Source organism: Nocardioides sp. NPDC006303 (assembly GCF_040613175.1).
In the GTDB taxonomy this organism is placed as follows: domain Bacteria; phylum Actinomycetota; class Actinomycetes; order Propionibacteriales; family Nocardioidaceae; genus Nocardioides.
Window position 1 is genome coordinate 1 of record NZ_JBEXRR010000004.1, and the last position, 112,139, is coordinate 112,139.

The 112,139-nt window shown below is 69.6% G+C and carries 107 protein-coding genes and 1 other RNA gene (1 of these 108 running past the window's edge); 56 read left to right on the plus strand and 52 right to left on the minus strand.

Annotation, left to right across the window (positions count from 1 at the left end):
- Positions 1-1,019, minus strand: a 1,019-nt coding sequence (locus ABZY89_RS04595) for a carboxyl transferase domain-containing protein (RefSeq protein ID WP_355224999.1), incomplete at its 3' end; no start/stop codon positions are given.
- 86 nt (positions 1,020-1,105) lie between these two features.
- On the opposite strand from ABZY89_RS04595, the gene ABZY89_RS04600 reads away from it, so the two are divergent.
- The gene (locus ABZY89_RS04600) at positions 1,106-1,777 is read left to right on the plus strand and encodes a helix-turn-helix domain-containing protein (protein ID WP_355021161.1); all 672 of its coding nucleotides are present in this window, start codon (positions 1,106-1,108) and stop codon (positions 1,775-1,777) included.
- An 18-nt stretch (positions 1,778-1,795) separates the two neighbouring features.
- On the opposite strand, the gene ABZY89_RS04605 is transcribed toward ABZY89_RS04600, so the two are convergent.
- From ABZY89_RS04605 to ABZY89_RS04650, 10 genes are all read right to left on the minus strand, one after another.
- On the minus strand, positions 1,796-3,358 hold the full coding sequence (locus ABZY89_RS04605; RefSeq protein WP_355225001.1) for a glycoside hydrolase family 32 protein: 1,563 nt from the start codon (positions 3,356-3,358) through the stop codon (positions 1,796-1,798).
- A 47-nt stretch (positions 3,359-3,405) separates the two neighbouring features.
- Positions 3,406-4,854, minus strand: coding sequence for a glycoside hydrolase family 32 protein (locus ABZY89_RS04610; protein WP_355225003.1), 1,449 nt, complete (start codon positions 4,852-4,854; stop codon positions 3,406-3,408).
- Positions 4,855-4,862: 8 nt separating this feature from the next.
- Positions 4,863-5,888 (minus strand): LacI family DNA-binding transcriptional regulator, encoded by a 1,026-nt coding sequence (locus ABZY89_RS04615; RefSeq protein WP_355225004.1) that lies wholly within the window; start codon positions 5,886-5,888, stop codon positions 4,863-4,865.
- Positions 5,885-6,793, minus strand: a complete 909-nt coding sequence (locus ABZY89_RS04620) for a carbohydrate ABC transporter permease (RefSeq protein WP_355225006.1) — start codon at positions 6,791-6,793, stop codon at positions 5,885-5,887. The genes ABZY89_RS04615 and ABZY89_RS04620 overlap by 4 nt, the downstream gene beginning before the upstream one ends.
- Complete coding sequence (locus tag ABZY89_RS04625) at positions 6,790-7,749, minus strand: sugar ABC transporter permease (RefSeq protein WP_355225008.1); 960 nt, start codon at positions 7,747-7,749, stop codon at positions 6,790-6,792. Before ABZY89_RS04625 ends, ABZY89_RS04620 begins: the two co-directional genes overlap by 4 nt.
- The gene (locus ABZY89_RS04630; protein ID WP_355225009.1) at positions 7,742-9,079 is read right to left on the minus strand and encodes an extracellular solute-binding protein; all 1,338 of its coding nucleotides are present in this window, start codon (positions 9,077-9,079) and stop codon (positions 7,742-7,744) included. The genes ABZY89_RS04625 and ABZY89_RS04630 overlap by 8 nt, the downstream gene beginning before the upstream one ends.
- A gap of 65 nt (positions 9,080-9,144) precedes the next feature.
- Positions 9,145-10,626 (minus strand): glycoside hydrolase family 32 protein, encoded by a 1,482-nt coding sequence (locus ABZY89_RS04635; protein ID WP_355225011.1) that lies wholly within the window; start codon positions 10,624-10,626, stop codon positions 9,145-9,147.
- A 195-nt stretch (positions 10,627-10,821) separates the two neighbouring features.
- Positions 10,822-13,935, minus strand: coding sequence for an MMPL family transporter (locus tag ABZY89_RS04640; protein ID WP_355225012.1), 3,114 nt, complete (start codon positions 13,933-13,935; stop codon positions 10,822-10,824).
- 134 nt (positions 13,936-14,069) lie between these two features.
- Positions 14,070-14,419, minus strand: an RNA gene (gene rnpB, locus ABZY89_RS04645) — RNase P RNA component class A.
- Positions 14,420-14,432: 13 nt separating this feature from the next.
- Positions 14,433-14,624, minus strand: a complete 192-nt coding sequence (locus tag ABZY89_RS04650) for a DUF1918 domain-containing protein (protein WP_350659252.1) — start codon at positions 14,622-14,624, stop codon at positions 14,433-14,435.
- A gap of 88 nt (positions 14,625-14,712) precedes the next feature.
- Between ABZY89_RS04650 and ABZY89_RS04655 the strand changes: the two genes are divergently transcribed.
- Positions 14,713-15,138, plus strand: coding sequence for a tetratricopeptide repeat protein (locus tag ABZY89_RS04655; RefSeq protein WP_355225014.1), 426 nt, complete (start codon positions 14,713-14,715; stop codon positions 15,136-15,138).
- A gap of 53 nt (positions 15,139-15,191) precedes the next feature.
- Positions 15,192-15,503, plus strand: a complete 312-nt coding sequence (locus ABZY89_RS04660; protein WP_355021171.1) for a 4a-hydroxytetrahydrobiopterin dehydratase — start codon at positions 15,192-15,194, stop codon at positions 15,501-15,503.
- Between the two features lie 6 nt (positions 15,504-15,509).
- On the opposite strand, the gene ABZY89_RS04665 is transcribed toward ABZY89_RS04660, so the two are convergent.
- From ABZY89_RS04665 to ABZY89_RS04675, 3 genes are read right to left on the minus strand one after another with little or no spacing between them, the layout of a single operon-like run.
- Positions 15,510-16,259, minus strand: a complete 750-nt coding sequence (locus tag ABZY89_RS04665) for a transglutaminase family protein (RefSeq protein ID WP_355225016.1) — start codon at positions 16,257-16,259, stop codon at positions 15,510-15,512.
- A gap of 14 nt (positions 16,260-16,273) precedes the next feature.
- Entirely contained in the window at positions 16,274-17,206 is a 933-nt protein-coding gene (locus ABZY89_RS04670; RefSeq protein WP_355225018.1) for an alpha-E domain-containing protein, read from the minus strand.
- Positions 17,206-18,693, minus strand: a complete 1,488-nt coding sequence (locus ABZY89_RS04675; protein WP_355225020.1) for a circularly permuted type 2 ATP-grasp protein — start codon at positions 18,691-18,693, stop codon at positions 17,206-17,208. The genes ABZY89_RS04670 and ABZY89_RS04675 overlap by 1 nt, the downstream gene beginning before the upstream one ends.
- 76 nt (positions 18,694-18,769) lie before the next feature.
- Here ABZY89_RS04675 and ABZY89_RS04680 point away from each other — a divergent pair, with 76 nt between their 5' ends.
- On the plus strand, positions 18,770-18,979 hold the full coding sequence (locus ABZY89_RS04680; RefSeq protein ID WP_350659246.1) for a hypothetical protein: 210 nt from the start codon (positions 18,770-18,772) through the stop codon (positions 18,977-18,979).
- A 20-nt stretch (positions 18,980-18,999) separates the two neighbouring features.
- Here the strand turns inward: ABZY89_RS04680 and ABZY89_RS04685 are convergent, their stop codons facing one another.
- Positions 19,000-20,214, minus strand: a complete 1,215-nt coding sequence (locus ABZY89_RS04685) for a PQQ-dependent sugar dehydrogenase (RefSeq protein ID WP_355225022.1) — start codon at positions 20,212-20,214, stop codon at positions 19,000-19,002.
- A 42-nt stretch (positions 20,215-20,256) separates the two neighbouring features.
- Between ABZY89_RS04685 and ABZY89_RS04690 the strand changes: the two genes are divergently transcribed.
- A complete protein-coding gene (locus ABZY89_RS04690) occupies positions 20,257-20,904 on the plus strand; it encodes a potassium channel family protein (protein WP_355225024.1) in 648 nt (215 codons plus the stop codon).
- A gap of 95 nt (positions 20,905-20,999) precedes the next feature.
- On the opposite strand, the gene panB is transcribed toward ABZY89_RS04690, so the two are convergent.
- The 3 genes from panB to ABZY89_RS04705 all read right to left on the minus strand — a co-directional run bounded on the left by panB (position 21,000) and on the right by ABZY89_RS04705 (position 23,352).
- Complete coding sequence (gene panB, locus ABZY89_RS04695; protein WP_355225026.1) at positions 21,000-21,872, minus strand: 3-methyl-2-oxobutanoate hydroxymethyltransferase; 873 nt, start codon at positions 21,870-21,872, stop codon at positions 21,000-21,002.
- A 95-nt stretch (positions 21,873-21,967) separates the two neighbouring features.
- Positions 21,968-22,819 carry a hypothetical protein gene (locus tag ABZY89_RS04700; RefSeq protein WP_355225028.1) on the minus strand — a complete coding sequence of 284 codons (852 nt, stop codon included), beginning with the start codon at positions 22,817-22,819 and terminating at the stop codon, positions 21,968-21,970.
- The gene (locus ABZY89_RS04705; protein ID WP_355225029.1) at positions 22,816-23,352 is read right to left on the minus strand and encodes an N-acetyltransferase; all 537 of its coding nucleotides are present in this window, start codon (positions 23,350-23,352) and stop codon (positions 22,816-22,818) included. Before ABZY89_RS04705 ends, ABZY89_RS04700 begins: the two co-directional genes overlap by 4 nt.
- Positions 23,353-23,406: 54 nt before the next feature.
- Here ABZY89_RS04705 and ABZY89_RS04710 point away from each other — a divergent pair, with 54 nt between their 5' ends.
- The 11 genes from ABZY89_RS04710 (at position 23,407) to ABZY89_RS04760 (ending at position 35,629) form a co-directional block, all read left to right on the plus strand.
- Positions 23,407-23,877: a GNAT family N-acetyltransferase gene (locus ABZY89_RS04710; RefSeq protein WP_355225031.1), complete on the plus strand. Its 471-nt coding sequence runs from the start codon at positions 23,407-23,409 to the stop codon at positions 23,875-23,877.
- 123 nt (positions 23,878-24,000) lie between these two features.
- Positions 24,001-25,068, plus strand: a complete 1,068-nt coding sequence (locus tag ABZY89_RS04715) for a DUF1080 domain-containing protein (protein ID WP_355225032.1) — start codon at positions 24,001-24,003, stop codon at positions 25,066-25,068.
- A gap of 65 nt (positions 25,069-25,133) precedes the next feature.
- Complete coding sequence (locus ABZY89_RS04720; protein ID WP_355225033.1) at positions 25,134-27,158, plus strand: NAD(+) synthase; 2,025 nt, start codon at positions 25,134-25,136, stop codon at positions 27,156-27,158.
- A gap of 43 nt (positions 27,159-27,201) precedes the next feature.
- On the plus strand, positions 27,202-27,993 hold the full coding sequence (locus ABZY89_RS04725) for a MerR family transcriptional regulator (RefSeq protein WP_355225034.1): 792 nt from the start codon (positions 27,202-27,204) through the stop codon (positions 27,991-27,993).
- A gap of 65 nt (positions 27,994-28,058) precedes the next feature.
- On the plus strand, positions 28,059-28,694 hold the full coding sequence (locus tag ABZY89_RS04730; protein ID WP_355225036.1) for a maleylpyruvate isomerase family mycothiol-dependent enzyme: 636 nt from the start codon (positions 28,059-28,061) through the stop codon (positions 28,692-28,694).
- A gap of 71 nt (positions 28,695-28,765) precedes the next feature.
- Positions 28,766-29,401, plus strand: coding sequence for a SatD family protein (locus tag ABZY89_RS04735; RefSeq protein WP_355225038.1), 636 nt, complete (start codon positions 28,766-28,768; stop codon positions 29,399-29,401).
- Complete coding sequence (locus ABZY89_RS04740) at positions 29,398-30,147, plus strand: hypothetical protein (RefSeq protein WP_355225040.1); 750 nt, start codon at positions 29,398-29,400, stop codon at positions 30,145-30,147. Before ABZY89_RS04735 ends, ABZY89_RS04740 begins: the two co-directional genes overlap by 4 nt.
- Positions 30,148-30,158: 11 nt before the next feature.
- Entirely contained in the window at positions 30,159-30,350 is a 192-nt protein-coding gene (locus ABZY89_RS04745) for a hypothetical protein (RefSeq protein ID WP_355225042.1), read from the plus strand.
- A gap of 49 nt (positions 30,351-30,399) precedes the next feature.
- On the plus strand, positions 30,400-31,737 hold the full coding sequence (gene glnA, locus ABZY89_RS04750) for a type I glutamate--ammonia ligase (protein ID WP_355225043.1): 1,338 nt from the start codon (positions 30,400-30,402) through the stop codon (positions 31,735-31,737).
- 112 nt (positions 31,738-31,849) lie between these two features.
- The gene (locus ABZY89_RS04755; RefSeq protein ID WP_355225045.1) at positions 31,850-32,626 is read left to right on the plus strand and encodes a type 1 glutamine amidotransferase; all 777 of its coding nucleotides are present in this window, start codon (positions 31,850-31,852) and stop codon (positions 32,624-32,626) included.
- A gap of 27 nt (positions 32,627-32,653) precedes the next feature.
- Complete coding sequence (locus ABZY89_RS04760) at positions 32,654-35,629, plus strand: bifunctional [glutamine synthetase] adenylyltransferase/[glutamine synthetase]-adenylyl-L-tyrosine phosphorylase (RefSeq protein ID WP_355225047.1); 2,976 nt, start codon at positions 32,654-32,656, stop codon at positions 35,627-35,629.
- Here ABZY89_RS04760 and ABZY89_RS04765 read toward each other — a convergent pair.
- Positions 35,626-36,843, minus strand: a complete 1,218-nt coding sequence (locus ABZY89_RS04765) for an MHYT domain-containing protein (RefSeq protein ID WP_355225049.1) — start codon at positions 36,841-36,843, stop codon at positions 35,626-35,628. The genes ABZY89_RS04760 and ABZY89_RS04765 overlap by 4 nt on opposite strands.
- Before the next feature lie 191 nt (positions 36,844-37,034).
- Here ABZY89_RS04765 and ABZY89_RS04770 point away from each other — a divergent pair, with 191 nt between their 5' ends.
- Together ABZY89_RS04770 and ABZY89_RS04775 are read left to right on the plus strand one after the other, a co-directional pair.
- Positions 37,035-37,733: a fused MFS/spermidine synthase gene (locus tag ABZY89_RS04770; RefSeq protein ID WP_355225050.1), complete on the plus strand. Its 699-nt coding sequence runs from the start codon at positions 37,035-37,037 to the stop codon at positions 37,731-37,733.
- A gap of 10 nt (positions 37,734-37,743) precedes the next feature.
- Complete coding sequence (locus ABZY89_RS04775) at positions 37,744-38,220, plus strand: YbaK/EbsC family protein (RefSeq protein ID WP_355225052.1); 477 nt, start codon at positions 37,744-37,746, stop codon at positions 38,218-38,220.
- Positions 38,221-38,303: 83 nt separating this feature from the next.
- Here ABZY89_RS04775 and ABZY89_RS04780 read toward each other — a convergent pair whose 3' ends face one another.
- Positions 38,304-38,507, minus strand: a complete 204-nt coding sequence (locus tag ABZY89_RS04780; RefSeq protein WP_091053181.1) for a cold-shock protein — start codon at positions 38,505-38,507, stop codon at positions 38,304-38,306.
- Positions 38,508-38,830: 323 nt separating this feature from the next.
- On the opposite strand from ABZY89_RS04780, the gene ABZY89_RS04785 reads away from it, so the two are divergent.
- The gene (locus ABZY89_RS04785; protein ID WP_355225053.1) at positions 38,831-40,453 is read left to right on the plus strand and encodes an alpha-amylase family glycosyl hydrolase; all 1,623 of its coding nucleotides are present in this window, start codon (positions 38,831-38,833) and stop codon (positions 40,451-40,453) included.
- 21 nt (positions 40,454-40,474) lie between these two features.
- On the opposite strand, the gene ABZY89_RS04790 is transcribed toward ABZY89_RS04785, so the two are convergent.
- The 7 genes from ABZY89_RS04790 to ABZY89_RS04820 form a co-directional block, all read right to left on the minus strand.
- Complete coding sequence (locus tag ABZY89_RS04790) at positions 40,475-41,272, minus strand: ABC transporter ATP-binding protein (protein WP_355225055.1); 798 nt, start codon at positions 41,270-41,272, stop codon at positions 40,475-40,477.
- Positions 41,273-41,292: 20 nt separating this feature from the next.
- Positions 41,293-42,069 carry an ABC transporter permease subunit gene (locus ABZY89_RS04795; protein ID WP_355225057.1) on the minus strand — a complete coding sequence of 259 codons (777 nt, stop codon included), beginning with the start codon at positions 42,067-42,069 and terminating at the stop codon, positions 41,293-41,295.
- Positions 42,066-42,848, minus strand: a complete 783-nt coding sequence (locus tag ABZY89_RS04800) for an ABC transporter permease (RefSeq protein ID WP_355225059.1) — start codon at positions 42,846-42,848, stop codon at positions 42,066-42,068. The genes ABZY89_RS04795 and ABZY89_RS04800 overlap by 4 nt, the downstream gene beginning before the upstream one ends.
- Positions 42,845-43,825: an ABC transporter substrate-binding protein gene (locus ABZY89_RS04805; protein ID WP_355225061.1), complete on the minus strand. Its 981-nt coding sequence runs from the start codon at positions 43,823-43,825 to the stop codon at positions 42,845-42,847. The genes ABZY89_RS04800 and ABZY89_RS04805 overlap by 4 nt, the downstream gene beginning before the upstream one ends.
- Before the next feature lie 82 nt (positions 43,826-43,907).
- A complete protein-coding gene (locus tag ABZY89_RS04810) occupies positions 43,908-44,306 on the minus strand; it encodes a DUF1707 domain-containing protein (RefSeq protein ID WP_355225063.1) in 399 nt (132 codons plus the stop codon).
- Between the two features lie 131 nt (positions 44,307-44,437).
- Positions 44,438-45,358, minus strand: coding sequence for an AEC family transporter (locus ABZY89_RS04815; protein WP_355225065.1), 921 nt, complete (start codon positions 45,356-45,358; stop codon positions 44,438-44,440).
- A 2-nt stretch (positions 45,359-45,360) separates the two neighbouring features.
- The gene (locus tag ABZY89_RS04820; protein WP_355225067.1) at positions 45,361-46,074 is read right to left on the minus strand and encodes a GntR family transcriptional regulator; all 714 of its coding nucleotides are present in this window, start codon (positions 46,072-46,074) and stop codon (positions 45,361-45,363) included.
- 132 nt (positions 46,075-46,206) lie between these two features.
- On the opposite strand from ABZY89_RS04820, the gene ABZY89_RS04825 reads away from it, so the two are divergent.
- From ABZY89_RS04825 to ABZY89_RS04840, 4 genes are read left to right on the plus strand one after another with little or no spacing between them, the layout of a single operon-like run.
- On the plus strand, positions 46,207-47,490 hold the full coding sequence (locus ABZY89_RS04825; protein WP_355225069.1) for an MFS transporter: 1,284 nt from the start codon (positions 46,207-46,209) through the stop codon (positions 47,488-47,490).
- The gene (locus ABZY89_RS04830) at positions 47,487-48,449 is read left to right on the plus strand and encodes a phosphoglycerate dehydrogenase (RefSeq protein ID WP_355225071.1); all 963 of its coding nucleotides are present in this window, start codon (positions 47,487-47,489) and stop codon (positions 48,447-48,449) included. Before ABZY89_RS04825 ends, ABZY89_RS04830 begins: the two co-directional genes overlap by 4 nt.
- The gene (locus tag ABZY89_RS04835) at positions 48,446-49,852 is read left to right on the plus strand and encodes an acyclic terpene utilization AtuA family protein (RefSeq protein WP_355225073.1); all 1,407 of its coding nucleotides are present in this window, start codon (positions 48,446-48,448) and stop codon (positions 49,850-49,852) included. The genes ABZY89_RS04830 and ABZY89_RS04835 overlap by 4 nt, the downstream gene beginning before the upstream one ends.
- Complete coding sequence (locus tag ABZY89_RS04840) at positions 49,845-50,162, plus strand: DUF4387 domain-containing protein (RefSeq protein WP_355225074.1); 318 nt, start codon at positions 49,845-49,847, stop codon at positions 50,160-50,162. Before ABZY89_RS04835 ends, ABZY89_RS04840 begins: the two co-directional genes overlap by 8 nt.
- 9 nt (positions 50,163-50,171) lie before the next feature.
- Here the strand turns inward: ABZY89_RS04840 and ABZY89_RS04845 are convergent, their stop codons facing one another.
- Entirely contained in the window at positions 50,172-50,876 is a 705-nt protein-coding gene (locus ABZY89_RS04845; RefSeq protein ID WP_355225076.1) for an SGNH/GDSL hydrolase family protein, read from the minus strand.
- 268 nt (positions 50,877-51,144) lie between these two features.
- On the opposite strand from ABZY89_RS04845, the gene ABZY89_RS04850 reads away from it, so the two are divergent.
- Together ABZY89_RS04850 and ABZY89_RS04855 are read left to right on the plus strand one after the other, a co-directional pair.
- A complete protein-coding gene (locus tag ABZY89_RS04850; protein ID WP_355225078.1) occupies positions 51,145-52,953 on the plus strand; it encodes a hypothetical protein in 1,809 nt (602 codons plus the stop codon).
- Between the two features lie 410 nt (positions 52,954-53,363).
- Positions 53,364-54,656: a DUF222 domain-containing protein gene (locus ABZY89_RS04855; RefSeq protein WP_355225080.1), complete on the plus strand. Its 1,293-nt coding sequence runs from the start codon at positions 53,364-53,366 to the stop codon at positions 54,654-54,656.
- 11 nt (positions 54,657-54,667) lie between these two features.
- On the opposite strand, the gene ABZY89_RS04860 is transcribed toward ABZY89_RS04855, so the two are convergent.
- On the minus strand, positions 54,668-55,090 hold the full coding sequence (locus ABZY89_RS04860) for a carboxymuconolactone decarboxylase family protein (protein WP_355225081.1): 423 nt from the start codon (positions 55,088-55,090) through the stop codon (positions 54,668-54,670).
- Positions 55,091-55,144: 54 nt separating this feature from the next.
- Entirely contained in the window at positions 55,145-56,263 is a 1,119-nt protein-coding gene (locus tag ABZY89_RS04865; protein WP_355225082.1) for a substrate-binding domain-containing protein, read from the minus strand.
- Between the two features lie 134 nt (positions 56,264-56,397).
- Here ABZY89_RS04865 and ABZY89_RS04870 point away from each other — a divergent pair, with 134 nt between their 5' ends.
- From ABZY89_RS04870 to ABZY89_RS04930, 13 genes are all read left to right on the plus strand, one after another.
- Positions 56,398-56,787 (plus strand): MarR family transcriptional regulator, encoded by a 390-nt coding sequence (locus ABZY89_RS04870; protein WP_355225083.1) that lies wholly within the window; start codon positions 56,398-56,400, stop codon positions 56,785-56,787.
- Between the two features lie 127 nt (positions 56,788-56,914).
- On the plus strand, positions 56,915-58,156 hold the full coding sequence (urtA, locus tag ABZY89_RS04875) for an urea ABC transporter substrate-binding protein (protein WP_355225085.1): 1,242 nt from the start codon (positions 56,915-56,917) through the stop codon (positions 58,154-58,156).
- Between the two features lie 4 nt (positions 58,157-58,160).
- Complete coding sequence (urtB, locus tag ABZY89_RS04880; protein ID WP_355225087.1) at positions 58,161-59,045, plus strand: urea ABC transporter permease subunit UrtB; 885 nt, start codon at positions 58,161-58,163, stop codon at positions 59,043-59,045.
- Positions 59,042-60,145 carry an urea ABC transporter permease subunit UrtC gene (gene urtC, locus ABZY89_RS04885; RefSeq protein ID WP_355225089.1) on the plus strand — a complete coding sequence of 368 codons (1,104 nt, stop codon included), beginning with the start codon at positions 59,042-59,044 and terminating at the stop codon, positions 60,143-60,145. The genes urtB and urtC overlap by 4 nt, the downstream gene beginning before the upstream one ends.
- Positions 60,142-60,918 carry an urea ABC transporter ATP-binding protein UrtD gene (urtD, locus tag ABZY89_RS04890; RefSeq protein ID WP_355225091.1) on the plus strand — a complete coding sequence of 259 codons (777 nt, stop codon included), beginning with the start codon at positions 60,142-60,144 and terminating at the stop codon, positions 60,916-60,918. The genes urtC and urtD overlap by 4 nt, the downstream gene beginning before the upstream one ends.
- Positions 60,918-61,595 (plus strand): ATP-binding cassette domain-containing protein, encoded by a 678-nt coding sequence (locus tag ABZY89_RS04895; RefSeq protein WP_141805280.1) that lies wholly within the window; start codon positions 60,918-60,920, stop codon positions 61,593-61,595. Before urtD ends, ABZY89_RS04895 begins: the two co-directional genes overlap by 1 nt.
- 25 nt (positions 61,596-61,620) lie before the next feature.
- The gene (locus ABZY89_RS04900) at positions 61,621-61,923 is read left to right on the plus strand and encodes an urease subunit gamma (RefSeq protein ID WP_008357715.1); all 303 of its coding nucleotides are present in this window, start codon (positions 61,621-61,623) and stop codon (positions 61,921-61,923) included.
- A 7-nt stretch (positions 61,924-61,930) separates the two neighbouring features.
- Positions 61,931-62,251, plus strand: coding sequence for an urease subunit beta (gene ureB / locus ABZY89_RS04905; protein ID WP_355225093.1), 321 nt, complete (start codon positions 61,931-61,933; stop codon positions 62,249-62,251).
- On the plus strand, positions 62,251-63,945 hold the full coding sequence (locus ABZY89_RS04910; protein WP_355225095.1) for an urease subunit alpha: 1,695 nt from the start codon (positions 62,251-62,253) through the stop codon (positions 63,943-63,945). Before ureB ends, ABZY89_RS04910 begins: the two co-directional genes overlap by 1 nt.
- Before the next feature lie 5 nt (positions 63,946-63,950).
- Complete coding sequence (locus tag ABZY89_RS04915; protein WP_355225097.1) at positions 63,951-64,613, plus strand: urease accessory UreF family protein; 663 nt, start codon at positions 63,951-63,953, stop codon at positions 64,611-64,613.
- Positions 64,606-65,343 carry an urease accessory protein UreG gene (gene ureG, locus ABZY89_RS04920; protein WP_355225099.1) on the plus strand — a complete coding sequence of 246 codons (738 nt, stop codon included), beginning with the start codon at positions 64,606-64,608 and terminating at the stop codon, positions 65,341-65,343. Before ABZY89_RS04915 ends, ureG begins: the two co-directional genes overlap by 8 nt.
- The gene (locus ABZY89_RS04925; protein WP_355225101.1) at positions 65,318-66,070 is read left to right on the plus strand and encodes an urease accessory protein UreD; all 753 of its coding nucleotides are present in this window, start codon (positions 65,318-65,320) and stop codon (positions 66,068-66,070) included. Before ureG ends, ABZY89_RS04925 begins: the two co-directional genes overlap by 26 nt.
- A 13-nt stretch (positions 66,071-66,083) precedes the next feature.
- Positions 66,084-67,109, plus strand: a complete 1,026-nt coding sequence (locus tag ABZY89_RS04930) for an Atu2307/SP_0267 family LLM class monooxygenase (protein WP_355225103.1) — start codon at positions 66,084-66,086, stop codon at positions 67,107-67,109.
- Here ABZY89_RS04930 and ABZY89_RS04935 read toward each other — a convergent pair.
- The 7 genes from ABZY89_RS04935 to ABZY89_RS04965 all read right to left on the minus strand — a co-directional run bounded on the left by ABZY89_RS04935 (position 67,090) and on the right by ABZY89_RS04965 (position 74,555).
- Entirely contained in the window at positions 67,090-68,295 is a 1,206-nt protein-coding gene (locus tag ABZY89_RS04935; RefSeq protein WP_355225105.1) for an amidohydrolase, read from the minus strand. The genes ABZY89_RS04930 and ABZY89_RS04935 overlap by 20 nt on opposite strands.
- Positions 68,292-69,515 carry an amidohydrolase family protein gene (locus ABZY89_RS04940; RefSeq protein ID WP_355225107.1) on the minus strand — a complete coding sequence of 408 codons (1,224 nt, stop codon included), beginning with the start codon at positions 69,513-69,515 and terminating at the stop codon, positions 68,292-68,294. The genes ABZY89_RS04935 and ABZY89_RS04940 overlap by 4 nt, the downstream gene beginning before the upstream one ends.
- 20 nt (positions 69,516-69,535) lie before the next feature.
- A complete protein-coding gene (locus ABZY89_RS04945; protein WP_355225109.1) occupies positions 69,536-70,669 on the minus strand; it encodes a hypothetical protein in 1,134 nt (377 codons plus the stop codon).
- 22 nt (positions 70,670-70,691) lie between these two features.
- Positions 70,692-71,546 carry an ABC transporter permease gene (locus tag ABZY89_RS04950; RefSeq protein WP_355225111.1) on the minus strand — a complete coding sequence of 285 codons (855 nt, stop codon included), beginning with the start codon at positions 71,544-71,546 and terminating at the stop codon, positions 70,692-70,694.
- Positions 71,543-72,316 carry an ABC transporter ATP-binding protein gene (locus tag ABZY89_RS04955; RefSeq protein ID WP_355225113.1) on the minus strand — a complete coding sequence of 258 codons (774 nt, stop codon included), beginning with the start codon at positions 72,314-72,316 and terminating at the stop codon, positions 71,543-71,545. Before ABZY89_RS04955 ends, ABZY89_RS04950 begins: the two co-directional genes overlap by 4 nt.
- An 89-nt stretch (positions 72,317-72,405) precedes the next feature.
- The gene (locus tag ABZY89_RS04960; RefSeq protein ID WP_355225115.1) at positions 72,406-73,086 is read right to left on the minus strand and encodes a GntR family transcriptional regulator; all 681 of its coding nucleotides are present in this window, start codon (positions 73,084-73,086) and stop codon (positions 72,406-72,408) included.
- Positions 73,086-74,555, minus strand: a complete 1,470-nt coding sequence (locus ABZY89_RS04965) for an NCS2 family permease (RefSeq protein ID WP_355225374.1) — start codon at positions 74,553-74,555, stop codon at positions 73,086-73,088. The genes ABZY89_RS04960 and ABZY89_RS04965 overlap by 1 nt, the downstream gene beginning before the upstream one ends.
- A gap of 19 nt (positions 74,556-74,574) precedes the next feature.
- Here ABZY89_RS04965 and ABZY89_RS04970 point away from each other — a divergent pair, with 19 nt between their 5' ends.
- The gene (locus ABZY89_RS04970) at positions 74,575-75,807 is read left to right on the plus strand and encodes a damage-control phosphatase ARMT1 family protein (RefSeq protein ID WP_355225117.1); all 1,233 of its coding nucleotides are present in this window, start codon (positions 74,575-74,577) and stop codon (positions 75,805-75,807) included.
- 180 nt (positions 75,808-75,987) lie between these two features.
- On the opposite strand, the gene ABZY89_RS04975 is transcribed toward ABZY89_RS04970, so the two are convergent.
- The 5 genes from ABZY89_RS04975 to ABZY89_RS04995 all read right to left on the minus strand — a co-directional run bounded on the left by ABZY89_RS04975 (position 75,988) and on the right by ABZY89_RS04995 (position 81,446).
- On the minus strand, positions 75,988-76,389 hold the full coding sequence (locus ABZY89_RS04975) for a type II toxin-antitoxin system VapC family toxin (protein WP_355225119.1): 402 nt from the start codon (positions 76,387-76,389) through the stop codon (positions 75,988-75,990).
- A complete protein-coding gene (locus ABZY89_RS04980) occupies positions 76,386-76,634 on the minus strand; it encodes a hypothetical protein (protein WP_331907837.1) in 249 nt (82 codons plus the stop codon). The genes ABZY89_RS04975 and ABZY89_RS04980 overlap by 4 nt, the downstream gene beginning before the upstream one ends.
- Before the next feature lie 43 nt (positions 76,635-76,677).
- Entirely contained in the window at positions 76,678-79,095 is a 2,418-nt protein-coding gene (locus ABZY89_RS04985; protein ID WP_355225121.1) for a GH92 family glycosyl hydrolase, read from the minus strand.
- 63 nt (positions 79,096-79,158) lie between these two features.
- On the minus strand, positions 79,159-80,250 hold the full coding sequence (gene nemA / locus ABZY89_RS04990; protein ID WP_355225123.1) for an N-ethylmaleimide reductase: 1,092 nt from the start codon (positions 80,248-80,250) through the stop codon (positions 79,159-79,161).
- A gap of 23 nt (positions 80,251-80,273) precedes the next feature.
- Positions 80,274-81,446, minus strand: a complete 1,173-nt coding sequence (locus ABZY89_RS04995) for an ROK family transcriptional regulator (RefSeq protein ID WP_355225125.1) — start codon at positions 81,444-81,446, stop codon at positions 80,274-80,276.
- Between the two features lie 169 nt (positions 81,447-81,615).
- On the opposite strand from ABZY89_RS04995, the gene ABZY89_RS05000 reads away from it, so the two are divergent.
- The 4 genes from ABZY89_RS05000 (at position 81,616) to ABZY89_RS05015 (ending at position 85,997) form a co-directional block, all read left to right on the plus strand.
- The gene (locus ABZY89_RS05000) at positions 81,616-82,887 is read left to right on the plus strand and encodes an ABC transporter substrate-binding protein (protein WP_355225126.1); all 1,272 of its coding nucleotides are present in this window, start codon (positions 81,616-81,618) and stop codon (positions 82,885-82,887) included.
- Positions 82,888-82,987: 100 nt separating this feature from the next.
- The gene (locus ABZY89_RS05005) at positions 82,988-83,926 is read left to right on the plus strand and encodes a sugar ABC transporter permease (protein WP_355225128.1); all 939 of its coding nucleotides are present in this window, start codon (positions 82,988-82,990) and stop codon (positions 83,924-83,926) included.
- Positions 83,923-84,792 (plus strand): carbohydrate ABC transporter permease, encoded by an 870-nt coding sequence (locus ABZY89_RS05010; protein ID WP_355225130.1) that lies wholly within the window; start codon positions 83,923-83,925, stop codon positions 84,790-84,792. Before ABZY89_RS05005 ends, ABZY89_RS05010 begins: the two co-directional genes overlap by 4 nt.
- Complete coding sequence (locus tag ABZY89_RS05015; RefSeq protein WP_355225132.1) at positions 84,789-85,997, plus strand: AGE family epimerase/isomerase; 1,209 nt, start codon at positions 84,789-84,791, stop codon at positions 85,995-85,997. The genes ABZY89_RS05010 and ABZY89_RS05015 overlap by 4 nt, the downstream gene beginning before the upstream one ends.
- 115 nt (positions 85,998-86,112) lie before the next feature.
- Here the strand turns inward: ABZY89_RS05015 and ABZY89_RS05020 are convergent, their stop codons facing one another.
- A complete protein-coding gene (locus ABZY89_RS05020; protein ID WP_355225134.1) occupies positions 86,113-87,024 on the minus strand; it encodes a class III extradiol ring-cleavage dioxygenase in 912 nt (303 codons plus the stop codon).
- Between the two features lie 97 nt (positions 87,025-87,121).
- On the opposite strand from ABZY89_RS05020, the gene ABZY89_RS05025 reads away from it, so the two are divergent.
- From ABZY89_RS05025 to ABZY89_RS05045, 5 genes are all read left to right on the plus strand, one after another.
- Positions 87,122-87,613 (plus strand): MarR family transcriptional regulator, encoded by a 492-nt coding sequence (locus ABZY89_RS05025; protein ID WP_355225136.1) that lies wholly within the window; start codon positions 87,122-87,124, stop codon positions 87,611-87,613.
- Between the two features lie 4 nt (positions 87,614-87,617).
- Positions 87,618-88,358 (plus strand): AAA family ATPase, encoded by a 741-nt coding sequence (locus ABZY89_RS05030; protein ID WP_355225137.1) that lies wholly within the window; start codon positions 87,618-87,620, stop codon positions 88,356-88,358.
- Positions 88,359-88,785: 427 nt separating this feature from the next.
- A complete protein-coding gene (locus ABZY89_RS05035) occupies positions 88,786-90,027 on the plus strand; it encodes a DUF222 domain-containing protein (RefSeq protein WP_355225139.1) in 1,242 nt (413 codons plus the stop codon).
- Positions 90,028-90,069: 42 nt separating this feature from the next.
- Positions 90,070-90,450, plus strand: a complete 381-nt coding sequence (locus ABZY89_RS05040; protein WP_355225141.1) for a hypothetical protein — start codon at positions 90,070-90,072, stop codon at positions 90,448-90,450.
- Positions 90,447-90,884 (plus strand): MarR family winged helix-turn-helix transcriptional regulator, encoded by a 438-nt coding sequence (locus tag ABZY89_RS05045; protein WP_355225143.1) that lies wholly within the window; start codon positions 90,447-90,449, stop codon positions 90,882-90,884. The genes ABZY89_RS05040 and ABZY89_RS05045 overlap by 4 nt, the downstream gene beginning before the upstream one ends.
- A gap of 146 nt (positions 90,885-91,030) precedes the next feature.
- Here ABZY89_RS05045 and ABZY89_RS05050 read toward each other — a convergent pair whose 3' ends face one another.
- The gene (locus ABZY89_RS05050) at positions 91,031-92,296 is read right to left on the minus strand and encodes an alpha-L-fucosidase (RefSeq protein ID WP_355225145.1); all 1,266 of its coding nucleotides are present in this window, start codon (positions 92,294-92,296) and stop codon (positions 91,031-91,033) included.
- Positions 92,297-92,301: 5 nt separating this feature from the next.
- Positions 92,302-92,898 carry a TetR/AcrR family transcriptional regulator gene (locus tag ABZY89_RS05055; RefSeq protein WP_355225147.1) on the minus strand — a complete coding sequence of 199 codons (597 nt, stop codon included), beginning with the start codon at positions 92,896-92,898 and terminating at the stop codon, positions 92,302-92,304.
- A gap of 145 nt (positions 92,899-93,043) precedes the next feature.
- Between ABZY89_RS05055 and ABZY89_RS05060 the strand changes: the two genes are divergently transcribed.
- The 4 genes from ABZY89_RS05060 (at position 93,044) to ABZY89_RS05075 (ending at position 97,599) form a co-directional block, all read left to right on the plus strand.
- On the plus strand, positions 93,044-94,432 hold the full coding sequence (locus ABZY89_RS05060) for an APC family permease (protein ID WP_355225149.1): 1,389 nt from the start codon (positions 93,044-93,046) through the stop codon (positions 94,430-94,432).
- Positions 94,433-94,476: 44 nt separating this feature from the next.
- Positions 94,477-95,523: an agmatinase gene (gene speB / locus ABZY89_RS05065; RefSeq protein WP_355225150.1), complete on the plus strand. Its 1,047-nt coding sequence runs from the start codon at positions 94,477-94,479 to the stop codon at positions 95,521-95,523.
- A gap of 1 nt (position 95,524) precedes the next feature.
- On the plus strand, positions 95,525-96,877 hold the full coding sequence (locus ABZY89_RS05070; protein ID WP_355225152.1) for an NAD(P)/FAD-dependent oxidoreductase: 1,353 nt from the start codon (positions 95,525-95,527) through the stop codon (positions 96,875-96,877).
- A 125-nt stretch (positions 96,878-97,002) separates the two neighbouring features.
- Complete coding sequence (locus tag ABZY89_RS05075) at positions 97,003-97,599, plus strand: adenylate kinase (protein ID WP_355225154.1); 597 nt, start codon at positions 97,003-97,005, stop codon at positions 97,597-97,599.
- Here the strand turns inward: ABZY89_RS05075 and ABZY89_RS05080 are convergent.
- A complete protein-coding gene (locus ABZY89_RS05080; RefSeq protein WP_355225375.1) occupies positions 97,572-98,462 on the minus strand; it encodes a LysR family transcriptional regulator in 891 nt (296 codons plus the stop codon). The two genes, ABZY89_RS05075 and ABZY89_RS05080, sit on opposite strands and share 28 nt — an antisense overlap.
- A 71-nt stretch (positions 98,463-98,533) precedes the next feature.
- Here ABZY89_RS05080 and gabT point away from each other — a divergent pair, with 71 nt between their 5' ends.
- From gabT to ABZY89_RS05095, 3 genes are all read left to right on the plus strand, one after another.
- A complete protein-coding gene (gabT, locus tag ABZY89_RS05085; protein WP_355225156.1) occupies positions 98,534-99,871 on the plus strand; it encodes a 4-aminobutyrate--2-oxoglutarate transaminase in 1,338 nt (445 codons plus the stop codon).
- A complete protein-coding gene (locus ABZY89_RS05090) occupies positions 99,868-101,328 on the plus strand; it encodes an NAD-dependent succinate-semialdehyde dehydrogenase (RefSeq protein ID WP_355225158.1) in 1,461 nt (486 codons plus the stop codon). The genes gabT and ABZY89_RS05090 overlap by 4 nt, the downstream gene beginning before the upstream one ends.
- 152 nt (positions 101,329-101,480) lie before the next feature.
- Positions 101,481-104,933 carry an indolepyruvate ferredoxin oxidoreductase family protein gene (locus ABZY89_RS05095; RefSeq protein WP_355225160.1) on the plus strand — a complete coding sequence of 1,151 codons (3,453 nt, stop codon included), beginning with the start codon at positions 101,481-101,483 and terminating at the stop codon, positions 104,931-104,933.
- On the opposite strand, the gene ABZY89_RS05100 is transcribed toward ABZY89_RS05095, so the two are convergent.
- From ABZY89_RS05100 to ABZY89_RS05110, 3 genes are all read right to left on the minus strand, one after another.
- Positions 104,930-105,451: a hypothetical protein gene (locus tag ABZY89_RS05100; protein WP_355225162.1), complete on the minus strand. Its 522-nt coding sequence runs from the start codon at positions 105,449-105,451 to the stop codon at positions 104,930-104,932. The two genes, ABZY89_RS05095 and ABZY89_RS05100, sit on opposite strands and share 4 nt — an antisense overlap.
- Before the next feature lie 113 nt (positions 105,452-105,564).
- Entirely contained in the window at positions 105,565-107,688 is a 2,124-nt protein-coding gene (locus tag ABZY89_RS05105; RefSeq protein WP_355225163.1) for an acetate--CoA ligase family protein, read from the minus strand.
- Positions 107,685-108,857, minus strand: a complete 1,173-nt coding sequence (locus ABZY89_RS05110) for an acyl-CoA dehydrogenase family protein (RefSeq protein WP_355225165.1) — start codon at positions 108,855-108,857, stop codon at positions 107,685-107,687. Before ABZY89_RS05110 ends, ABZY89_RS05105 begins: the two co-directional genes overlap by 4 nt.
- Before the next feature lie 141 nt (positions 108,858-108,998).
- Between ABZY89_RS05110 and ABZY89_RS05115 the strand changes: the two genes are divergently transcribed.
- Entirely contained in the window at positions 108,999-109,643 is a 645-nt protein-coding gene (locus tag ABZY89_RS05115; protein ID WP_355019804.1) for a helix-turn-helix domain-containing protein, read from the plus strand.
- A 21-nt stretch (positions 109,644-109,664) separates the two neighbouring features.
- On the opposite strand, the gene ABZY89_RS05120 is transcribed toward ABZY89_RS05115, so the two are convergent.
- The 3 genes in view from ABZY89_RS05120 to ABZY89_RS05130 are tightly spaced (at most 25 nt apart) and all read right to left on the minus strand, a layout consistent with a single transcriptional unit that may run on beyond the window.
- Positions 109,665-110,525, minus strand: a complete 861-nt coding sequence (locus ABZY89_RS05120) for a MaoC/PaaZ C-terminal domain-containing protein (protein WP_355225167.1) — start codon at positions 110,523-110,525, stop codon at positions 109,665-109,667.
- Positions 110,522-111,436: an SDR family oxidoreductase gene (locus ABZY89_RS05125; RefSeq protein WP_355225169.1), complete on the minus strand. Its 915-nt coding sequence runs from the start codon at positions 111,434-111,436 to the stop codon at positions 110,522-110,524. Before ABZY89_RS05125 ends, ABZY89_RS05120 begins: the two co-directional genes overlap by 4 nt.
- Positions 111,437-111,461: 25 nt before the next feature.
- Positions 111,462-112,139 carry the 3' portion of a thiolase gene (locus ABZY89_RS05130; protein ID WP_355225171.1) on the minus strand. Its footprint extends 465 nt past the window's final position, so 678 of the gene's 1,143 nt are visible here — the last part of the coding sequence; its start codon lies beyond the right edge, outside the window — the gene reads right to left on this strand; it ends in the stop codon at positions 111,462-111,464.

Below are 112,139 nucleotides of genomic sequence, written 5' to 3' on the forward strand. Positions count from 1 at the left end.
GGTCGGCCCTCGATCCGGGCATAGCCGATGATGATGTTGGGTGCCCACAACGGCTGGACCTCGAGGAACTCCTCATCATCAACAACACGGGAGATGACCTCGTGCATGTCATAGGGCTGGTTCCCGCCATCGGGGATGAAGGTGTCCAGCTCCCGGTCCAGGACGGAGATCTCCAGATCCGCAGCCTCCTCAAAGGCCGGGGGCTCCTCCATGTTGTTCGAGGGCAGATACGACAGCAACGCTTTGACGTAGTCGATCGCGTCGGCCTCGTCGGCACCCATGTAGTGGGCCACCCCCGACTTGGAGTTGTGGGCCAGGGCGCCGCCGAGCTCTTCCATGGTGATGTCTTCACCGGTGACGGTCTTGATCACATCGGGGCCGGTGATGAACATGCCCGAGGTCTTGTCGACCATGATGGTGAAGTCGGTGACCGCGGGGGAGTAGACGTGCCCGCCGGCGCAGTTGCCCATGATCAGGCTGATCTGCGGGATCACCCCGGAAGCGTGGACGTTGCGTTTGAAGATCTCCCCGTACAGCCCCAGGGAGACCACGCCTTCCTGGATCCGGGCGCCGGCGCCCTCGTTGATCCCGATCAGCGGTGACCCGGTCTTGATGGCCAGGTCCATGATCTTGGTGATCTTCTCGCCATAGACCTCACCCAGGGAGCCACCGAAGACGGTGAAGTCCTGGGAGAACACACACACCTGACGCCCATCGATGGTGCCGTACCCGGTCACCACACCATCACCGAAGGGCCGGTTCTTCTCCAGCCCGAACGCCACCGAACGGTGCCGGGCCAGCTCATCGACCTCCTGGAAGGAACCCTCATCGAGCAGCATCTCGATCCGCTCCCGCGCGGTCTGACGCCCCTTCGCATGCTGCTTCTCCACCGCCTTCGCGGAACCAGCATGGACAGCCTCGTCAAGACGACGCTCCAGCTCGGCCAGCTTCCCGGCAGTCGTGTGCAGATCGATCTCGGCGCCCGAGGAATCGGGTGCGGTGGTGGGCTCGGCGCTCAACGGGACTCCTTGTGAACTTCAGTGTCAATGAGTGAGACTAAGTGTCATGCGGCATGATGTCCAGGGAACGATCCAAAAGGAGAGTGATGGCAGCAGCGCGTGACGAGATCTCGGATGCGGCGTTCCGCCTGTTCGGGATCCAGGGCTACGCGGCCACCTCTGTCGACGACATCGCGTCCGAGGCCGGCGTCAGCCGCAGCACCTTCTTCCGCTCCTTCGGGTCCAAGGAAGCGGTGATCTTCCCCGACCACGATGAGATTCTCGGCCGGGTCGAAGAGCGATTGCGCTCCTCGCCCGCAGACGCCGGCCTCGCTGCCGTCACGGACGCGGTCAAGATCGTGCTGTTCCACTACGTCGCGGAGGGTGAGCGTGCGCGGGAGCGCTATGGGCTGACCTCCACCGTGCCGGCGCTCCGTGAGCGTGAACTGGTGAGCGGCGCCCGCTACCAGCGCCTCTTCCGTCGCTACCTGAGTCATTGGGCCGACGCCTCGCCAGAAGCGGAGCTCCGTGCCGAGATGACGGCAGCGGCAGTCGTCGCGGCACACAACCGCGTACTTCGCCGATGGCTCCGGCGGGAGTGCACCGACCCTCAGCGGGAGATCGAGCAGGCACTGGCCGCAGTCCACCGCACCTTCGCCGACGAGAGCGACGCATCGATCGGGATGCTCGTCGTTCCCGCCGGCGTTCCGGCCTCTGCCGTGGAGAAGGCAGTCAAAAGGGCGCTGGAAGGCATCGCTGTCCGAAACCTCGATCAATGAGGTAGGACGGCAATCGAGTCAGCCGATGCTCCGGAGCTGGCGGATGGTGATGCCGGTGAAGTCTGCTGGCCCGCCGTCGGTGTAGAGCGAGATGCCGGTGTCGCCCTCGGTGAAGTGCACCTGTTGAGAGAGCACGGTGTGGCCGGCGTTGACGAACACCTCGACGCTCTGGGTGTCGACGAAGATCCGCAGGTGCACTGATCGTGCGCTGGCGTCGATCGGCGCGGCGGCTCGTGTGTAGGGCGCCAGTGAGTACCCGGCGAGGTCGGAGGGGGCTCGATCGACGTAGATCTCGGCTCCGTACTTGCCGATGTTGGTGTGTCGTGAGCCGTCGGCGGAGCGCCCGACGGAGACACCGACGTTGGTGGCGGTGTCCCAGGAGACGTCGAGCTCGAGCTCGTAGGCCCGTCCGCTCCATGGGAGCACCAGGCTGCCGTTGACGGTGCGGTCTCCCAGAGTCGTGGTGGCTGTCACGTAGTCCGAGAGTGTGCTCACGGGGCTGCTGAGCAGCGTGTACCACCCGCCCGCTTGCCGCTCGAGGCGCAGCTCGCGCACGATCGAGTTCTGTCCGTTGTAGCCGTCGGAGGCGTCGGTCGGCACGTCCCGTGCGGCGTACTTCCAGTTGTTCATCCAGGCGATGGCGAGGCGCTTGGTCTCCGGCGCCTCGACGGCGGGCCAGGTGACGGCGGCGTACCAGTCCCAGCCCCAGTCGAGCCACTGTGGGGTGAGGTCATAGGCGATGAACTCCTCGCCGTTCCAGGTGCCCATCCAGTAGGCGTACGTCATCGGCAGCCCGATGCTGTAGGCGTCCATGCTGGCGCCGAGCACCCAGTGTCGGGTGCCGTCGTTCGCGGTCATCTCGAACAGGTCGGGGCACTCGATGCCGCCGAGGTCGTGGTTCGGGTAGTCGAAGTTGCGCTTCAGCTGCCAGTCGATCAGGTTCGAGGAGGTGTAGAAGGCTGCGTACCGTGCCCGTCCGATCACGCACACCCACTCGCCGCGGGCGGCGTCCCAATGGACCTTCGGGTCCCGGAACCATTCGGCGTTCTCGATCTCGGCGGGCGTTGTCGCGGTGCGTCCGTCGGTGTTGACGATCACCGGATCTGGCCGCCGGGTGAAGGTGAAGCCGTCGTCGGTCGACCAGTAGAGATACTGCTCCTGATACTTGCGGATGCCGTCGGTGGGCTGCGTCGCGAGCGCGATGACGGCTCCGGCGCCGTATCCGGCCGTGTTCGCCGTGTCGACGACGGCCGACCCGGACCACACCGGGAAGTCGGGCTGGAGAGGCATCACGGTGCCGTGATGGGTGAAGGCGACACCGTCGGTCGTCGTCGCGTGGTCCCAGCCGCCGGGGCCGTTGTTCTGCGTCGAGTGCAGGTAGTAGAGCTGGTAAGCCCCACGAGTGGTGACCGGGCGCTGAGGATCGCAGAGCCATCCCGAGGGAGGCGTCATGTGATAGACCGCCCGCAGTGACGTCTGCGCGGCATGCGCGGCGATCGGTGTGGCGTGCACCGCGAAGAACGCGAGCGAACCGGCGCCGGCGCCTTGCAGCAGACTCCGGCGTGAGATGGGGTGGGGCATGATGACTCCTTCGGCTCGGCCCGATGCGTCGGATGCATCGGCTGTTGTCACAGTGCGGTTGCGGGCTGGTCCTGCAGAGCGTGGAGCGGTGTCGCGACGTCGACAGCGGTGTACGCGACCGCTCCCGGGCGCTCGGTACCAACGGTTGCGACGACGGGTCCGAGTCCGAGGAGGACAAGGTTCGAGACGGTCGCCTCGCCGTGGTTCGCGAAGATCTCGAGAAGCGGTCCGTCGAGGCTGAGAAGCAGCTGGACCGGACCTCCGGTCCCCACCTCGGTGACGCTCGTCGAGGGGAAGTCGGCTTGCACCGCCTCGGCCGCGGCACCACGGCGGGTGAGCCGGAGCGTTCCTCCCGAGTGCTCCAGCTCGACGCACGCGTCGGCATCACCGTGCAGTCGCATGCTGAGAGTCCCGGTGGTGGCTGGATCCCACTGCAGTTCGAGCACGCTGTGACCGCTGAGAGAGACGTCGACCGGCTGCTCGGCGACGACCACCGTGGCCTGTGCCGCCGGGGTGAGTTGCTCGAGAAGGAACGAGGGAGGCCTCTGGGCGAGCCGGGGTCGACCCCGGACGGTGTGCAGAGCGAGCTGTCGCGGCAGCGACATCGCGCCCTTCCATGGGGCGGAGGGAAATGCTTCTGCGTAACGCCAGTTGCTCATCCAGCCGACCATGATGGCGGCCCCTTGTGGGGCACTGTCGAAGGTGACGCCTGCGTAGAAGTCGCGGCCGCTGTCGAGGCGGACGAGCTCTGCGGAGTCCGCCGTGAACCTGGTCCCGTCGAAGCGGCCAACGACGTAGCTCATCGAGGAACCGTCGCGATCCGCGTTGTCCCCGACCGGGTTGGTGCTGAGGATCAGCGCCCAGCGCATGTCATCGGGATCGCCGTCGAGCGGAAGCGGGACGAGATCCGGGCATTCCCAGACGACGCCGGTCGGGCCCAGCGGCCCGAAGGCACTCGCGTGTTCCCACGATCGGAGGTCGTCCGAGGTGTAGAAGTGCACCTGTCGGTCCTCTGCCTCGACCGCGAGCAGAATCCAGCGAAGCCGGCCCGCTTCGTCGGTGTAGCGGATGACCTTCGGATCCCGGAATGCACTCGTGCCGCGGTCGAGCACCGGGTTGTCGGCGTCGAGCTCCCAGGTGAACCCGCCGTCTCTGCTGGTCGCTCGCGACTGGGCCTGGCGGCCGTTTGCGTAAGCGCTGGTGTAGTACGCGGTCAGCTCGGTGCCAGCCTCGGTCGGGGTCGAGACGATCGAGCCCGAGAAGATCTGCTCGCCGTCGCGGAACCGCAGTGCGACCGGGTGCTCGGTCCAGTGCTGCAGGTCGGTGCTGGTCGCGTGCCCCCAGCTCATGTTTCCCCACTCGGAGCCCTCGGGGTTGAACTGGTAGAACAGGTGCCAGCGACCGCCGTCGTGGACGAGTCCGTTGGGGTCGTTCATCCAGTTGCGTCGGGGAGTGAAGTGGAAGGTCGGCCTGGGTACGACGGGCGCGTCGGACATCGCTCTCCTCAGATCGACTGTCGTGGCACGGATGGGCACGTGACGCGCAGCAGCTGCTCGGTGGACGACGACTCGATGCCGAGGAGCACCCGGACGCCGGCAGCGCCGAGGTCATAGTGCGGAAGCGCGACAGTCGACAGTGGTGGGCGCAGGTGCGCGGCGATCACGTCCTGGTTGTCGAACCCCATGACAGCGATGTCGCCCGGGATGCTCAGCCCGTGTTCGCGCAGTCCGTCGTAGAGGCCCATTGCCACGCGGTCGTTGTGGCAGAAGACGGCTGTCGCCTTCGACTCGACGATCCGGGGTGCGGTGGCGTACCCGCCCTCCTGGGCAGGTTCGGCGGGGAACACGAGTGAGCCGTCGAAGCCGATGCCGGCTGCCTCGAGAGCGCGGCGGTAGCCGGCGAGGCGACCGCTCTGGGCCGGCGACGGGGTCGTCGTGTTGATGAACGCGATCCTGCGGTGACCCGCGGCCAGCAGTTCCTCGGTCGCCGTCCTGCCGCCCTGCTCCTCGTCAGGCACCACGGCTGGCAGGCCGCTGCCCTCGGCGAAGCAGTCGACGAGCACGGTATCGACCTGGTGCAGCATCTCGGGCACGACGATCTCGCGGTGATACCAGCTCGAGTAGAGGATGCCCTGCACCTGATGCTCGAGCATCATCGCGATCGCCTCGTTCTCGGCTGCTTCGTTGCCGTCGGTGTTGGCGACGAGCAGCACGTAGCCGTGAGCCCAGGCCTCATCCTGCGCGCCGTGGATGATCTGACCGGCGAACGGAGTGGTCGCGATCGCGTCCGCGACCAGGCCGATGAATCGCGAGCCGCCACGTGACAACGTCTTGGCCAGGGCGTTGGGCCGGTAGCCGAGTGCCACGACGGCCTCTTGCACCCTGCGCCTGGCCTCATCGCCGATGCGCGCCCCGGGCTTGTTGTTGACGACGTGGGACACGGTCGCGACCGATACGCCCGCGGCCTTGGCGACGTCCCGCATCGTCACATTCGAACCAACCTTGTTGGGCTCGGGTTCGGAGGTGCTCATCCCTTGGTCGCTCCGCTCTCGAGGCCCTGGATCATCGCCTTGTTGAGGACGAGGAAGACCAGCAGCAGCGGCGTCACGGTCACGCAGACGGCTGCGAACGTTGCCGTCCAGTCCGTGTTGCCCATTGCCCCGATGTAGTTCTGCAGACCGAGCGGGATGGTCTTGAGCCCGTCGGAGAGCACGAAGGTGTTCGCGAAGATGAAGTCGTTCCAGATGAAGATGCTGTTCACGAGTACGACCGTAATGATCGTGTTCGCCGAGAGCGGGAAGGTGATCTGCGCGAAGATCCGGTACGGCCCCGCCCCGTCGAGCGACGCGGCCTCGTACAGCTCGCGAGGGATGTACTCGTAGAACGACGAGAACAGATAGACGGCCATCGGGAGCGAGAACGCGGCCAGCGGGATGATCATCGACAGATGGGTGTCGAGGAGCCCGATCTGTGAGTAGTCGATGAACAGCGGCACCAGCGCGATCTGCACCGGCACGACGATCCCGAGCAGGAACAAGGAGCGTACGACGCCGCTGAACCGGAAGCCGAGCACCTGCAGGGCGTACGCGGCCATCATCCCAGCGACGACGATCAGCAGGCTCGCCCCGGCCGTGACGATGAAGCTGTTGAGGATGTTCAGCCACAGGTTGCCGGTCGCGAAGGCTCGCTCGTAGTTGTCGAGGGTGTAGTCCGAGGGCAGCGCGAACGGGCTTCCGCCGGTGAAGTCCGCGGCGGTGCGGAAGCTTGTCAGGAAGAGCCACAGCAGCGGGTAGACCTGCACCGCGACGATGAGCACGATCGTGATCGTGAGCAGCGTGCGCTGCATGCGGAGTCTTGGCGGTGGCGTGGCCCCACGTGGCTTGGGCGGGTTCGGCACGGCGGCCTCCGGCGGTCGGGTGAGCACGGGCGTGGTCACGAGTCGTCCCTTCGACGAAGCAACAGGAAGATGAGGCCGACAGCGACCAGACACTCGACGACGATGAAGACCGAGATGGCGCTGGCGTAGCCGTAGTCGGTGTGCACGAAGGCGGTCTTGTACATGTACGTCGTGAGCAGCTCGGAGGATTGGCCCGGTCCGCCGTTCGTCAGCAGGTAGGGGATGTCGAAGCCGCGCAGCGCGAAGGTCGTCGCCATGACCGTGGTCGTGATCCACACCGGCCGGATGTAGGGGAATCGGATGCGCCAGAACGTCTGCCACCAGGAAGCACCGTCGAGTCGCGCTGCCTCTTCGAGCTCGCGGGGTACGGCAATGAGTGCTGCGTACACGATGAGCATGTAGAGGCCGGTGAAACGCCAGCCCTCCGGAACGGAGACGGCTGCGAGGACCGTGTTCACGTTCGAGAGCCAGGCGGTCTGGGCGCTGTCGAGGCCGACCCAGGCGAGCAGCTGGTTGAGCGGGCCGACCGGGTCGTAGGAGTAGATCCGCTGGAAGAGGAACGCGATCGCGACCGTCGAGATGACCGCAGGGAGCAGGTAGAGCGTCTTCACCAGCTCCCTGGCCCGTGGCAGTGCCGTCAAGAGGGCCGCGACGGCGAGGGCGCCGCCGAGCTGTAGCACCAGGCAGATCACCAGGTAGCCGAGTGCGTTGCCGAACGCCGTCCAGAAGACGTCGTCGCGGGCGAACATCTTGACGTAGTTGTCGAGGCCGACGAACTTCATCTCCGTGATGCCGTCCCAGCTGAACAGGCTGAGGAACAGCGACTGCACGATCGGAAGCAGCACCGCGACGCCGTACAGCAGCAGCGGCGGGACGAGGAAGATCGCTACCGACAGTCCGGATCGGCGCGGGAGCATCGATGGTGCCGCTGGCTTCCGGCGTCGGCGTTGACCCGATCGGCCCGCGCGGAGCCGGGTCTGTGCGAGGTCAGCCATCGCTGTTCTCCGCGAGCGTCTTGTCCATCGTCTCGATGAACTCGTCCGGCTCGATGTCGCCCTGGACGAGCAGCGTCAGCTCCTGCTGCAGGCGCGTGTTCGTGGCTGGGTCGAGCTGGGTGTCCCAGGGCATCGCGCTGTCCGCGCCGACTCCGTCGGCCTGCTTCACGGCCTTGGGGTAGAGGTCGGTCGCGTTCTCGGGGATCGAGGTCTCGACGTTGGTGGTGGGCGAGAGCGCACCGGTCGAGGCGTACATCTCCGGGTAGCGCTCGAGCGCGTAGGCGAGGAAGTCACGCACCAGCGGGTCATAGGTCTGCGAGTTGACCGCCATGCCGATGCCCGAGGGAGTGACGTACGCGTTGTCGTCGGTGACGGCGCCGTCGACCGTCGGCAGGGTGAAGTAGTCGACCGATCCGCGCACCGCCGGGTCGAGCGCATCCGTTGCGAGATTCGCGAGCTCCCAGGTCCCGATGTTGTAGATCGCGGCCTTGCCCGAGGTGAACAGGCACTGTGCGTCTGCGTACCCGGTCGAGGAGAAGTCCTCCTGGAAGCATCCGGCCTGGCCCAGGTCGTAGAGCCACTCGGCTGCGGCTCGGCCGGCGGGGTCGGCGAACTTCGCCTTGCCGTTCTTGAGGTCTTGGACGTACTCCGGACCGGCCATCCGGAACGGGTAGTAGGCCAAGTAGCGTTCCAGCGGCCACTGGTCCTGCCCGTCGAGGGCGATCGGAGTGACACCTGCGGCTCGCAGGTCCTTGCACAGCTGGGGGAAGTCGTCGAGCGTCTTGGGGACCTCGACGTTCGCGCGCTCGAGCAGCGCGGAGTTGTACCAGAAGAACCCGAGCTGGAACTCGAACGGCACCATCCGGAGCGAGCCGTCGTCGAACCGCTGGTAGTTCAGCGCTGCCTCGCGATAGTCGTCGGCGAGACCGAGGTCCTTCAGCAGCAGTTCGACGTCGAGCATGCGGCCCTGGTCGGCGAGCTTCTGGGCGAACGGCGTCGCATCGGTGTCGAACAGCTCGGGCAGCTTGTTCGCTGCGGCGAGGGTCTCGTACTTCTGGATGTAGGAGGGACGGTCGGGAGTCGTGATCAGGTTGAGGGAGAACCCCGGGTGATCCTTGGCGTACTCCTCGGCGATCTGCTCCATCGCCGTGATCACCCCGCCATCGGCAGGGCGCGAGAGCAGCCAGGAGATCTCGCGAGGCTCGACCTTGCCCTCGGGATCGATGTCGGTGGGGTCGGCGCTGACAGCTGTGCCCGAGCAGCTGGTGAGCGCGAGCGCGGCGGCGGTCAGGGCGGCGCACAGGGCCGTCTTGGGGATGGTGATGGGCATTGTTGGTCTCCGTTGACTTGGTCGGAAGTGGCTGAGTCGGTAGGGCCGAACAGGGGAGTAGGGGATCAGGTTGCGGCAGCGATCAGATCGTGGTTCGAGACAGTGGGCACAGGACCGCGCTCGGCGCGGGCGAACACGGTGAAGGTGTCGACGGTGACCGTGCCCTCGCCGGCGAAGACGCCTAGGCGACCCGTCGGTCGGTCGTAGATCCGAGTGCTCAGCACAGTGGCGTTGTCGAGGGTGGCCACGCAGAGATCGCCGTCGACGATGACCTCGAGCTCGTGCGCCCCGGGCTCGATCCGGCAGGGACGCTCCAGCTCGATGGCGAACGGTACGTCGCCGGAGATCTGCCACTGCTCGGTGCCGGTGCTCCGGCGCGGCCAGCGGTCGAGGACGAGACGGCCGCGCTTCGGTTCGAGGCGGAGCACATAGCCTTCGTCCCCGTCAGCACTCGCGCGCAGCAGCAGACCGCACTCCGTCGTGCCGTCGGCGATGTCGAACCTGACGACCGACCGGAAGGCGCGGGGCGCCTCGGCCGGGGTCACCTCGACCGCGTAGCCGTCAGGGGCACTCAGGACGGTCCCCGCATCGATGCCGACGTCATCGATCTCGGCGTCGAACGTGTCGCGGAGCCCGGCGGTCGGGTGGAACGCGAGGGTTCCGTCCTCGCGCTGGTCGGCCTCGAGCACCGACATCGTGCCGGCCCACTGCCATGCACCGTCGTCACTGTCGCCCTCTCGTGAGGCGATCCAGCCGAAGAAGAATCGACGACCGTCGCGGCCCGCCGACTTGGCGGCGTAGAACGCACGTCCGTCGAGCGTGTCGTGCTCCGGGACGATCCACGGGCCGTGCTGGCTGCGCGACATGCGGTAGCGAGTGGTGAAGGCGTCGCTGAACTCGGAGTAGACGAGATACCACCACTCGCCCCATTGGAAGACCTCGGGGCACTCCATCGCGACGTACCGCTGCGGGTCCCAGAAGGGCTCGGCTGGCTCCCAATGCGCCAGATCGCGCGAGAGGCACTGCGCGATCACGCCGCGTCGTCGCGCCGGTCCCTTTGCGTGGCGTGCGGTGATGAGCATCCGCCACAGCTGCGCTGCCTCGTCCCAGAAGACGAAGGGGTCGCGCCAGTCGCCGGTCTCGTAGCCGTCGGTGGCGCCGAACGTCTCGCCTGGATGCCGCTGCCAGGTGTGCATGCCGTCGCGGCTCGTGGCGTGCATGACCAGCTGCAGCGGCCGACCATCCGCGCCCGTGTTGGCGGGGTTCTGGCCGGTGTAGAAGGCGTGATGAGTGCCATCCGGGCCGAGCAAGATGCTGCCGGTATAGATGTTGAAGTCATCGGCCGACGGGCCGTTCGATGCGATGTCTTCGCCGAGCTCGCGAAAGCGGACGAGATCCTCGGTCACCACCCGGTGCCAGGGCATGCCCTCGGCCGGGTCTAGGCGAGTCTCGCGCAGGTAGAAGAGGTGGAAGGCCCCATCCTCTTGCCACGGGATGACATCTCCTACCCATGCCCCCTGCGGTCGATAGAACCCCTGCTGACTCATGACACCTCATCTGTTGGTTAACCGGTTACGCAGGAATCGTAGATGTGACGCGCCTCTCTGGTCAAGCGGTTAACCAAGTTAACCAACGTGACCCGTCGCCGCGGTCCGCGGGCCCTGGCCGACCACGGCACCTAACCCGTCCCGCTCTCATGCTGTACGAGGCAAGCCCCAGGACGAACCGCACCAGGGCGCCGGTCACCGCTCGGACGACACCCCAGTGCGTTCGTCGCCCCGGTGCCGGGGCGGGCTATCCGGGACGCCCGGAGTCCCGGCCCGCAGCGCAGGCTCGCCCTCGATCGAGATGTGGGGGAGAACCTTGTCGAGCCACCGGGGCAGCCACCAGGCAGCGCGTCCGAATATCACCAGCGCTGCCGGCGCAAGGGTGACAACGAGGATGCCCGCGAGCAGCACGGCGACGGAGAGGCCGACGCCGAACTGCTTGATCGTCGGGTCGAGGTCGAGGATGAAGCTGGCGAACACCGACGCCATGATGAGGGCCGCGGCCGTGGTGATCCGGGCGCTGGAGACCAGCCCCGAGTGGACCGCCTGCCTGGGTTCGGCCCCCTCGTGGACGTGCTGCTGGACGTGGCTGACGAGGAAGACCTCGTAGTCCATCGAGAGCCCGAACAGGCCGGCGAACATCATCAGAGGTACGTAGCTGGCGATCGGCACCGTCGACGACGCCGTGTCGATGCCGAGCAGGTCGATGCCCCAGCCCCACTGGAACGCGGCGGTGAGGACGCCGAACGCGGCGGCAGCCGAGAGCAGGTTCGTCACCGCTGCCTGGAGCGGGATGAGCAGCGAGCGGAAGGCCACCATCAGCAGCAGGAAGCCGAGCAGGATCACGGTCCCGATGACGAGCAGCAGCCGGGCCGAGATGAGGGAGGCCAGGTCGACGTAGGACGCCGTGTAACCACCGACGTACGACGTGATGCCCTCGCCCTTGTTCGTCTTCGGCAGCACGGAGTCGCGGACGTGACCGACGAGGTCGGCGGTGTCGTCTGAGGCAGGGGCGGTCGTCGGCACGGCGGAGAGGAGGACGACGTCGCCCTTCTTGTTGATCTGCGGCGGGGTGAGGGTCACGACCCCGTTGGTGCCCGAGAGACCGTCCTGCAGGTTCACCACGCGGAGGTCGGTGCCGCGCGCGTCGCCGCCCGCCGCCGTCATCATCTGGGTGAGCTCGTCCTGCAGCTGCTCGGCCTCCTTCTGCTCCTGCTGGGCCTGTTGCTGCTCGGCCTTGAGGTCGTCGGCCTTCTGCTGGAGCTCGTTCGCCTGCTGCTCCAGGGCGTCCCCCTGCAGACGCAGCGAGTCGGCCTGGGCCTGGAGCTCGTTGCCCTGGGCCTGCAGCGAGGCCGCCTGACGCTCCAGCTCGGCTTTCTGCCGGGTGAGCGAGTCGGCCTGTCGTTGCAGTGTGTCGGCCTGTTGCTGGAGGCGCTGTGCCTGCGCCAGCAACCGGCGTGCCTGCCGGGCGAGGCTGCGTGCCTCCGCCTCCAGCGGTGCGAGCCTCTCCTGGACGACGGCCTGCTCGGCCTCCACCGCGTCGAGGCGGGCATGCAACCGTTCCACCCGGGCCTCGTCGCCGTCCTGCTCGGCGCGCGCGATGCGGCGCTCCAGGATGCGCTCGTGGGCTCGGAGTCGTACGAGCTCCCGGACGAGCGGCCGGGCCCGCACCGCCAGTCGTCTCGCCTCGCGCCGCAGCTGGTCCCGGCGGGCCTCGAGGCGTGCCTGCTCGGCCTCGAGGGTCCGCTGCTCGGCGCGGAGCCGGTCGGCCCGCCGCTCGAGGTCCGCCTGCTGCCCGCGCAGCGCGGCGGCCTGCTGTTCGAGGGCGGCCTGCTGCGCCTGCAGCTGCGCGCTCTGTTGTTCCAGGGACGCCTGCTCGGCTTCGAGCTGTGCCTGCTCGTCCTCGAGCTGCTGTTGCTGCTCGGGCAGCTCCTTCTGCTTCTTCTCGAGGTCGGACTTGAGCGACATCGCCTTGTTGTACTTCTGGGTGTACTCGTCGCTCGGGGCCGCAACCGGGTCGAGGGACGACGCGACCTGCAGCGGACCGTTGTAGCCGACGCCCAGGCCCGCGCTGATCAGGTCGTACGCCTGCCGTTCGGTTGTCTCCTTCGAGGTGGCGCCGACGTCCTCCTGGCCGAGCTCGAGGCTCAGCACCGGGACGATGAGTGGCGCCAGGGCCGCGAGCGAGGCGCCCGCGACCACCCACGGGTGGCGATGGACGACTCCGGCCCACTTCGCCCATAGGCCCTGGTCGCGCCGACGTCCCGGACGCATGAAAGCCGGAAGCGAGGCCCAGGCGATCCGGTGGCCCAGCAGTCCGAGGAACGCAGGCAGCAGGGTGATCGCCACCAGGACGGCAGCCACCACGGCCATGGCCGAGGCGTACCCGAGGGCGGAGACCAGCGGGATGCCGGCCACGCCCAGCGCGAGCAGGGCCACCACGACGGTGCAGCCGGCGAAGACGATGGCGCTGCCGGACGTCGCCACGGCGTGCGCGATCGACTCGCGGATCGGCATCCCGTCGCGCATCTGGTCCTGGTGGCGGGTGATCAGGAAGAGGGCGTAGTCGATGCCGACGCCGAGGCCGATCATGGTGGCCAGGGTCGGCCCGGCGGACGGGATCGAGAGGAGGTGGCCGACCAGACCGACGCTGGCCAGAGCGACGCCGAGCCCGACGACGGCGGTGATGATCGGCAGCCCCATCGCCACCAGGCTCCCGAGCACGAGGCTGAGGATGATCATCGCTGCGATGATCCCGACGACCTCGCTGGTCCTGGACTCGTCGGTCGACAGCGTCGAGCCGATGGAGCCGCCGGCCGCGGTGGTGATGCCGGCGTCCTGTGCGGGGTGGGTGGCGTCCAGTACGTTGCCGGCGATCTTCTCCGTCAGGTCGCCGGACCCGACGTCCATCAGTACCGGCGCGAAGGCTGTTCGCCCGTCCTTCGACAGCAGGCCCGCGGTCTGTCCGTCGCTGCTCAGCGGGTTGGTGACGGTGTGGACATGCGGCTGCTTGCCGATCTCCTTGACCGCGCTGTCGACGGCCTGCTTGTTGGCGGAGTCGGTCAGCTTCCCCTTGCTCACGTGGAAGACGATCGGGTTGACGCCGTTCTGCTGCGGCGGGAACCGGTCGGAGAGCAGGTCCTTCGCCTCCTGGCTGCCGGTGTCGGGCAGCGCGAGGTCGTTGCTGGTCTTGGCGCCGAGGCTCGAGACGGCCAAGACCACGGTGACGAGCACCAGCGCCCAGGCGCCGATGACGAGAAGGCTGTGCCGGGCACAGAAGCCCCCGAGTCGGCCGAGGAGGCCTGCCACGACGCTGCTCCCTTCTGCGGCCTCGTCGCATGAGCCGCGTGGGCGCGTGTGCTGCCCAAGGACCGTAGCGGGACCTCGTGGCAGGGGAGAGGGCCGATATGCAGGTTCCCCGGAATCGGGGACCAAGGGTGAAGCGGACGGGCTGGCCTGTAAGCCGGGTTCTGTAGTCGGCGACCATCCATCTCGGGCCATCGTTGCCGATGGCCTCTAGCAACCTACCCGCGCACTCGGGCGGACCGCCCTCAAACGTACGCTGTCTGGTCTTGCTCCGGGTGGGGTTTACCTAGCTCCTCGTGTCACCACGAGGACTGGTGGGCTCTTACCCCACCGTTTCACCCTTACCGCTACCTGGAGGGTAGAGGCGGTCTGTTCTCTGTGGCACTGTCCCGCGGGTCACCCCGGGTGGCCGTTAGCCACCACCCTGTCCTGTGGAGCCCGGACTTTCCTCGACGTATCTCTACGACGCGATCGCCCGGCCAGCCCGTCCACACAAAAGTCTAGTGTGCGGCGGGCTCGATGTGGGCATCCGGACCGGGGAAGACGAGCGACTCGTGGTCGCTGTCGCTCCAGCGTACGAGGTAGGGAGGGCTGCCGTCGGGGTGGCTGACCTCGATGATCTCGGCCTCTCGCGTGTGGTCGCCGACGTGTGGGCCCATGACGACGAGGTGGTCACCTACTGATGCGTGCATGCGCGTTCACCTCCTAACCGTCACAATGGTGCTCCCATGGCGGGTGTGGATGGAATACCGCATGGGGGTATCACGTTCGGAGGGTGTGATGACGGAGAACGAAGAGTTCGAGTACGTAGCCCCGGCTGTGGTCTTCCCGGGCCAGAGCGCTCACGAGGTGGCCTACCGGACCGCCCACCACCTGCTCTCGCGGCGCTTCCCGGTGGAGGCGCTGGAGATCCTGGAGCCGGCGCTGGCCGACGACCCCGACAACTTCGGGCTGCGCAGCATGCGGGCCTGGGCCTACATGCTGCGGGCTCAGCTCGCCAAGGCCGAGACGGAGCTCCGTTGGCTCGTCGAGCGCGACCCGAGCGACGCCTGGAGTCAGCACTCGCTGGGTCGCGTCCTGGAGCGCCAGGACCGGCTCGAGGACGCGCTCGGCCCGCTGCGTCTGGCGGCCGTGATGAGCGACGACTACGACCATCACGCAGCCGTCTACCGCGTACGCAATCGGCTCGCGCAGCGCCAGGAGTGAACCCAGCGGTGACCCGGATGACGCGGCGACCGAGACGGTGGCAGGGTGGGGGTATGGAACCTGACACCACGACCCTCAACGCCGAGCAGGTCGCCCAGGAGCAGCTGGCGGGCTGGACCTTCGACACCAGCGGCGAGGCCGACAGCATCGTGGCCCGCGTGGACACCGGTGACTTCATCACCGGTCTCGCGCTGGTCAACGCGATAGCGGCGAAGGCCGAGGAGGCCAACCACCACCCCGACATCGACCTGCGCTACCCGTACGTCGAGATCCGGCTCACCAGCCACGACGCCGGCGGCGTCACCAGCCGTGACATCGCGCTGGCGAAGGTGATCAACGGGCTCTCGGCCGAGTCCTCGCTCTGAGCGAGGCTAAGCGAGCCGGGTCATCTCGACGGTGACCTCGACGGCCGGCTCCTCGGGACCCGAATAGATCCCGCCCAGCGGCTTGACGTCGGTGTGGTCACGACCCGTGGCCACACCGACGTACGCGTCGCCGGGCTCGGTGCCGGTGGCCGGGTCGATGCCGTGCCACCCGTTGTCCCACCACTCCACCCACGAGTGGGCGCCGCCGGGGTAGACGTAGCCGGAGACGTAGCGCGCCGGGATCCCGACCGTACGCAGCGCCCCGAGCAGCTGGTGGGCGGCATCCGGTGCCGGCGCCGACCCGTCGGCGACCGCCCGGGCGATCTCGACCGCGGCCTCGCCCGGAAGCGCGGCGGAGGCAGCGATGGTCTTGGCCCGGGTCGCGAGCTCCTCGTCGGGCACGACCTGCAACGGCAGGCCCAGGAACTCGATGAACCGGTCCGCGACCCCGGGCAGAGCGGCCTCCTCCCAGGTGAGCACCGGCGCGACCCTGGGCTTCCGGTCGACCCGCACGGTGCTGGTCGCGGAGACCTTCAGGGTCCGATGCGCCTCGAGCACCTCGATCGCGGTGACCTCGTTGCCGAAGTAGTCCTTGTACTCATACGTCCACGGCTTGGGTGAGACGTCGATCCGGTGGTGGACCACGATCTGGTCGAGCGTGGTCAGGGGAGTCAGCCGCGCCTGGTTGTAGGAGGCGACCGCCGGTCCGTCGTAGGCGAACGTCGTGGTGTGCACGATGCGGAACTGCATGCTCATCTCGATCAGACTCCTCAGACCGGCTGCCAGGCCAGCGCCTCGGCGCCGGCGAAGTAGCGCTTGGTGACCGCCTCGGTGGCATCGGCACAGGTGGCCTGGAGCCGCTCCATCTCGGCGGGCAGGTCGGCCAGCAGATCGTGGAGCGAGCGATACTCCAGCGACGCCCGCATCCGGCCGATCAGCCGGTGGGCCTCGTCGGTGAACCCGGCTCGGCGGGTCGTCCCCTCCAGGGTGTCCAGCGCCCCCTCGGCCCGCTGCAGCGCATGCACCACCGAGCGCGGGAAGATCCGGTCCAGCAGCAGGAACTCGGCAGCCGCCTGCTCGGTCTCGACCCCCTTGTTGACCCGCAGGAACGCGTCGTACGCCCCGCAGGCGCGCAGTGTCGAGTTCCACTGCGACGCACCGCCGGCGGCCGAGGTCAGCGACGTGGTCGCGACCAGTCGCGAGGTCATGTCGGCGCGCTCGACGTAGCGTCCGAGCATCAGGAACTGCCAGGACTCGTCACGCATCATCGTGGCGTCGGCGGTGCCGTTGATCTGGGCCACCCGGTCGCGTACCCAGCCGAAGATGAACGGGGCCCGCATGTGCTTGAACTGGCCGGCCGGGATCGCCCGGTAGGTGGTGTTGAGCGCCTCCCACAACGGCACCGAGAGCGTCTCCCGGGCGCCGCGGGCCGACTCCCTGGCCGCGCCGAGCGCGTAGGCCATCGAGGTCGGTGCGGTGGTGTCGTACGCGAGCATGTCCAGCATCTGCGGCAGCCCGACCTTCTCGTCGGGGGAGAGCTCGATACCCATCACCGCGAGCAGCGAGCGACAGGCGGTCTCCTCGTCGGTAGCTGCGTCCTCGAGGATGTGCTGGGTCTGTACGTCGAGGATGCGCGCGGTGTCCTCGGCACGCTCCACATAACGCCCGATCCAGAACATCGACTCGGCGATGCGACTCAGCATCACGCAACCCCCTGCGCTTGAGACTGACCCGCCCGGCCGTGTGGCCGGGAGGACGTCGGTCCGGCGAGCACCCAGGTGTCCTTCGAGCCGCCGCCACGGGAGCTGTTCACGATCAGCTCGCCCTCTGCGAGCGCCACCCGAGTCAGGCCACCGGGAAGAACCCAGACCTTGTCGCCATCATTGACCGCGAACGGCCTCAGGTCCACATGCCGCGCCCCGAGATCTCCATCGGTGAAGGTCGGGACCGTCGAGAGCTGCACCACCGGCTGCGCGATCCAGGAGCGGGGGTCCTCCAGGATCTTGCCGCGCAGCACCTCCAGCTCGCGCGCGGAGGCCGCCGGCCCGATCACGATCCCCTTGCCGCCCGAGCCGTCGACGGGCTTGAGCACGAGCTCGTCGAGCCGGTCGAGGACCTCCTCGCGCGAGGAGGCGTCGCCCATCCGCCAGGTGTCGACGTTGCGGATCACCGGGTCCTCGCCGAGGTAGTAGCGGATGATGTCGGGCATGTAGGTGTAGACGAGCTTGTCGTCGGCGACCCCGTTGCCGACCGCGTTCGCCAGCGTCACGTTGCCCATCCGGGCGGCGTCGATCAGCCCGACGCAGCCGAGCATCGAGTCGGGCCGGAAGTGCACCGGATCGAGGAACTCGTCGTCGATGCGCCGGTAGATGACGTGCACCGGGGCCAGCCCCTTGGTCGTACGCATCAGCACCTGCCCGTTGCGGCAGACCAGGTCGCGCCCCTCGACGAGCTCGACCCCCATCGTCCGGGCCAGCAGGGCGTGCTCGAAGTAGGCGCCGTTGTAGACGCCAGGGGTCAGCACGACCACGGTCGGGTCCGCGACGCCGGCGGGAGCGGCCGCGCGCAGCGCCGCGAGGAGCTTCTGCGGGTAGTTGGCCACCGGCCGGATCCGGTGCTCGGCGATCGTCTCCGGGAGCGCGGCCGAGATCGCGCGACGGTTGGTCATGACGTACGAGACGCCCGACGGGACCCGCACGTTGTCCTCCAGCACGCGGAACTCGCCGGTGTTGTCACGGACCAGGTCGATCCCCGAGACCTGGACGCGTACGCCGTTGGGAGGGTGCACCCCGGCGGCAGCGCGGTGGTAGTGGCTGGAGGTGGTGATCACCTCGCGTGGGATCACCCCGTCGTCGAAGACCTTGCCCTCGTCGTAGATGTCGGCGAGGAACAGTTCCAGCGCCTTGACCCGCTGCTGGACGCCCTGGTCGATCGTCGCCCAGGTGTCCCGCTCGATGACCCGCGGCACGATGTCGAGCGGGAAGGCCCGCTCCTCGCCGCCGATGTCGAAGGTGACGCCCTGGTCGAGATAGCTGGCCTGCATCGCCTCGACCCGGCTGATCAGCTCGGCCGCGCTGAGCCGGCGCAGCGAGTCGCCGAGCCGTTGATAGGGAGGACGGAGCTCGCTGCCGACGAACATCTCGTCATAGGCCGGATCCCGCGTCTCGTAGGCGTCGAACATCTGGCTCATGGAGGCAACCTACTGAAATCCGTGTAACAGCGCTGTTGCCCACGCGAACATCTCGCGCAACGGTAAGTTGGCTTGCATGAGCGACGAGCACGCGGGCGAGTACTACTACTGCCTCAAGCACAAGACCGTCGAGCCGTACGAGGGCTGCAAGGCCAAGGACCGTCTCGGCCCCTACGCCTCCCACGCCGAGGCCTCCCGAGCGCTGGAACACGTGCAGGAGAACAACGAGCGCTGGGAGAAGGAAGACAAGGCCTGGGAGGGCGACGCGGGCACCGAGGACAAGTGATCCTCAGCTTCGGGTGATTCTCAGCGCGGGGTCACCCGGAGCAGCACGTCCTCGCCGCCGTTGTCGGTGGTGACGAGCAGGTCGCCATCGGCGGCCAGCGTGACCGTACGCAGCCGCCCGTAGTCCTGCATGACCTCGGGTGAGCTGTCGTCGGTGAGCTTGCCGGACTCGTCGAAGGAGAGGATCCGCAGCTCCTGGTCCTTGAGCACGGCGACCGCGAGCGCCCCGCCGTAGGCGCCCCATCGGTCCTGGACCGGGATGAAGGTGCCGCCACCGGTGGCGACGGTCGGGTTGCCGGAGTTCCAGGCCGCTTCGATCTGCTTCCCGGGCAGGTCCTGGTCGGTCATCGGCACCGACTCGTTGTAGCCCGCACCGGGGTTCCAGCCGTAGTCGCCGCCGAGGATGACCTCGTTGACCTCGTCGTCGCGGTCGGGGCCGTGCTCCATCGACCAGATGGTGCCGTCTGCTCGCTCTGCCAGACCCTGCACGTTGCGGTGGCCGAACGAGGTGATGTAGCGCCGCGGTCCCTGGTCACCGGCCCACGGGTTGCCGGGCCACGGCTTGCCTGTCTGCGGGTCGAGCCGGAGCGTCTTGCCGCCCAGGGAGTCGAGGCTGCGCGGGTTCTCCTCGTTGGCGGCGTCGCCGGTGCCGACCCACAGCGCACCGTCGGCGCTGATCAGCAGCCGGCAGCCACCATGGCGCCCGGAGCTGGTGGGGAAGCCGTCGATCAGCGTGCGCTCCTGCGTGGCCCTGGTCAGTCGGGCGTCGAGGGTCCAGGAGATGACGCGTACGTCCTCGCCGTCGTTCCAGCCCTGGCAGGTGTAGATGCGCCGGTTCTCGGCGAAGCCGGGGTCGATCTCGAGGCCCATCAGCCCGGTCTCGCCGGAGACCCAGATGTCGTTGTCCTCGAGGGGGATCTCGCGCCGCTCGCCTCCCTCGACCAGCGACAGGACCGCCCGTTCGCGCTCGGTGACCAGGAACCGGTCCTCGCCGATGTCGGCCACGTCCCAGGGGTGGTCGAGCTCGTCGTTGACCACCTCGACATCGAGCTCCGGGACCCGGTCGGAGGTCGGCAGCACGGCCGCAGGAGCCGATGAGGAGGCACTGGCGGAGGCGCTTGCCGAGCCCGACGGGTTCAGAGGCGGGGGAGTGGTGGCAGGAGAGGAGTCTCCGGCGCATGCGGCGGTCGAGAGCCCGAGAGTGATCACGGAGGCGAGGGCGATGGCAGCGCGCATGGTGCCGACGGTACTGGCCAGGTGGCTCTAGGGTGTGCGGTTGTGACGAACGTGATCAGGGCGATGCGCGAGCACCCCTCTGCCGTACTCCTGCTCGGACAGGTGGTGGCGATCCTGGCCTACCCCTTCCTCGACGGCTCGACCGCCGGCCGGGCCGCGCTGGGCGTGCTGCAGCTGCTGCTCCTGCTGGCAGCGGTCGCGGCGGTACGCATGACCCCGGCCTTCTCCTGGGCCGCCTGCGTCTTCGGTGGACCGGCGATGATCTTCGCGGTGTGGGAGTCCGTCGCGCCGAACGAAGGCTGGGTCGTGCTGACCTCGGCCTTCTTCCACGTCCCGTTCTACCTGTTCGTCTCCTACGCGATGATCCGCTACCTCTTCCACGACGACGTGGTGACCCGCGACGAGCTCTTCGCGACCGGCGCGGCGTTCACCGTGGTCGCCTGGGCCTTCGCCTATCTGTACGCCGCGGTGCAGGTGATCTGGCCGGGTTCGTTCGGCGACCACCGTCAGTGGTTCGACCTGCTGTACCTCTCGTTCACGACGCTGACCTCGGTCGGCCTCTCCGACATCGTCCCCGTACTCCCCAATGCCCGCGCGTTCGTGATGATCGAGCAGATCGCCGGGGTCTTCTACGTAGCCATGGTCGTCGCCCGCCTGGTCGGGCTCGCCGCCGCCAGGGCGCGACGCTGATCCTTCGTCAAGGTATGTCGCCGAAGGCACGCTTCCCTTGTGGAGCTCCGCTAGGGAAGCGTGCCTCGACCTGCGTACCCTGACGAAGGAACGCCTCAGAAGGTGTGCTCGGGGCCGGGGAAGGTCGAGCCCTTGACGTCGGAGACGTACGCCTCGGCGCCATCGGACAGGACCGACTTCACATCGGCGTACTGCTTCACGAAGCGGGCCATCTTACCGCTGCGCATGCCGAAGGCGTCCTGCCAGACCAGCACCTGACCGTCGCAGTCGGGGCCGGCGCCGATGCCGATCGTGGGGATGTCGAGCTCCTTGGAGATCTGCGCGGCGACCTCACCGGGCACCATCTCCATGACGACCGCGAACGCCCCGGCCTCCTGGACGGCCTTGGCGTCGTCGATGATCCGGTCGGAGGTGTCGCCGCGGCCCTGGACGCGGTAACCGCCGAGCACGTGCTCGGACTGCGGGGTGAAACCGATGTGGGCGATGACCGGGATGCCGCCCTCGACCAGCTTCTTGATCACCGGAGCCATCTCGGCGCCGCCCTCGAGCTTCACGCAGTGGGCGCCCGCCTCCTTCATGAACCGCACCGCGGTCAGGTAGCCCTGCTCGGGCGAGGCCTGGTAGGAGCCGAAGGGCAGGTCACCGACGACCATCGCCCGCTTCACGCTGCGCGAGACTGCGCGGGTCAGCGGCAGCAGCTCGTCCACGGTCACCGGAAGCGACGTCTCGTTGCCGAGGACGTTGTTGGAGGCCGAGTCACCGACGAGCAGCAGGTCGACCCCGGCCTCGTCGAAGATCTGGGCGGTGTACATGTCGTAGGAGGTCAGCATCGTGATCTTGTCGCCACGCTGCTTCATCTCGCGAAGATGATGCGTGCGCACCTTGCGTACGGGCTTGGCCGGCGTGTTCCCGGCAGCTCCGGTCCCGTAGGGGGCGGTCTCCTCCGCAGAGGGGTTCGTGCTCATCATCGAGCCTTTCTGGTGTCATCTCGCAGCTCCCTGATGGAGTCCACGGACTACTCCCAGCCTAAGTCGTGAAGCAGGGGTACGCGGTGTGGTGGTGATCACGCTCGGGACAGTTCGGTCTCGAGGCCCGCGATCGCCTCCCGGTCGTCGTCGGTGGCGCCGTGAGGACCGGCGAACCAGGTGGCGTACTGGTCGATCTCGTCGAGCCGCCATTCCAGGTCGAAGAGGCCGCCGGGCGTGCGTATGTCGCGATCGGCAGGAGCCAGCTTCAGCGACTCCCAGTCGACGAGGACGATGCCGGTCCCGGTGAGGAGCTGGTTGTGCTCGTGGGGTTCGCCGTGGGTCATGACCCACGTATCGGGGTCCTCAGCGGCGCCGAGTCGGCTGTAGGTCTCCGCCCAGCGGGTGATCTCCGGGAGCGCGGTGCGGATCGCATCTCGCGCGCGCGCTCCGAAGGGCCCGTGGTTCCACGGAACGAATATTCGTTCGGCGAGCTCTTCGCTGAACTGCGGCCCCACCAGCGGCCGCCAAGGGGCGATGAGAGCCGGCGGGGTCGTTGCGTGCAGCCGCTCGAGAAGGGGGCGTACGCCGTCGGCGACCGCAGGTCGCTCGCCGGCCACCCACGGGGTGGCCGAGAGCACCCCAGCACCGGCTGGAACGGTGAACCGACCGTCCGACGCCCGCATCGGCGGGACGACGAACTCCAGTCCGGCATCGTGGAGTGAAGCGGCGCCGGCGTACGCGGTCTCCAACGTCTGTGCGGTGTGCCGACCGGGCTTCGGCAGGTCGTAGGTCAAGAACAACCGCGCCGTGCCGGCCACCGACGCCCGCCAGTGCCACGACCCAAAGCCCACAGGTAGATGCTCGACGCGGTCGACGTCGCGATCCCAATGCGCTTGCGCGATTGCCAGTACGCCTGCGTCGGAGATGCCGACAGGCGGCTCGTTCACAACCGGTCGAAGGGCGCCGCGTACGCGAACGCTCCGCGGACGGACTGGTCGTACGCCGCGAGTGGCCGTGCCTGGAAGTAGTCGCCCCAGGCGGGATCGGGGGAATCGATGCCGAGGGTCGAGGCGGGGACGAAGCCGAAGCGGCCGTAGTAGGCGGGGGAACCGAGGAGGACGACGACCGGCTCGCCCATCGCGTCGGCGGCACCGAGGATGGCGTGCATCAGCGCCGAGCCGACGCCGTCGCGCTGGCGGGCGGGGGAGACGCTGACCGGGCCGAGGCCGAGCGCGGGGCGGCCGGCGATCGTCCCACGGGTGGCCACGGCGTGGCCGACGATCTCGCCGTCGGCCTCGGCGACCAGCGAGAGCTCCGGGATCCAGCCCGGATCCGCGCGCAGCCATCCCACCAGGGTCGCCTCGCCGGGCGCCCCGTCGGGCTCGATCGGCGGCGCGGAATGCTCCACGCCGGAGAAGGCGGCGGCGGTGACCGCACGGATGTCGGCCACGTCCTTGGGACGTTCACGTCGGATCAGCACGGTCCGACGCTAAACCGAACGACAGCCCCGGCGCTCCTGGTTATCGTCGCGTCCATGCGGGTGCGAGAGGCGACGGAGCAGGACCTCGACGCGGTGATCCACGTCGGCGTGACGACCTGGCGGGCGACGTACCCGCCGATCACCGGCGAGACGTACGTCGAGGAGGGCATCGCCAAGTGGTGGGCCCCGGACGCGGTGCTCCCCGGGATCAGGGCCGGCACGATGCTCGTCGCTGAGATGGACGACCAGGTCGTCGCGATGGCCTCCTACTCGGTCTTCGAGGACCACCTGATGCTCTGGAAGCTGTATGTCCTGCCTGACTCGCAGGGCTCCGGCGCCGGCAGCGCGCTGCTGAGCGAGGTGATCGCCCGTGCCGGCGACCTGCCCGTACGCCTCACCCACCTCGTCGGCAACGATCGCGCCCACGCCGTCTACGAGCGGCTCGGTTTCGTCGAGTCCGCCACGGTTCCCAGCCCCATCGACGACGGCCCGGAAGAGATCGTCATGGAGCGGCCGGCAGGCTGACCTACTTTCGAAGATTGTCCGCGAAAGTCGTTCGGAAATGGTTGAAAGTCGGCGGCGGCCGACACTAGCATCCAGCGTGACGCGCATCACATCTCGTTCGGCGTCCTGACGTTCGGAGTCTCGATGTCCCACTTCCTCCCCTCACGCCGCACTCGGACCCGGCTCGCGGTCGGGTCGGCCGTCCTCGGGATCACCGCCCTGTGCATGGGCGGTCCGATCGGAGCCGCCTCCGCGACTCCTGCGGAGACGCCCTCGACGACCGCAACCTGCCCGGCGCCCGATGCCCGCTCGAGCGTGGTCTTCCTCGATCTCGACAGCGGCGTCGCCAACAGCACCCTCCGCTCCGGCTGCACCATCAACGACGTCATCGACGACGAGCGGACGTGGCCGACTCACGGGGCCTTCGTGACGCACGTTCGCGGCGTCACCGCCGATCTGGTCGCCACCGGTGAGGTCACGCGGGCCGAGGCCAGCCGGCTGCAGTCCGCCGCCGCCCGCTCGCAGGTCGGGAAGGTCGAGGGTTACGACTCGCTATTCGACGGCTCGGCCGACTCCTTCGACGACTGGGCGTACGCCGGCGACGGTGGGTTCGACCTGGTGCCGGACGGCACCATCCGCAGCCGCGCCGGCGCGGGTGGTGGGTTCGGAACCCTGTGGTACCCGGCACAGGAGTACGGCGACTTCTCGTTGCGACTGCAGTTCCGCGACGACGCACCCGGGGCGGCCCGCGGAAACAGCGGCGTCCAGGTGCGCTTCCCCGAGCTGTGGGGCCCTGTCGAGGGGTGCCCGACCACGTTCAACGGCAGCGAGACCGGCAACCTCTCCTGGATCGCGGTCAACTGTGGCCACGAGATCCAGGTCAACGACTCGCCGGAGGGCGGCAGCAACGACCCCCGCAAGACCGGGTCGATCTACGGCTTCGCCGACCTCACCCTGGCCGAGGCGCGACCGACTCCGAAGGGCACCTGGAACGACCTCGAGATCCGCGTCGTCGGGCAGCACTACACCGTGATCCGCAACGGTGTCGTGATCAACGAGTTCGAGAACCTGCCCGGGCTGCCGTTCCCCGGTCGTCCGAACGACCCCGACTCCAGCAGTCGAGGGCTGACCGGTCACGTCGGGGTCCAGGCGCACGGCAGCACGCCGGACGTGGTCTCCTACCGGAACATCCGCATCCGCGACCTCTCCTGAGGCCGTACGCGGTCGGCGGCGGGCATCGGGTGGCTGGGTAGCCGGTCGCGCCTAGACTCCGGGGTGTGGACTTCTACTCCGCCTACTCCCATGGCTTCGCGCGGGTCGCGGCGTGCACCATCCCGATCTCCGTCGCCGACCCGGCAGCCAACGCGCGCGAGGTGATCGCACAGGCCCGCGAGTGCTCCGACGAGGGCGTCGCCGTGGCGGTCTTCCCGGAGCTGTGCCTCTCGGGCTACTCGATCGACGACCTCGTCCTGCAGCGGACCCTCCTCGACGCCGTGCACGCCGCGATCAGCGCGATCGTGGTGGCCTCCGAGACGCTGCTGTCGGTGATCGTCGTCGGCGCCCCGCTGCGCCACGGCGACCGGGTGCTCAACACCGCGGTCGTGATCCACGGCGGCGAGGTGCTCGGCGTGGTGCCCAAGACCTACCTGCCGACCTACCGCGAGTTCTACGAGAAGCGGTGGTACGGCACCGGAGACGGCGCCGACGGCACCATCATGCTCGGCGGCGAGGAGGTGCCGCTGAGCAACGAGCTGCTCTTCCGCTGCACCGACGTCAAGGATCTCGTCTTCCACGTCGAGGTCTGCGAGGACATGTGGGTCCCGGTGCCGCCGAGCGCCAAGGCCGCGCTGGCCGGCGCGACCGTGCTGCTCAACCTCTCCGCCAGCCCGATCACGGTGGGCCGTTCCGACGCGCGCCGACTCCTGGTGCAGTCGGCGAGCGCGCGGTGCATGGCGGCGTACGTCTACACCGCCGCGGGCCAGGGCGAGTCGACGACCGACCTGTCCTGGGACGGGCAGACGATGGCGTACGAGCTCGGCGAGCTGCTGGGGGAGACCGAGCGGTTCCCGGACGGCCCGCGGCGCACCGTCGTCGACGTCGACCTGGAGCGGATCCGCGCCGAGCGGATCCGGCAGGGCACCTTCGACGACAACCGTCGGGCCGAGGGGGCCTTCCACTCCGAGATCGAGTTCGAGCTCGCGCCGCCGCTCACCGGTGACGGTCTGAGGCGCAAGGTCGACCGGTTCCCGTTCGTCCCCGACGACCCGGAGAAGCTCGCGCTGGAGTGCTACGAGGCCTACAACATCCAGGTCTCCGGCCTCGAGAAGCGGCTCCAGTCGATCGGCCCGGACACGAAGATCGTCATCGGCGTCTCCGGCGGGCTCGACTCCACGCACGCGCTGATCGTGGCCGCCAAGGCGATGGAGCGGCTCGGCCGTCCGGCGAGCGACATCCTGGCGTTCACGATGCCCGGCTTCGCGACCTCGGACGACACCAAGTCCAACGCGATCAAGCTGATGGAGGCGCTCGGGACGACCTACGAGACGCTCGACATCCGCCCCACCGCCACCCAGATGCTCAAGGAGATCGGGCACCCCGCAGGCGACGGCGAGCCGGTCTACGACGTCACCTTCGAGAACGTCCAGGCGGGGCTGCGTACGGACTTCCTCTTCCGCATCGCCAACCAGCGCGGCGGCATCGTCCTCGGCACCGGCGACCTCTCCGAGCTCGCGCTCGGCTGGGCGACCTACGGCGTCGGCGACCAGATGTCGCACTACAACGTCAACGCCGGCGTGCCGAAGACCCTGATCCAGCACTTGATCCGTTGGGTGATCACCACCGAGCAGTTCGACGGCACCGCCGACGAGGTCCTCCAGGAGATCCTCGACCAGGAGATCTCGCCCGAGCTCGTGCCGGGGGAGGAGCTGCAGTCGACGGAGCAGAAGATCGGGCCGTACGCCCTGCAGGACTTCACTCTCTTCCACACCGTGCGCAACGGCTTCACCCCCTCGAAGATCGCCTTCCTCGCGTGGAACGCCTGGCACGACGTCGAGGCCGGCGAGTGGCCCCCGGGGTTCCCGGAGGCAAAGCGGACCGCGTACGAGATGAAGGAGATCCGCGCCTGGCTCGAGGTCTTCGTGAGGCGCTTCTTCGCCAACCAGTTCAAGCGCTCGGCCCTCCCCAACGGTCCCAAGGTCTCCAACGGCGGCACCATGTCGCCTCGCGGCGACTGGCGGATGCCCTCGGACGCCTCCCCGGCAGCCTGGCTCGCCGAGATCGAGGCCAGGGTTCCTGTGGAGTAGTTGACCCTCACACAGTGTCAGGCGATGGGCTGAACGTGTCATGTTGAGTATCGGAGACTTCGCCCGCTTCGCCGGGGTGTCGGTGCGCATGCTGAGGCACTACGACTCCCTCGGCCTGCTCTCGCCGTCCCGCGTCGACCCGCACAGTGGCTACCGGTTCTACGAGCCCGCACTGCTTGCCCGGGCCGACGCGCTGGTGGCGTTCAGGTCGCTGGGCTTCTCGCTCGAGGAGGTCGGCGATCTGCTCGATGAGGGCCGTACGCCGGCCGAGCTCGCCACGCTGCTGCAACGGCGCCGCGACGAGCTGCGATCGCAGATCGAGGCCGACGGCCGGCGCCTCGGCGAGGTGGAGCGACGTCTTCGACTGTTGGAAGGAGACGCCATGTCAACTCTCACCTACACCGAGAAGCCGCTCGCGGCCCTCACCCTCACCCAGCTCACCGACCGCGTCGACGAGACCGCAGAGGTCGGGCAGCGGGTCGGCCCGCTCTTCGGGCGCGTCTACGGTGCGTTCGCGGCCGCCGGTATCGAACCGTCCGGTCCGGCGATCGGCTGGTACGACGCCGTCGGAGACGGGATGAGCTTCGGCGCCGGAACCGAACTCGGCGGAAAGCGCGTCGATGGGCTGGAAGTGGGAACCCTGCCGGCCTGCGACCGCGCGGTCACCGCCATCTACCGCGGTCCGATGACGCGGATCGGTGAGGCTTGGCAGGAGCTGGCCCGCCACGTCACCGACTCCGGTCTGGAGTTCGCCGGCCCGTGCCGAGAGATCTACCTCGAGATGCCGGATGACGCTGATGCCTGGGTCACCGAGCTGCAGCAGCCGGTGAAGTAGCGAGGGGCGGAGGCCGGCGATGAATGCGGGAGCGCGGAACGCGGAGTAGCGATAGCGTCCGGAGCATGTCGTCGAAGAGCGCGGTCTGGGCCGTCGTGCATGCCGAACGCCAGGCGTTGATCAACGATCTCGGGGTGATCGCGCCCGCGCAGTGGGGGACACCATCGCTGTGTGTCGGCTGGAGCGTGCACGACGTGCTCGCCCACATGATCGACGTCGCGACGACGACACGGCTGGGGTTCGTACGCCGCATGATCGCCGCTCGCGGCGACTTCGACCGCGACAACCAGACCGGCGTCGATCGGGAGCGCGCCGACGATCCGGCCGAGACCTTGGCGGCGTTCCGCCGGGTCGCCGGTCGGACGGCGACCCCGCCGGCCCCGCTCGCCACCCGCCTGGTCGAGGAGTTCGCCCACGGCGAGGACATCCGGCGGCCCCTGGGCCTCCAGCGCGACTATCCGGTCGAGCACGTCGTGACGGCGCTGGGCTACCTGGCCAAGACCTCGCAGAAGTGGGGCGGCGGCAAGGAGCGAGCCGAGCGCGTACGTCTCGTGGCCACCGACGCCGACACGGCGATCGGGACCGGTCCTGAGGTCCGCGGCAGCGCGATCGCGCTCGTGCTCGCGCTGTCCGGCCGCCCGGTCTGGCCCGGCGAGCTCACGGGACCGGGGGCGGCCGTGATGCCCACGGCCTCACGGTGAAGGAGATAGCTTCACTCGGATCAAATAAAGCAAATACCTTCATATCGCCAGAATGAAGGTATGATCTACACATGGCTTCTGTGGCGACCGTGATCGGCGACCTCGTGGGCTCGCGCACCAAGGCTGACCGCGCGAAGGTCCACGCGGTGTTCGCCGAGGCCGTCGAGGAGATCAACGAGAGGTGGCAGCCGGTCACGCCGCTGCGGATCACGGTCGGCGACGAGTACCAGGGAGCCTTCGGGACCGTCGGCGCCGCGATCCAGGCCACGTTCCGGCTGCGGATCGCGCTCGAGCCCGTGGTCGGCGTACGCCACGGCATCAGCTGGGGCGCCACCCGGGTGCTCAGCGACGACCCCCGGGTCGAGGACGGGCCGGGGTGGTGGTCGGCGCGGGCGGCGATCGAGGCGGCGGAGAACGCCGAGAACAAGGCGGCATCCCGCAGCGTACGGACCTGGTATCAGCCGGCGGAGGACGCGGGCGGGCCGGACCCGGCCGCGGTCAACGCCGCTCTGGTCTCGCGCGACGAGCTCTTTTCTCGCCTGGATCGATCCTCGGTGTCGGTGCTTTCTGGCATGCTCTCCGCCATGCCTCAGAAGGCCATCGCCGCCGAGCTCGACATCACCCCCTCCGCGGTCTCCCAGCGCGTCCGCCGCGACGGCATCGCCGTGATCGTGCGCGCCGACGAGCTGTTGGGAGGGGTCAGATGAGCTGGATCGCTTTGCTGCTGATCGGGGTCGGCACGGTCGACTTCGCCCACTCGATCATCGATCCGTTCAAGCGGATCCGCTGGGTCCCCGAGGCGATCGGGGCAGCCGCGGTGATCGCTTTCGGCCTGCTCTCGGCTCTCTTCGGAGGTGACCTGGCGGCGGTGATCGTGATCGCCGGGATCGCCGTGCTGTGGGGCTTCCTGGCCCACCCGCCTCAGGGTGCGGACAAGAACCCCCATCCCGGGATCCCGCTGGCCCTGCTCAGCGGGGCGATCTTCGTCGGGATCCTGCTGGCGCCGGTGGCAGGCGAGGTCGGCGGACCGGTCGCCGCGTGGGCGGAGCAGGCGCCCTGGGTCTGGGTCGAGGCGGCGCGCCCCGAGGCGGTGCTGCTCGTCTTCGGCGGCCTGCTGGTCCAGGTCTCGACCGGCAACGTCGTGGTGCAGCTCGTCCTCGACGTCGCCAAGGTGGCCAACCCGCTCGACGGCGTCGACGGCAACAATCTCAAGGGCGGCCGGCTCCTGGGCCCGCTCGAGCGACTGACGATCTTCGGGCTAGGCCTCACCGGCAACCTCGCAGCCGCCGGCCTGGTGGTCGCGGCCAAGGGCCTGATCCGCTGGCCGGAGCTGCAGTCGTTCCGCGGTGAGCACGAGGGGCCGAGCATCAACGACGTGACCGAGTACTTCCTGGTCGGCAGCTTCGTCTCCTGGATGACCTCGCTGGTGACCCTCGCCCTGGTCATCACCTAGATTGCGGTGTCATGACTGTGGGTAAGGCTCTTGGGCTCCTGGTGGCCGCCGTGCTTCTCCTGGCCGGAGGAGCACTGGCGCTGACCGGCATGGGCTATCTCGGCGGAGGCGGCACGAGCACCGCCTGGTCGGTCCTCGGAGCGGCCCTGGCGGGGTTCGGGGTGGCGCTGGTGATCTCGATCTTCAGAGGTCCCAGCCGCTGACCGTGGCGCGGAGATCCCGCCTGTAACGTCCGACCGTTAGTGTTCACGCATGGGCAAGCAACAGGACTTCGTGCTCCGGGCACTCGAAGAGCGGGACGTACGTTTCGTGCGGCTGTGGTTCACCGACGTGCTCGGCTATCTGAAGTCGGTCGCGGTGGCGCCGGCCGAGCTCGAGAGCGCTTTTGCGGAGGGCATCGGCTTCGACGGCAGCGCGATCGAGGGGTTCGCGCGGGTGACCGAGGCCGACATGCTGGCCCTGCCGGATCCGAGCACGTTCCAGATCCTGCCGTGGCGTACCGATGGCCCGTCCACGGGCCGGATGTTCTGCGACATCGTGATGCCCGACGGCTCGCCGTCCTACGCCGACCCCCGCTACGTGCTCAAGCGCACCCTGTCGAACGCCGCGGAGAAGGGCTTCACCTTCTACACGCACCCCGAGATCGAGTTCTACCTGTTCAAGGACAACCCGCGGGACGGCAGCGAGCCGACCCCGGTCGACTCCAGCGGCTACTTCGACCACACCGCCCAGTCGATGGGTGCCGACTTCCGGCGTGAGGCGATCACGATGCTGGAGGCGATGGGGATCTCGGTGGAATACAGCCACCACGAGGGCGGGCCCGGCCAGAACGAGATCGACCTGCGCTACGCCGACGCGCTGAGCACCGCCGACAACATCATGACCTTCCGTACGGTCATCCGCGAGGTGGCGCTGAGCCAGGGCATCTGGGCCAGCTTCATGCCCAAGCCGTTCACCGACCACCCGGGCTCGGGCATGCACACCCACCTGAGCCTGTTCGAGGGCGACGCCAACGCCTTCTACGAGCCGGGCGCCGAATACCAGCTCTCCAAGACCGGCCGCAGCTTCATCGGCGGCGTGCTCCGCCACGCCGGCGAGATCACCGCGGTGACCAACCAGTGGGTCAACTCCTACAAGCGCCTGATCGGCGGGGGAGAGGCGCCGGCCCACGTCGCCTGGGGCCACAACAACCGCTCGGCGCTGGTCCGGGTGCCGATGTACAAGCCGCTCAAGGGCCAGTCGACCCGCATCGAGGTCAGGAGCCTCGACGCCGCCTGCAACCCCTACCTGGCCTTCGCCGTGATCCTGGCGGCGGGCATGAAGGGGATCGAGGAGGGCTACGAGCTGCCGCGTGAGGCCGAGGACGACGTGTGGGCGCTGACCGAGCGCGAGCGCAAGAGTCTCGGCATCGACCCGCTGCCGGAGAACCTCGACGAGGCGATCGGGATGGCCGAGGACTCCGAGCTCCTCGCCGAGACCCTGGGCGAGCACGTCTTCGACTTCTTCCTGCGCAACAAGCGCGCCGAGTGGGCCGCCTACCGTGAGCAGGTGACCGCCTACGAGCGCTCCCGGATGCTGCCGGTCATCTGAGTCCGCAAACTGGTTGTCAAGGAAACTCGAGCCCGATTCCACACTTCCGATCCGGTGCTGCCACACTGGATCGAACGGGAGAGTGGGAGTGATGTCGTTGAGTCTTCCCCGAGTGCTTGTCATCCAGCACGAGGAGACAGTTCCGCCGGCGTTGTTCGGCCATTGGCTGGCTGAGGCAGGCATGTGTGTCGACGTCTGTCGGGCGTACGCCGAGCCGATCCCGCCGGTCTCGTCGCTGGACGCCTCCTACTCGGGGCTGCTCGTGATGGGCGGCTCGATGGACGCCGACTCGGACGCCGAGCACCCCTGGCTGCAGGTCACTCGCGAGCGGATCGCGCAGGCTGCCGAGGCCGGTATCCCGACGCTCGGGATCTGCCTGGGCCACCAGTTGGCCGCGATGGCCCTCGGTGGCACCGTGGAGCGCAGCCCGTTCGGGCTCACCGTGGGCGTACGCCAGGTGACCTGGGAGCCCGAGGTGCTCTTCGACCCGCTGATGCGCCTGCTCGCAGGCGACGACCGCGCCATGCACTGGCACCGCGACGTCGTCGGCCGGCTGCCCGAGGGCACCGTCGAGCTGGCCACCTCGATCGACGGGCACGTCCAGGCGGCGCGTTTCGCCCCGACCGTGTGGGGCGTGCAGTTCCACCCCGAGGTCGACGCCGCCGCGGTCGCGGTCTGGGCCGAGGAGTCCGTCGAGGAGCTCGAGCAGATCGGACGCAGCGTCGACGACGTGGTCGCGACGGCGACCTTCGCCGAGAGGGAGCTGATCAAGACCTGGCAGCCGCTGGCCTTCGGGTTTGCTCGCCTGGTCCGTGAACGCATCGCCGCCGTCGCCCCCGGCGGCACTCGTGGCGGTGTCATCCCGACTCCCAGGCCCTGGAGCGCCTGAGTCCGAGCGGGTGACAGAATCGGGGCCATGACGTTGCCAGGCAAGGGCGAGCTGCTCCGGCTCGGCTTCAACGACCCGGACACGGCCCTGGCGGATCTGGCAGGTCTCGGCGCCGGCGGCCATGAGCTGTTGGCGATCCTGGGTCAGGCGGCCGACCCCGACGCGGCGCTGGCCGGGCTGGTCATGCTCGCCGAGTCCCAGGGCGACGGCTTCGTCGAGGAGCTCGCCGAAGACGAGGGCACCGCGATGCGGCTGGTCTCGGTGCTCGGCGCCTCGCCTGCGCTGACCGACCACCTGGCCCGCCATCCCGATCACTGGCGCGAGCTGGCCGACCCGACCCTCGGCACGACCAGGCCCGCTGCGTACGTCTTCCGGGCCTCGCTGCTCGAGGCCGTCGGCGCGAAGCCGACCGATGAGAGCCCGATGGCCACCGTCCCGGACGCGGAAGGGGTCGACGCGCTGCGGGTGGAGTACCGCCGCTGGCTGCTCCGGCTGGCCGCCCGCGACCTGGCCCATCAGCTCCCGGTCGACGACGTCGCTGCCGAGCTCTCCGACCTGGCCTGCGCGACCCTCGACGCCGCGCTCGCGGTCGCCCGCGCGCGGGTGGGCGCGGACGCCGACAAGGTCCGGCTGGCCGTCGTCGCGATGGGCAAGTGCGGCGGCCACGAGCTCAACTACGTCTCCGACGTCGACGTGATCTTCGCCCACGAGGCCGCCGACGGAGTCGCCGACGACGTCTCGCTGCGAGTCGCCACCCAGCTCGCCAGCAACCTGATCCAGGTCTGCTCGGCCCACACCGGCGAGGGCACCATCTGGCCGGTCGACGCCGCGCTGCGTCCCGAGGGGAAGGCGGGCGCGCTCTCGCGCACGATCGCCGGCCATGTCGGCTACTACGAGCGCTGGGCGAGCACCTGGGAGTTCCAGGCGCTGCTCAAGGCCCGGCCGGCCGCGGGCGACCTCGCTCTGGGCCGGGCCTACGTCGAGGCCGTCAACCCGTTCGTGTGGAAGGCCGCCGAGCGCGACGGCTTCGTCTCCGACACCCAGAAGATGCGGCGGCGGGTCATCGCCCACATCCCGACCAGGGAGGCCGACCGGGAGCTCAAGCTCGGCGCCGGCGGGCTGCGCGACGTCGAGTTCGCCGTGCAGCTGCTGCAGCTGGTCCACGGCCGCACCGACACCGGGATCCGCCAGCCCACGACGCTCTCCGCGCTGGCGGCGCTGACCCGCTCCGGCTATGTCGGGCGCGAGGACGGCGAGGCCATGCACGAGGCCTACGCGTTCCTGCGGCGGATGGAGCACCGGCTCCAGCTCTACCGGCTGCGGCGCACCCACGTCGTCCCCGACGACGAGGAGTCGCGGCGTTGGCTGGCGCGCTCGCTCGGCTACCTGCGCGACCCGGTGGTGCGGCTGGAGAAGGAGTGGGGCCACCAGCGGATCGAGGTACGCCGTCTCCACGAGAAGCTCTTCTACCGACCGCTCCTCGACGCGGTCGCCCGGATCCCGTCCGGCCAGGCCCACCTCTCCGCGAAGGCGGCCGAGGAGCGGCTGACCGCGCTGGGCTACGCCGACCCCAAGGCCGCGCTGCGGCACCTGGAGGCGCTCACCACCGGCGTCTCCCGGCGCGCCGCGCTGCAGCGGGCGCTGCTGCCGGTGATGCTGGAATGGCTCTCCGAGGGCTCCGATCCCGACGCCGGGCTCTTCGGGTTCCGCCGGATCTCCGACGCCCTCGGCGCCACCCCCTGGTATCTGCGCTCCCTGCGCGACGAGGGCCTGGTCGCGCAGCACTTCGCCACGATCCTGTCCACCTCGCGCTACACCACGGCGCTGCTCGAGCGGGAACCCGAGGCGCTGCGCCTGCTCGGCCACGACCTCGCGCCGCTATCGGCCGAGGCGCTGACCGACGAGATGGTCGCCCGCGCCGCCCGCCGGCGCACCACCACCTCCGCCGAGGAGGCCGTACGCCACATCCGGGCGATCCGCCGCCGCGAGCTGTTCCGGATCTCGGCCGCCGAGCTCCTCGGTGAGGCCGGCATCGACACGATCGGCGCCGCCCTGTCCCGGCTGACCGACGCCACCTTGGAGGCCTCGCTGCGCACCGTCGTGGCCGAGGAGGTCGCCCGCCGTGGGATCGACGGGCCTCCGACGCGGATCGCCATCATCGCGATGGGTCGCTACGGCGGGTTCGAGCTCTCCTACGCCTCCGATGCCGACGTGCTCTTCGTCCACCAGCCCGTCGAGGGTGCCGACCCGGGCGAGGCGACCCAGTTCGCGCTCAAGGTCATCGCCGACCTGCGCCGGCTGCTCGCCCTGCCAGGTGCCGACCCGCCCCTGGAGATCGACGCCGACCTGCGCCCCGAGGGGCGGCAGGGCGCACTGGTGCGGACGCTGCCGGCGTACGCCTCCTACTACGCGAAGTGGTCGGGCATCTGGGAGTCGCAGGCGCTGCTGCGCGCCGACGCCGTCGTCGGCGACCCGCAGGTGCGCGAGGCGTTCACCGAGATGATCGACCCGCTGCGCTATCCCGAGGGTGGGCTGAGCGAGGACGACATCGTCGAGGTGCGCCGCATCAAGGGCCGTGTCGACCACGAGCGGCTGCCCCGCGGCGCCGACCCCAACACCCACCTCAAGCTCGGCCGTGGCGGGCTCGCCGACATCGAGTGGACCGCCCAGCTGCTGCAGATGCGGCATGCGTACGCCGTCCCCGGGCTGCGCACGCCACGCACCGTCGAGGCGCTGCAGGCCGCCCGCGACGCCTCGTTGATCGACGCCGACGACGCCGAGACGCTCATCGAGGCATGGCGGATGGTCAGCCGGGTCCGTAACGCTGTCACCCTCGCGCGCGGCCGCCCGGCGGACTCACTGCCCGCCGGACCCGTCGAGCAGCACGCCGTCGCGGCCATCCTCGGCTATCCGGCGGGCGCGACCGACGAGCTGGTCAACGACTACCTGCGGATGACCCGCCTCGCCCACGGTGTGGTCGAGCGCGTCTTCTGGGAGTCCTAGAGGTTGTTGTCGTTGCGCGGCGGCAGCCAGCCCGGATTGCGCGGCGACCGAGGCTGCGGCTGAGCCGGCGGCTCGTTGGTCGCCTCCTCGCCGGGCTGTCCACCCTGCGGGTTGAACAGGTCCGTCCGCCGCTCCGGGAAGCCGTTCGAGGGCTGCTGGGCGTAGGGGCGGGGCGTCCAACGACCGTTCTGCGGGCGCAGCTGGGTCGGACGCTGGGGACGCTGACCCGGGTTCTGGGGGCGCTGGGAGAACATGCTGCCGATGCCTCCGCTCGCGGGCTGGTTCGCCTGCGGGCTGCCGGAGGCTGCCGGCTCACGCGTCGGGAGCGGCTGCAGCGGCTGCCGCGGCTGCTGGAGCAGGTCGGGCTCGTGGCCGGAGTAGGTGGGCAGCCCCAAAGCGGGCCGCTGCGGCATCATCGCGTGGGCGCCGGAGTCGGAGGTCACCGCCCGCTGGTCCGGGGTCCACGGGTCGTCGAGATCATCGTTGATGCCCGCGAACATGGTGGCGAAGCCGATCACGATCAGCATGCCGGCCGAGATCGCGAAGATCGGCATCGCCAGGTAGACCGGGTCCGCACCGGTGACGTGCCCGAGCTTGTCGTCGGGGGAGCTGTGGATCTCGAGAGCGAGCATGCCGGTGTAGTGCATGACGCACACGCCGATGCCCATGATGATGGCAGCGCCCACGCGCATCAGCCGCGTGGTGACGTTGAAGGCGAAGAAGAGCGCGAGCGCCGAGGCGACCAGCGCGATGACGACCGAGGCCACGACCACGGCGGGCTTCCAGACCATGTCGGCGCTCATGTCCATCGCGTACATGCCGGTGTAGTGCATCGCGCACACGCCGGCACCGGTGACCAGGCCACCGACGATGTAGCCCGCGTTGCCCCGCATGGCGGTTGCGATGAGCATGCCGACCATCGCCGCGATGATCGCGACGGCGAGCGAGATGAGGGTCGTGCCGACGTCGAGGGCGTACGCCACGTGGCTGTCGAAGGCGAGCATGCCGATGAAGTGCATGGACCAGATCGCGCCGCCGCCGATCGAGGCGGCCGCGCCGAAGAGCCAGAGCCAGGCGCCGGTGCCGGCGCCGCGCCGGCGCGCGCGGGTCGCACAGGTCAGACCGACCCATGAGCCGAGAACGGAGATGATGAACGACATCCCGACCAGGGGTTGGCTGAACGCCCCGATCGTGACTTCTTCGATGGTTGTCACGCTGCTTTGACTTCCTCTCGTTCCTCGCCGGACGGGGTGTGGGGGATCGGCGAGGTAGATCTGGAGACATGAATGGATGCCCCGAGGGGTATCCGAGATGCATCCATAGCGGGCAATCGTTCCGTCGTTGCGCAGGTCACAATAGAGGAACAGGTCCCCCATTTCCACGTGGGGGGTAGGGTATCTCCGCTATGGCCGACGATGTATATGTGCTCGAGCTCGACGCGATGCAGCAGTCGGCTGTCGATCTGGGGGATCCGACCCGCCTCGTGTTCGACTACATGAGGCGTATCGGGGATGTTATCGACCGACTGCCTCCAGGGCCAGTGCGAGTTCTGCATGTCGGCGGCGCCGCGATGACTCTGGCGCGCTATGTCCACGCGACCAGGGCGCGCTCCTCGCAGATCGTGCTCGAGCCGTCGGTCGAGGTCATCGAGCGCGTACGCAGCGAGGCGCCGCTCCCGCCGCGCAGCGGCATCAAGGTGCGTCCCGTCGACGGGAAGAGCGGCATCGGCGGCGTACGCGACGGCTTCGCCGACCTGGTGATCCTCGACGCCTTCGACGGCGGTCGCACTCCGGACGAGCTCGTCTCCGCCGCCTTCGTGGAGGACGTACGCCGCGTGCTCGCCCCCTCCGGGGTCTTCGTCGCCAACCTCGTCGACCGGGCGCCGTTCCCCCAGGCGCGTGACTTCATCGCGGCGGCCCGTGACCTCGGCGACATGGTCGTCGGTGTCGAGCCGGCGACGATGAAGGGCCGCCGCCCCGGCAACCTGGTGATCGTCTGCGGCACGGCGCCGGACTCGCCGTTCGGGTCGCCCTCGCCGATGGAGTACCGGATCTTCACCGACCGCGCCGTCGCCGACTCCTTCGGCGGCGGGACGCGCCGCTAGGGTGAGGTTCATGTCGATCGAGCTGGCCCGCACCCACCTGGACCGATTCGGACGCGGTGGAGACATCATCGAGTCGGTGGAGTCGAAGGCGACCGTCGAGCTCGCCGCGGTCGCTCTCGGGGTCTCGCCGGCGGAGATCGCCAAGACCATCAGCCTCTACGCCGAGGACCGGACCGCCGCGATCCTCATCGTCGCCGCCGGCGACGCCAAGATCGCCAACGCGAAGTTCAAGGCCCACTTCGGCACCAAGGCGCGGATGCTCGCCGCCGAAGACGTGGAGCCGATGACCGGCCACGCGATCGGTGGCGTCTGTCCGTTCGGCAACCCGGCGTCGGCCGAGGTGTGGCTCGACGCCTCGCTGAAGCGCTTCGACATGGTCTACCCGGCTGCGGGCAGCGCCAACACGACCATCGCGCTCACCCTCGGTGACCTGGAGACGATCAGCGAGGCCCGGGGCTGGGTCGATGTCACCAAGCTTCCCGAGTAGGCACCGACCCCAAAAGGGGGACAGCCCCGCCCTGCCGAAGCAGGAGCGGGGCTGTCTTGCTGAAAGGTCAGCTAGGTCTTTGGTCAGACCGGGCGGACGTTCTCGGCCTGCGGGCCCTTCGGGCCCTGGGTGACGTCGAACTCGACGCGCTGGTTCTCGTCCAACGTCTTGTAGCCGTTGGTCTGGATCGCGGAGAAGTGCACGAAGACGTCGTCGCCACCGTTGTCCTGGGCGATGAAGCCGAAGCCCTTGTCGCCGTTGAACCACTTCACGGTTCCCTGAGTCATGAATCTAATCCTTGTGTACACAGGGCGACTCCGTGCCGCCCTTTGGGCGTTGAATCCACGAGTCCTGATTTCTGCATCTGCGGAAGACCAAGTGCTGCACGAACGGTCACCGAGAGCAACCGCGAAGCGCGTAGGACGCCTCCTTCAACACTCATAAGCGTACATGCCACAGGCCGACTTTGGACATCACCGTTAATTCGGCGTTTCAGGCTCTGGGTCCGACAGAAATCCGCGGCAGGCTGGGCCGTCTGGTTTTGACAACCCCGAGCATCACGTCGAGAGGATCGGGGTACTGATGACCAACCGACGAGATAGGGGTCCACGTGGACCAGCCATGGTGGCGCGAAGCCGTCGCATATCAGATCTACCCGCGTTCGTTCGCGGACTCGAACGGCGACGGGCTCGGTGACCTGCAGGGGATCACCGACCACCTGGACTACCTCGCCGCGCTGGGCGTCGACGCGATCTGGATCTGCCCCTTCTACACCTCGCCGCAGAACGACCACGGCTACGACGTCGCCGACTACTGCGACGTCGACCCCATCTTCGGCACGCTGGCCGACGCCGACCACCTGATCGCGCGCGCCCACGAGCTCGCCCTGAAGGTGATCGTCGACCTGGTCCCCAACCACACCTCCTCGGCGCACCCGTGGTTCGTCGAGGCACTTGCTGAAGCGCAGGGGTCTCCGGCGAGGGACCGCTACATCTTCCGCGACGGCCGCGGCGAGAACGGCGAGGAGCCGCCGACCAACTGGCGCTCGGTCTTCGGCGGTCCGGCATGGACGCGGATCGAGGACGGGCAGTGGTACCTCCACCTCTTCGACCACGACCAGCCCGACCTCAACTGGCACAACCCCGAGGTGGTCGAGGAGTTCACCAAGATCCTCACCTTCTGGCTCGACCGGGGCGTGGACGGCTTCCGGGTCGACATCGCCCACGGGCTCTTCAAGGAGCTGCGCGACCAGGTCGTCCCCGAGGGGCTCGCGCCGACGTCCGACGCCGCGGTGATGTACGAGCGCGGCGTCACCGACGCGCCGATGTGGGACAACCTGGCCGTCCACGAGATCTATCGCGCCTGGCGCAAGCTGATCGACTCCTTCGACGGCGACCGGATGATGGTCGCCGAGGCCTGGACCCCTGGTCCGGCGGAGCTGCGGCGCTACGTACGTGCCGACGAGTTCAACCAGGCGTTCAACTTCTCCTGGCTGCAGGCACCCTGGTCGGCCGAGGCGTTCAAGGAGGTCATCGGGTCGACGCTGAAGGCGCTCGGTCCTTCGCGGGCGGCGCCGACCTGGGTCCTGTCCAACCACGATGTCGTACGCCACCGCTCGCGTTATGGCGACGGACTGCAGGCGCTCCACCGGGCGCGCGCGGCGACACTGACGATGCTGGCGCTTCCGGGGTCTGCGTACCTTTACCAGGGAGAGGAGCTGGGCCTGCCACAGGTCTATCTACCGCCGGAGTATCAGGAGGATCCGTGGTCGGAGACCGGTGAGGGCGGTCGTGACGGGTGCCGGGTGCCGCTGCCGTGGAGCGGGTTCGAGCCGCCCTTCGGGTTCAGTCAGGTCCCCGACGAGGACCTGCCCACGCAGCCGTGGCTGCCGCAGCCGGCCGAGTGGGTCGACCTCACCGTGGCTGCCCAGAACGGTGTCCGTGACTCCACGCTGGAGTTCTACCGGGCGGCGCTGTCGGCGCGCCGGGCCTTCGCGCTCGGTGCCGACGAGGACGTGGAGATCCTGGACGCGCCCGAGGGCGTCGTCTCGTTCCGGCGCGGTGGGGTCGGCGGCTCCCCGGACACGAGGACCGACCTGATCGTCGTCCTCAACTGTGGCATGGAGCCGACGCCGCTTCCCGAGGGCGAGATCGTGATGTACAGCGGCGACCCGGTCGTGGGCGACCTGCCCACCGACGCGGCGGTCTGGATCATCGCGCCCTCGGTCGAGTGATCCCGGGCTAGTGATCCTGGGCTAGTGATCCTGGGCCGGGCGCTCTCCCTTCTTGGCCCTCTGGATCAGCTCGTAGACGTGGGCGCGCAGCTCCGCGAAGCGCGGCGCGGAGCGGGTGGTCAGCTGGTCGCGCTCGTCGGGGAGGTCGATGGCCACGTCCTCCAGGATCACCGTCGGCCGGTTGGAGAGGACGAGCACGCGCTGGCCGAGGTAGACGGCCTCGTCGATGTCATGGGTGACGAACAGGACCGTCACACCGAGCCGCTTCCATAGCTCGCGGACGAGATCCTCCAGGTCGGCTCGGGTCTGGGCGTCGACGGCGGCGAACGGCTCGTCCATCAGCAGGACCGAGGGCTCGTAGGCGATCGCGCGGGCGATCGCGACCCGCTGCTGCATGCCGCCGGAGAGCTGCCAGGGATGGGAGGAGGCCGAGTCGGTCAGGCCGACGGCCGAGAGCGCCTCGTCGACGAGCTCGGTCCGGCGCGCCCGCGGGATCTTCTTCTCCTTGAGCGGCAGCTCGACGTTCTGCCGGACGGTGAGCCAGGGGAACAACGAGCGGCCGTACTCCTGGAAGACCACCGCCATCCCGGCCGGCGGCTCGGTGACCATGGCGCCGTCGAGCTCGACGACCCCGGCGGTGGCCTCGAGCAGGCCGCTGATGCAGCGCAGCAGGGTGGTCTTGCCGGCGCCCGAGGGGCCGACGATGCAGACCAGCTCGCCCTGGCCGATCGAGAAGTCGAGCTGCTCGATGGCCTCCAGGGAGGTGCCGCCGGTGGTGTAGGTCTTCTTCAGGCCACGTACGTCCAGCGCAGTTGACACGGGTTCTCCTCAGGTACGGGTCAGGCACCGCGGTCGGCCTGGCGCAGGCCGCGGTACCAGGCGAGCGAGTAGTGCTCGACGAGACGGAACAGGAGCGAGAGCAGGAAGCCGAGCATCCCGAGAAGGATGATCCCGGTCCACATCTGCGGGACGGCGAAGCTGCGCTGGAACTGCACGATCGAGGCGCCGAGGCCACGGTTGGCACCGAAGAGCTCGCTGATCACCATCAGGATCACGCCGATCGACAGCGCCTGGCGCGCTCCCGCCGCGATCTGCGGCGAGGCGCCGCGCAGCACGACCTGCCGCAACCGGGTCCAGGCACTGAACCGGTAGCAGCGGGCGGTGTCGAGCATGACCTCGTCCAGGCCGCGTACGCCTTCGACGGTGTTGAGCAGGATCGGCCACAGGCAGCCGAGCGCGATCGTGACGATCTTGGACGCGTCGCCGGTGTAGCCGAGGAACAGCGCGATCACCGGCACCAGCACCGGCGGCGGCACCGCCCGGAAGAACTCCAGCGTCGGCTCACAGAACGCGCGGACCGGGCGGTAGAGGCCGATGACGACCCCGAGGAGTACGCCGCCGGCCAGCGCGAGCAGATAGCCGATCGCGAGCCGCGCCAGACTCGGCAGCACGTCGCCGCGCCAGCGGTCGGCGGTCCAGGTGTCCCCGAAGACGCCGACGATCTTGGACAGCGGTGGCCAGAAGACGTTCGTGGAGCCGGCCGAGGCGAACCACCACACCGCGACCAGCACGATCGGAAGGGCGAGGGCGTACGCGACCGTCCTGAGGATCCTCACCGGGCCTCCTTTCGGATCGAGACGTGCCAGCGGAGCGTGCGCCGTTCGAGGGCCCGGGCGACCAGGTTCACGGCGACGCCGATGATCCCGACGACGATGACCAGGGCGTACGTCTTCTCGACCGCGCCGGAGGACTGGGCGACGCCGATGGACTTGCCGAGGCCGGGCACGCCGATGATCAGCTCGGCGGTGATCTCCAGGATCAGCGCGACCGAGGCGGCCAGCCGGAAGCCGGTCATGACGTAGGGGAGCGCGGTGGGCCAGACGACCCTGCGGACGGTGGTCAGGCGCGAGAAGCGGTAGGAGCGGGCGGTGTCGCGCACGACCGGGTCCACGTCGGCGACCCCGTAGAGCACCTGCACGAGGATCTGCCAGAACGCGGCGTACACGACCAGGATCAGCGCCGAGGTCGGCCGGCTGCCGTAGAGGAGCACGACGAGGGGGATCAGGGCGACCGAGGGGATCGGGCGCAGGAACTCGATCGTGGAGGCGGTCAGGTCGCGCAGGAAGCCGACCGAGCCGATGACCACGCCGAGCACGATGCCGGCGGCCATCGCGACGGCCAGGCCGGTGGCCCAGCCCCGGATGGTGGCGCCGAGGTCGGTCCAGAAGACGACCTCGCCGAGCTGGTCGAACAGCTCCGCGAACATCGCGCTCGCCGGCGGAAGATAGCTGTCGTTGACGATGCCGAGACGCGGCAGCGCCTCGGCCAGCCCGACGACCACGAGTAGGCCGAGTACGCCCAGGGCGGCGTCCCGGCCGCGGCCGGCTCCGGTCATGGAAGCAGGGCGTCCACGTCCGGGTCCTTGGCGAACAGACCATCCGCCTTCGAGAGGTCCGCCAGCTTCTGGATCGACGCGGTGTCGATCTCGGAGGTCCACTGCGGCATGTTGAGCTCGGCGAGCACCTTGTCGTCGATGTCGGTGTAGGTCGGGAGGATCTCCTTCACCTCGTCCGGGTGCTGCTGGGCGTAGTCGAGCGACTCGTTCATCGCGGTGGTGAAGGCCTCGACGGTGTCGGCGTCGGACTCGGCGTAGTTCGTCGAGGTGAAGTACTCCGCGACCGCGAGACCCGGGTCGGCGGCGACGAAGTTGGAGCCGAGGTCGGTCATGCCGGCTTGGGTGCCGATGGTGAGGAACGGCTCGACGACCTGGCCCGCGTCGACGTCGCCCTTCTCGATGGCCGGGCCGATCTCGGGGAAGGCCAGCTCGACGTACTCGATCTCGGTCGGGTCGCCGCCGTCTTGGCGGACGAGCTCGTTGGTGGTGGTCGTGTTGATGTTCTTGAGCGTGTTGACCGCGACCTTCTTGCCCTCCAGGTCCTTGGGGGAGGTGATGTCGCTGCCGGCCTTGACCAGGACACCGGCCATGTCGGCTGCCGGGTCGTCGGTGGCGTTGACGCCGGCGGTGACGACCTCGACCGGGACGTCCTGGGTCTGGGCCAGGAGCAGGGAGGTCGTGTTGGAGAAGCCGAACTGGTACTGGCCGCTGGCGACGGCGGGGATGATCGCGGCACCGCCCTGGGCGAGCTCGAGGTTGACGTCGAGGCCCTGCTCCTTGAAGAACCCCTTCTCCACCCCCAGATAGAGGGGAGCGACATCGACGATCGGGATCACGCCGACGGTGATCTCGGTGGCGCCACCGGCACCCTCATCGGCGGACTCGCCACCACCACAGGCGCTGAGCGCCAGCGGCAGGGCGAGAACGAGTGCGGTTGCCAGACCGCGGCGCGCGGTGCGGGCAGGGGAGCGGTTCATCGGGACTCCTGGTGGGCTGTGGGGGTAGCGACCGCGGCACAACCTAGTGGTGCGCCCGGGTGGAGGCCACGGAATCCGGAATTCAGTGCACAGAATGACGCATCTGCTGGTGACAGCTGCGGGAGCGGTGGTGTCCCTTGCGGAAGACCAGGGCTCCGCCGGCGATCGCGGCGAAGATCCACCACGGCACGCCCATCACGACCAGCCCGATCGCGACGAGCAGGAAGCAGGCGACCAGCGGGAACGCCCGCGGGCGGCCGCGGCGCGGGCGGCGGACCGCCTGTGGCGGCTGTGGCGCGCTCTTGGGCAGGTCGGTGAAGAGCATCTCCAGGTCGGCACGGACCTTCGCGGACCAGACCGCGTCCAGGCGCTCGTAGTAGTCGTCGTCGGTGAGTCTGCCTGTCGAGTAGTGCTCGGCGAGCCTCGCCGACGCCTCCTCCCGATCGGCCTCGCTCACCCGCAGGTTGTCGAGGTTGCTCATGTCATCTCCCTTGTGAAAGCTGCATCGACTGTCGGCGTAGTGTCCCGATATATCGCGAGGGTACGCCCGAAGAGATACAGCCGCAAGGGACTTTGGTCGGCTCGGGGCTGGCTCTGTGGCTGGCTCTGGGGCTAGGTGAGCAGCAGCACGACCAGCAGGATCGCCGGCACCGTGGCCAGCGTGCTGACGAAGATGACGTCGCGGGCCAGCAGGGTGGCCCGGTTGTAGCGCTGCGCGACGACGAACACGTTCTGAGCCGTCGGCAGCGCGGAGAGCACGGTCACGGCCAGCAGCGCCTCGGCGTCGAGGCCGAGCACGAACCGCCCGATGAGGTACGCCGCCACCGGCTGCACGATCTGCTTGGTCGCGACCACGGCGGCCAGATCGAGTGCCGGGACGCCGCGTCCGGGCAGCGGCCCGAGCCGCAGCGCGACGCCGTAGGCGATCAGCATGGATGGGACCGCCATCCCGGCCACCAGCTCCAGCGGGTCCGAGACCGCTGTGGGCAGGTCGAGATCGGTGACGGAGAGCGCGACCCCGATCAAGGAGGCGACGGTGATCGGGTTGGTCAGCGGGCGGCGGATCACGTCCCAGAACGACAGCTTCGTCGTGCTCGCGTCGGCGTCGAGCAGGACCAGTGCCAGCGGCTGGAGGACCAGCATCTGCAGCAGCAGCGTCGGTGCTACCAGGACCGGGTCGCCCAGGACGTACGCCGCGATCGGCAGGCCGAGGTTGCCGGCGTTCGCGTAGGAGCCGCACAGGACCGCGACCACCGTGTCGCCCAAGCCGCGGCGGCGCAGCGTCTCGACGGTGGCCACGAGCGTGGCGGCGACGAGCACGCCCCCGGCGACCGCGACCAGGTTGCCGGAGAGCACGAAGCCGAGGTCGCTGTCGTCCATGACCGTGATGAGCAGCGCCGGGCTGGCGACGTAGAATGCGACCGTCGAGAGCGTCCGCTGGCCGCGCTCGTCCAGGATCCGGAGCTGGGCGAGGAGTGCGCCGAGGGCGATGAGGACGGTGATCGTGGCGAAGCCGGTGAAGACTCCCGCCACGTCTACTGCTCGCGCCGCAGGTCGAGGAGTCCGCGGGCGGCGTGCTCGGTGACGATGCGCTCGGACTCTGCGGCGTCGCGAGCGCGCAGGGCGATCACGAGGGCACGGTGCTCGGCGTAGCGGTCGGCGCCGAACTCGTCGCCGGCGAGCAGGTGCGCCCGGGAGATCTCCCGCTGCCGCGACCGGCTCAGCGAGCGGGACTGCTCGAGGAGGCGTACGAGAACCGGGTTGTGGGCCGCGGCGTTGACCTGCTCGTTGAAGCGGCCGAGGACGTCGAGGAAGCGGTCGGCGTGCTTCTCGACCGGCTTGCCGTCGCGATGACGTGCCCGGATCAGGATCACCAGGTCGTCGGCCTCATCGAGCAGCCGGTCGAGCTCGTCGAGCTCGTCGTCGGTCGCATGCCGCGCGGCGAACCGGGCGGCCAGGCCGCGCAGCGCGACCTCCACCTCGGCCAGGTCGTGGCTGGCGTCCTCCTCGATCCGGGCCACCAGTGTCGTACGCGGGCCCACTCGCTCCACGAGGCCGTCGAGCTCGAGCCGCCGGATCGCCTCGCGGACCGGGGTCGGGCTGACGCCGAGGCGCTCGGCCATGCCTCGCTCGGTCACCTTGGCGCCGGGCTCGAGCTCGCCGGAGCCGATCTGGCCGCGTAAGGCCTGATAGACGCGCTCGGCCACCGTCGTGGTCTCCGGGGTGGTCTCGGGGGAGGAGATCGACATGGTCCTGATCCTAGGCCACTTTTCCAACAGTGCCACCTCTTGACTCTTTTGCTGTAGCAAAACTACTGTGAGCGCCGCCACAGCCCGCAGGGTCCATGCCGGGACCATGCAGAGATCACGGAGGTCCGTCTCGTGAGCACCACCATCCCCACCGCACCACCACGGCAGCTCGGGCCCCGCCGGATCACCCTTCTCGTCGCGCTGGCGGTCTTCGCCCAGGAGTCGATGTGGAACTTCTACGACAGCCAGGTGCCGCCGCTGCTGCGCGACCACCTCGCCAGCGCCGCTCTCGTCGGCTTCATCATGGGCATGGACAACCTGTTCGGCATCTTCATCCAGCCGTGGATGGCCAACCGGTCCGACCGGACGCGCACCCGTTGGGGCCGGCGGATGCCCTACCTCGCCGTCGGGATGCCGCTCGCGGCGCTGCTGTTCGTGACCCTGCCGCACACCGCTGACTCGCTGCCGCTGCTGATCGTCGTCATCGTCGCGTTCGCGCTGGTCTCGAACTCGTTCAAGCCGATCGGCGAGGCGCTGGTGCCCGACTTCATCGCCCCCGAGCGCCGCAGCCGTGCCAACGCCGCGGTCAAGATCGCCTCCAGCCTCACCGTTATCGTCGCGGCCGTGGTCAGCATCGTGCTGGTCGACGACCACCCGGCCCTCGCCTTCGCGGTGATCGCGCTGATCACCCTCGTCTCGGTCACCGTGCTGTGCCTCTCGATCCGCGACAGCTCCTCGCCCGGTTACCAGGCGGCAGTGGCCGAGGACGCCGCCGAGGAGTCGACGTCGGTCGGACAGGCACGCATCCGCGACACCATCTGGGAGATCGTGCGCGACACCGACCGCAGCCGGCTGCTGCTGATCGTGGCGATCCTGGTCTTCGGCAGCGCCTGGGCCGGCTCGCGCGCGCTGGTGACGCCCTACGGCATGGAGACCCTCGGGCTCTCGCGCGGCGACGCGGGCGGGATCACGCTGCCGAGCGGGGTCGCGTTCCTGCTCGCGGCCTATCCGACCGCCCTGTTCGCCGAGCGCTTCGGCCGGCTGCGCACCATGATCGCCGGGATGGCGATCTTCGCGGCCGCCATGGTCCTCGGCACCCTGGTGCAGACCCCGACCGGCACCGTGGTGGCGTTCTGCATCGGCGCCGCCGGTGCCTCGGCCTTCCTGGTCAACGCCGTCGTCGTGCTGTGGAACCTGGCGCCGTCGGCGCGGGTCTTCGGGACGTACGCAGCGCTCTATGCGGTGGGCTGGCAGAGCGGTGCCTTCCTCGGTCCGGCCCTGATCGGCGGAGCCGTCGACATCCTGGGCTGGCAGACGATGCTGCTCGACATCGCGGTCGTCGCGACGGTCGCGGTCGTGATCGTGGTGCGGATCGACCGCCTCCAGCGGCGCGGCGACGTCGAACGGGCGGTGTGAGCGCGGTGGCCCGGATCCTGATCACCACCGACTACCTGCGGCCCGGCGACGAGGTCGACGACCTCCTCCGCTCCCGGGGCCACGAGACCCGCTACCGGTCCGGGGATCTGGTCGCCGACCTCGCCGGGGTCGAGGGTGCCCTGGTCGGTCACGACCCGCTCACCGCCGAGGTCCTCGCGTCCGCGGACCGTCTGAGGGCCGTCGTACGCACCGGGGTCGGCTATGACGCGATCGACGTCGAGGCGGCCGCACGTGCCGGGATCACGGTCAGCAACCTGCCCGGGATCAACGCCAACGCGGTCGCCGAGTACACCATGGGGCTGCTCCTCGCCTCCTCCCGCCGGCTGGTCGAGACCGCGACCGCTGTCGCGGCCGGCGGCTGGCCACGTGAGGACGGCCGCGAGCTGCGCGGCTCCACCCTGGGCCTGATCGGCTACGGCGCCGCCGCCCGTGCGGTCGTGCCGCTGGCCCGGGCGTTCGGGATGAGCGTGCTGTGCACGACTGCTGTCGCCGAGGCCGAGCGGACCGACCCGGAGGTCCGGTTCGTCGAGCTGCCCGAGCTGCTGGCATCGGCCGACTACGTGTCGGTCCACACCGCGCTCACCCCACGAACGCGGGGGATGCTCGACACCGCCGCGTTCGCGCTGATGAAGCCTGGGTCGGTGCTGGTGAACACCGCCCGCGGCGCGATCGTCGACGAGGACGCGCTCGTCGCCGCCGTACGTGAGGGCCGGATCGCCGGAGCGGCGCTCGACGTGGTCGCCGAGGAGCCGCTGCCGGCCGAGAGCCCGCTGCGCGGGGTGCCCGGGATCGTCGTCCACTCCCACCTGGCCGGGCAGACCGCCGAGGCCCGCCGGGCCGCCGGCCTCGAGGGAGCCCGCGAGCTCCTCGACGCGCTCGCGGGCTGCCCGAAACATGCTGTCAACGCCCACCTGATCGAGGAGAGAAACAACAGATGACCAGCGACAACGCTGACTCCGTCAGCATCTTGGTGCCCAGCGGGATGCTCGGCGCCGGGTTCCCGGAGGAGACGATCACCCGTGGGATCGCGCTGGGAGCGGACGTGATCGCCGTCGACGGCGGCTCCACCGACTCCGGTCCCTACTACCTGGGTGCCTCGAAGCCGAAGACCACCGCCGCCGCGGTCGCCCGCGACCTGCGGCTCCTGCTCCGGGCAGCGGCCGGGGCCCGGATCCCGATCATCGTCGGCTCCTGCGGCACCAGCGGCACGGACGACGGCGTCGACTGGGTCGCCGGGATCGTCGCCGGCCTGCTCGCCGAGGAGGGCCTGTCGATGAAGGTCGCCCGGATCTACAGCGAGCAGCGCGCCCCCGACCTGAAGGAGCCGCTCGAGGCCGGCCGGATCCACCCGCTGCCGCCGCTGGGCGACCTCGACGGTGCGACCCTCGAGGACTGCACCCACATCGTCGCCATGATGGGCCACGAGCCGATCGCCGAGGCGCTCTCGGCCGGGGCTCAGGTGGTCCTGGCCGGGCGGGCGACCGACACGGCCAACGCCGCTGCGTACGCCTTGCTGAAGGGGATGCCCGCCGGGCCGACCTGGCACGCGGCCAAGATCGTCGAGTGCGGCGGCCAGTGCACGACCAACCCGCGGATGGGCGGAGTCTTCGCGACCATCGACCGGACCGGGTTCACCATCGAGCCGCTCGACGAGAGCGCCGCGTGCACGCCGATCTCGGTGGCCGCCCACATGCTGTACGAGACGGCGAACCCGTTCGAGATGCGAGAGCCGGACGGCACCCTGGACGTGCGCGATGCCGTCTACACCGCGCTCGACGAGCGGCGGGTGCGTGTCGAGGGGTCGCGGTTCCATCACGCCGAGCAGCACACGATCAAGCTCGAGGGTGCCCGGATCACCGGCTACGAGACGATGTCGTTCTCCGCGATCCGGGACCCGCTGATCCTCAAGGACATCGAGGGCTGGGCCTCGCTGATGCACGTCGTGTTCACCCAGCGGGTCGAGCAGACCCTGGGCCTGACCCGCGAGGACTACGACTACGACCTGCGTCTCTACGGCTACAACGCGGTCCTCGGCGATCTCGACCCGTCCACCGAGCCGCCGCGCGAGGTCGGGGTGATGCTGCTCGTCCGGGCCGCCGACCAGGCCTTGGCCACCGCGGTCGCCAAGGTCGCCAACCCGCTGATGCTGCACCTGCCGGCCCAGGACATGGACTACCTGCCCAGCCTGGCGTTCCCCGGGTCGCCGGCCGAGGTCGAGCGGGGCGCTGCGTACGAGTTCGTGCTCAACCACGCCGTCGACAGCCTCACCCCGACCGCGATGTTCCGCACCGAGTTCAGCACCGAGTTCAGCACCGAGATCGGAGAGAAGCACGATGTCTGAGACCACCCTGGGGGACCTCGCGACCGAGGTCCGCTCCAAGAACGCCGGGCCGTTCTGGATCACGATGGAGCTGTTCATGCGCGACGCCGAGGGCTACCGGATCGCGGCCGACGAGACTTTCCTCGACGAGGACGTCGTCGCCGGTCTCTACCGCGTCGATCCCGGGTCGGTCCAGATCTTCCGGATCCCGTCGCTCAACGTCGTCAAGATCTCCTACCCGCGCCCGGTCTCGCAGGGCTCGCTGCGCGACCGCGACACCCATGCCGGCCAGCACCACGTACCGCTCGCCCAGCTGGTGGTGCCCAGCTAGAGATCGACGCTAGAAGTCGAGGTGGTCGCAGATCGCCTGCGCCCACCGCTCATAGCCCGCCGGCGAGGCGTGGAACCCGTCGGCGGCGAAGAAGGACAGCTCCGCGGGACCGAGGTCGGCGGAGCTGACCCACTGCACCGACGTACGTCCGGCGCAGACCAGCCGCGCTGCCACGTCGAGCGCCTCCCCGCGCTCGGCGAGGTATCGCCGCAAGGTGCGGGGGAGTGACGGGAACGCGCCGAACTCCGGGATCCCGGGGAGGACGGTGTGTGCGGCGTGCTCCTGGAGGGTCTCGACGATCGCGGTCAGATCGCGCGTCCAGGCTTCGACCGAGCGGCGCGCGAGGATGTCGTTGACGCCCACCAGGAGCACGGCGAGGTCCCACTCGCCGGTGACCTTGGTGAGGATGCCGTGCCGGATCCGCTCGCTGGTCGCGCCGTACTTCCCGAGCGCCCGCCACTCGACCGACCGCTCGGTCCGCTTCGCGATCGCACGCGCCATCGACCCGGCGAAGGCGAGGTCGTGGGTGGGCGCGCCCCTCCCCGACGCGGACGAGTCGCCGATCACCAGTAGGCGCAGCGGAATGGATCCATCCTCGGCCTCCGGAGCCGTCACGAAACCCTTCGTCGGGCCCTCCGGACGAGGCTCCTTTCCGATGGTCCGATTGACGTACGCGGCCTGTGCGGCGACCAGTGGGAGCAGCAGTGGATTCATCGTCTCTCCCCGAGCGGTTCTGTCGTGACGTACGTGCTCTTCCGTCGTTCTACAGCGCGTGCTCCGGTGGGTCTCCGACGTTGGCTGAACGGTGGGCGAATGTCCCCGGAAGGTTTGACACAGGCACTCCTCATGCCGGTCACCGTTGGGGTACAAGACAAGGGAATCAAAGACACGTGACCCGACTCACTGCGTGCCAGCCCTAGCATCACGCCCAGTTGTGAGCGCTCGACCAAAACCCTCCCCTCACTCGAAGGAATGCGAAGCCATGTCCGACTTCATCAGCGGCATCTTCAACCGTCACAAGACCGAGCAGCCGAAGGCCGGGGAGGGCGAGTCGATCGACGTCTCCGCTCCCGGCTACGGCGAGAGCCTGGCCGCCCCCGAGGCCAGTGCGTACGTCACCGAGCCCCCTGCGCCGCCGGTTGCCGAGCCGGCTGTTGAGCCGGCCGTCGTGCCGGTTGCCGAGACCGTCATCGAGCCCGTCGCCGAGGCCCCCTCCCTCGACCCGCTCTCCGACCCCGAGCACGTCATCACCGACACCGAGGAGACCCCGGCGGCCGAGGTGGCCGAGCTCGCCGTAGAGGAGGTCGAGGTGGGCAGCGACGTCGTGGGTGAGGTCGCCGAGACCGAGCCCGCCGAGGCTCCTGTTGACGAGGTTCCGGCCGAGGCGGTCGAGACCGAGGGCACGTACGAGGCGCCGCTCGAGGGCGTCGACGCCGAAGCCCCCGTCGTCGAGACCACCGAGGAGGTCGAGGAGGCCGCTGTCGAGGAGCCGACTGAGGACGCGCCGGTCGACGAGGCGCCGGTCGAGACCGAGGCCGTTGCCGACGCGGCCGACGCCGAGGTCACGGACACCGCGGACGAGGTCGTCACCGAGGACGTTGTCGTCGAGGGTGCGACCGAGGACGTCGCCGACGCGACCGAGGTCGAGGTCGACGCCGAGGACACCTTCGTATCCGCCGACGCGATCGAGTCGGACCAGGCCGAGGAGACCGGCGTCGAGCCGCAGGGTGAGGCGCTCGCCGAGGAGGTCGCTGTCGACGAGCCGACCGAGGTCGAGGACGTCGTGGTGACCGCGGACGAGGGTGAGGCGTCCGAGGTAGAGGTCGTGGAGTCCGTCGAGTCGGCCGACGAGACCGTCGGTGAGGCGGAGGACGAGCTGACCGATGTCGAGGCAGAGGAGACGTTCGAGTCGGCCGACGAGGTTGTCGACGAGGCTGCTGACGTGACCGAGTCGGTCGAGGGCGACGAGGAGATCGTCGACGTCGTCGAGGACGAGGCGCCGGCCGAGGAGATCGCTGTCGACGAGGTCGCTGCCGAGGAGGCGCCGACGGAGACCGAGGACGTGGTCCTGGCTGCCGAGACCGACGAGTCGACCGAGGCCGAGGCCGCGGGCAGCGACGTGACTGCCGAGGCTGCTGAGGAGGTTGTTGACGAGCCTGCCGAGGTGACCGAGGTGACCGAGGAGGTCGAGGCGGCCGTCGAGCCGACCGACGTCGTCGAGGAGTCGCCGGTGGAGACCGAGGACGAGGACGAGGTCGAGGACACCGAGACGGTCGTCGACGAGGCGCTGACCGAGGACGCCACCGAGGCACCCGCCGAGGAGGTCGCCGATGCCGTCGACACCGTCGCCGAGGAGACCGAGCCCGTCGAGGAGGAGCCCGCCGCGGCGGAGGAGACCGTGACCGAGGCCCCGGCCCCCGGCTTCGCGCCGGAGCCGGTCGTCGAGCCGGAGCCGACCGCCGACTCGACCCTGACCGGCGTGCTGCGTGCCGCCCGTGCCGCCCGCGAGGAGCGCGGGAAGTCGACGGTGAGCGAGGGTCTTGTCGAGCGCCTGGTCCACCACATCGTGGCCAAGGTCGACGGCGTACACGCCATCGACGACGAGGGCACCGTGGTCGACATCGCCGACGACGTCGCCAACGTCACGGTGTCCTACGTGATCGAGTACGGCACCCCGGTCAAGGCCAACGCCGTCACCATCCGCACCCGGGTCATCGAGGCCGTCGAGGACTACTTCGACATCGACGTCGAGGCCGTGGACGTCAACGTGAGCGACTTCCACATCGCCTGATTCTCGCCGGATCGCATGAGAGCCTCGGAGCGCGTCGTGCTCCGGGGCTTTCGCCTATCCGCTGGTCGAGCCGCCGGAGCCGCTAGGCGGAGGCGTGTCGAGACCAACACGGTTCGCTTCTGCGGGAGAGCTCGCTTGGCGACCGTTCTTCGTTCCGAGGTTCGCCGCCGACCCTTGCCTTGAGTGTTTCTCGATCGCGCGCCGCGTCAAGGACGCCCTTCGGGCGCCGGCTTCGCCGGCCGCTTCGCGGTCCTTGACTCGGCACCCGATCGAGAAAGATTTCGCCTGTATCGGGGCGGCGGCGAGAGAGTGGCGCGGAGTTCACGTTGCTTGTTCGCTGACCGCGTAACTGTCATCTGACCTGCTTAAATAGGTCGCGGCGGAGTGCTCGATAGCATATAATAAGGCGCATGTACGAGACGATCGACCACCTCCTCGCAGGGCCGCCTTCGGGTGCGTCCGAGGCTGAGCTGGTCGATTGGATTGCTGGTCTCGAAGCGGTGAAGTGCACTGCTGAGGCTGTGCAGGCAGAAGCGGCGGTACGTCTCGACGAAGCCGTCCGGGCACGCCAATCAGAGGCTGGGGTTCCTGCCCGCAGGCTCGGCGAAGGGGTTGCCTCCCAGGTCGCGCTCGCGCGGCGGGTCTCGCCCGAGAAGGGCGCCAAGCTCCTCGGGCTCGCGAAGATCCTGATCAACGAGATGCCGCACACCTTCGCACTGATGAGAGCCGGGCTGTTCTCGCAATGGCAGGCCACCATCCTGGCCCGTGAAACCGCCTGCCTGTCGTTGGATGATCGTCGGGTCATCGACTACGACCTCTGCGCCACGGGTCCTGGCGGCGAGTCTGCCAAGGCGGTGTCGATGGGGTTGCGGCAGCTCGAGAACGCCGCCAAGAAGCTCGCCATCACCCTGGACCAGGCATCTGTCGTGGCCCGGGCCGCGAACGCTGTGAAAGACCGCCGCGTCAGCCTCCGCCCTGCCCCGGACACGATGACCTGGCTCGACGCCCTGCTCCCGGTCAAGGACAGCGTCGCGGTCTTCGCCGCACTCGACCAAGCGGCCAAGACCGCTGCGGCTGCGGGCGACGAGCGGACCCGTGGCCAGGTCATGGCCGACACCCTCGTCGACCGGATCACCGGCCGCAGCACCACCGATGCGAAACCTCGCATCGAGGTCAAGATCGTGATGACAGCCGACTCCCTCACCGGCGACGCCGATCAGCCGGCCATGGTCGAGGGCTACGGACCCGTCCCCGCCGCTTGGGCCCGCGCAGCCCTCGCCGACGCCGAGGTGTTCGTCCGTCGCCTGTTCACCGACCCCGCCGGGCAACTGGTCGCGATGGAATCACGCGCCAGGAAGGCGCCCGAGGGGCTGTCGGAGTTCATCGCGACCCGTGACGGCGGGATCTGCCGCACCAACGGCTGCGACGCCCCGATCCGCAACGTCGACCACGTCGAACGCCACGCCGACGGCGGCGAAACCAGAGCCGAGAACCTGCAAGGTCTGTGCGAACGGTGCAATCAGGCCAAGGAAGCCCTCGGCTGGCGGGCCAGACCAGGACCCGACGGCACCATCATCACCACCACACCCACCGGGCACAGCTACATCAGCCCGCCACCCGAAACCTGGTCACCAGATCCGCCACTATCGCCAGCAGAGCTCAGACTGCGCCGCATGCTCCGCGATCACACCCTTGCCGCCTGATCATGTCGCGCTCAGGCGAGGGGGAGGAGGCCGCGTTCAGCGAAGACCTTCTTGGCGGTGAAGGTGGCGTTCAGGGCGCGGGGGAAGCCGCAGTAGACGGCGGAGTGGAGGAATGCCTCGATAATCTGTTCGGGGGTCAGGCCTACGTTGAGGGCGGCGTTGATGTGGACCTCGAGCTGGGGCTCGCAACCACCCAGGGCGGTCAGCATGCCGAGGGTGACGAGCTGTCGGTCTCGCGGCTCGAGGCCCGGGCGGGCGTAGATCTCGCCGAAGCCCCAGGCGACGACCTGGTGGCCGAGCTCCGGGGCGATGTCGGCGAGGGAGTCGATGACTCGGGCGCCGGCCTCGCCGTCGATCGCGTCGAGGATCTCGCGGCCGTGGTCGTGGCGGGCGGCGCGGGCGGTGGGGTCCTGGGTCGGGTTCTCGTACGTCATGTCGCGCACGCTAGGAGTTGGAGCGCGCTCGAAGTCAACGGACCGACGCAGGCGTCAGGAGGCGTACGCGATCTGCTCCTGGATCTCGAAGCGGAGGCCGTCGGCGGCGGCGATGTAGACGTCCTGGTCGACGAGGTTGCCGTGCATGCGCATCAGGCCGCGGGGGCTGGAGTAGCTGTGGTGGTCGGTGAGGCGCAGCGCGGGCTCGACCTCGAGAGAACCGCAGGCGTCGCCGATCTGGCGCAGGAACATCAGCGACTCGTAGCAGGACTCGCCGACAGCGTTGAGGGAGGGCGCGTACTCGCCGAAGCTGCGGTAGTAGCGCTCGGCCAGACCCGCCGACTCGGGGGTGGTGAGGCCGTCGAAGTAGGCGGCGGCCGCGAAGACATTGGCGTTGGCGCCGGCGCCACCGGCGAGCAGGGTGTTCTCCTCGACCGCAGGGCTCAGACGGGTCAGCGACGAGCTCAGCCCGGCGGCGGCGAACTGGCGGTTGAAGTGCACCGCGTCCTGCCCCATCAGCAGCATGATCACCCCGTCCTGCTCGCCGCCCTCGAGGCCACGCAGCACGCCGGCGAAGTCGCGGGTCCCCAGCGGGACGTACGTCTCGCTCACGACCTCCGACGGCGACCCGCGCAGCGCCGCCCGGGCCGTGGACCCGGTGACGCGCGGGAAGACGTAGTCGTTGCCGACCACCGCCCAGCGGGAGACGCCGTGGTTGGCGCGCATCCAGGCGGTGGCGGGGAGCAGCTGGTTGACCGGGCGCTCCCCGATCATGAAGACCCCAGGGGTGTCGTCGCCGCCCTCGTGCATGGCGGCGAAGGCGTAGAGGGTCCGGCCGCCGACGCGGGCGGTGATCGCCTGGCGTACGGCGGAGATGTGCCAGCCGGCGATCGCGTCGACCCGGCCTAGCTCGACGAGCCGGGCGACCTCGGCGGCGACCTCGTGGGGAGCGCGCCCGGCATCGATCGCGACCAGCTCGACCGGCTTCCCGGCGATCCCGCCGCCTGCGTTCAGCTCCTCGGCGGCGAGTTCGCCGCAGGCCAGGCAGCCGGGGCCGTAGATGCCCGTCGGACCCTGCATCGGCACCACGAACGCGATCGAGAGGGCGCCCGGCGGACGAGGTGCGAGGCCCAGCAGGGCATGGGACGCCGGGGTGAACGACGGCGGAGACATCGGCACCTGCTCCCAGACGAACCAGACCAGCTGAAGCGGACGGATGACTCACCATTGAGCCGATGGATGGTTAGGGTACGGGAGTCGGGCCCTCGGCGCAGCGGGCATCCAGCAGACATTCGTGGGAGGACGCCATGGAGACGGCCGTAGCGGATCTCGCCGTGCTGCTCGCCCGGGCGCAGCGCCGGATCGAGCGAGCGCTCGCCGAGGCGTACGCCGAGTTCGACCTCACCGCGGAGCAGTGGCGCATCCTCAGCGTGCTGCTCGACGATCCGGGCCAGACGATGACGCGCCTCGCGGATGGCGCCGCGCTCCCGGCCGGCACCCTGACCAGGCACGTCGACCGGCTGGTCGAGCGCGGGCTGGTGCTGCGCAAGATCCATGCCGAGGACAAGCGCCGCGCCGTGGTCGCGCTCTCGCCGGTGGGCGCCTCGGCAGCCCGGGAGATCCGCGCCCGCCAGCAGACCGAGGCCGTCGCCAGGGTCGCCCGCGACCTGCGGACGGTCCTCGACACCCTCCCTTGAGCTCGGCCGACTGAAGGCGTTTCCGTCTGGAAACAAATCGCCGCGGAGCCCGACACATCCGCGAAACAACCCATCCCTAGATTCCTTCCATTCGAGAGCAATTGTCCGATGGAAGGACCCCCATCCCGTGCGTACGAAATTCTCGAGCCGCGTCCTTGCGGCCAGCTCGGTGCTTGCCCTGGGCATGACCGCGACCGCCTGCGGCGGCGCCAAGACCGGTGACACCGCGACCAGCGAGAGCTGCGTCGACACCAGCGGCGACACCATCAAGATCGGCTTCCTCAACTCCCTGTCCGGGACGATGGCGATCAGCGAGACGACCGTCTTCAAGTCCCTGTCCATGGCAGCCGAGGAGATCAACGCCGACGGTGGCGTGCTCGGCAAGAAGCTCGAGATCGTCAGCGAGGACGGCCAGTCCGAGCCGACCGTCTTCGCCGAGAAGGCGACGAAGCTGATCCAGGACGACTGCGTCGCGGCGGTCTTCGGCGGCTGGACCTCCAGCTCGCGCAAGGCGATGCTGCCGGTCTTCGAGGGCAACGACGCGCTGCTCTTCTACCCGGTGCAGTACGAGGGCCTGGAGTCCTCGCACAACATCTTCTACACCGGCGCCACCACCAACCAGCAGATCATCCCCGCCCTCGACTTCCTCAAGCAGGAGAAGAAGATCGAGTCGATCTTCCTGGTCGGCTCCGACTACGTCTTCCCGCGCACGGCCAACAAGATCATCAAGCAGTACGCAGCCGCCAACGGCATCGAGGTCCTCGGCGAGGAGTACCAGCCCCTGGGCTCGACCGACTTCGGCACCGTCGTCGACAAGGTCAAGGCCGCCGGCGCGGACGCGGTCTTCAACACCCTCAACGGCGACTCCAACGTGGCCTTCTTCAAGGAGTACAAGGGCAAGGGCCTGACCGCTTCGGCGATGCCGGTGCTCTCGGTCTCGATCGCCGAGGAGGAGGTCCCGGGCGTCGGCGTGGGCAACCTCGAGGGGCAGTACACCGCCTGGAACTACTACCAGACCATCGACAGCCCGGTGAACCAGAAGTTCGTCACCGACTTCAAGGCGGCCAACGGCGCCAAGGCGGTCACCTCCGACCCGATGGAGGCCGCCTACACCTCGCTGCACCTGTGGAAGGGCATGGTCGAGAAGGCGGACTCGTTCGCCGTCGAGGACGTCATCGACGCCTCCGACGGCGTCACCTACGACGCGCCGGAGGGCACCGTCGAGGTCGACGGCGAGAACCACCACATCGCCAAGACCGCGCTCATCGGCCAGGTGAACTCCGAGGGCCTGATCGACACGGTCTGGTCGAGCGACAAGCCGATCGAGCCGGACCCGTACCTGAAGTCCTACGACTGGTGGAAGAACTAGCCCGTTGGACGCGCTGCTCGCCCAGGTCTTCACCGGCATCTCCGCCGGTGCGGTCCTGCTCCTCATCGCCCTCGGGCTCACCCTGACCTTCGGTCAGATGGGCGTGATCAACATGGCCCACGGCGAGTTCATCATGGCCGGCGCGTACACCGCCTATGTCGTCTCGACCATCGTCGCCAGCACCGAGCTGAGTCTGCTGATCGCGCTCCCCGTGGGGTTCGTGATCGGTGGGCTGCTCGGGCTGGCGCTCGAGGCGAGCGTGCTGCGGTGGATGTACGCCCGTCCGCTGGATACGCTGCTGGTCACCTACGGCGTCGGTCTCGTCCTGCAGCAGGTCGCGCGCGACATCTTCGGGGCGCCGGCCAAGGAGGTGCCCGCGCCGGGCTGGCTGGACGGGTCGATCCCGATCCTGGGCTACGACTTCCCGCTGACCAGGCTCTTCATCATCGTCCTGGCCGCAGCGTGCGTGGCCGCCCTTTTGGCGGTGCTCCGGTTCACCGCCCTCGGGCGGCAGATCCGGGCGACCGTCGGCAACCGCGACCTCGCCGAGACCATCGGCATCTCGACCCGCCGTACCGACCGGGCCACCTTCTTCATCGGGTCCGGTCTGGCCGGTGTCGCCGGCGTGGCGCTCACGCTGCTCGGGTCGACCGGCCCCAACCTCGGCACGTCCTACATCGTCCAGGCGTTCCTCGTGGTCGTGGTCGGCGGCATCGGGCACCTCAAGGGCACGATCGTCGCGGCTCTCGGGATCGGCCTGCTGCAGGCGTTCCTCGCCCACGCCCTGACCGGCTCGGTCGCCCAGGTGATCGTCTTCCTGGCGATCGTCGCGTTCCTGCAGCTGCGCCCGCAGGGCATCCTCTCGGTCCGGACCAGGAGCCTGGCATGAAGACCTCAAGAATCAAGCACAGCTATCCGTACGTCGGCTGGCTGCTGCTCGCGGTCGCCCTGCTCGTCCTCGCCCCGGCCGTCCTGTCCGACTTCCGCCTCGGCCTGCTGGCGAAGTACTGCTGCTACGCCATCGCGGCGGTCGGCATCGGCCTGGCCTGGGGTCGTGGCGGGATGCTGGTGCTCGGCCAGGGGCTCTACTTCGGCATCGGTGCCTACGCGATGGCGATGCACCTCAAGCTCGCCGACGCCGGCCCGGGCGGGGTGCCGGACTTCATGGCGCTCTACGGTGACGCCACGGTGCCGGGCTGGTGGGAGCCGCTGCGCAGCGGCGGGCTGGCGCTGGTCGTCATCCTCGTCCTCCCGGCACTGGTGGCGGGCCTGCTGGGGCTCGCGGTCTTCAAGCGGCGGATCAAGGGGGCGTACTTCGCCATCCTGAGCCAAGCGCTCGCCGCCGCCTTCGCGATCCTGCTCGTCGGCCAGGTGAAGACCACCGGCGGCGCCAACGGCCTCAACAACTTCCAGGGCTTCTTCGGGTACGCCCTGTTCGACCCGGCCAACAAGCGGATGCTCTACTTCATCGCCGCCGGGATCCTGCTGGTCTCGATCCTGGTGATGGCCTGGCTCTACAGCACCCGGTTCGGTGAGCTGCTGGTCGCCGTCCGCGACGGCGAGGAGCGGGTGCGGTTCCTGGGCACCGACCCGGCCAACGTCAAGCTGGCGGCGTACGTCATCGCGGCCGTCCTCGCCTCGATCGGCGGTGCGCTCTTCGTGCCGATCGCCGGGATCGTCTCGCCCGACGACGTCGGCGTCGTCGCCTCCATCGGGCTGCTCGCCGGGGTCGCACTGGGCGGGCGGGCCTCGCTGCTCGGCCCGGCCGTCGGTGCGCTCCTGATCGGCTATGCCGAGACCTCGCTCTCCGAGGCATTCCCTGGGTCGTGGTCCTACTTCCAGGGTGCGCTGTTCGTGCTGGTCATCCTGCTGTTGCCGGGCGGGCTGGCTCAGCTGCTGGGGCTGGTGAAAGGCCTGTTCTCGCGGCGTTCGGAGCCCGAGAGGTCCGAGGAACCCGAGTCGCGAGTGGCTGAGGAGGTCACGGTATGAGCACGGAGACGCTGGAGGTCAGCGACCTGCGGGTCGAGTTCGACGGGTTCGTGGCGATCGACGGGGTGTCCCTGACTCTGGAGCCGGGCCGGCTGCACTTCCTGATCGGTCCCAACGGCGCCGGGAAGACGACCCTCGTGGACGCCCTGACCGGGCTGGCGAGCGGAAGTGGTGAGGCGCGCTATCGCACACGCGATCTGCTTTCGCTGGCATCGCACCGGATCACCCGCCTCGGGGTGGGGCGTACGTTCCAGACCGCCACGGTCTTCGAGGAGCTCAGTGTGCTGCAGAACCTCGACATCGCCGCAGGCGTGCACCGGGCGCGGTGGCGGCTGATGCTGCCGCGGCGGGGGACACCCGAGCAGGTCGCAGAGGTGCTGGAGACCGTGGGGCTCACAGAGCTGGCGGACCGGCCGGCGGGTGTGCTCTCGCACGGGCAGAAGCAGTGGCTGGAGATCGGCATGCTGCTGGTGCAGGACTCCTCGGTGATGCTGCTCGACGAGCCCGTCGCCGGGATGTCGGCCGAGGAGCGGGAGGCGACCGGGGAGCTTTTGCGCCGGATCAGCCCGGAGCGGACCGTCGTGGTCATCGAGCACGACATGGACTTCGTCCGCCGGTTCGCCGACGTCGTCACCGTCCTGCATGCCGGGAAGGTGATCGCGGAGGGTACGGCTGCCGAGATCCGGGCAGACGCCGAGGTGCAACGGGTCTACCTGGGCGACACCGTCGCCGGGGTGACCGAGACGAGCACGGGAACAGGGGAGGACGCCTGATGCTGAGGATCGAGTCGGTCACCGGCGGCTACGGCCGCACCACGGTGCTCCACGAGGTCAGCCTCGAGGTCCCGACCGGCGCCGCGGTGGCGCTGATGGGACACAACGGCGCCGGCAAGACGACCCTGCTCAAGGCGGCGGTCGGGCTGGTCCGGGCCAAGAGCGGCCGGGTGCTGCTCGACGGCGAGGACGTCACCGCGCTGCGCCCGAGCGCACGCGTCAAGCGGGGCCTGGGCTACGTCCCGCAGGGTCAGCAGAGCTTCGGCGACATGACCGCGCTGGAGAACCTCCAGCTCGTCGGCGACCGAGCGGGGATCAGCGAGATGCTCGACCTGTTCCCCGCGCTGAAGGACCTGCTCGGCAGGCGGGCCGGGCTGCTCTCCGGCGGCCAGCGCCAGCAGCTCTCGATCGCGCGTACGCTGCTCACCAGGCCGCGGCTGCTCATCCTCGACGAGCCGACCGAGGGCATCCAGCCCAACGTCGTCGCCGAGATCGAGCGGGTGATCGCCGAGCTCACCGGTCGCGGCGACCTCACCGTGCTGCTGGTCGAGCAGCATGTCGGGTTCGCGCTGCGTACGGCCTCTGCCTACTACATCCTCGAGTCCGGCCGGATCACCGCGCGCGGTGACGGCGGCTCCGAGGCGCACGATCACGTCCGATCCCAGCTGGCCGTCTAGGCCGGCCGTCCAGAGAGTTGGCGAGATGCATCTGACCCCGTCCGACACCGAGAAGCTGCTGCTGTCCGTGGCCGGGATGGTCGCTCGCGACCGGCTCGCCCGTGGGGTGCTCCTCAACTACCCCGAGTCGGTGGCGCTCCTCTCCACCTGGGTGATCGAGCGTGCGCGTGAGGGCGCCTTGGTCTCCGACCTGATGACGCAGGGGCGTGCCGTGCTGACCCGCGAGCAGGTCATGCCCGACGTGGTCGACATGCTCGTCGAGGTGCAGGTCGAGGCGACCTTCCCCGACGGCCGCAAGCTCGTCACCATCCACCAACCGATCGCCTGAAGCGGAGATGTCCATGCAGTCCAGCGGTCCCGGAGCCGTACGCGTCGCCGACGGCACCATCCGGCTCAACACCGACCGGAGCGAGTCGGAGCGGCGTACGTTGGTCGTCCTCAACACCGGCGACCGGCCGGTCCAGATCGGCTCCCACATCCACCTCGCCGAGGTGAACTCCGCTCTCGACTTCGACCGCGAGGCGGCCGAGGGGTTCCGGCTCGACATCCCCGCCGGCACCTCGCGCCGGTTCGAGCCGGGCGCGTCGCGTGAGGTCGCGATCGTGGCGTTCAAGGGTGCCCGGGTCGTTCCCGGCATCCAGGTCAAGGAGGCGTGATGGTGGAGATCAGCAGGACCGAGTACGCCGCGCTCTACGGTCCCACGACCGGCGACCAGGTGCGCCTGGGCGACACCGACCTGTGGATCGAGGTCGAGGACGACCTGACCGCGGGTGGCGAGGAGTCGGTCTTCGGCGGCGGCAAGTCGATCCGCGAGTCGATGAACCAGTCGACGGTGCCGCGGTCCGAGGGTGCGCTCGACACGGTGATCACCAACGCCCTCGTGCTCGACCACTGGGGCATCGTCCGTGCCGACGTCGGCATCCGCGGCGGAAGGATCGTCGCCCTGGGTCGCTCCGGCAACCCCGACATCGCCGACGGCGTCCACCCCGACCTGGTCATCGGACCGGGCACGGACGTGGTCAGCGGCGAGGGGAAGATCCTCACCGCCGGGGCGATCGACGTCCACGTGCACCTGCTGTCCCGGTCCCAGATCGTCGAGGCGATCTCCACCGGGATCACCACGGTCGGCGGCGGCGGCACCGGACCCTCGGAAGGCTCCAAGGCCACCACGGTCACCCCCGGACCGTGGCACCTGGAGACCATCCACCGCGCGCTCGACGACATGCCGGTCAACCTGGTGCTGATGGGCAAGGGCAACACCGTCTCCGCGGCCGGGCTGGCCGAGCAGGCGCTGGCCGGCGCAGCCGCCTACAAGGTGCACGAGGACTGGGGCTCGACCCCGGCAGCGATCGACGCAGCTCTCAAGGCCGCCGACGAGCACGGCCTGCAGGTCGCGCTGCACTCGGACTCGCTCAACGAGGCGGGCTACCTGGAGTCGACGGTCGCAGCGATCGCCGGCCGTTCCATCCACGCCTTCCACGCCGAAGGTGCCGGGGGAGGGCATGCGCCCGACATCCTCTCGGTCGCCTCGCTGCCCCACATCATCCCCGGCTCCACCAACCCGACCCTGCCGCACACCGTCAACACCGTCGCCGAGCACCTCGACATGCTGATGGTCTGCCACCACCTCAACCCGCGGGTGCCCGAGGACCTGGCCTTCGCCGAGTCCCGGATCCGGGCGACCACGATCGCCGCCGAGGACGTACTGCACGACCTCGGCGCGCTCTCGATCACCTCCTCCGACGCGCAGGCGATGGGTCGCATCGGCGAGGTCGTCTGCCGCACCTGGCAGGTCGCCCACGCGATGAAGGCCCGGCTCGGCTCGCTGGGCGGGAAGGCGGACAACATCAGAGCCAAGAGGTACGTCGCGAAGTACACGATCAACCCCGCCATCGCGCACGGGATCGCCGCCGAGGTCGGCTCCGTGGAGCCCGGCAAGATGGCCGATCTGGTCCTGTGGGACCCGCGGTTCTTCGGCATCCGGCCCGAGGTCGTCATGAAGTCCGGCGCCCTGATCTGGGGCGCCCTCGGCGACCCGAACGCCTCCATCCCGACCCCGCAGCCGGTGCTCATGCGGCCGACGCTGGTGGGGCCGGGTGCGGACCATGCGGTCTCCTTCGTCGCGCCGTCCGCGCTGGAGGCCGGGCTGGCCGATCGCCTCGGCCTGCGCCGCCGTCTCGTCGGGACCGCGCCCACCCGGGAGATCGGGAAGGCTCAGATGATCAACAACGACGCGACCCCCGAGATCCGGGTCGAGCCCGAGACCTTCCGCATCCACGTCGACGGCGAGCTGATCGAGCCCGCTCCTGCCACCGAGCTGCCGCTGACGCAGCTCTACTCGATGTTCTGAGCCCGATGTCAGACGACCTGCTCATGATGCTGCTGGCCGACGCCCGCCTCCCGGTCGCCGGCCACACCCAGTCAGGCCAGCTGGAGGCGGCCGTACGCTCCGGGCTCACCGCCGGGCAGGTGCCGGTCTTCATGCGGTCGCGGCTGGCCAGCGTCGTGAGGGTCGAGGCGGGCACGGCGGTGGTCGCGCTGCACCGGCTGCGCGCCGGTCTGCCGCTGGAACCGGTCCTGGACGCCTGGGCGGCCCGCACCCCCGCGGCTCCCATGCGGGACACCTCGCGCACCCTCGGTCGCGCGCTGTTGCGGCTGGTCAGGCGCCTGTTCCCGGACTCGCCGCACCTCGCGGCGGTGGCCGGTCTCGAGCGGCCCTGCCGCCCGATCGTCCTGGCCGCGGCGGCCGCCACCGGTGGCATCGCGCCAGCTTCGCTGGGCCGGTTGGTGGCGTACGACGACCTGCAGACGGTCGCCTCGGCATCCCTCAAGCTGCTGCCCCTCGACCCGCTCGATGCCACCTCGTGGGTGCACGACCTGCTCCCCGAGGCCGAGCGGCTCGCCACCGAGGTCGCCCCGCTCACCGATCCCCAACACATCCCGGCGCCCAGCGCGCCCCAGCTCGACCTGTGGGCCCAGACCCACGCCCATACGACCAGGAGGTTGTTCAGTGCCTGAAAACACGACGAAGAACGGCAGGGGACTGCGCATCGGGGTGTGCGGTCCGGTCGGGACCGGCAAGAGCTCGCTCATCGCGCTGCTGTGCCGTGAGCTCTCCGCCGATCTGGAGATCGGCGTCGTCACTAACGACATCTACACCGACGAGGACGCCCGCTTCCTCCGCTCCGCCGGCGTGCTCGACCCGGCCCGCATCCGGGCCGTCGAGACCGGCGCCTGCCCGCACACCGCGATCCGCGACGACGTCACCGCCAACCTGATCGCCGTCGAGGAGCTCGAGGAGGAGTTCGCGCCGCTCGACGTGGTCCTGGTCGAGTCCGGCGGCGACAACCTCACCGCCACCTTCTCCCCGGCGCTGGTCGACACCCAGATCTTCCTCATCGACGTCGCCGGCGGTGGCGACGTCGCCCGCAAGGGAGGCCCGGGCATCGAGCGCGCCGACCTGCTCGTGGTCAACAAGACCGACCTGGCGCCGTACGTCGGTGTCGACCCGGTCGCGATGGTCTCCGACGCGGGGTCGGTCCGCGAGGGCCGTCCGGTCATCGCGCTCTCGCGCACCGATCCGGCCTCGGTCGAGGCGCTGGTGGAGTGGGTGAGGTCCGAGCTGGCCCGGCACCGCGGTGGCGCCCTGGTCCCGGCTGACCCCGGGCCGATGGCGCCCCATTTCCACGCGGACGGCACCAGCCATGTCCACGAGGCTGAGCATGTCCATGGCCACCAGCACGCCTGAGCTGGCCAGCGGGTCCCTGACCCGGGTGCGGGTCGGGGCGGTCGACGGCGGCCGGGTGCGCGTCGAGACCGACGTCACCGGACCCTCGACCGCGCCGGCCCTGCGGCCGATGCTGCTCTCCAGCGACGCCCGCTCGGCGCGGATCTCGCTGGTCCCCGACGGCGCGATGCTCCTGGCCGGCGACGACGTCACGGTCGAGGTCGAGGTGGGGGAGGGCGCCAGCCTGACCCTGGTCGAGCCGGCCGGGACGGTCGCCTACGACATGGACGGCGGCCACGCGTCCTGGACGGTCGCGATCACCCTCGCCGCGAACGCCAGCCTGGTCTGGGCCGGCGAGCCCTTCGTGGTCTCCGCCGGCGCCGACGTCACCCGCGACACCCGGGTCACCCTCGCTCCCACGGCAAGGCTCGCCCTCCGCGAGACCCTCGTCCTCGGCCGTCACGGCGAGCGCCCCGGGCGGGTGGCCACCACCTGGTCGGCCCATCAGGACGACGGGCGCCCGCTTCTGGTCGAATCCCTCGACCTGGACGCGAGCTCCCTGATCCCCGGGCTCCTGGGCCCACACCGCGTGCTCGCGTCGGTCACAGCGCTCGGGCGAGACGTACCGACCGACGCCTGCCCGGACGGCAGGCTCGACCTCGAGTGCGGCGGCACACTGTGGCGCCACCTGACCGGCGAAACCCACGAGGTCCCGGCAGAGCCCTGGGAATGCGCCACGACTGGTTGAGGTTTCAACAGGCGTGACTGACATCGAGTTCGGCCTGGACACCTTCGGCGGGGTCACCCGCGACGCCGAGGGCAAGCCGCAGCACCACGCGCAGGTGATCCGGAACATCGTCGAGGAGGGCGTGCTCGCCGATCAGGTCGGGCTGGACTTCTTCGGCGTGGGGGAGCATCACCGCCGCGACTTCGCCGTCTCCAGCCCGGAGATGGTGCTCGCCGCGGTCGCCTCCCGCACCGAGCGACTGCGGCTCGGCTCCGCGGTGACGGTGCTCAGCTCCGACGACCCGGTGCGGGTCTTCGAGCGGTTCGCCACCCTCGACGCGGTCTCCCGGGGCCGCGCGGAGATCGTCGCCGGGCGTGGGTCGTTCACCGAGTCGTTCCCGCTGTTCGGCTTCGACCTCGCCGACTACGAGGAGCTCTTCGAGGAGCGGCTCGAGCTGCTCGCCGCCCTGCTCAAGGAGGAGAAGGTCACCTGGGAGGGCCGCACCCGCGCGGCGCTCACCGACCAGGAGGTCTTCCCGCGCACCGAGAACGGTCTGACCGCGTGGGTCGGCGTCGGCGGGAGCCCGGAGTCGGTCGTACGCACAGCCCGCCACGGCTTCGGCCTCTTCCTGGCCATCATCGGTGGTCCGGCCGACCGGTTCGCGCCCTACATCGACCTCTTCGAGCGCGCCCAGGACGAGTTCGGGGTGCCGCGCCAGCGCGTCGCCGTCCACTCGCCCGGGTTCGTCGCGGCGACCGACGAGCAGGCCCGCGAGACGGTCTACGGGGGCTGGCTGGCGATGCGTACCCAGATCGGCCGTGAGCGCGGCTGGCCGCCGCCCTCGCCCGGCGACTTCGAGCGCGAGATCGAAGGCGGGTCCCTCTACGTCGGCTCGCCGGAGACCGTCGCCCGGAAGCTGGCCGGCACCATCAAGGTGCTCGGCGTCGACCGGTTCGACCTGAAGTACGACCAGGGTCAGGTGCGCCACGAGGACCTGATGGGCTCGATCGAGCTCTACGGCACCCAGGTCGTGCCGCTCGTCAAGGACATGCTGGGCTGACCTCGACGGTCTCGACGCGCGTCGCCACCACCTCGCCGGCATGCAGAACGGTCCGCGAGGTGGGGCTGGCGGCGATGGCCGCGGCGGGGGTCGGAACGTCGAGGACCAGCAGGTCCGCCGGAGCCCCGACGACGATGCCGTACGCCTCCAGCCCGAGCGCGCGTGCGGCCGCGTCGGTGACGAGGTCGAGCGCGACGGCGAGGGTCTCGTCGGTGCGGAACCCCGACTGATAGGCGACCTGGCGCGCGATCGCGAGCATGTCGCCGTCGCCGTAGGGCCACCAGGCGTCACGGATGTTGTCCGAGCCGGACCAGACGGTGGCGCCCTCCTCACGCAGCGCCAGCACCGGCGGCATCGGCCCGGCCGGCCCGTTGGTCAGCACCGAGACACCAGCCTCGGCGAAGAGCCCGCCGACGCGGCGCGCCTCCTCGATCGGGATCGAGCCGAGGCCGTACGCGTGGCTCACGTTCACCTTTCCACCCAGTCCCTCGGCGCGGGTGCGGGCGGCGATCAGCTCGTACTGGCGTACGGCGCTCGCGCCCAGGTCGTGGAGGTGGATGTCCACGCCGGCGCCGTGCCGGGCGGCGAGACCGAAGACGACGTCGAGGTGGGCCTCGGCGTCGCCGTCGAAGCCGTCCGGGTCGAGCCCGCCGACGAGGTCCGCGCCCGCGGCCAGCGCCTCGTCGAGGAGCTTCTCGGTGCCGGGCGAGGTGGTGATCCCACTCTGCGGGAAGGCGACGATCTCGATGCGCAGCCGGTCACGGAGCGCCTCGCGCACCTCCAGGACCGCCTCCAGCCCGGCGAGGCCGACCTCGGGGTCGATGTCCACATGTGTACGCACCGTCCCGGTGCCGAACGAGATCATCTGCTCCGCGAGCGCGCGAGCGCGCTCCAGCACGGGCACGCCGACCTCGCCGCGCAGGGTGTGCTCGGCCGCGACCCGCTCGCGGACGGTCGTGCCGGGGCGGTGCGGCTGCCACCCGGAGCCGACCAGGGTCTTGTCCAGATGGGCGTGACCGTTGATGAGGGCGGGCAGAAGGAGCGCGCCGCCGAGGTCCAGGTCTGCGCCGGCCGCCGCCGATGAGGAGGCGGGCGAGAGCCCCGAGATCCTCCCGTCGGCCACCGAGACATCGACTCGGGAGCCGTCCGCCAGGGTGGCGTTGCGAAGTGTCCTGCTGCCGGTCATGAGGTGACCTCCATGGTCTGCGTACGAATGCTTCGTTGCTCGTGCACGAGCGCTCCCGACCGGATCGAGGCCAGGACCGAGGGCACCTGCAGTGCGACGAGACGGGGGTCCTCGGTGTCCAGGACCACCAGATCGGCGACGTCGCCGACGGTCGTGCCGTGCGGGGCCCGTCCGAGGATCCCGGCCGGATGGTCGGTGATCGAGGCGACGAGCAGGTCCAGCATCTCAGGGCCGACCAGCTGCCGGGTCAGCCCGGCGGTCCACGCGGCCTGGAGCAGGTTGCCGTTGCCGTAGGGGGAGAAGGCGTTGTGCAGGTTGTTGTTCGAGACCGCTACCCGCACCCCGGCGGCGTGGGCACGCTCCAGCGGAGCCAGGCTGCGGCTGCCGGGCTCACCGGCCCCGCCGAGATAGAGATCGGTCGCCGGCATGACGACCAGCGAGATCCCGGCCTCCGCCATCAGCGCGTACGCCACCTCCTGCTCGTCCACGGGCATCGCCGCCAGCTTGGTGACGTGCCCGATGGTGACCTGGCCCTGCATGCCGAGGGCGCGGGTGCGCTCGGCGACGGCCGCGACCATCGACCCGCACGGGTCGTCGTCGAAGTCGAGGTGCAGGTCGACGGGGAGCCCGAACCGGTCGGCCAGGCCGAAGACGGTGTCGAGGTGGGCCTCCTGGTCGTCGTCGACGTAGGGACATCCGCCGACGACACCGCCGCCGTGCCGCAGCGCGGCGCTCATCAGCGCGACCACCTCGCGGGTGAGCCCGTTCTGCGGGAAGACCGAGAGCTGCAGGTCGATCCGCGCGGCGTTCTGCTCGCGCAGCGCGATGTGCAGGTCGAGCATGTCGAGCCGGATGTCGGCGTCGACCTCGACGTGCGCCCGCGCGGCCACGACCCCGTGGCGCACCAGCGACTCCACGCCCCGCCGGGCGCCGACCTCGACGATCCCCGCGGGCTGCGTACGCCGCACCTCCTGCATCAGCGCGATCGCCGGGCCCACGCCCGGGCCGGTGGGCTCGAGCCCGCCGGCGCCGAGCAGATGGGCCTTGTCGAGGTGGACGTGGGCGTCGACGAAGGCGGGCATCACGACCGCGCCGGCGGCGTCCACCACGGTCTCCGGCCCGATGGGGGACGGGTCGGAGACCGTACTGATGATTCCGGCGTCGATCCCGAGATCGACCAGGCCGGCGGACGTACGGGCCCCGAGGATGCGAGCGATCACAGTGCTTGCTCGATGTGGGGTCAACGCTTGATCTCGGGGTCGATGTAGTCGTTGGTGACCAGCTCGTCGCCGGTGATCTCCGGGACGTCCTTGCCGCCGTCCTTGAGCACCGCGGTCATCGTCTCGATCACGCTGTCGACGCGCGCGACGTCGAAGCTGCCGTACGCGCCGTCCGGGCCGTTCGCGACGAGCCCCGCCTCTACCTGGACCTTCACCGAGTTCTCGTTGCCGCCCGGGGTGATCGGGGGACCGTCCTTGATGGCGTCGGCGATCTCGATCAGGGTGTCGTTGACCGGCTTCGGGTCTTTCAGGTAGTCGATCTCCGACTGCTGCAGCAGCGGCACCAGCTCCTTCAGGCACGGGCTCAGCGCCTCCTCGTCGTCCGCCCGGACCGCGTACGCCTGCTGGTAGACCTGGTAGCCGGCGTCGTCGAGCATCAGGTGGGCCGTCGGCTTCGCCCACTCGGCGACGTCGTGCTCCCAGCGGTAGGGCTCGTTGCTGACGTAGCCCTGCTGGAACAGCGCGCCGTCGTCGGCGACGAACCGGCTCGGGCTGCCGTCGAAGGAGCCGTCGAGCTGCTGAGTGTCGACGAGGCCCTCATGCACCAGGTAGTCGACCCAGCTGACGCCCTGGGCGTGCAGGACCGGCGCACCGGTGGCTTTCACGTCGTCCCAGGTCTTCACCTCGGGGAACTTGGCCGGGTCGAACATCACCATGAACGGCGACTTCTGCATCATCGTGAACACGCCACGGGTGGGGAACTTCTCGTAGTCGCGGATCGCGATGTCGGTGGCGACCACGCCGAGGTCGATGGTGTCATCGGTGTACATCTGCGCGGTCACCGGCTGGCCGCCGATGAAGGGCCCGCCGAGCCGGATCTCGGCGGTGACGCCGGTGTCGCCGATCTCGCCGACGTAGGCGCCCTTGTCGACGTCGATCTCGCCGTCGGGGCCGATCAGGTTGTAGGCGGGGGAGCGTTCGGGGGTGGCGTACCAGTCGGTCTGGATGACCACGGTCGACGGGCAGGCGGCGGCGAGCGATCCCTTCGGGGCGTCGGGGTCGCCGATCGCCTCCTCGCTGGTACCGCATCCGGTGAGCGCGAGCGCGGCGAGGGCGGTGGTTGCGGTGATCCGGGTCCAACGGGCGTACGTCATGGGGTTCTCTCCAGTGTGGGGGTCAGCGGCGAGGTGAACGGTGGGCCTCGACGGCGCGCAGGATGGCGCCGAAGAGCAGGAAGAGGGCGATCCCGACCAGCGAGGAGGCGGCCAGGGCGGCCATCATCAGATCGGTGTCGAGGCTCTGCCGGTAGGTGTCGATCAGCCGGCCGATGCCGGGCTGTCCCTGCCGGAAGAAGAAGTCGGCGATGATCGAGCCGACCACGGCCATCCCGGCCGAGATCCGGAAGCCGGCGAGCGCGGCCGGGAGCGCGGCGGGCAGCTGCAGGTGGAGGAGCCGCTGCCACCGCGAGGCGCGGAAGAGCGAGAACTGGTCGTGCAGGTTGTCGTCGACCGAGGCGATGCCGAACATCGTGTTGGTGATGATCGGGAACAGCGAGTGCAGCACGCACACGATCAGCCGGGAGGTGAACTCGTAGCCGAACCAGAAGCCGAGCAGCGGCACCATCGCCAGGATCGGGATGGTCTGCAGGATCACCGCGTACGGGTAGAACGACGCCTCCGCCCAGCGGGCCTGGCTCATCACGATCGCGAAGAAGACGCCGATCGCCATCGCCAGCAGCAGACCGACCAGGGCAACCTTCGTGGTCGACCACAGCGCGGTGAAGATCTCGGTGCGGCCGGCCTGCTCCAGGAAGCCCGCCTCGAGCACCTCCCAGGGAGAGGGCAGCAGGAACTGGCGGGTGGGGGAGAGGAGCTGCGTGCTGACCAGCGTCCACACCCCGAGGACGACCACCAGGGTGAGGACGGGGGCGACCCAGCGTACGGTCCGGCTGCCGTGGCCCGGGTCGAAGCGGAGGAACGGGACCGTCGTCAGCGCGCGGGTCTCCGGCTTGGTCTCGACCAGCGTGGTCATGCCGCCTCCTCGGTGCTGCCGTGGGCGCCGGCGAGCGCGTCGGAGACCTGGCGGCACAGCTCGGCGTACTCGCTGCTGAAGCGCAGCCCCTCGGGACGCGGCCGGGGCAGGTCGATGCGCAGGTCGGCGACGATCCGTCCCGGCTGGGAGGAGAAGACCAGCACCCGGTCGGAGAGGAAGACCGCCTCGGGGACCGAGTGGGTCACGAAGATCCCGGTGAACGGGTCGGTCGCCATCAGGGTGTCGAGCTGGCTGTTGAGGTCCTGGCGGGTGATCTCGTCGAGTGCGCCGAACGGCTCGTCGAAGAGGAAGAGCTCCGGCAGCTGGACCAGCGAGCGAGCGATCGAGACCCGCATCCGCATCCCGCCCGAGAGCTGCGCGGGCCGATGGTCCGCGTACGCAGCCAGCCCGACGACCTCGAGCGCCGCGCGTGCCCGCTCCTCGGCCTCCGCTTTCTTGGTCCCGGCCAGCCGCAGCGGGAGGACCACGTTGCCCAGTGCCGTACGCCACGGCAGCAGCGTCGCGTCCTGGAAGACGTAGCCGACCTCGCCGTCGCCACGCTCGACGCTGCCGCTGGTGGGCAGGTCGAGGCCGGCGACCATGCGGAGCATCGTCGACTTGCCGCAGCCCGAGGGCCCGACGAAGGAGACGAACTCACCGGCGCGGATCTCGAAGCTCGCCTCGGCGAGCGCGGTGGTGCCGTTGGGGAACGACCTGGTGACGCTGTTGCCGGCCACCAGCACGGGCGGCTCCGTATACCGTTCGATCATTCTTGTATACAAACAGCGCGCCGTTTCGTCCCCGTTTCAGACGACGGCCGGTCTGGTTACGCCGGGTTCAAGCTGGGTTCAAGCCGGGGTCAGGGTCGCTGGCGCTCGGCGCGAGCCACCAGCAGGTCGACGAGCAGGTCGGCGTCGCGGGTGACGTCGGCGCGCATCGAGGACTCCGCCCGCTCCTGGTCGCCGGCCAGGACAGCCTCGGCGATCTCCTGGTGATGCTTCCAGGACTGGCCCGAGCGCTCCTCGAGCTGCATCTCGAAGACCCAGCGCACCTGCATCCGGAGCGACCGGGTCATCTTGGCGAGCTCGTCGTTGCCCGAGGCGATCCCGACGGCATCGTGGAACCGGGCGATCAGCTCCGGCAGCGCGGCATAGTCGCCGGTGGCGGTCGCCCGGGTGCCGAGCTCGAGCACCTCGGTGAGCTCCTCGCCCTGGTCGCCGCCGCGGCGCCGCGCCGCGAGCCCGGCCGCGAGGACCTCGAGGTTCTCCCGGATGACCATGAGCTGCCGGGTCCGCTGTGCCGAGGGGAACGCCACCGTCGCGCCGCGTCGCGGGATGGTGTCGACGAACCCCTCCTGGGCCAGCACGTGCAGCGCCTCCCGCGCAGGGACGCGGGAGACGCCGTACTCCGTGGCGAGCGCCTGCTCACGCAGCCGGTCGCCGGGAGCCAGCTCGCCGGCCATGATCTTGCGACGGATGTCGCGCGCGACCACCTCGCGCAGCGGCTGCCGGGTGGCCGAATCCGGCGCCACGTCGTCCATCAACCGATCCAGCTCGAGATCGGGTGGATCGCGAAGTAGACCGCGAACATGGCCGCGACCAGCCACATCAGCGGGTGCACCTTCCTGGCGTTGCCGCGGACGACCTGGATGAGTACGTAGGCCAGGAAGCCGGCGCCGATGCCGACCGAGATCGAGTACGTGAACGGCATCAGCGCGATCGTCAGGAACGCCGGGATGGCGATGTCCGGGTCGGCCCAGTTGATGTCCTTGACCTGCTGCATCATCAGGAAGCCGACCAGCACCAGGGCAGGCACCGCCGCCTCCGACGGGATCACCGTGACCAGCGGAGCCAGGAAGGTGGTGAGCAGGAAGAGCACGCCGGTGACGACCGCGGCCAGACCGGTGCGCGCGCCCTCGCCGACACCGGAGGCCGACTCGACGTAGGACGTGTTGGAGGAGACACCGCCGGCGCCACCCGCGGCGGCGGCCAGCGAGTCGACGACCAGGATCGAGCGCGTACGCGGCGGGGTGCCGTCCTTCCGCAGCAGCCCGGCCTCGGAGCCGATCGCGGTCATCGTGCCCATCGTGTCGAAGAAGTCGGCGAGCATGAGCGTGAAGACCAGCAGCACCGCGGTCACGATGCCGACGCTCTCGAAGGAGCCGAGCAGGTTGAACTCGCCGAGCGTGGCGAACGACGGCCAGTCGACGATCTTGTCCGGCAGGGCCGGAACGTTCAGCGACCACCCGGTCGGGTTCTCGGCGCTGCTCCTGCCGATCCCGGCGATCGCCTCGACGATGATCGCCAGCACCGTGGTCACCGCGATCGAGATCAGGATCGCGCCGCGCACCTTGCGCACCCACAGGGTGATCACCAGGGCGAGGCCGATGACGAAGACCAGCACCGGCCAGCCCGCGAGCTGCCCGGTCGGGCCGAGCTGCACCGGCACGGTGGTGTTCGCGACGTCGGGGATGCGGCGTACGAACCCGGCGTCGACGAAGGCGATCAGCGCGATGAACAGGCCGATCCCGACCGAGATCGCGGTCTTGAGCTCGCGCGGGACGGCGTGGAAGACGGCCTCCCGGAACCCGGTCAGGACCAGCACGAGGATCACCAGACCCTCGATCACCACCAGCCCCATCGCGTCGGCCCAGGTCATCTGGCCGGCGATCGAGAAGGCCACGAAGGCGTTGAGTCCGAGCCCGGTCGCCAGGGCGAGCGGGTAGTTGGCGACGACGCCCATCAGGATCGTCATCACGCCCGCGACCAGCGCGGTCCCGGCCGCGATCGCGGCGAGGTTGTCGCCGCTGGTGCCGCCGAGGAGGTCGCCGTTCACATCCTCTGCGAACCCGAGGATCAGCGGGTTCAGCGCGACGATGTAGGCCATCGTGAAGAACGTGACCACGCCACCGCGGACCTCGCGCCCGACCGTTGAGCCGCGGGCGCTGATCTGGAAGAACCGGTCAAGAGCGTTGGTGCGTGATGGCGTCGAGGTGCTCACGCCCCGCATCTTCGCAGATACTGAGTGCATGGCCGACCATCGGATCCGCGACAGTCCTGATGAGGTACGCGACGTTCTCGCCCAGCGGGCCAAGGAGAGTACGACCGCTGAGGAGATCGACTCCGAGGAGCCCGGATCCTTCGCCTATGGCGTGCTGACCCGCCGACACCCGGAGTTGATCGCGAAGGTGAGGTCGGGCATCCCGTATCCACCATCGGTCCAACGCAACCTCGACCGGCTTGATGAGGCGATCCAGGGCGTCGTACCACCCTTCACCGAGCCCTCCGCGGACCGAGCCGAGTGGGAGTCATGGGCAGCTCCGTACGTGGGTCGCCCCTGGCTCGAGGTTCCGTTCCTGTGGGCGGAGTCGTACTTCTATCGGCTTCTGTTGCAGGCCACCGACTACTTCCGTGATGTTCCTTGGGCTGGGGTAGACCCGTTCAAACCACAGAAGGACGCCGAGCTCGGCTCGGCCGACCTCGTTCGTGACCTGGACCAGCTTGCGAGCGTCCTCTCCGCTCCAGAGGATGACGGGCTGCACAGTGCTCTGCTCGCGTCGTTGTGGGGCAACCGAGCCGACCTCGGATTCCGCCTCTCCAAGCCGCATGCTGCCGATGCCGATCAGGTCGATGACCTCATCGCCGATGACTCGAACCAGGTCTGGGCTCATCTTGGTGAGCGTGAGCCGGCAAGGGTGGACCTGATCGCCGACAACGCCGGCCGCGAACTCGTCTCTGACCTCCTTCTCATCGACCGCCTTCTGAGCACGGGCCGGGCAGGGCGCGTGGTCATGCACCTGAAGCCCCGGCCCTACTTCGTATCCGATGCCACCGGCCATGACCTCTTCACGATCCTTGCTCACCTCAGCAGGCACACCGGGGCAACCGCCGACATGGCGGCCCGGCTCGGGGCAGCGATCACCGTCGGACGGATCGAGGTCCGGACACATGCCTTCTGGTGCAGTCCGTTGACCTTCCACGACTTCCCCGGCGACCTCGCCGATGAGATCAGGGAGTCCATGCTCGTGATCATCAAGGGAGACCTCAACTATCGACGCCTCGTCGGCGACCGGCACTGGGCGCCCACCTCGAGCTTCTCCGACCTCGTCCAGTATTTCCCGGCGCCGCTGGTGGCGCTGCGGACACTGAAGTCCGACCTGGCCGTCGGTATCCCGGACGATCGCCTCGCGCTCCTGGAAGCGCACGAACCTGGCTGGCGCACCGACGGGACCCACGCGGTGATCCAGGCACGTCTCTCGTGAACCGCCGAAGCATGTGCTTGCGCTCCACTTATCGAGGCCAGAACTCAGCGTCGTCGGACGACCGATGATCAGCTGACTGTCATCACGACCGAGTCGTCGAAAGCCTGCCACGAGTGCCCTCCAACGGCAGCCCATGGCCCATCACGGCGTGGTGAGTCGGCGACCGCAAACTGGGGCCTGTCAGTTGATCGTTCTCACGGGGCAGCGCGCGACACCGGCTTTCGCGATGCGTACGTCGGCGGTGACGAGGGTGAGGTCATGTGACTCGGCGACTGCGACGTAGCTGGCGTCGTAGGTCGACAGGTTGCTGCGCAGTTCCCACATTCGGGTGAGGCACGGGCCGGTCGGTGCGGTGATCACAGTGATCGCCTGGAGCCAATGCAACGCCTGTTCGGCGTCCAGGTCGGTGAGCTTGCCGCCCAGAAGGAGTCCGCGAAAGACACTGAGCACCTCGGTGCGCCAGATCTCCGGGACGACCCATTCGGGGTCGTCGGCGAGGATCTTGGTCGCCGCGTTCACCCGGGAGTCGGTGTCGGGGTCTGCGAAGAGAAGAGTGACTGCGGAAGCGTCGGGGACGATCACGCGGCGCCCTGGGAGCGCTCGCCTCGAGCCGTGTCGCGTGCGGCGAGCACGTCCTCGGTGGTGAACTTGGAATCGCCCCTGCTGGCGATCACGCGGTCGATCAGGGCTTGGTTGTTGGCGAACGACGCCTCCCGGAGGACGACGTCCCGAAGGTAGGAGTTCAGCGACTGCCCACGGTCCTTCGCGCGCTGGGCGAGGACGTCGCGTACGTCATCGGGGATGTCGCGGATCTGCAGATAGGCCATGCACTCATTATGAGTGCATTATGAACTCGCATCAAGTGCACGGTCAGTTGGTGTGGTGGATCGGCAGGTCCGCGTCCGCTGTGCCCCAGTCCCGGTTCGGCTCGGCGCCGACGTCGATCCGGACGGTGCCGCCGCGGTTCATCACCGGCTCGGGAAGCCATGACCGGGTGTGCGGCGTGCCGTCGAGAGTGACCGACTGGACGTAGATGTTCTCGGCGCCGGCGCCGGGGGACTCGATGGTGATGTCGACGCCGTTGCCGCGGTGGATGACCACCCGCTCGAAGACCGGGCTGGAGAGCAGCATCTCGGCGCGGGCGGGGTCCTGCGGGTAGATGCCCATCGCGGAGAAGACGTACCACGCCGACATGGTGCCGAGGTCGTCGTTGCCGGGCAGACCCCGAGGGCCGGTGCCGTAGGCGAGATCGGCCATCGCCCGCACGGTCTCCTGGGTCTTCCAGGGTGCGCCGAGCGCGTTGTACATCCACGGGACGTGGATGCCGGGCTCGTTGGTCGGGTCGTAGCGCAGCGCGTCGCCGCCGGTGTACTGCCAGGAGCCGTCGGCCTTGTGGAAGAACGCGTCCAGCCGCTGGATCGCCCGCTCCCGGCCGCCGACGGCCTCGGCCAGCCGGGCGACATCGTGCGGAACCATCCAGGTGTACGTCGCGCTGCTGCCCTGCGCGAAGCCGGTCTGGGTCGACGGGGTGAAGCCGGAGACCCAGCTCCCGTCGGCGTTGCGGGCCTGCTGGTAGCCGTCCGTGGCGGTGGCCGCGGGGTTGAAGGTGTGCTGCCACCAGCCGGCCCGCTCCATCAGCGAGTCGGTCTGCGCCCGGTCGGCGTCGAGGCGGCGGCCCCAGTCGGCGAGGGAGTAGTCGGCGACGGCGTCCTCGAGCGTCTCCGCGGCGCCGCCCCAGCAGCGGCAGGTGTCCTGGGGCGCGTACCCCTTGGCGAGATACTCGGCCAGGTTCGGCCGCTGGCCGATGCACTGCCCGGGGCAGCCGTAGCTGGACAGCCCGTCGGGGTGCGGCACCGTGGCCTGCCGGACCAGCGAGTCGTAGGCGCCTCGAGCGTCGAAGTTGCGTACGCCGAGCGAGTAGAAGCCGGCCAGCGTGGGCGCGCTGGGGTCGCCGGTCATCACGTGGGTCCAGCCGCTGAGGTGGACCCAGCGGTCCCAGACGCCGCCGTGCTGGCGCGAGTAGGCGTGCAGAGAGCGGGCGAAGTCGCCGGCCACCCGCGGTTCCAGGAGCGCGAGCAGCTGGGTATGGGCCCGGTACTGGTCCCAGCCGGAGAAGTTGCCGTACTGCGCCTGCTGGCCGCGCTCGATCCGGTGGACCTCCTGGTCGCTGCCCCAGTAGGTGCCGGCCACGTCGGAGATCACGTTGGGCTGCAGGTAGGAGTGGTAGAGGCCGGTGTAGAACGCGGTCTGCTCCTCATCGGTGCCGCCGGAGACCTCGATCGAGGAGAGCGCCTTGCGCCACTCCGCCCTCGCATCAGAGGCGACGGAGGAGACGGTGTCGCGCCGGCCGATCTCGGCCGCCAGGTTGGCCTCGGCCGCCGACTGGCTGGTGTAGGAGATCCCGATCCGCATCCGCACGCTCTGGTCGTTGCTCGGGTCGAAGGAGACGTAGCCGCCGGAACCCTGGCCCTGGCGGGCCGCGCCGGTCTCGTAGCCCTCGCCCCCGCGCGCCTCCGTGCTGCCCGCCTGGAGCTCGCCGTTGACCCAGGTGCCGTGGCCGGAGAAGCCGCGGTCGAACTGCGCGGTGAAGTAGAGCCGGTAGTAGGAGCGCTTGTTGCTCCCGCCGCCGTTGCCACGCCGGCCGCAGAAGGCGCCGGTGAGCACCGAGCCGCTGACGGTCCGCTTCGCCTCGTCGATCCGGGTCACCGCGGTCTCGCTGCCGTTGAGCGAGTTGGAGGTGCGGAAGAGCAGGTTGGCCGGCTTGTCGGCCGGGAAGGTCAGGTCGCTGACCGATGCCCGCGTGGTCACCGCGGTGTCGACCTCGGCGCCGTTGGCCAGGCCCAGCAGGCAGCGCCCCGGCTCGGCCAGCTCGTCGGCGTGGCTGAAGTTCGAGGCGTACGTCGCATCGGTCACGTCCGCGGTGGGCGAGCCGGTCATCTCGCCGGTGTGCGGGAAGATCGGCACGTCCCCGGCAGCGCCGGGGTGGCAGCCCGCGCCGTTGACATGGGTCAGTGAGAAGCCGCGCAGCCGCGTGGTGTCGTAGGAGTAGCCGTTCGACGCGGCGGTGTTGGTCTGGTCGCCCGCCGTGGAGGTCGGGCTGAAGGAGAGCATCCCGAAGGGGCGTACGGCTCCGGGGTAGGTGTTGCCGCCGTTCGACGACCCGATCAGCGGGTCGACGAGCGCCACCGGATCACCGGCGGGCGGCGCAGCGGCCCGGGCCGCCGAGAACGGAGTGAAAGCGCCGCCCAGCAGCGCGAGGGACAAGGCACACGTCGCGAGAACCCGCATGGCGGAGAACCATTCCAGAGGATGGGACTCCGCCGTGCGGGTTCAGGTGAGCCCGGAATGAACTCAGGCGGTCCACTCGGGGTAGTCGGTGTAGCCCGCCTCGCCGCCGCCGTAGAAGGTCGACAGGTCGGGCTCGTTGAGCGGAAGGCTCTCCGCCAGGCGCCGGGGCAGGTCCGGGTTGGCGATGAACGTACGCCCGAACGCGGCCGCGTCGATCAGGTCGGCCTCGAGCAGACGGGAGGCCTTCTCCGAGGTGTAGGAGCCGGCCGCCACGATCGGGCCGGTGTGGGCGGCGCGCAACTGCTTGCGGTAGTCGTCGGTCAGCTCCGGACCGCCGGCCCAGTCGGGCTCGGACAGGTGCAGGAACGCGATGCCACGCTTGCCGATCTCGGCCGCCAGGTAGAGCCCCATCTCGGCGCCCTCGGGGTCCTCGAGTCCGTTGAACGAGCCGATCGGGGAGATCCGGATGGCGACGTGCTCGGCGTCCCACTCGGCGATGACCGCGTCCAGCACCTCGAGGGTGAGCCGGGCGCGGTTGGCCAGCGAGCCGCCGTAGGAGTCGGTGCGCTCGTTGCTGCTCGAGCTGGAGAACTGGTGGAGCAGGTAGCCGTGGGCGGCGTGGATCTCGACGAGGTCGAAGCCGGCCTCGCGGGCGTTGCGGGTGGCACGGCGGTAGTCGTCGATCAGATCCGCGATCTCGGAGGTCTCCAGGGCGCGGGGCGTGGGGCAGTTGACCCGGATCGGGGTGCCGTCCTCGCCGCGTACGGTCGTGCGGTTGCGGTAGGGGAGCGCCGACGCGCTGACCGGAAGGTCGCCGTCGTGGAAGGAATCGTGGGAGACCCGGCCCGTGTGCCACAGCTGCGCCGCGATCCGGCCGCCGGCCTCGTGGACGATGTCGGTGACGTGCCGCCAGCCCTCGACCTGCTCGGCCGAGTAGATGCCCGGGGTGTCCATGTAGCCCTTGCCCTGCGGCGAGATCTGGGTGCCCTCGGAGATGATCAGCCCGGCCGAGGCGCGCTGCCGGTAGTAGTCGGCCATCAGCGGGTTGGGTACGTCGCCGGGCCGGCTGGCGCGCATCCGGGTCAGTGGCGCCATCAGGACGCGGTTGGGGAGGGTTGTCGAACCCAGGCTCAGCTGCGAGAAGAGTGAAGTCACATCGCGCCTAACTGAGCGGTTGCTCATATTGTTCCCGACGGCGCTGGAGCAGCCGAGCCGGCGATGACCAGCGCCCCCATGACGCCGGCGTTGTCGCCGAGCTCGCTGGGGACGACGTCGAGCGCCGCGGCGGTGTCGGGCTGGGTGAAGCGGTCGATCGAGTCCTTGATGCCGAGGACGAAGGACTCCGACTGCCGCATCGTGTCGCCCACCACGATCAGCGCCGGGTTGAGGTGGTTGCACAGGTCGGCCAGCACCCGGCCGACCGCGCGGCCGGCGTCGTCGAGGATCCGGTTGACCCGGATGTCGCCCTCCTGGGCGAGCTCGAGCAGGCGCTCGACGGTGAGCGTCTCGTCGTAGGCGGGCTGCAGCAGCTCGACCAGCCGGGACCCGCCGAAGGCCTTCTCCAGGCAGCCGCGGTTGCCGCACCTGCAGATCGGGCCGTTGTCCTCGAAACGTACGTGGCCGATCTCGCCGGCGATACCGGTGATCCCGCGGTAGAGCTTGCCGGCGAGGACCAGGCCGGCGCCGATGCCGCTGGACGCCTTGACGTAGATGACGTCGTCGACGTCGCGCGCGGCGCCGTACTCGATCTCGGCGAGCGCGCCGAGGTTGGCGTCGTTCTCGATCTGGACGGGCAGGCCGATGCGGCGGGCGAGCTCCTCGCCCGGGGCCAGGTCCATCCAGTTGCCGAGGATGGGGGAGACGACGATGCCGCTGTGCGGGTCGACGGGGCCGGGGATCCCCATGCCGACGCCGAGGACACGGTCCTTCCTCGGGTCGATGCCCACCTCGGCCAGGCACTCGCGCACGAGGGCCGCGGCACGGTCGATGGTCTCGACCGCGGAGTTGTCGACGTCGAGCCGGATCTCGTGGTCGATCAGCGGCTTCGCGGTGAGGTCGGCGACCGCGACCCGGACGTGGCGATGGCCGATGTCGACACCGATGAGCGTGCCGGGGGAGCCGCTGATGGTGAGGAGCGACGGTGGTCGACCGCCGCCCCGGGCCAGCGCGGCGCCGGTGGTCTCGACGATCTGCTCGGAGGCGAGCAGCTCCTGGACGATGCTCGACACGGTGCTGCGGGAGAGTCCGGTGCGCTGGGCGAGCTCGGCGCGGCTGACCGGCGCCGACCGTCCCAGCAGGTCCAGAACCTGGGAACGGTTGGCGACGCGCAGCCGCGATTCCGGAGTGGTCATGGACGTGACTGTAGGTGATTCTGTCGATTTGCGACAGATCTCAGGTTGAAAACGTCCTGCGTTATGCGTTGACTGGACAGAACGGAGAGGCGTACGTTTTCCCGGCACGCGACCGCGAGTAACCCAGATCACACACCGACGTGACGGTCGCGCAACCGGAGGATCAAAGATGAACGCAACGCGTAAGGCCCTGGCCGCCGGCCTGGCCGCCCTGAGCCTGCTGGCGGTCTCCGCCTGCGGCAGCGACAACGAGAGCGGCAGCACTGATGAGGTGGAGGTCTTCACCTGGTGGGCCGAGGGCAGTGAGAAGGCCGGGCTCGACGCCTTGGTCAAGGTGTTCGACGAGCAGAACCCCGACCAGAAGTTCGTCAACGGCGCCGTCGCCGGTGGCGCCGGCAGCGACGCCAAGAACGTGCTCCAGTCCCGCCTGCAGAACGGTGAGCCGCCGGCCACGTTCCAGGCGCACGCGGGTGCCGAGCTGACCGACTACATCAATGCCGGTCAGATCGAGGACCTCACCGACCTCTACGAGGAGAAGGGCTGGAACGAGCAGTTCCCGGAGGGCCTGCTCGAGCGCCTGACCCAGGACGGCGGCATCTACTCCGTCCCCTCGAACATCCACCGCGCCAACGTGCTCTGGGCCAACCCGGCCGTCCTGGAGAAGGCCGGCATCGAGGCCAACAAGACGTACGACTCGCTCGACGCGTGGATCGCCGACCTGAAGAAGATCAAGGCCAAGGGCATCATCCCGCTCTCGATCGCGACCGACTGGACCCAGGTCCACCTGCTCGAGACCGTGCTCCTCGCCGATCTGGGCGTCGAGGCGTACAACGGTCTGTGGGACGGCACGACCGACTGGGGCGGCAGCGAGGTCGAGGCCGCGCTGGCGGACTACAACACGCTCCTCTCGCTGACCAACACCGACCGCCAGGGTCTCGACTGGCCGGACGCGACCCAGCTGGTCATCGACGGCGAGGCCGCGTTCAACGTCATGGGTGACTGGGCCGAGGCCGCGTTCCAGGAGCAGAAGAAGACGCTCGGCACCGACTACACCGCGGTCCCGGTCCCGGGCACCGAGGGCGTCTTCGACTTCCTGGCCGACTCGTTCACCATGCCGGTGGACGGCCCGAACCCCGAGGGCACCGAGGCCTGGCTCGACACCATCGCCAGCGACGAGGGCCAGGTGGCCTTCAACAAGGCGAAGGGCTCGATCCCGGCCAGCACCACGGCCGACACCGCGGACTTCGGTGAGTACCAGCAGACCGCGATCAAGTCGTGGGGTGAGGACGAGATCGTGTCCTCGCTCGCCCACGGCGCCGCGACCTCGGTCAACTGGCTGACCGACGTCACCGCCGCCGTCGCGAAGTTCGGCAGCAACAAGGATGTCGCCGAGCTCCAGGAGGGCCTCGTCGAGGCCGCCGAGGACAACAAGCCCGAGTGACCGGGGCTCTCCCGAGCCTGACGAGATCATCTGGTCCGAGGGGCTGCGGCCGCACCATCTGCCGTGGCCCCTCGGCCGCCCTTTGTGAAAGGACGGACACATGTCCTCCACGGTGCCCAGCGCCGTCAAGCGGCCACGCCGGCCCAAGGGCCGCATCGGCGGCCACGGGTGGGTCGCACCCGTACTCCTGATCCTGCCGACGGTCATCGTCATCGGTGTCTTCGTCTACGGCCTGATCGGGTCCAACATCAACACGTCCCTGCAGGACCGCCACAACATCGGGCCGTCCCAGGGGTTCGCCGGTCTGGACAACTACCGCGAGCTGTTCGCCGACGACGACTTCATCTACTCGCTGCGCAACCTGCTGCTCTACACCGCGGCGTTCCTCGTCGGCACCCTGTGCCTGGGGTTCCTGTGGGCGTGGCTGCTCGAGCGCAAGGCTCGCGGCGAGTCGCTGTTCCGGGCCATCTACCTGTTCCCGATGGCGGTCTCGTTCGTCGCCTCCGGTGTGGTCTGGCGCTGGCTGCTCAACAACGCCGAGGGTGACCGTGCCTCCGGCCTGAACCGGCTCTTCGACACCCTCCACCTCGACTTCCTCCAGAACCCGTGGTGGACCCACGAGCGGTGGGGCATCCTCGCGATCGCGGTTCCTGCGATCTGGCAGCTCAGCGGCTACGTGATGGCGCTCTTCCTGGCCGGCTTCCGCGGTATTCCCGAGGAGCTGCGCGAGGCGGCCCGGATGGACGGCGCCTCGGAGTGGCAGCTCTACCGCCACGTCATCTTCCCGCAGCTGAGCCCGGTCGCCCTCTCGGCGATCATCATCATCGGTCACATGTCGCTGAAGGTCTTCGACCTGATCATGGCCATCGCAGGCCAGACCAACTACACGACCCAGGTGCCGGCCACCCAGATGTGGATCGAGTTCACCCGCGGCGACTACGCGAAGTCGGCCGCCATCGGCACGATCCTGCTGGTCATCGTGGCCATCCTGATCGTCCCCTACCTCGTCTCGACCTACCGTCAGGAGCGCCGCCGATGACTACTGATGCCATCCCGGCAGCCGTCGCGACCAAGATCCCGGGCGAGCGTTCGCGCGGGATCTGGCGCGCCGTCAAGTACGTCCTGCTGATCACCTTCGCGCTGATCGTCCTGCTCCCGGCGTACGTGCTGCTCGTCACCAGCTTCAAGGGGCTCGGCGACGCGACCCCCGCCAACGCCTGGAAGCTCCCCGAGTCCTGGGAGACGGCCGGCTGGGCGCGCGCCTGGGAGCAGCTCGGGCCGGCCCTGGGACGTACCTTCGCCATGGTCATCCCGGCCTCGATCATCTCCTCCGTGCTCGGCTCGATGAACGGGTTCGTGCTCTCGAAGTGGCGCTTCCCAGGTGCCGACGTGGTGTTCACGCTGATCCTGTTCGGGATGTTCATCCCCTACCAGGCCGTGATGGTTCCGCTGGTCCAGCTGATGAGCAACCTCGGCGTCCCCTCGGGCGTCCCGAGCCTGATCGTGCTGCACGTGGTCTACGGTCTGCCGATCACCACGCTGATCTTCCGCAACTACTACGCGGGGGTTCCGGTCGAGCTCGTCGAGGCCGCTCGGGTCGACGGCGCCGGCATGCTCCGGACGTACGGCTCGATCATCCTGCCGATCTCCGCGCCGGCGTTCGTGGTGGTGCTGATGTGGCAGTTCACCTCGGCGTGGAACGACTACCTGTTCGCGCTCTTCTTCTCCACCTCGCAGAACGGGCCGGTCACCATCGCGCTCAACTTCCTGGCGAGCGGTCAGCTCCAGGACTACTCCGCCAGCATGGCGGGCGCGCTGATCGCGTCCGTCCCGACCCTGATCATCTACATCCTGCTCGGCCGCTACTTCGTGGGCGGGCTGATGGCAGGCTCGGTCAAGGGATGATCGATACGGACGCCGAGTGCCGCCGGCTGGCCGGGTTCGCCCGGCCGTCGGCGGCCTCGCCGGCCGGCTTCTGGTGGCTGGACGAGTCGGGTCGCCCGGACCCGGCTGAGCCGGTGCACACCTGGATCACCGCCCGGATGACCCACGTCTTCGCCCTTGCCCACCTGCGTGGGGACGTCGACGACGCCGCCGACCTCGCCGCGCACGGGATCCGGGCGCTGTCGGGTGCGCTGCGCGACGACGAGCTCGGTGGCTGGTACGCCTCGGTCTCGGCCGAGGGCGAGCCGGTCGGCACCCTGAAGGAGGCCTACGCCCACGCCTTCGTGATCCTGGCCGCGAGCAGCGGCGTCGCGGCCGGTGTGCCCGGTGCGGACGCGCTGCTCGACGAGGCGCTCGGAGTCATGCAGCAGCACTTCCTCGACGACTCCGGCCGGGTGGTCGACAGCCTCGAGCGCGACCTTCGTTCGGGGGAGGCCTACCGGGGCGCCAACTCCAGCATGCACACCGTGGAGGCGTTCCTGGCCGCGGGTGACGTCACCCGCGACGCGACCTGGCACCAGCGGGCGCTCGCGATCGCCGAGCACCTGATCCACGGGGTCGCTCGCTCCCACGGCTACGACCTGCCCGAGCACTTCGACCTCTCCTGGTCGCCGCTGCCGGACTACAACGCCGACCGTCCCGGCGACCCGTTCCGTCCCTACGGCTGCACGCCCGGGCATCTGTTGGAGTGGTCCCGGCTGCTCCTGCACCTGGACGCGAGCCTGCCGGACGGGCCGTCGTGGCTGGTCGAAGATGCGCGGGCGCTCTTCGCGCGCGCGGTCGAGGTCGGCTGGGTCGACTCCGGCGACGGCCCTGGCTTCGTCTACACGACCTCGTGGGACGGCACGCCGGTCACCCGGCTACGGCTGCACTGGGTCGCCGCGGAGGCGCTCGCCGCCGCCGGCGCCCTGCACACGCGCACCGGCGAGGCCGGCTACGACGAGTGGCGCCTGCGGTTCGAGGCGTACATCGAGACCCACCTGATCGACCGCGAGCTCGGCAGCTGGCACCACGAGCTGGACGAGCACAACCGTCCCTCGCACGTGATCTGGCACGGCAAGCCCGACGTCTACCACGCCTACCAGGCCCTGCTGCTCGCGCGGATGCCGCTAGCCCCGGTCCTATCCGTCCAACTCCGCTCTCGACCGCGACGCGTCAATTTCTGACGCCGAGAGGTCGATTTCTGGGCGCGAGAGGTCGATTCCTGGCAGCGAGGAACTGACTCCTCGCCGTCAGAAATCGACCTTTCGGCGTCAAGAATTGACGCTTCGGGGTGGGGTGTCAGGCGGCCTGGAAGGAGCGGCGGGAGAGGCCTAGGCCGTAGCCGTCGAGGGTGGTGGTGACCGGAGCCGTCGGGTCCGTGGCCGCGCCCAGGGTGACGAAGAGCGGGGTGAAGTGCTCGACGGTCGGGTGGGCGTACGGCATGCCGGGAGCGGCGGTGCGGAACCTGGCCAGCTCGGCGACGTCGCCGCGGTCGAGGGCCTCGGCGGCCCAGGAGTCGAAGTCGGAGGACCAGCCGGCGGGCTTGTTCTCGGTCATCATCTCGCGGGTGATGAAGGGCAGCCCGTGGGTCATGTGGCCCGAGCCGACGACGAGCACACCCTCCTCGCGCAGCGGCCGGAGGCGCTCGCCGAGGGCGAGCAGCTTGTCGGGGTCCTCGGTGGGCAGCGAGAGCTGGACGACCGGGATGTCGGCGGCCGGGTACATGATCTTCAGCGGCACCCAGGCGCCGTGGTCGAGGCCGCGGCGGGTGTGCTGATGGGCGGTCTCGGCGTCGGGCATCAGCGCCGCGGTGGTGCGGGCGAGCTCGCTCGCGTCGGGGGTGTCGTAGCGCACCGAGTGGTAGATCGGGTCGAAGCCGCCGAAGTCGTAGACCAGCTCGTCGGGGCGGGTGGCGCTGATCGAGAGCGGCGCCGACTCCCAGTGGGCGGAGATGACCAGGATGGCCTTCGGCCGGGGCAGCGACCGCGCCCAGGCGTGCAGCGGGTCAAGCCACTCCGGGCTCTGCAGCGGCAGCGGGCCACCGCCGTGAGACAGATAGAGGCTCGGCAGGGGCCCGTCGGCCGGCGTCCAGACGCGATGCGGGTCGGTCGCCTCGCGCGCCTGGACCGTCCGCAGGTGCTGGGCGAACGGATGCGTCTGCGGGAGGCGGGCGTCCGCGGCGGCGGTCGTGCTCTCGGGTGCGGTGGTCATGGTGGTCTCCTGCGATTCGACCCAATAGTTGTTGCTTGAACTAACTCTAGGTGACCGTTGTTTGTTCCGGGCAACTTTCTGCGGCACACTCCCTGGCGTGGAGGGCAACTGGCTGTCGCCGGCGGAGCGGGTGGCATGGGTACGCCTCATCGCCGTGCTCGAGCTGCTCCCGGGGGCTCTCGACTCCCAGCTGCGACGCGATGCCGGCCTGACCCACTTCGACTACGGCGTGCTGGCCATGCTCTCCGAGGTGCCCGACCGGACCCTGCGGATGACCGAGCTGGCCGGCTACACCAACTCGACGCTGCCGCGGCTCTCCAACGTCGTCAAGCGCCTGGTCGACCGCGGCCTCATCGAGCGCCACACCTGCCCGGGTGACCGCCGCGCGACCAACGTACGTCTCACCGAAGCGGGCCACGAGAAGATGGTCGCCTCCGCACCCGGTCATGTGGACGCGGTGCGCGAGTACGTCTTCGACTCGCTGAGTCCCGAGCAGGTGGGCCAGCTGGCCGAGATCGCCGGGACCATCCTCGATCGGCTGGATCCGACCGGCGCGAGGAGACCGCCCATCGACCCCGAGGCGGGTTGAGGGCGTGCGGTTCGACGAGCGCTACATCGCCCGCGTCACCCTTGATCCCAGTCATGACACCGGCCGATACCCGTTCACCCTGCCGGTGGTCCGCGAGCTGGCCGGCGGCGACGGGATCGACTTCGACGAGCGGGTCACGTTCCTCGTCGGCGACAACGGCACCGGGAAGTCCACGATCATCGAGGCGATCGCGGTCGCGTCCGGGTTCAACGCCGAGGGCGGCTCCATCTCGTTCCGGTTCGCCACCCGCGCGACCGAGTCGTCCCTCGCCGACTACATCATGATCCAGCGGGGGCTCAAGCGGCCGCGCACCGGCTACTTCCTGCGCGCGGAGTCGTTCTACAACGTCGCCACCGAGATCGAGCGTCTCGACCTGGACACCTCGGACGCCTACGGCGGGGTCTCGCTGCACGAGCGCTCCCACGGGGAGTCGTTCCTCGACTTGGCGATGAACCGGTTCGGGCCCGGCGGGCTCTACATCCTGGACGAACCCGAGGCCGCGCTCTCGGTCAAGGGCTGCCTGGCGCTGGTCGCGCGCATCATCGAGCTCGCCGACGAGAGATCCCAGTTCATCATCGCCACCCACTCCCCGGTCCTGCTCTCGTTGCCCGGAGCGAAGATCCTGCAGTTCGACGAGGGCGGGCGTATCGAGCAGGTCTCCTACGACGACGCCGAACCGGTCAACCTGACTCGGCGGTTCCTCTCGGACCCTTCTCGGTATCTGCGGTACGTCCTAGAGGACTAGCGGCATGGCCGCGGTTTCTGGTGCTGGTGCCTTGTGTCTGAGTTCCAGCGTGGGCGGGGCCAATACCGGGATTGGGTTGGGAGATTTAGAAGCAGGGTGCCTGGGCGGGTGCCATTTGGCTGTCTTGCGGGCTTCCAGCAGCGGTCTGGCTTTTGGTGGGGATATCTGTCCCTGAGTGGGTTCGCTTGTTTTGCCTTGTGTGGTAGGCTCGGCGCAGGCGTAAACGTGAAGGCCGACCACCTCGAAAGAGGCGTGCCCTATCCATCCGAGACACAACGGATGACGGGTAATCCAGGGGAACCAGGGGCGTGAACGCTGAGCTGCGAGGGTAAGTAATAGCCCGTACTGCCGGGCCTCCGAGACCAGCGAACCAGAACACATCCGCGTGCGCGGGTGTGGAGAGTTCGTACGTCGGGAGGTGACCGTGATGACCACGCTGCAACAGCCACAACACCCCGTGCTCGGTGCCGTGGTCGCGATCACCGACGCCCTCGATGCGGTTGCTGAGGCGAACCCCTCGTTCATGGCCACCGACCAGAAGGCCGCCACCCTGCTCGAGATCGCGCGGGCGAAGGCGCAACTGGCTGAGCTCGAACTCCGCGTGCTCGCCACAGCTGACGACGTCGCCGCTGAGAGTGCCGCGCGCGATGTCGCGGCCTGGCTCCATCACCACACCCACCAGCGCCCAGAGACCCTGCGCGCCGACCTCCGCCTCGCCGAGGCCCTGGACCGGACCTACGGGCTGATCGCCGCGGCGATGCGCGCCGGCGACTGCAACCCAGCCCAGGCACAGGTCATCGTCGACGCCCTCGACGAGTTCCCCGCCGACCTCGACCCCGAGATCAAGACCAAGGCCGAAGAGGCCCTGGTCGCCTACGCGACCCGGCTCGATCCCACCCAGCTCCGTCGCCTGGGCCGCCGGATCTTGGATCTGATCGCGCCTGAGATCGCCGAGGCCGAAGAAGCCAAACGCCTCGCTGCCGAGGAGGCCCACGCCCGCAAGAAGACCCGCCTGGCGATGCGCCGGCTCGGGGACGGCACCACCCGGATCTCGGCTGTGGTGCCGGATGCGGCCGCGGACCGGCTGGCCACCAACCTGGAGGCCTTCGCCTCACCCCGCCGCGACGACGGCACCCGCGCCGAGACCGGCGAGTACCTGCCCTATGACCGGCGCCTGGGCCGTGCGTTCTGCCACATGCTGGAGACCCTCGACCCACAGCGCCTGCCGATCCACGGCGGGGATGCCACCACGGTGATCGTGACCATCGACATCGACCAGCTCCGCAAGGAAGCCGGCATCGGCGACATCGTTGGCGGGAATCCGATCACCGCGGCCGAGGCACGCCGCCTGGCCTGCACCGCCAACATCATCCCGGCCGTCCTCGGCGGCGAATCCGAGGTCCTCGATCTCGGTCGCAAGGAACGTTTCTTCACCGCCGCCCAACGCCGAGCGCTGCTGCTCCGTTCGGCGACCTGTGAGGCCGAGGGCTGCGACATCCCCGGCACCTGGGCCGAGGCCCACCACTGGATCGAATGGGCCCAAGGCGGTGCCACCGACCTCGACAACGCCGCCCTGCTCTGCAGCCATCACCACCACCGCGCCCACGACACCGCCTACCTCCACGAACGCCTACCCAGCGGCGATATCCGCTTCACCCGACGCACATGAGCCGAGATCGTAGATGTATGCGAATCGCATAGACTTCTGATCATGGAACCCAACCTTGAAGAAGCGGTCAACGAGTGGCATGACAGCGTCAACGCCGGCGACCTGCAGCGGTCGGCAGGCGCGGTCGGTGATCCGGTCGTCGTGCTCGGACCGAAGGGAGCGGGTCCGATCACGCCTGCGCAGTTCGCCGAGTGGGTCGAGCGCTCTGGGATCAAGCTGATCCCTCGGTCTTGGCACCCTGTCGGCGAGCGACTGATGGTGGTCGAGGAGGACGCGACCTGGCCAAAGAGCACGACGCCCACCCGGGTAGCGACGGTTTTCCGTGCCTCCGGCGGGAAGGTCACGGCAACTCTCAGGCTGCCGGACCTCAAGGCCGCGCTCGAGCTGGCCTACATCTGCCGTGAGATGGCGGCAACCGAATGATCGACCTCGGTCCGGGACAGGTCCTGTTCCACTTCGTCAGACACTGGTCGCGCCGATCTATCGCAGCAGACGCGGGCGGTGAGCAGGGGCGGCTCGTGCTCGTTTGCGAGGCCGTCCATGCGCTCAACTCGCGCGAGACCTCGGCAACGGTGAACGCGATCGCGCATGAGATCGGGATCGACCAGAGCGGCGCGTCACGGTTGATCAAGAGCGCCACTGCAGCTGGGTATCTCCTTATGGCAGCGCCCGCGGCCGATGGCCGACGACGCGAAGCGTCACTCGCGCCTGCGGGCCGATCGATGCTGGACCATGCACATCGCTGGCAGGAGGAAGTGTTCGCTGAGCTGACCAGAGGCTGGAGCGATACGAAGCGCCGCGACCTCCAACATGCGATGACCGACTTGATCGAGCGCTCCTACGCGATGGACGCATGAGCCACGCAACGCCCCGCTCGGTATCGAAGGACGCCGACGACAGCGGAACCGGCGGACGGCCGCCAGCCTCGAAACCCATGCCGGCGGGGCTCATCCCCGCAGTCGTCGGCGACCTGGATATGCCCGTCGGTCGGGTGAGCTGCTGACTAGTGGGCCTCGTGCTCGCGGTGGACCGAGGCCTCGCCGTCGAGCTCGAGGGCGATCACGGTGCACAGCGGGTCGAGGGCGTCGTCGGTGGTGAAGACGTACTCCCAGCCGGGGACATCGTGGAGCCCGCCGATGCGCTGATGGTCGAGCTCGGTGCCGTTCCCGAGGACGTACGCCTTGAGGACCTGGTTGCGCAGGCCGCGGACCACGACGTAGTCGTTGGGCCGGTCGAGGACGTAGAGGTACAGGGTCCGGCCGTCGGCCGAGGCGGCGGTCGGGCCGTAAAAGTGACCGTGGGGAAGACCGCGACGGATGCCGTGGACGGCGGGGGAGTGGCGGGAGACCCAGTCGCCGAGCGCCTCGAGGCGCTCGGTCTGCTCGGGCGTGATGGTGCCGTCCTCGCGCGGGCCGACGTCGAGCAGCAGGTTGCCGCCACCGCCGATGGTCTCCACGAAGGTGCGTACGAGCTGGCGCGGTGACTTGTGGTTGTCGTCGTGCGGCTGCCAGCCCCAGGAGTCGTTGATGGTCAAGCAGAGCTCCCACGGACCGTCGGGCGGCTCGATCGGAACGCCCTGTTCCGGGGTCACGTAGTCGCCGTGGCCGTGCATCCGGCCGTTGACGACCATCTCGGGCGCGAGCTCGCGCAGCTCCGTACGCAGCTCCCGCATCCGCCACTGCCGCTCGTCGCGCTCCCACTCGCCGTCGAACCAGAGCAGATCCGGTTGGTAGCGGGTCACCACCTCCCGGATCTGGGCGCGGTGGAACTCCAGGTAGCGCTCCCAGCGCTCGGGCTCCTCGTCGCCCGGCCGCGGTACGGCGTACGGGTTGTCCTGGACCACGGGATGCTGGACGTCCGGCCGCACCGTCGCGTAGTCGGGGTGGGACCAGTCGAGGTGGGAGAAGTAGAGGCCTACCTTCAGACCTCGGCGGCGTACGGCCTCGACGAACTCGGCGACGAGGTCGCGGCCCGCCGGCGTCCTGCTGACCACCGAGAGGTCGTTGGCGTCGGTGTCGTAGAGCGCGACCCCGTCGTGGTGCTTGGCGGTGAGCACGGCGTACGTCGCCCCCGCCCGCTCGAAGAGCTCGGCCCACGCGTCGGCGTCGAACTTGGAGGCGGTGAAGCCGTCGAGCTGGGCCATGTAGTCGGCGTAGGGGACCCGGCCGTCGTAGAACGACCAGGACTCGGCGACGCCGTCGACGCTGTAGATGCCCCAGTGGACGAAGATGCCCAGCTGGGCCTCGGGGAACCAGGACGCGATCGGCATGCCCGCTACCCCTCGTGCCCGGTGACGGCGGCGCGGGTGTGGGCGAGGGCGTGCTCGCGCAGGGTCGTGCCACCGCCGGTGACGATGCCGATGCTGAAGCCGTCCCACATCGCCCGCAGCCGCTCGGAGACGGCTTCACGGTCGGGCACCTCGGGGAGCGCCGCGGCGAAGAGCCGGACCAGGTCGGCGTGCCACTCGTCGTCCATCGCGCGCTGCGCGGCGGCGAGCTCGGAGTCGTACGGCGCCCGTGCCCACAGCTCGAGCCAGAGGAGCCAGCGCGGGTCACGCTCGTCGAGGGCGAGGTAGACGTCGGTGAAGGACACCAGCGCGTCGACTCCTCCGGAGCCGTCCTTCTCGGCCTTCTCCAGGATGGGCGCCCGCTGTGCTGCGTACTCGTTCTCGCTCCATCGCAGGGTCTCGAGGAGCAGGCCGTTGCGGGTGCCGAAGTAGTAGAGGAGGTGGCCGCCGCTGGTGCCGAGCCTGGCGGCGAGCGAGGCCATCGTCACCTTGGCGAGCCCCTGCTCGGCCACCATCTCCAGGGTGGTCGCGAGCACCTGCTCGCGCGGTCGTTCCAGGCGTCTGTTGGAGCGTGTGCGCGTCACCTCGACAGTGTCTCCTTGTGCTCGCGGGGTGAAATCTTCGGTCCCACCCCTTGACTCTAGCGGTGATCTGGGTCACTTTGAATGCCGTTCAAAGTTTTGTACAGCGTTCAAAACCCGCTGTACCCTCATCACAAGGAGACCCGCGATGATCGAATCCATGCAGGTGAGCCCGGACGGGGTGAAGCCGGCGCACGAACGGCGGCGGCTCGCCCGGGTGCTCGGACCCGGCGCCGCGGTCCTGCTGGTGCTGTCGTGCATCACGCCGGCCTCGAGCCTGTTCATCATCGTGCCGGAGCTGTTCGCGACCCAGGGAAGCGGCGCGGTGCTGGCCGTCGTCGCCGGCTTCGCGGTCTCGATCGCGATCGCCGCGTGCTACGCCGAGCTCGGCACCCGCACCGCCAGCTCCGGCGGTGAGTACGCGATGGTCACCCAGACCCTCGGCAAGTCGATGGGCTGGCTGACGTTCTCCCTGGCGGGCGTCCTGCTCTGGCTGATCCCGCCGATCTTCGCCCTCGGCACGGCCGACTACCTGGCCGACCTGGTGGAGCTGCCGCGGGCCGCGACCGGTGCGATCGTGATGCTCCTCTCGACCGCCACGGCGATCCTCAACATCAAGGCCAATGCCATCGTCACCGGCACCTTCCTCGCCCTCGAGATGATCGCCGCCGCCGTCGTCGTCGTACTCGGGCTCGGCCACGTCCAGCGCGGCCCCGGCGAGCTGGTCTCGCCGCACGTCATCGGTGAGAACGGCCTGGAGCCCTTCACCCTGGCGATCCTCATCTCCGGTCTCGCCGTGAGTACGTTCCTGGTCAGCGGCTTCGGCACCACGGTCTACCTCTCCGAGGAGATCGTCGACCCGCGTCGCAACGTCGCCCGCGTCATCTTCTGGACGCTCGGCCTGGGTGGCCTGGTCATCCTCATCCCGACCGTCACCACGGTCCTCGCGGTCGACGACCTCAGCGACCTCGCCTCCGGCAACTTCTCCCAGTGGGTCGCCGCCTGGGGCGGAGAGCGGGTCGCGGTCGCCGTGAACGTCGCCATCGCCGTCGCGATCCTCAACGCCGTCATCGTGATGGTGCTGCAGAACGCCCGGGTCGTCTACGCCTCCGCCCGCGACCGCTCCTGGCCGGCACCGGTCAACGGGGTCCTCACCAAGCTGCACCCGCGCTACTCCACCCCGTGGCTGGCCACCCTCGTCATCGGCATCCCCGGCGCGATCCTCGCCGGCGCCGTCGAGATCGAGGCGCTGCTCGGTGTGACCTCGGTGGTCATCTCCACGATGTACGTCGTCGTGGCGATCGCGGCGCTCCGCGCCCGTCGCCAGGGGCCCGCTGCCCAGGGCTGGCGGATGCCCCTGTGGCCGCTGCCGCCGCTGGTCGTCATCGGCGCGATCGGCTACGCGCTGGCCGGCTCCGCGCGGATGGACATCCTGATCACGGCCGGTGTCGTGGTCGCCGCCCTCGCCTACTACTACGTCTACCTCGCCCGTCGTCCCGGCGAGCGGTTCCTGGTCGTCGACCCGACCGAGGATTAGAGACATCCACCCATCACGAGAATCGAACGAGAGAGAAGAACGCCATGGCTCGCTACGGAACCCAGTTCGGCCCCGACATCACCTTCCTGGGTGTCGACCGGTGTGACTGGGCCGACCCCGCGACGTACGAGGGTGCCGATGTGGTCATCCTCGGTGCCCCCTTCGACGGAGGTACGTCGCACCGGTCGGGCACCCGGTTCGGCCCGCAGTTCATCCGGCAGACCTGCTACCTGCCCCACGACGGGTCGCGGCCCTCGCTCGCGATGCGCGTCGACGCGCTGCGGGACCTACGTGTGCTGGACGCGGGTGATGTGGAGATGTACTCCGGCGACGCCGAGCGGTCTGTGCGCGATCTGCAGGAGGCCGTGCACGCCGTGACGAGCAACGGCGCCATCCCGCTGGTGCTGGGCGGAGACCACACCATCGCCTGGCCCGACGCCGCCGGCGTCGCCCAGCACCTCGGCCAGGGACGCGTCTCGATGATCCACTTCGACGCCCATGCCGACACCGGCGACATCGAGTTCGGCTCGCTGATCGGGCACGGCCAGCCGATGCGCCGGCTCATCGAGTCCGGAGCCCTGCGCGGCGACCGGTTCCTGCAGATGGGGCTGCGCGGCTACTGGCCCGAGCCCGAGACGCTGGACTGGATGGCCGAGCAGGGCATGCGCTCCTACGAGATGACCGAGATCGTGCACCGCGGCCTGGAGGAGTGCCTGACCGAGGCGTTCACGATCGCCACCGACGAGTGCGACGGGGTCTTCCTCTCGGTCGACATCGACGTCTGCGACCCCGGGCATGCCCCCGGCACCGGCACGCCGGAGCCGGGCGGCCTGACCGCCCGCCAGTTGCTCGACTCGGTCCGCCGGATCGCCTACGAGCTGCCGGTCGTCGGCATCGACGTCGTCGAGGTCTCCCCGCCCTACGACCACGCCGACATCACCTCGTTCCTCGCCAACCGGGTCGTCCTCGAGGCGCTCTCGGGCATCGCCCGCCGCAAGCGCGACGAGGCCGACGGCACCCGCTGGGACCCGAGCCTTCCGCTGCTCGCCCAGCGCCCTGACCAGCGGCCCACCGACAAACAGGAGAACTGACATGACCACCCACGACGTGATCGTGGTCGGCGCCGGTGTCACCGGCCTGACCGCGGCCTGGCGACTGGCCCAGGCAGGACAGGACGTGCTCGTCCTGGAGGCGCGCGACCGCGTCGGCGGCCGGCTGCGTACGGAGGCGCACGGTGCGCCCGGGGAAGAGGCAGACTTCGAGATCGGCGGCCAGTGGGTCTCGCCGGACCAGGACGCCCTGATCGGGATCCTCGACGAGCTCGGCCTACCGACCTACCCGCGTTTCCGCGAGGGTGAGTCGCTCTACGTCGACAAGGCGGGGGTGGCGCACCGTTTCGGCGACGACCTGCCGGTCGGCGAGGCCACCTCGGCCGCCATCGCGCAGCTGACCAAGACGCTCGACGGGCTGGCCGCCGCGATGGACCCGGCCCGGCCGTGGGAGCTCGACGACGCCGACCACCTCGACAGCGTCTCGTTCCGTGCCTGGCTCGAGCAGCAGTGCGACGACCCGGTCGCCGTCGACAACGTCGCCCTCTACATCGGGCCCGCGATGCTGACGAAGCCCGCCCACTCGTTCTCCGTGCTCCAGGCCGTGCAGATGGCCGCGAGCGCGGGGTCGTTCAGCAACCTCGTCGACGCCGACGTGATCCTCGATCGCCGGGTCGTCGGAGGCCTGCAGCGAGTGCCGTTGACGCTGGCCGAGCGGCTGGGGGACCCGGTCCGCCTCGGGCAGGACGTCACGCTGGTGGAGTGGGACGAGGACGGCACCGTCGTCCACGTCGGCACCGAGATCCATGCCGCGCGCCGGCTGGTCCTCGCCGTGCCGCCGACCCTGGTCAAGCGGATCCGGTTCAGTCCCGAGCTTCCAGCCGAGCACCGGATCGCCCGCGAGCACCAGTCGTTCGGGCTGGTCATCAAGGTGCAGGCGCAGTACGAGACGCCGTTCTGGCGTGCCGACGGGCTCAGCGGCACCGGCTTCGCACCCTGGCAGCTGGTCCACGAGGTCTACGACAACACCCCCGAGGGCGAGCAGCGCGGGACGCTGGTCGGCTTCGTCTCCGACGAGCGCGCGGACGCGGTCGGCAGGCTCTCCGACGCCGAGCGGCGGCATCAGGTGCTCGAGTCGCTGGCGGCGTACTTCGGGGAGGCGGCGCTCGAGCCGCTCACCTTCGTCGAGAGCGACTGGCAGCACCAGGAGCTCACCGGCGGTGCGTACGGGACGAGCTTCGACCTGGGTGGGCTGACCCGCTGGGGCGCGGTGCTGCGCGAACCGCTCGGGCCGATCGAGTTCGGCAGCAGCGACGTCGCCGGCCACGGCTTCCAGCACGTCGACGGCGCCGTACGTGTGGGCGAGGAGATCGCTCGCCGGATCGGCGGCCGCTGACCCAGAGGTCTGGCAGAGGTCTGACCGGATGCAACGTGATCGCAGCGAAGCGACGCCTAGCCTCCGACCTGGCGCGCTCATCGTGGGGGTGAGCGCGCCACCCTCGAGAAAGGTCCACCCTTCGTATGCGCCTCCTCCTCATGGGTCCGCCCGGTGCCGGCAAGGGCACCCAGGCCGCCGTCATCGCCGAGCGGTTCGCAGTGCCGGCGATCTCGACCGGCGACATCTTCCGGACGAACGTCGCCCAGCAGACGACGCTGGGCGTGGCGGCACAGACGTACATGGACGCGGGGGAGTACGTCCCGGACGAGATCACCAACGCCATGGTCGCCGACCGCCTCGCCGAGCGTGACTGCGCCGACGGGTTCCTCCTCGACGGCTATCCGCGCACCCCGCAGCAGGTCGTCGAGCTCGATTCGCTCCTCGAGCTCTCCGGCGTCGGGCTCGACGCTGTGGTGCTGCTCGAGGCGGACCCCGACGAGCTGGTGAGCCGGCTCCTGGCCCGGTCCGAGGAGCAGGGCCGCGCCGACGACACCGAGTCGGTCATCCGCCGCCGGCTGGAGGTGTACGCCGCCGAGACCGGCCCGCTCGCCGACAGCTACGCCGAGCGCGACCTGCTCGCGAGGGTCGACGGCCTCGGCCCGGTCGACGAGGTCACCGAGCGGATCCTGGCCGCCCTGACGTCGATGTCGGCTCAGCGGACGGCGACCTCGGCACCGTAGCGCTCGACGCAGAACGCCGAGAGCCGCTCGGCCAGGGCCGCGAGGGCCTCGGCGGCGTGGTGCTGCGGGTCCCAGGCGGCGTACAGCCTGATCCGGACCCTCCCGGCCGGTGCCTCGATGTGCAGGGGCACCAGGCCGAAGCGCGGGTCGTCGGAGACGACCGCGATCCCGCGGCCCGAGGCCGCGAGGGCCTGCGCGACCTGGGCGTTGGTCACCTCGAGGACGTCGCCGTAGCCCACGGCGGCGTCCTCGACCGCTGCGTCCAGGAGCGGCCGTGGCCGCAGATCCTCGGTGAGGAGCACGAGCGGCCGCGCCACCAGATCGCGTACGTCCACGGACCCCCGCTCCGCCCACGGATCGTCGGGCCGGACATAGGCCCACACCGGCAGCACGGCGAGCGCTCGCGAGGCCAGGGACCTGGCCGGGGGCCGGGTGACGATCGCCAGGTCGGCACCGGCGCGGACGGCCGCGGCCGCGCCGCGCGGATCGAGCTCGCGGACCATCGCCACCGGGTCGTCGGGCCCGAGCGTCGCCAGGAACGGCGCGAGCACGTCGGTCAGTGTCGTGGAGGGCACCGCGAGATGGAGCTCGTCGAGCCGGCCGGAGGCGAGCACCTCGACGGCGCGCTCGAGGTCGTCGGCGTGCGCGAGCAGGTCGCGGGCACGGGGGAGGAGGTCCTCGGCCGTCCGGGTCAGGCGCAGCCGTCGGCCTTCCCTTGCGAACAGCGGCACGCCCAGGTTCGCCTCGAGCTGGCGCAGCTGCCGCGACAGCACCGGCTGGGTCACGTGCAGCACCTCGGCGGCCCGGGTCGCGGAGCCCGCGTCGGCGGTGGCGACGAAGTAGCGCAACAGCCGCAGATCCATGCTCACGAGACATGATTGTAGTAGTCAAAAGGTCTTGGACGACATGTGTCGTGGAGGATCATGCTGAACCCATGACCGAGTCCTCGACCCTCGAACAGTCCCGTCTCCTGCGTACGCCGCTTCCCGGCCCGCGCTCCCAGGAGCTCATGGCCCGCAAGGTGGCGGCCGTGAGCCAGGGTGTGGCCACGACCATGCCCGTCTTCGCCGCCCGCGCGGCCGGCGGGATCGTCGAGGACGTCGACGGCAACCGCTTCATCGACCTCGGCTCCGGCATCGCCGTGACCACCGTCGGCTCCAGCGCCGCCAAGGTGGTCGAGGCGGTCGCCGACCAGGTGGCGGCCTTCACCCACACCTGCTTCATGGTCACGCCCTACGAGGGCTACGTGGCCGTCGCCGAGCAGCTCGCCCGGCTCACCCCCGGTGACCACGAGAAGCGCACCGCCCTGTTCAACTCCGGGTCCGAGGCCGTCGAGAACGCGGTCAAGATCGCCCGCTCGTTCACCGGCAAGGACGCGGTCGTCGTCTTCGACCACGCCTACCACGGGCGCACCAACCTCACCATGGCGATGACCGCGAAGAACATGCCCTACAAGCACGGCTTCGGGCCGTTCGCGGGTGAGGTCTACCGGGCGCCGATGTCCTACCCGTTCCGCGACGCCGCCGAGATCGACGGCAAGCTGGCGGCGGCCCGGGCGACCTCCCTGATCGAGACGCAGGTCGGTGCCGAGAACCTCGCCGCCGTCGTGATCGAGCCGGTGCAGGGCGAGGGCGGCTTCATCGTCCCGGCACCGGGCTTCCTCTCCGCGCTGGCGGAGTGGTGCCGGGCGAACGACGTGATCTTCGTGGCCGACGAGGTGCAGTCCGGCTTCGGCCGAACCGGCACCTGGTTCGCCGTCGAGCACGACGACGTCGTCCCGGACCTGGTGGTCAGCGCCAAGGGCATCGCCGGCGGCCTGCCGCTCTCCGCGGTGACCGGCCGAGCCGACGTCATGGACGCCGTCCACCCGGGCGGCCTGGGCGGCACCTACGGCGGCAACCCGCTCGCCTGCGCCGCCGCGCTCGCCGTGATCGAGACCATCGAGGCCGACGACCTGCTCACCCGGGCCCGCGCGATCGAGGAGCGTCTCCTCGGTCGGCTCCGTGACCTGCAGGCGAGCGACCCGCGCATCGGCGACGTACGCGGCCGGGGCGCGATGATCGCGGCCGAGTTCGTGGACCCGGCCACCGGCAACCCGGACGGTGCGGTGGCCAAGGCCGTCGCGGCCTACGCTCACAGCCAGGGTGTCATCACCCTGACCTGTGGCACCTGGGGCAACGTCATCCGCTTCCTGCCCCCGCTGAGCATCTCCGACGAGCTGCTCGACGAAGCCCTGGACGTACTCACGACCGCACTGGAGGAGACCAAGTGACCACGAGCACCGAGACGAGCTACCTCGACGCCCTCGAGCCCGGCAGCGGCGTCCTCGTCGGCGGCCGGTGGCGTCCGGGCACAGCCGGCGTCTTCGCGGTCGAGAACCCCGCCACCCGTGATCTCGTCGCCGACGTCGCCGACGGATCCAGCGAGGACGCGACCGCGGCCGTCGACGCGGCAGCCGAGGCGCTGCCCGCGTGGTCGGCGCTCCCGCCGCGAACCCGCAGCGACCTGCTCAGCCGCGTACGTGACCTGATGCTGCGCGACGCCGACGAGCTCGCCGCCCTGATCGCGCTCGAGAACGGCAAGTCCCTCGCCGACGCCCGCGGCGAGGTCGTGTACGCCGCCGAGTTCTTCCGCTGGTACGCCGAGGAGGCCGTGCGTCCCCACGGCGACTTCGGTTCCTCGCCGGCCGGCGGCACACGCACCATCGTCACCCACAAGCCGGTGGGCGTGGCCGCCCTCGTGACGCCGTGGAACTTCCCGGCCGCGATGGCCACCCGCAAGATCGCGCCGGCCCTCGCGGCCGGCTGCACGGTCGTGCTCAAGCCAGCGGCCGAGACGCCGCTGACGGCCCTCGCGGTCGCCCGGCTGATCGCCGAGGCCGGCGTGCCGGACGGCGTCGTCAACGTGGTGCCCGGCTTGGACGCCGCCGGCATCGTCAGCACCTGGCTCGCCGACGCACGGGTCCGCAAGATCTCCTTCACCGGCTCGACCGGCGTCGGCCGCATCCTGCTCCGCCAGGCCGCCGACCGGGTCGTGAACACCTCGATGGAGCTCGGCGGCAACGCGCCGTTCGTGGTGACCGCCTCGGCGGACGTCGAAGCAGCGGTCGAGGGCGCGATGGTCGCCAAGTTCCGCAACGGGGGACAGGCCTGCACCGCGGCAAACCGGCTCTACGTCCACGCCGACGTCGCCGAGGAGTTCACCGCCCGCCTCGGTGCGGCCGTGGAGGCGCTCCGGGTCGGGCCCGCCGAGCAGGGCAGCGACATCGGCCCGCTCATCTCCGCGAAGGCGTACGCCACCGTCACCGGCCTCGTCGACGCCGCCGTGGCCGCCGGCGCCGAGATCGCCCACCGCGCCGAGGTCCCCGCCTCGGAGGGCTACTTCTACCCGCCCACGGTTCTGACCGGCGTACCGGCCGACTCGCCGCTGCTGCGCGAGGAGATCTTCGGGCCGGTGGCACCGATCGTGGTCTGGAACGACACCGAGGAGCTGCTGGCCTCCGTCAACGACACCGAGTTCGGCCTGGCGGCGTACGTCTTCGGCGAGATGGGCGAGGCGCTGCACGTCGCCGAGCGGATCGACGCCGGGATGGTCGGGGTCAACCGCGGCCTCGTCTCCGACCCGTCGGCGCCGTTCGGCGGGGTGAAGCAGAGCGGCATCGGGCGCGAGGGCGCGCGGGCCGGGCTGGAGGAGTACCTGGAGACGCAGTACCTCAGCGTCGCCTGGTGATTGGCATCACGCCCGTTCCATCAACGATGATGTGACTCAGGCCACCCGCACACCCTGCGGGTGGTTCCTTCGGGACAGCCCCACCCCGGCAGTCCCGGCAAACGCTCCAGACGGACCACCAGCGCCGCCCGGCAGATTGAGGAGTCACCCCTATGACCGCAGTGTTCGAGCCCGGGACCTCGTTCGAGGCCTACGACCTGGCAGACCGCTATCGAGTCGGAGCCGGCCCGGTGTTGCTCACCGGGATCCAGGCGATCGCGCGGATGCTCGTCGAGCAGCGGGCCCTTGACCAGCGCCGCGGCCTGCGGACCGGCACCTTCATCTCCGGCTACCCGGGCAGCCCGCTCGGCGGTCTCGACCAGCTGCTGCTGGGCCTGCCGAAGGAGATGGCCGACGCCGACATCACCGTGGTCCCTGGCCTCAACGAGGAGCTCGCCGCCACCGCGGTGTGGGGTTCGCAGTCTGCCGTCACCCTCGACACCGAGCGCTACGACGGCGTGACCGGGGTCTGGTACGGCAAGGGTCCCGGCGTCGACCGCGCGCTCGACGCGATGCGTCACGCCAACATGTACGGCGCCCACCCGACCGGCGGCATGCTGATGCTGGTCGGCGACGACCCGGCCGCGAAGTCGTCCACGGTGCCCGCGGTCAGCGAGCGCACCCTGGCCTCGCTTGGCATCCCGGTGCTGTTCCCGCGCAACGCCTCCGAGATCGTCGAGTACGGCATGGAGGGCATCGCCCTTTCGCGCGCCTCCGGCTGCGTCGTCGCGCTCAAGATCGTCGCCGACGTCGCGGACGGCGCCTGGGTGGTCAACCCGGAGATCGGCGTACTCGATCCGGTCACCCCGAAGACCGAGTGGGAGGGCGTCCCCTACTCCTACGAGCCGACCAAGATCGAGCTCTTCCCCGACCGGATCGTCGGCGCCGAAGCGAAGCTCTACGGCCCCCGGATGAACGTCGTGAAGGCGTACGCCGCCGAGAACCGCCTCAACCGGATCGAGGTCAAGGCACCGAACGCCAAGGTCGGCATCGTCGCCTCCGGCTCGTGCTACGACTCGATGCGCCAGGGCCTGAAGGACCTCGGCCTCGACCACGACGCCCTGGTCGCCGCCGGGATCCGAGTGCTGCGCCTGGGCATGATGTGGCCGGTCGAGCCGACGATCGTCTCGGAGTTCGCCGACGGGCTCGAGGAGATCGTCGTCGTCGAGGACAAGACCTCCTTCATCGAGCAGGGCATCCGCGAGATCCTCTACGGCGCTCCCTCCGCTCCCGTCATCATCGGCAAGAAGGACCGCAACGGTGTCCCGCTGGTCCCGCTCGACGGCGAGCTGACCGCCGGCCGCCTGCTCGCGCCGCTGCGTCGTGCGCTGAAGGGCCACGCCCAGCTGAAGGCCGCCGGGCCCGCCCGGATCGACCTGCCGCTGCTCTCGACCTCGCGCACCCCCTACTTCTGCAGCGGCTGCCCGCACAACCGCTCCACCGCGCTGCCTGACGGTTCGCTGGGCGGCGGCGGCATCGGCTGCCACACCCTGGTGACCGCCTCCCAGCGTGAGGACAGCGCGGTCGTCGGCATCACCCAGATGGGCGGCGAGGGCTCGCAGTGGATCGGACAGGCGCCCTACAGCCACGCCGGCCACACGTTCCAGAACGTCGGTGACGGCACCTTCTTCCACTCCGCGCAGCTGGCCATCCAGGCGTGCGTCGCGGCCGGGGTCAACATCACCTACAAGCTGCTCCACAACGACGTCGTCGCGATGACCGGTGCCCAGAAGCGGCAGGGCGAGGTCGCGATGGCGCAGCTGACCCACAAGCTGATGAACGAGGGCGTCAAGGCGATCATCGTCGTCGCCGACGAGCCGAAGCGCTACCGCCGCGCCCACTTCCCCGCAGGCGTACGGCTGTGGCACCGCGACCGCCTCGACGACGCCCAGCGGGAGCTGCGTGAGGTCGAGGGCGTGACCGTCCTGATCTACGACCAGCACTGTGCCGCCGACGCGCGACGTCAGCGCAAGCGCGGCACGATCGAGGCCCGCAACACCCGGATCGTGATCAACGAGGCCGTGTGCGAGGGCTGCGGCGACTGCGGCGTGAAGTCCAACTGCCTCTCCGTGCAGCCGGTCGAGACCGAGCTGGGCCGCAAGACCCGCATCGACCAGACCTCCTGCAACACCGACTACACCTGCGTCGAGGGGGAGTGCCCCTCCTTCATGGCCGTCGAGACCGACCCGACGGTCAAGAAGGCGAAGAAGTCGACCCCCGAGCCGCCGACGGTGGCCGACCCGGGCTACGGCGAGCTGGAGCGGACGTACGGCGTCTTCATGGCCGGCATCGGCGGCACCGGCATCGTCACGGTCAACCAGGTGCTCGCGACCGCCGCGCTGCGCGCCGGCTTCGGCGTGGAGTCGCTCGACCAGGTCGGGATGAGCCAGAAGGCGGGTCCGGTGACGGCGCACCTGCGGTTCGGCCCGGGCGCGATCGACCCCTCCAACCGGGTCACCCCCGGGTCGGCCGACGCGCTGCTCGGCTTCGACCTGCTCACCCTGGCCGAGGGCAAGAACCTCGCCTACGGCGACCCGGCGCGCACCCGCGCGGTCGTGTCTACCAGCAAGACGCCGACCGGGCCGATGGTCTACGACAAGGACATCGCCTACCCGGCCGACGACGAGCTGCTCACCCGCGTGAACAGCGCGACGTCCTCGCTGCGTGCCTTCGACGCGCTGGCGGCGGCGGAGACGCTCTTCGGCAACACCGCCGCGGCCAACTTCCTGCTGGTCGGCGCCGCCTACCAGACCGGCGCCCTGCCGATCCCCGCCGAGGCGATCGAGGAGGCCATCGGCATCAACGGGGTCGCGGTCAGCGCCAACGTCGCCGCCTTCCGCTGGGGCCGCGCCTCGGTCGCCGCGCCGGAGGAGTTCGCCAAGGTCACCGGCACCGCGACCGCTTCGGTCGAGGAGATCGCCGTGCCGGCTCTGGACGCCGCGACGTTCGACGGCGAGGTGCGCCGCCTCGCCGGGGTCCGCGCCCCGAAGCTCGTCGCCTTCCAGAACCAGGCAACCGCCCGGGACTACGTCGAGACCGTCGACCGGATCTGGAACGCCGAGCGAGCGGTGACCGCGGACACCCGCTTCTCCGAGGCCGTCGCCCGCTACCTGTTCAAGCTCACCGCCTACAAGGACGAGTACGAGGTCGCCCGGCTCCTCACCGCTCCGGCCGCCTTGGACGGTGTCCGTGCCGAGGTCCAGGGCAAGATCAGCTTCAAGCTCTCCCCGCCGATCTTCGGCGCGTTCCTGAAGGGCGGCAAGATGTCCTTCGGCCCGCGCTCCCACTTCATCCTGCGCCTGCTGGCGACGCTGAAGTTCCTCCGCGGCACGGTCTTCGACCCCTTCGGTCGCTTCCACGTACGCCGCACCGAGCGCGCCCTGCTCGCGCACTACTCCGCGCTGGTCACCGGCCTCGCCGCCGACCTCACCGAGGAGTCCTACGCCAGGGCCGTCCGTCTCGCGGAGCTCCCGGACATGGTGCGGGGCTATGAGAGCGTGAAGATGCGCAACGTCGAGGCCTACCGCGAGGCGCTTGCCGCCGAGGGAATCGACCTGACGGTCTAGAGCACCTTGTGGGTGCTGGACGGACCATCACCCACGCCGAACGCCTCTGCCAGCCTCGACGGCACACCAGCGCTGTCGAGGCTGGCCTCCACCTTGCGGATGTTGCGGGCCGACGGGTAGGCGAAGTAGGCCATCAGGACCAGCGAGATGGCACCACCGATGAGGTACGTCATCAGCTGCCCCTCGGTGAGGACGAAGGCCAGGGCGAGAGAGACGAGTGCGACGGCCTCGCCGAGGACGAGCCGCAGGATCATCGACGTCTGGTGCTTCTGCAGGCCCTCGCTGGTCGCCTTCTCCGGAGGGGTCCCGGGCGTGATCGGCGCGGCGCGGAAGCCGATCGCCGAGCACAGCACGGCCATGACCACGCCGGCCGCGACCTGCCCGCCGATGACGTACGCCGAGGGCAGCTGCAGGTCGGCATCGGGGATGCTGAGCGCGACGATGACCCCCAGCCCCACGACCATGGTCATGAACGCGAGCGCCATCATCTGTGCCGTACGTGCCAGTGGTGCGGTCATCTGAGCTCCTTCTCGGGCTTGCGGTGACCGGCAATCTAGCCGACGCCGGGACCGGTCGTCGCGAGGCCACTCCGGCCCGAGGCGCTGTTCGCGCCCCGGGCCTCGTGAGCGGCTCAGCTCCGCCAGGTGATCAGCGCGTCGAGCGCCTCGATCCGGTCCCCGGAGACCAGCAGCGGGTTGACCTCGAGCGACTCGAGGTCGTCGCCGAGAGCGACGGCGATCGCGCCGATCCTGGCCACCACGCCGGCGAGCGCGTCCAGGTCGGCCGGAGCCTGGCCTCGGGCGCCCCGGAGGACGGCGGCACTGCGCAGCGACTCGACCGCCTGCTGAGCCTCGGCCTCCGAGACCGGCAGCAGGCGGAGCTGGGAGTCGCCGAGGATCTCGACCCAGACGCCGCCCATCGCGACCGCCAGCGTGAGACCCCACGACGGGTCGCGGACGACACCGACGAGCAGCTCCGTGCCACCCGATCGCATCGGCTGGACGACGGTCGTGGTGCCGTCGTGGCCCGCCTGCGCGAGGGAGCCGGCGATCCGCGCAGCCGCGGTGCGTACGGACTCCGCGTCGTTCAGGCCGAGCTCTACGCCACCGAGGTCGCTCTTGTGCTCCAGATCGTCGGCGGCCGCCTTCAGCACCACGGGGAAACCGACCTCCTCGGCGTGGTGCGCGGCCTCGTCGGGGGAGGTGGCCACCCGGGACGGCACCATCGGGACGCCGTTGGCCGCCAGGAACCCGGACGCATGACGCTCGGTCCACGTCCCGGCACGTGGTGGCAGCCCGTCCGTCATGGTCACCTCGACCGCGACCGGCGCATCCGCGCCGGACTGATGGCGCCGGTAGGTCTGCGACCAGCGGACCGCGTGGCCCAGCGCCGTCATCCCGTGCTCGATGCCACCCGCGATCTGCGGGTAGCCGGCCGCCTCCCGAAGGGCCCGCCCGGTCTCGCTCACGTCGATCAGGACGTTGCCCACGATCACGACCGGTTTCGGCGAGGACCGGATCACCCCTGCCGTGTGCCGGTAGGTCTCCACCGCGAGGTCGAAGTCGGGTGTCGTCCGGGGCATGTCCTGCAGCAGCATGATGACGTCGACACCGGGATCGGCGGCGACGACGCCGAGCGCCTTCGACATGAGCTGCCGGTCGAGCAGCACGTACCCGGTGACGTCGAGCGGGTTGTTCGGCGTGGCGAAGGGCGGCAGCACCTCGCGTAGCGCTGTTGTGGTCGCCTCGGCGAACTCCGGGAGCTCGAGTCCTTCGTCCTCGGCACGGTCGGAGATGATCTCGGAGGCGCCGCCCGAGGGGGTGACGACGCCGATCCGGTTGCCCGGGAGCGGGCCGGTCTCGGCGAGCATGCCGGCGGTGACCATCAGGTCCTCCAACGAGCCCACGCGGATCACGCCGAGCTGACGGAAGGCGGCGTCGACGGTCTTGTCGTCACCCACCAACGCACCCGTGTGGGCCTGTGCGGTCCGGGATGCCTTGGCGCTGCGGCCGATCTTGAGAGCCACGATCGGCTTGCCCGCCGCCAGCGCCCGCCGGGCGATCTCGGCGAACTCCTCCGGGTGCCGGATGCTCTCCAGGAAGAGCGCGATCACCTTCGTCTGCGGTGAGTCGACCAGCGCGTTCATCACGTCGGTCACCGACATCGCGGTCTCGTTGCCCATCGAGACCAGGAGGGAGATCCCGATGTTGCGGGCCTGGGCGAAGGCCAGCACGTTGCTGGCCAGCGCACCGCTCTGCAGCACGACCCCCACCGAACCACCCAGGAGCGGCGGCGGGATCGGCAGTCCGTACGGAGTGATCGAGTCGGCCGCGTTGATGAACCCGTTGCCGTTCGGGCCGAGGACGGTCAGGTCGTGCCTGCGGGCGATGTCGGCGACCTCCTGCTCGCGGACCACGCCCTCCTCACCGACCTCGCCGTAGCCGGCGGTGAGGATGACGTAGTTCCGGATGCCACGGGCCGCACCCTCCTCGAGGACCAGCGGCACGACCTCGATCGGCGTCATGACGTAGACGAGGTCGACCGGTCCCGGGATGGCGGAGAGGCTGCGGTGGGTCTCGACACCGTGGACGACAGGCGTCTTGGGGTTCACCAGGTGCACGTCACCGGAGAAGCCGTGCTGGAGAAGGTTGTTGTAAGTGCTCAGTGACCAGCCCGACTTGTCGGTCGCCCCCACCAGGGCGACCGACTTCGGGCGGAAGAACTCCTGCAGTCGGTCGGCGTCGACGGTGCTCATGCCAACGACGCTCCCACCTTGACGTTGCCCTTGAGGAGATTTCGGGCGATCGTACGGCGCTGGATCTCGTCCGTGCCCTCGAAGATGCGCAGCAGGCGCAGCTCGCGGTACCAGCGCTCCAGAGGGAGCTCCTTGGTGTAGCCCATCCCGCCGTGGATCTGGAGGACGCGGTCGACGACGCGGTTGGCCATGTTGGTGCCGTACAGCTTCGCGATCGAGGAGGTGTGCCGGGCGTCCATCTTGTTCTCGACCTGCCACGCGGCGTGCAGGGTCAGCCAGCGGGCGGCCTCCAGCTCGACGGCGCTGTCGGCGATGTGGCCCTGGATGAACTGGTAGTTGGCGATCGCCTGGCCCATCGAGTGCCGGTTGTTGGCGTGCTCGATCGCCATCTCGAGCATCCGCTCCGCGGCGCCGATGGCCCCGGCCGGGATCATGAAGCGACCGTTGCCGATCCACTGCATCGCCAGCTCGAAGCCCTTGCCCTCCTCGCCGAGGATGTGGTCGTTCGGGACGCGCACGTCCTGGAAGCTCAGCGCCGCCGGACCCCACTCGCCCATGGTCGGGATGGGCGTGGACTCCCAGCCCATCGCCCGGTCGACCAGGAAGCAGGTGACGCCGCCGTCGGCGCCCTTCTCCGGGTCCGTGACGGCGAAGACCATCACGAAGTCGGCCTCGTTGCCGTTGGTGATGAAGACCTTCTCGCCGTTGATCACCCAGTCGTCGCCGTCCCGGACCGCCCTGGACCGGATGCTGCGGGCGTCGGAGCCGGCGCCGGGCTCGGTGATCGCGAAGCAGCTGCGGCGCTCACCCTCGATGGTCGGGATGAGGTACTCCTGCTTCTGCGCCTCGGTGCCGGCGTAGAGGATGTTGTCGGCGCTGCCGCCGAAGCGGAACGGCACGAAGGTGCGGCCGGCCTCACCGGCGATGATCGCCGACATCACGGCCCCCGCGGCCATGCCGCCGTACTCCTCCGGGGTGTTGATGCCCCAGTAGCCGTACTTGCGGGCCTTGGCCTGCAGGTCCTTGAGCTGTCCCGGCTCGAGCGCAGGACGGCCGTTGCGCTCGTTGAGGAGGACCTGGTCCTCCAGTGGCATCACCTCCTTGGTGACGAACTGGCGCACGGCCTCCTTGACTGCTCGATGCTCTTCTCCCAGCGCGAAGTCGATCATTGCCCGCTCCTTCGGTTAGAGTGAGTTTCTAGAATGGTTTTCTAGAATGAACTATGAGAAGCGTCACGCAGTAGCGGTTCGTCGTCAAGAGGAATTGCGCATATTGTGAGAAGATCCCGGCACCACGACGAGGAGTGAACGATGGCCCTAGAGGTCGAATCGCAGCGCCCGGGAGGGCGTCGCTGGGCGAAGACCGAGGAGACGCGCCGTCAGCTCCTGGACGCGTCGCGCGAGGTCTTCGCGGAGAAGGGCTACGCAGTGGCCAGCGTCTCCGACGTCGTCGCCCGTGCCGGCTCCAGCGTCGGGAGCGTCTACCACCACTTCGGTGGCAAGGAGCAGCTCTACCTCGCCCTGTGGGAGGAGTACGTCGACCGGCTGGCCGCGGCTGCGGCCGCCAGCGTCGCGAAGGCGCGCAAGAGCGGCGTCGAGGCGCCGCTCGACCAGTTCGAGGCGGGTGCCCTGGCCTACCTCGACGCGGTATGGGAGGACCGCGAGCTGCTGCCCGTCTTCTACGCCGGCGACGGCCCGCCGGGGTTCGAGATGATGCGCCGCCGTCGCAACATCGAGTGGATCCGCCGCAACCTGCAGGTGCTCGGCCTCGGTGTCAGCGACGAGAACCAGCTGCTCGGCGCGATCCTGACCGCGCTCATCGGTGAGGCGGCCCGGATGACGGCCGCGTGCGAGACCAAGCGCCAGGCACGGCGGGTGTCTCGGCACGCGATCGCGTTGGCCCAGCGGCTCTTCGTCGGGGAGGTCGCCGAGCCCGCGGCTCAGGCGGCCGAGTAGCTCCCAGAGTGCGTTCGACGGTCAGCGCCATGTGGCCAGCCCGCGGTCGATGACCACGGTGCCGTCCTCCTTCCTGGTCTGGAAGGCGGTCGTCACCTCATCGACCCGCCACATCGCGACCTGCAGGGTCTCGCCGGGAAGGACCGGTGAGGAGAACCGGCCGGCCATCGAGGCCATCGCGTCCCCGTCGCCTCCGGCCATCGTGCCGATCAGCGCGCGGCCGGTGACCCCGTAGGTGCACAGCCCGTGCAGGATCGGGCGCTCGAAGCCGCCCCGCGCGGCGAAGCGCGGGTCCGAGTGCAGCGGGTTGTGGTCGCCGCTGAGCCGGTAGAGCAGGGCCTGGCCGGGCCAGGTCGGCATCGTCACCAGCTCGTCGGGATCGCGGTCGGGGATCGGAGAGGCGACCCTGGGCCCGGGGTCGCCGCCGAACCCGCCCTCGCCCCGGATGAACACGGAGCTGCGCGTGGTCACGACGGGTTCGCCCGTCGCCGGGTCGACCGCCTCGGCCTCGCTCGCGACCAAGGCTCCCGAGCCCTTGTCGTACATGCCGGTCACCTGGGACGTCAGCGAGACGGTCCCCTCCGCGGCCAGCGGCCGGTGCAGGACGACCTCCTGTTCGGCGTGGACCAGCATGGCCGGGTTGAAGTCGCCCATCCTTCTCCCGCCGCGCCTGGCGCCCCAGGTGACCATCACGCCGAACGTTGGCAGCACCTTCTGCTCGGGGCACGCATCGTCGCCGTGCTCGCTGGTGTAGCGCAGGTCGGTCAGCGGGTCGTCGTGGCCGGCGCCGACACCGAGGGCGTACAGCAGCGTGTCGGCACTGCTCCAGGACCGCTCCTCCGGCTCGGAGCGCACGCCGATGACGGACTGGTCCAGACTCATGCCTGCGGGGTCCTTCCACTGGTGAGCGAGTTCGCCCGTGCCTCCGCGATCATGCTGGGCAGCACCACTTCGAGCTCCTCGACGGTCCACGGGCCGTCCTTCTCGTCGGTGGGGCCGGCGACCCAGCCCTCGGCCACGCTCACGTGCCCGCCGCGTACGTTGAAGACGCGACCGGTCACCTCGCGCGCGGACGGCGAGGCCAGCCAGGCGACCACGGGGGAGACGTTCTCCGGTGCGCCCGGGTTCCACTCACCCTCGGCCACCTGGGGCCGGTTGGGGTTGAGGTTCTCGGTCATCCGGGTCAGCGCTGCCGGGGCGATCGCGTTGACGGTGATGCCGTATCGGCGCAGCTCCTGGGCGGCGATCACGGTCATCGCCGCGATGCCGGCCTTGGCGGCGCCGTAGTTGATCTGCCCCGGGTTGCCGTAGATCCCGGAGGAGGAGGTGGTGTTGATGATCCGGGCATCCACGTCCTCGCCCTGCTTGGAGAGCTCGCGCCAGTGCTGGGCGGCCACGCTCATCGGCGCGAAGGTGCCGCGCAGGTGGACCTTGATGACGGCGTCCCACTCGTCGATGGACATGTTGACCAGCATCCGGTCGCGCAGGATCCCGGCGTTGTTGACCAGTACGTCGACCCGGCCCCACTCGTTGAGGGCGTCCTGCAACAGCTTCTCGGCGCCCTCGGGATCGCTGATGTCGCTGCCGTTGGCGATCGCTTCGCCGCCGAGTGCGCGTACCTCCTCGACGACCTGCTGCGCGGGGTCGTCGGCCTTGCCGGTGCCGTCGAGGCCGGCGCCGAGGTCGTTGACCACGACCGCCGCGCCGCGGCGGGCGAACTCGAGGGCGTGCGCGCGGCCGAGGCCGCGGCCGGCGCCGGTGATGATGACGACCTGTCGGTCGGTGCTTGCCATGGGTCTGCTCCTTCGGGTGGTGGGGTCAGCGCTGGTTGGCGAGGATCAGGGTCGCCGCGCTCATGAACATGCCGCCGTTGCCGAGCACCAGGCTGGTGCCGACCCCGTCGACCTGCGCGGCGGCCTCGCCGCGCAGCTGGCGTACGGACTCCTGGATCGCGAACATCCCGTACATGCCGGTGTGGGTGTAGGACAGGCCGCCGCCGTTGGTGTTCATCGGCAGGCGTCCGCCGGGGGAGGTGTGCCCGTCGGCGACGAACGCACCCGACTCCCCGCGGCCGACGAAGCCCATGTCCTCCAAGCCGTAGAGCGGGACGTGCGCGAAGGCGTCGTAGATCATCAGGTGATCGATGTCGGAGGGGGAGGTGCCCGACTCCTTGAACGCCGCCTGGCTGGACAGCGTGAACTGCTTGCAGCGGGTCATGTCCTCCATCTGCGAGATCAGCGGTGTGGTGGCCGCCTCGCCGGTGCCGAGGATGTGGACCAGCGGCTTGTCGCTCCCGTGCGCCTCGGCGAACTCGCGGGAGGCGACGACCAGCGCGCCACCGCCGTCGGTCACCAGGCAGCACATCAGCAGGGTGAACGGGTCGGCGATCATCTTGGCGCCGAGGACGTCGTCGACGCTGACCTCCTCCCGGAACATGGCCCGAGGGTTGCGGGAGGCCCAGCGCCGCTGGGCGACCGCGACCTCGGCGAGCTGCTC

Excerpts from the sequence above, each read along its gene's own strand:
- ABZY89_RS04970 (WP_355225117.1), top strand. The coding sequence starts at position 74,575 with ATGGCCGACCATCGGATCCGCGACAGTCCTGATGAGGTACGCGACGTT.
- ABZY89_RS04820 (WP_355225067.1), bottom strand. The coding sequence starts at position 46,074 with ATGTCGATCTCCTCCCCCGAGACCACCCCGGAGACCACGACGGTGGCC.
- ABZY89_RS04870 (WP_355225083.1), top strand. The coding sequence starts at position 56,398 with ATGGAGACGGCCGTAGCGGATCTCGCCGTGCTGCTCGCCCGGGCGCAG.
- ABZY89_RS04925 (WP_355225101.1), top strand. The coding sequence starts at position 65,318 with ATGTCCATGGCCACCAGCACGCCTGAGCTGGCCAGCGGGTCCCTGACC.
- ABZY89_RS04805 (WP_355225061.1), bottom strand. The coding sequence starts at position 43,825 with ATGAACCGCTCCCCTGCCCGCACCGCGCGCCGCGGTCTGGCAACCGCA.
- ABZY89_RS04850 (WP_355225078.1), top strand. The coding sequence starts at position 51,145 with ATGTCCGACTTCATCAGCGGCATCTTCAACCGTCACAAGACCGAGCAG.
- ABZY89_RS05015 (WP_355225132.1), top strand. The coding sequence starts at position 84,789 with ATGATCGATACGGACGCCGAGTGCCGCCGGCTGGCCGGGTTCGCCCGG.
- ABZY89_RS05120 (WP_355225167.1), bottom strand. The coding sequence starts at position 110,525 with ATGAGTCTGGACCAGTCCGTCATCGGCGTGCGCTCCGAGCCGGAGGAG.
- ABZY89_RS05035 (WP_355225139.1), top strand. The coding sequence starts at position 88,786 with ATGACCACGCTGCAACAGCCACAACACCCCGTGCTCGGTGCCGTGGTC.
- ABZY89_RS04855 (WP_355225080.1), top strand. The coding sequence starts at position 53,364 with ATGTACGAGACGATCGACCACCTCCTCGCAGGGCCGCCTTCGGGTGCG.
- ABZY89_RS05060 (WP_355225149.1), top strand. The coding sequence starts at position 93,044 with ATGATCGAATCCATGCAGGTGAGCCCGGACGGGGTGAAGCCGGCGCAC.
- ABZY89_RS04730 (WP_355225036.1), top strand. The coding sequence starts at position 28,059 with ATGTCGTCGAAGAGCGCGGTCTGGGCCGTCGTGCATGCCGAACGCCAG.
- ABZY89_RS05080 (WP_355225375.1), bottom strand. The coding sequence starts at position 98,462 with ATGGATCTGCGGCTGTTGCGCTACTTCGTCGCCACCGCCGACGCGGGC.
- ABZY89_RS04675 (WP_355225020.1), bottom strand. The coding sequence starts at position 18,693 with ATGAGCCAGATGTTCGACGCCTACGAGACGCGGGATCCGGCCTATGAC.
- urtC (WP_355225089.1), top strand. The coding sequence starts at position 59,042 with ATGAAGACCTCAAGAATCAAGCACAGCTATCCGTACGTCGGCTGGCTG.
- ABZY89_RS05075 (WP_355225154.1), top strand. The coding sequence starts at position 97,003 with ATGCGCCTCCTCCTCATGGGTCCGCCCGGTGCCGGCAAGGGCACCCAG.
- ABZY89_RS04860 (WP_355225081.1), bottom strand. The coding sequence starts at position 55,090 with ATGACGTACGAGAACCCGACCCAGGACCCCACCGCCCGCGCCGCCCGC.
- ABZY89_RS04910 (WP_355225095.1), top strand. The coding sequence starts at position 62,251 with ATGGTGGAGATCAGCAGGACCGAGTACGCCGCGCTCTACGGTCCCACG.
- ABZY89_RS04670 (WP_355225018.1), bottom strand. The coding sequence starts at position 17,206 with ATGCTGAGTCGCATCGCCGAGTCGATGTTCTGGATCGGGCGTTATGTG.
- ABZY89_RS05125 (WP_355225169.1), bottom strand. The coding sequence starts at position 111,436 with ATGGCAAGCACCGACCGACAGGTCGTCATCATCACCGGCGCCGGCCGC.
- ABZY89_RS04840 (WP_355225074.1), top strand. The coding sequence starts at position 49,845 with ATGTCTGAGACCACCCTGGGGGACCTCGCGACCGAGGTCCGCTCCAAG.
- ABZY89_RS04955 (WP_355225113.1), bottom strand. The coding sequence starts at position 72,316 with ATGATCGAACGGTATACGGAGCCGCCCGTGCTGGTGGCCGGCAACAGC.
- ABZY89_RS05050 (WP_355225145.1), bottom strand. The coding sequence starts at position 92,296 with ATGCCGATCGCGTCCTGGTTCCCCGAGGCCCAGCTGGGCATCTTCGTC.
- ABZY89_RS04735 (WP_355225038.1), top strand. The coding sequence starts at position 28,766 with ATGGCTTCTGTGGCGACCGTGATCGGCGACCTCGTGGGCTCGCGCACC.
- ABZY89_RS05045 (WP_355225143.1), top strand. The coding sequence starts at position 90,447 with ATGATCGACCTCGGTCCGGGACAGGTCCTGTTCCACTTCGTCAGACAC.
- ABZY89_RS04600 (WP_355021161.1), top strand. The coding sequence starts at position 1,106 with ATGGCAGCAGCGCGTGACGAGATCTCGGATGCGGCGTTCCGCCTGTTC.
- panB (WP_355225026.1), bottom strand. The coding sequence starts at position 21,872 with ATGATGAGCACGAACCCCTCTGCGGAGGAGACCGCCCCCTACGGGACC.
- ABZY89_RS05005 (WP_355225128.1), top strand. The coding sequence starts at position 82,988 with ATGTCCTCCACGGTGCCCAGCGCCGTCAAGCGGCCACGCCGGCCCAAG.
- ABZY89_RS04665 (WP_355225016.1), bottom strand. The coding sequence starts at position 16,259 with ATGAGCATGCAGTTCCGCATCGTGCACACCACGACGTTCGCCTACGAC.
- ABZY89_RS04770 (WP_355225050.1), top strand. The coding sequence starts at position 37,035 with ATGGCCGACGATGTATATGTGCTCGAGCTCGACGCGATGCAGCAGTCG.
- ABZY89_RS04965 (WP_355225374.1), bottom strand. The coding sequence starts at position 74,555 with ATGCGGGGCGTGAGCACCTCGACGCCATCACGCACCAACGCTCTTGAC.
- ABZY89_RS04660 (WP_355021171.1), top strand. The coding sequence starts at position 15,192 with ATGGAACCTGACACCACGACCCTCAACGCCGAGCAGGTCGCCCAGGAG.
- ABZY89_RS04655 (WP_355225014.1), top strand. The coding sequence starts at position 14,713 with ATGACGGAGAACGAAGAGTTCGAGTACGTAGCCCCGGCTGTGGTCTTC.
- ABZY89_RS04800 (WP_355225059.1), bottom strand. The coding sequence starts at position 42,848 with ATGACCGGAGCCGGCCGCGGCCGGGACGCCGCCCTGGGCGTACTCGGC.
- ABZY89_RS04630 (WP_355225009.1), bottom strand. The coding sequence starts at position 9,079 with ATGCCCATCACCATCCCCAAGACGGCCCTGTGCGCCGCCCTGACCGCC.
- ABZY89_RS04745 (WP_355225042.1), top strand. The coding sequence starts at position 30,159 with ATGACTGTGGGTAAGGCTCTTGGGCTCCTGGTGGCCGCCGTGCTTCTC.
- ABZY89_RS04605 (WP_355225001.1), bottom strand. The coding sequence starts at position 3,358 with ATGCCCCACCCCATCTCACGCCGGAGTCTGCTGCAAGGCGCCGGCGCC.
- ABZY89_RS04685 (WP_355225022.1), bottom strand. The coding sequence starts at position 20,214 with ATGCGCGCTGCCATCGCCCTCGCCTCCGTGATCACTCTCGGGCTCTCG.
- ABZY89_RS05105 (WP_355225163.1), bottom strand. The coding sequence starts at position 107,688 with ATGAGCACCGTCGACGCCGACCGACTGCAGGAGTTCTTCCGCCCGAAG.
- ABZY89_RS04650 (WP_350659252.1), bottom strand. The coding sequence starts at position 14,624 with ATGCACGCATCAGTAGGTGACCACCTCGTCGTCATGGGCCCACACGTC.
- ABZY89_RS04915 (WP_355225097.1), top strand. The coding sequence starts at position 63,951 with ATGTCAGACGACCTGCTCATGATGCTGCTGGCCGACGCCCGCCTCCCG.
- ABZY89_RS04810 (WP_355225063.1), bottom strand. The coding sequence starts at position 44,306 with ATGAGCAACCTCGACAACCTGCGGGTGAGCGAGGCCGATCGGGAGGAG.
- ABZY89_RS05040 (WP_355225141.1), top strand. The coding sequence starts at position 90,070 with ATGGAACCCAACCTTGAAGAAGCGGTCAACGAGTGGCATGACAGCGTC.
- glnA (WP_355225043.1), top strand. The coding sequence starts at position 30,400 with ATGGGCAAGCAACAGGACTTCGTGCTCCGGGCACTCGAAGAGCGGGAC.
- urtD (WP_355225091.1), top strand. The coding sequence starts at position 60,142 with ATGAGCACGGAGACGCTGGAGGTCAGCGACCTGCGGGTCGAGTTCGAC.
- ABZY89_RS04680 (WP_350659246.1), top strand. The coding sequence starts at position 18,770 with ATGAGCGACGAGCACGCGGGCGAGTACTACTACTGCCTCAAGCACAAG.
- ABZY89_RS04960 (WP_355225115.1), bottom strand. The coding sequence starts at position 73,086 with ATGGACGACGTGGCGCCGGATTCGGCCACCCGGCAGCCGCTGCGCGAG.
- ABZY89_RS05010 (WP_355225130.1), top strand. The coding sequence starts at position 83,923 with ATGACTACTGATGCCATCCCGGCAGCCGTCGCGACCAAGATCCCGGGC.
- ABZY89_RS04995 (WP_355225125.1), bottom strand. The coding sequence starts at position 81,446 with ATGACCACTCCGGAATCGCGGCTGCGCGTCGCCAACCGTTCCCAGGTT.
- ABZY89_RS04985 (WP_355225121.1), bottom strand. The coding sequence starts at position 79,095 with ATGCGGGTTCTCGCGACGTGTGCCTTGTCCCTCGCGCTGCTGGGCGGC.
- ABZY89_RS04835 (WP_355225073.1), top strand. The coding sequence starts at position 48,446 with ATGACCAGCGACAACGCTGACTCCGTCAGCATCTTGGTGCCCAGCGGG.
- ABZY89_RS04900 (WP_008357715.1), top strand. The coding sequence starts at position 61,621 with ATGCATCTGACCCCGTCCGACACCGAGAAGCTGCTGCTGTCCGTGGCC.
- ABZY89_RS04715 (WP_355225032.1), top strand. The coding sequence starts at position 24,001 with ATGTCCCACTTCCTCCCCTCACGCCGCACTCGGACCCGGCTCGCGGTC.
- ABZY89_RS04950 (WP_355225111.1), bottom strand. The coding sequence starts at position 71,546 with ATGACCACGCTGGTCGAGACCAAGCCGGAGACCCGCGCGCTGACGACG.
- speB (WP_355225150.1), top strand. The coding sequence starts at position 94,477 with ATGGCTCGCTACGGAACCCAGTTCGGCCCCGACATCACCTTCCTGGGT.
- ABZY89_RS04980 (WP_331907837.1), bottom strand. The coding sequence starts at position 76,634 with ATGGCCTATCTGCAGATCCGCGACATCCCCGATGACGTACGCGACGTC.
- ABZY89_RS04945 (WP_355225109.1), bottom strand. The coding sequence starts at position 70,669 with ATGACGTACGCCCGTTGGACCCGGATCACCGCAACCACCGCCCTCGCC.
- ABZY89_RS05115 (WP_355019804.1), top strand. The coding sequence starts at position 108,999 with ATGGCCCTAGAGGTCGAATCGCAGCGCCCGGGAGGGCGTCGCTGGGCG.
- ABZY89_RS04615 (WP_355225004.1), bottom strand. The coding sequence starts at position 5,888 with ATGAGCACCTCCGAACCCGAGCCCAACAAGGTTGGTTCGAATGTGACG.
- gabT (WP_355225156.1), top strand. The coding sequence starts at position 98,534 with ATGACCGAGTCCTCGACCCTCGAACAGTCCCGTCTCCTGCGTACGCCG.
- ABZY89_RS05070 (WP_355225152.1), top strand. The coding sequence starts at position 95,525 with ATGACCACCCACGACGTGATCGTGGTCGGCGCCGGTGTCACCGGCCTG.
- ABZY89_RS04760 (WP_355225047.1), top strand. The coding sequence starts at position 32,654 with ATGACGTTGCCAGGCAAGGGCGAGCTGCTCCGGCTCGGCTTCAACGAC.
- ABZY89_RS04780 (WP_091053181.1), bottom strand. The coding sequence starts at position 38,507 with ATGACTCAGGGAACCGTGAAGTGGTTCAACGGCGACAAGGGCTTCGGC.
- ABZY89_RS04845 (WP_355225076.1), bottom strand. The coding sequence starts at position 50,876 with ATGAATCCACTGCTGCTCCCACTGGTCGCCGCACAGGCCGCGTACGTC.
- ABZY89_RS04775 (WP_355225052.1), top strand. The coding sequence starts at position 37,744 with ATGTCGATCGAGCTGGCCCGCACCCACCTGGACCGATTCGGACGCGGT.
- ABZY89_RS04895 (WP_141805280.1), top strand. The coding sequence starts at position 60,918 with ATGCTGAGGATCGAGTCGGTCACCGGCGGCTACGGCCGCACCACGGTG.
- ABZY89_RS04625 (WP_355225008.1), bottom strand. The coding sequence starts at position 7,749 with ATGGCTGACCTCGCACAGACCCGGCTCCGCGCGGGCCGATCGGGTCAA.
- ABZY89_RS04865 (WP_355225082.1), bottom strand. The coding sequence starts at position 56,263 with ATGTCTCCGCCGTCGTTCACCCCGGCGTCCCATGCCCTGCTGGGCCTC.
- ureB (WP_355225093.1), top strand. The coding sequence starts at position 61,931 with ATGTCCATGCAGTCCAGCGGTCCCGGAGCCGTACGCGTCGCCGACGGC.
- ABZY89_RS04740 (WP_355225040.1), top strand. The coding sequence starts at position 29,398 with ATGAGCTGGATCGCTTTGCTGCTGATCGGGGTCGGCACGGTCGACTTC.
- ABZY89_RS04710 (WP_355225031.1), top strand. The coding sequence starts at position 23,407 with ATGCGGGTGCGAGAGGCGACGGAGCAGGACCTCGACGCGGTGATCCAC.
- ABZY89_RS05095 (WP_355225160.1), top strand. The coding sequence starts at position 101,481 with ATGACCGCAGTGTTCGAGCCCGGGACCTCGTTCGAGGCCTACGACCTG.
- ABZY89_RS05110 (WP_355225165.1), bottom strand. The coding sequence starts at position 108,857 with ATGATCGACTTCGCGCTGGGAGAAGAGCATCGAGCAGTCAAGGAGGCC.
- ABZY89_RS05000 (WP_355225126.1), top strand. The coding sequence starts at position 81,616 with ATGAACGCAACGCGTAAGGCCCTGGCCGCCGGCCTGGCCGCCCTGAGC.
- ABZY89_RS04635 (WP_355225011.1), bottom strand. The coding sequence starts at position 10,626 with ATGAGTCAGCAGGGGTTCTATCGACCGCAGGGGGCATGGGTAGGAGAT.
- ABZY89_RS04935 (WP_355225105.1), bottom strand. The coding sequence starts at position 68,295 with ATGACCGGCAGCAGGACACTTCGCAACGCCACCCTGGCGGACGGCTCC.
- ABZY89_RS05020 (WP_355225134.1), bottom strand. The coding sequence starts at position 87,024 with ATGACCACCGCACCCGAGAGCACGACCGCCGCCGCGGACGCCCGCCTC.
- ABZY89_RS05100 (WP_355225162.1), bottom strand. The coding sequence starts at position 105,451 with ATGACCGCACCACTGGCACGTACGGCACAGATGATGGCGCTCGCGTTC.
- ABZY89_RS04610 (WP_355225003.1), bottom strand. The coding sequence starts at position 4,854 with ATGTCCGACGCGCCCGTCGTACCCAGGCCGACCTTCCACTTCACTCCC.